Origin of the sequence: Lysobacter firmicutimachus (assembly GCF_037027445.1) — a bacterium.
In the GTDB taxonomy this organism is placed as follows: Bacteria; Pseudomonadota; Gammaproteobacteria; order Xanthomonadales; family Xanthomonadaceae; genus Lysobacter; species Lysobacter firmicutimachus.
The window spans coordinates 2695383-2809955 of record NZ_JBANDL010000002.1; the positions used below are offsets into that span (position 1 = coordinate 2695383).

At 69.8% G+C, this 114573-nt stretch carries 98 protein-coding genes (1 of these 98 cut by a window edge); 54 read left to right on the forward strand and 44 right to left on the reverse strand.

The genetic code is table 11. The annotated features are described in order from the left end of the window. From alr to V2J18_RS11925, 10 genes are all read right to left on the reverse strand, one after another. A protein-coding gene (alr, locus tag V2J18_RS11880; protein WP_064748252.1) for an alanine racemase crosses the window boundary here: on the reverse strand, positions 1 to 318 show its start. Its footprint begins 774 nt before the window's first position; only the first 318 of its 1092 coding nucleotides appear in the window; its start codon is at positions 316 to 318; its stop codon lies beyond the left edge, outside the window. Between the two features lie 569 nt (positions 319 to 887). Next, positions 888 to 1220 (reverse strand): glycine zipper 2TM domain-containing protein, encoded by a 333-nt coding sequence (locus V2J18_RS11885; protein ID WP_064748253.1) that lies wholly within the window; start codon positions 1218 to 1220, stop codon positions 888 to 890. Further along, a complete protein-coding gene (locus tag V2J18_RS11890; protein ID WP_141233493.1) occupies positions 1217 to 1450 on the reverse strand; it encodes a hypothetical protein in 234 nt (77 codons plus the stop codon). Before V2J18_RS11890 ends, V2J18_RS11885 begins: the two co-directional genes overlap by 4 nt. 85 nt (positions 1451 to 1535) lie before the next feature. Further along, entirely contained in the window at positions 1536 to 1961 is a 426-nt protein-coding gene (locus tag V2J18_RS11895; RefSeq protein ID WP_425606106.1) for a nuclear transport factor 2 family protein, read from the reverse strand. Positions 1962 to 2108: 147 nt separating this feature from the next. Continuing rightward, positions 2109 to 3521, reverse strand: a complete 1413-nt coding sequence (locus tag V2J18_RS11900; protein ID WP_064748255.1) for a replicative DNA helicase — start codon at positions 3519 to 3521, stop codon at positions 2109 to 2111. A 366-nt stretch (positions 3522 to 3887) separates the two neighbouring features. Further along, a complete protein-coding gene (gene rplI, locus V2J18_RS11905; RefSeq protein ID WP_064748256.1) occupies positions 3888 to 4340 on the reverse strand; it encodes a 50S ribosomal protein L9 in 453 nt (150 codons plus the stop codon). Between the two features lie 199 nt (positions 4341 to 4539). Next, positions 4540 to 4770, reverse strand: a complete 231-nt coding sequence (gene rpsR / locus V2J18_RS11910) for a 30S ribosomal protein S18 (RefSeq protein WP_031372470.1) — start codon at positions 4768 to 4770, stop codon at positions 4540 to 4542. A gap of 11 nt (positions 4771 to 4781) precedes the next feature. Next, positions 4782 to 5210 carry a 30S ribosomal protein S6 gene (gene rpsF / locus V2J18_RS11915; RefSeq protein ID WP_064748257.1) on the reverse strand — a complete coding sequence of 143 codons (429 nt, stop codon included), beginning with the start codon at positions 5208 to 5210 and terminating at the stop codon, positions 4782 to 4784. A 246-nt stretch (positions 5211 to 5456) separates the two neighbouring features. Next, complete coding sequence (locus V2J18_RS11920; RefSeq protein WP_336131883.1) at positions 5457 to 7259, reverse strand: DUF885 domain-containing protein; 1803 nt, start codon at positions 7257 to 7259, stop codon at positions 5457 to 5459. 126 nt (positions 7260 to 7385) lie between these two features. Further along, a complete protein-coding gene (locus tag V2J18_RS11925; RefSeq protein WP_064748259.1) occupies positions 7386 to 7724 on the reverse strand; it encodes a HesB/IscA family protein in 339 nt (112 codons plus the stop codon). 294 nt (positions 7725 to 8018) lie between these two features. On the opposite strand from V2J18_RS11925, the gene asnS reads away from it, so the two are divergent. The 5 genes from asnS (at position 8019) to V2J18_RS11950 (ending at position 11723) form a co-directional block, all read left to right on the forward strand. Next, complete coding sequence (asnS, locus tag V2J18_RS11930) at positions 8019 to 9419, forward strand: asparagine--tRNA ligase (RefSeq protein WP_064748260.1); 1401 nt, start codon at positions 8019 to 8021, stop codon at positions 9417 to 9419. Between the two features lie 73 nt (positions 9420 to 9492). Beyond that, on the forward strand, positions 9493 to 9798 hold the full coding sequence (locus tag V2J18_RS11935; protein WP_064748261.1) for a hypothetical protein: 306 nt from the start codon (positions 9493 to 9495) through the stop codon (positions 9796 to 9798). Then, the gene (locus V2J18_RS11940) at positions 9795 to 10136 is read left to right on the forward strand and encodes a hypothetical protein (RefSeq protein WP_064748262.1); all 342 of its coding nucleotides are present in this window, start codon (positions 9795 to 9797) and stop codon (positions 10134 to 10136) included. Before V2J18_RS11935 ends, V2J18_RS11940 begins: the two co-directional genes overlap by 4 nt. Before the next feature lie 8 nt (positions 10137 to 10144). Continuing rightward, a complete protein-coding gene (locus V2J18_RS11945) occupies positions 10145 to 10780 on the forward strand; it encodes an FMN-binding negative transcriptional regulator (RefSeq protein ID WP_064748263.1) in 636 nt (211 codons plus the stop codon). Positions 10781 to 10937: 157 nt separating this feature from the next. Further along, entirely contained in the window at positions 10938 to 11723 is a 786-nt protein-coding gene (locus V2J18_RS11950) for an SDR family NAD(P)-dependent oxidoreductase (protein ID WP_336131884.1), read from the forward strand. A gap of 244 nt (positions 11724 to 11967) precedes the next feature. On the opposite strand, the gene V2J18_RS11955 is transcribed toward V2J18_RS11950, so the two are convergent. The 8 genes from V2J18_RS11955 to V2J18_RS11990 all read right to left on the reverse strand — a co-directional run bounded on the left by V2J18_RS11955 (position 11968) and on the right by V2J18_RS11990 (position 23217). Beyond that, on the reverse strand, positions 11968 to 13842 hold the full coding sequence (locus V2J18_RS11955; protein ID WP_336131885.1) for a carboxypeptidase regulatory-like domain-containing protein: 1875 nt from the start codon (positions 13840 to 13842) through the stop codon (positions 11968 to 11970). Continuing rightward, positions 13839 to 16064 carry a hypothetical protein gene (locus tag V2J18_RS11960; RefSeq protein ID WP_336131886.1) on the reverse strand — a complete coding sequence of 742 codons (2226 nt, stop codon included), beginning with the start codon at positions 16062 to 16064 and terminating at the stop codon, positions 13839 to 13841. Before V2J18_RS11960 ends, V2J18_RS11955 begins: the two co-directional genes overlap by 4 nt. Then, positions 16061 to 17251, reverse strand: coding sequence for a BatA domain-containing protein (locus tag V2J18_RS11965; RefSeq protein ID WP_336131887.1), 1191 nt, complete (start codon positions 17249 to 17251; stop codon positions 16061 to 16063). Before V2J18_RS11965 ends, V2J18_RS11960 begins: the two co-directional genes overlap by 4 nt. Then, complete coding sequence (locus tag V2J18_RS11970; RefSeq protein ID WP_064748267.1) at positions 17248 to 18141, reverse strand: DUF58 domain-containing protein; 894 nt, start codon at positions 18139 to 18141, stop codon at positions 17248 to 17250. Before V2J18_RS11970 ends, V2J18_RS11965 begins: the two co-directional genes overlap by 4 nt. Before the next feature lie 10 nt (positions 18142 to 18151). Continuing rightward, on the reverse strand, positions 18152 to 19168 hold the full coding sequence (locus tag V2J18_RS11975) for an AAA family ATPase (RefSeq protein WP_336131888.1): 1017 nt from the start codon (positions 19166 to 19168) through the stop codon (positions 18152 to 18154). A gap of 284 nt (positions 19169 to 19452) precedes the next feature. Next, positions 19453 to 20154 (reverse strand): DUF4159 domain-containing protein, encoded by a 702-nt coding sequence (locus tag V2J18_RS11980; protein WP_064748269.1) that lies wholly within the window; start codon positions 20152 to 20154, stop codon positions 19453 to 19455. 79 nt (positions 20155 to 20233) lie between these two features. Further along, positions 20234 to 21568: a TldD/PmbA family protein gene (locus V2J18_RS11985; protein ID WP_064748270.1), complete on the reverse strand. Its 1335-nt coding sequence runs from the start codon at positions 21566 to 21568 to the stop codon at positions 20234 to 20236. A 20-nt stretch (positions 21569 to 21588) separates the two neighbouring features. Beyond that, on the reverse strand, positions 21589 to 23217 hold the full coding sequence (locus V2J18_RS11990) for a TldD/PmbA family protein (RefSeq protein ID WP_336131889.1): 1629 nt from the start codon (positions 23215 to 23217) through the stop codon (positions 21589 to 21591). Positions 23218 to 23519: 302 nt separating this feature from the next. Here V2J18_RS11990 and V2J18_RS11995 point away from each other — a divergent pair, with 302 nt between their 5' ends. From V2J18_RS11995 to V2J18_RS12070, 16 genes are all read left to right on the forward strand, one after another. Further along, positions 23520 to 24200 (forward strand): hypothetical protein, encoded by a 681-nt coding sequence (locus V2J18_RS11995; protein WP_064748272.1) that lies wholly within the window; start codon positions 23520 to 23522, stop codon positions 24198 to 24200. Positions 24201 to 24305: 105 nt separating this feature from the next. Beyond that, entirely contained in the window at positions 24306 to 25733 is a 1428-nt protein-coding gene (locus V2J18_RS12000; protein WP_064748273.1) for an aldehyde dehydrogenase, read from the forward strand. A gap of 8 nt (positions 25734 to 25741) precedes the next feature. Beyond that, positions 25742 to 26422: a carbonate dehydratase gene (can, locus tag V2J18_RS12005; protein WP_336131890.1), complete on the forward strand. Its 681-nt coding sequence runs from the start codon at positions 25742 to 25744 to the stop codon at positions 26420 to 26422. Beyond that, on the forward strand, positions 26419 to 26853 hold the full coding sequence (locus V2J18_RS12010) for a RidA family protein (protein ID WP_064748275.1): 435 nt from the start codon (positions 26419 to 26421) through the stop codon (positions 26851 to 26853). The genes can and V2J18_RS12010 overlap by 4 nt, the downstream gene beginning before the upstream one ends. 2 nt (positions 26854 to 26855) lie before the next feature. Continuing rightward, a complete protein-coding gene (locus tag V2J18_RS12015; RefSeq protein ID WP_064748276.1) occupies positions 26856 to 27386 on the forward strand; it encodes a 3-hydroxyanthranilate 3,4-dioxygenase in 531 nt (176 codons plus the stop codon). Positions 27387 to 27564: 178 nt separating this feature from the next. After that, on the forward strand, positions 27565 to 28575 hold the full coding sequence (locus V2J18_RS12020) for an amidohydrolase family protein (protein ID WP_064748277.1): 1011 nt from the start codon (positions 27565 to 27567) through the stop codon (positions 28573 to 28575). A 64-nt stretch (positions 28576 to 28639) separates the two neighbouring features. Further along, positions 28640 to 29014, forward strand: coding sequence for a 5-carboxymethyl-2-hydroxymuconate Delta-isomerase (locus V2J18_RS12025; RefSeq protein ID WP_064748278.1), 375 nt, complete (start codon positions 28640 to 28642; stop codon positions 29012 to 29014). A gap of 4 nt (positions 29015 to 29018) precedes the next feature. After that, positions 29019 to 30308, forward strand: a complete 1290-nt coding sequence (gene kynU, locus V2J18_RS12030) for a kynureninase (RefSeq protein WP_064748279.1) — start codon at positions 29019 to 29021, stop codon at positions 30306 to 30308. 47 nt (positions 30309 to 30355) lie between these two features. After that, entirely contained in the window at positions 30356 to 31723 is a 1368-nt protein-coding gene (locus V2J18_RS12035; protein WP_336131891.1) for an FAD-dependent oxidoreductase, read from the forward strand. Between the two features lie 4 nt (positions 31724 to 31727). After that, positions 31728 to 33170 (forward strand): exodeoxyribonuclease I, encoded by a 1443-nt coding sequence (sbcB, locus tag V2J18_RS12040; protein WP_336131892.1) that lies wholly within the window; start codon positions 31728 to 31730, stop codon positions 33168 to 33170. A 157-nt stretch (positions 33171 to 33327) separates the two neighbouring features. Further along, entirely contained in the window at positions 33328 to 34014 is a 687-nt protein-coding gene (locus V2J18_RS12045; RefSeq protein ID WP_336131893.1) for a DUF2461 domain-containing protein, read from the forward strand. 119 nt (positions 34015 to 34133) lie between these two features. Further along, positions 34134 to 35288, forward strand: coding sequence for an MFS transporter (locus V2J18_RS12050; protein WP_064748283.1), 1155 nt, complete (start codon positions 34134 to 34136; stop codon positions 35286 to 35288). A 235-nt stretch (positions 35289 to 35523) separates the two neighbouring features. Next, positions 35524 to 36411: a hypothetical protein gene (locus tag V2J18_RS12055; RefSeq protein WP_064748284.1), complete on the forward strand. Its 888-nt coding sequence runs from the start codon at positions 35524 to 35526 to the stop codon at positions 36409 to 36411. 11 nt (positions 36412 to 36422) lie between these two features. Beyond that, on the forward strand, positions 36423 to 37601 hold the full coding sequence (locus tag V2J18_RS12060) for a DUF4785 domain-containing protein (RefSeq protein WP_064748285.1): 1179 nt from the start codon (positions 36423 to 36425) through the stop codon (positions 37599 to 37601). 339 nt (positions 37602 to 37940) lie between these two features. Beyond that, positions 37941 to 38492 (forward strand): DUF2939 domain-containing protein, encoded by a 552-nt coding sequence (locus tag V2J18_RS12065; RefSeq protein ID WP_064748286.1) that lies wholly within the window; start codon positions 37941 to 37943, stop codon positions 38490 to 38492. Between the two features lie 181 nt (positions 38493 to 38673). Continuing rightward, positions 38674 to 39186 (forward strand): CHRD domain-containing protein, encoded by a 513-nt coding sequence (locus tag V2J18_RS12070; protein WP_064748287.1) that lies wholly within the window; start codon positions 38674 to 38676, stop codon positions 39184 to 39186. A gap of 140 nt (positions 39187 to 39326) precedes the next feature. Here V2J18_RS12070 and V2J18_RS12075 read toward each other — a convergent pair whose 3' ends face one another. Next, positions 39327 to 40247, reverse strand: coding sequence for a 5'-nucleotidase (locus V2J18_RS12075; protein ID WP_064748288.1), 921 nt, complete (start codon positions 40245 to 40247; stop codon positions 39327 to 39329). Between the two features lie 160 nt (positions 40248 to 40407). Here V2J18_RS12075 and V2J18_RS12080 point away from each other — a divergent pair, with 160 nt between their 5' ends. Beyond that, the gene (locus V2J18_RS12080) at positions 40408 to 41781 is read left to right on the forward strand and encodes an amino acid permease (RefSeq protein ID WP_064748289.1); all 1374 of its coding nucleotides are present in this window, start codon (positions 40408 to 40410) and stop codon (positions 41779 to 41781) included. A gap of 125 nt (positions 41782 to 41906) precedes the next feature. Beyond that, positions 41907 to 42302, forward strand: a complete 396-nt coding sequence (locus V2J18_RS12085) for an NUDIX domain-containing protein (protein ID WP_336131894.1) — start codon at positions 41907 to 41909, stop codon at positions 42300 to 42302. A 9-nt stretch (positions 42303 to 42311) separates the two neighbouring features. Here the strand turns inward: V2J18_RS12085 and V2J18_RS12090 are convergent, their stop codons facing one another. The 3 genes from V2J18_RS12090 to V2J18_RS12100 all read right to left on the reverse strand — a co-directional run bounded on the left by V2J18_RS12090 (position 42312) and on the right by V2J18_RS12100 (position 50338). Next, the gene (locus tag V2J18_RS12090) at positions 42312 to 43091 is read right to left on the reverse strand and encodes an NAD kinase (protein ID WP_064748293.1); all 780 of its coding nucleotides are present in this window, start codon (positions 43089 to 43091) and stop codon (positions 42312 to 42314) included. 774 nt (positions 43092 to 43865) lie between these two features. Continuing rightward, complete coding sequence (locus V2J18_RS12095) at positions 43866 to 48725, reverse strand: NAD-glutamate dehydrogenase (protein WP_336133102.1); 4860 nt, start codon at positions 48723 to 48725, stop codon at positions 43866 to 43868. Positions 48726 to 49177: 452 nt separating this feature from the next. After that, positions 49178 to 50338: an acyl-CoA dehydrogenase family protein gene (locus V2J18_RS12100; protein WP_064748295.1), complete on the reverse strand. Its 1161-nt coding sequence runs from the start codon at positions 50336 to 50338 to the stop codon at positions 49178 to 49180. Positions 50339 to 50756: 418 nt separating this feature from the next. Between V2J18_RS12100 and V2J18_RS12105 the strand changes: the two genes are divergently transcribed. From V2J18_RS12105 to V2J18_RS12120, 4 genes are all read left to right on the forward strand, one after another. After that, positions 50757 to 51719 (forward strand): ArsR/SmtB family transcription factor, encoded by a 963-nt coding sequence (locus tag V2J18_RS12105; protein WP_064748296.1) that lies wholly within the window; start codon positions 50757 to 50759, stop codon positions 51717 to 51719. Positions 51720 to 51729: 10 nt separating this feature from the next. Next, positions 51730 to 52836: a homocysteine S-methyltransferase family protein gene (locus V2J18_RS12110; protein ID WP_336131895.1), complete on the forward strand. Its 1107-nt coding sequence runs from the start codon at positions 51730 to 51732 to the stop codon at positions 52834 to 52836. Positions 52837 to 52978: 142 nt separating this feature from the next. After that, positions 52979 to 55750, forward strand: a complete 2772-nt coding sequence (gene metH / locus V2J18_RS12115) for a methionine synthase (protein WP_336131896.1) — start codon at positions 52979 to 52981, stop codon at positions 55748 to 55750. A gap of 138 nt (positions 55751 to 55888) precedes the next feature. Next, positions 55889 to 56611 (forward strand): hypothetical protein, encoded by a 723-nt coding sequence (locus V2J18_RS12120; protein ID WP_336131897.1) that lies wholly within the window; start codon positions 55889 to 55891, stop codon positions 56609 to 56611. A gap of 79 nt (positions 56612 to 56690) precedes the next feature. On the opposite strand, the gene V2J18_RS12125 is transcribed toward V2J18_RS12120, so the two are convergent. The 3 genes from V2J18_RS12125 to V2J18_RS12135 all read right to left on the reverse strand — a co-directional run bounded on the left by V2J18_RS12125 (position 56691) and on the right by V2J18_RS12135 (position 59183). Beyond that, positions 56691 to 57518, reverse strand: a complete 828-nt coding sequence (locus tag V2J18_RS12125) for a right-handed parallel beta-helix repeat-containing protein (protein WP_336131898.1) — start codon at positions 57516 to 57518, stop codon at positions 56691 to 56693. 131 nt (positions 57519 to 57649) lie between these two features. After that, positions 57650 to 58480, reverse strand: coding sequence for a right-handed parallel beta-helix repeat-containing protein (locus V2J18_RS12130; RefSeq protein WP_064748301.1), 831 nt, complete (start codon positions 58478 to 58480; stop codon positions 57650 to 57652). Positions 58481 to 58640: 160 nt separating this feature from the next. Next, positions 58641 to 59183: a TetR/AcrR family transcriptional regulator gene (locus V2J18_RS12135; RefSeq protein WP_064748302.1), complete on the reverse strand. Its 543-nt coding sequence runs from the start codon at positions 59181 to 59183 to the stop codon at positions 58641 to 58643. 124 nt (positions 59184 to 59307) lie between these two features. Between V2J18_RS12135 and V2J18_RS12140 the strand changes: the two genes are divergently transcribed. Continuing rightward, positions 59308 to 60099 (forward strand): SDR family NAD(P)-dependent oxidoreductase, encoded by a 792-nt coding sequence (locus tag V2J18_RS12140; protein ID WP_064748303.1) that lies wholly within the window; start codon positions 59308 to 59310, stop codon positions 60097 to 60099. A gap of 121 nt (positions 60100 to 60220) precedes the next feature. Then, complete coding sequence (locus tag V2J18_RS12145) at positions 60221 to 61048, forward strand: alpha/beta fold hydrolase (protein ID WP_064748304.1); 828 nt, start codon at positions 60221 to 60223, stop codon at positions 61046 to 61048. Positions 61049 to 61350: 302 nt separating this feature from the next. On the opposite strand, the gene V2J18_RS12150 is transcribed toward V2J18_RS12145, so the two are convergent. The 6 genes from V2J18_RS12150 to V2J18_RS12175 form a co-directional block, all read right to left on the reverse strand. After that, entirely contained in the window at positions 61351 to 62076 is a 726-nt protein-coding gene (locus tag V2J18_RS12150) for a DUF2058 domain-containing protein (protein WP_064748305.1), read from the reverse strand. Positions 62077 to 62113: 37 nt separating this feature from the next. Beyond that, positions 62114 to 62344 (reverse strand): SlyX family protein, encoded by a 231-nt coding sequence (locus tag V2J18_RS12155; RefSeq protein ID WP_064748306.1) that lies wholly within the window; start codon positions 62342 to 62344, stop codon positions 62114 to 62116. A 36-nt stretch (positions 62345 to 62380) separates the two neighbouring features. After that, positions 62381 to 63727, reverse strand: a complete 1347-nt coding sequence (locus tag V2J18_RS12160) for a UDP-glucose dehydrogenase family protein (protein WP_064748307.1) — start codon at positions 63725 to 63727, stop codon at positions 62381 to 62383. Between the two features lie 75 nt (positions 63728 to 63802). After that, positions 63803 to 64630: an FKBP-type peptidyl-prolyl cis-trans isomerase gene (locus tag V2J18_RS12165; protein WP_222423762.1), complete on the reverse strand. Its 828-nt coding sequence runs from the start codon at positions 64628 to 64630 to the stop codon at positions 63803 to 63805. Positions 64631 to 64748: 118 nt separating this feature from the next. Further along, the gene (locus tag V2J18_RS12170) at positions 64749 to 65693 is read right to left on the reverse strand and encodes an FKBP-type peptidyl-prolyl cis-trans isomerase (RefSeq protein ID WP_064748309.1); all 945 of its coding nucleotides are present in this window, start codon (positions 65691 to 65693) and stop codon (positions 64749 to 64751) included. 193 nt (positions 65694 to 65886) lie between these two features. Continuing rightward, the gene (locus V2J18_RS12175; protein ID WP_064748310.1) at positions 65887 to 66507 is read right to left on the reverse strand and encodes a glutathione peroxidase; all 621 of its coding nucleotides are present in this window, start codon (positions 66505 to 66507) and stop codon (positions 65887 to 65889) included. 147 nt (positions 66508 to 66654) lie between these two features. On the opposite strand from V2J18_RS12175, the gene V2J18_RS12180 reads away from it, so the two are divergent. The 6 genes from V2J18_RS12180 (at position 66655) to V2J18_RS12205 (ending at position 70922) form a co-directional block, all read left to right on the forward strand. Then, entirely contained in the window at positions 66655 to 67128 is a 474-nt protein-coding gene (locus V2J18_RS12180; protein ID WP_064748311.1) for a hypothetical protein, read from the forward strand. Between the two features lie 3 nt (positions 67129 to 67131). Then, positions 67132 to 67509, forward strand: a complete 378-nt coding sequence (locus tag V2J18_RS12185; RefSeq protein ID WP_064748312.1) for a GntR family transcriptional regulator — start codon at positions 67132 to 67134, stop codon at positions 67507 to 67509. Next, the gene (locus V2J18_RS12190) at positions 67506 to 68390 is read left to right on the forward strand and encodes an ABC transporter ATP-binding protein (RefSeq protein WP_064748313.1); all 885 of its coding nucleotides are present in this window, start codon (positions 67506 to 67508) and stop codon (positions 68388 to 68390) included. The genes V2J18_RS12185 and V2J18_RS12190 overlap by 4 nt, the downstream gene beginning before the upstream one ends. Before the next feature lie 80 nt (positions 68391 to 68470). Further along, positions 68471 to 69418, forward strand: a complete 948-nt coding sequence (locus V2J18_RS12195; protein ID WP_064748320.1) for an ABC transporter permease — start codon at positions 68471 to 68473, stop codon at positions 69416 to 69418. A 125-nt stretch (positions 69419 to 69543) separates the two neighbouring features. After that, complete coding sequence (locus V2J18_RS12200; RefSeq protein ID WP_336131899.1) at positions 69544 to 70338, forward strand: GIN domain-containing protein; 795 nt, start codon at positions 69544 to 69546, stop codon at positions 70336 to 70338. 311 nt (positions 70339 to 70649) lie between these two features. Further along, the gene (locus V2J18_RS12205) at positions 70650 to 70922 is read left to right on the forward strand and encodes a DUF2884 family protein (protein WP_336131900.1); all 273 of its coding nucleotides are present in this window, start codon (positions 70650 to 70652) and stop codon (positions 70920 to 70922) included. Positions 70923 to 70967: 45 nt separating this feature from the next. Here the strand turns inward: V2J18_RS12205 and yiaA are convergent, their stop codons facing one another. The 4 genes from yiaA to V2J18_RS12225 form a co-directional block, all read right to left on the reverse strand. Then, positions 70968 to 71378 carry an inner membrane protein YiaA gene (gene yiaA, locus V2J18_RS12210; protein ID WP_064748318.1) on the reverse strand — a complete coding sequence of 137 codons (411 nt, stop codon included), beginning with the start codon at positions 71376 to 71378 and terminating at the stop codon, positions 70968 to 70970. 169 nt (positions 71379 to 71547) lie between these two features. Beyond that, on the reverse strand, positions 71548 to 73269 hold the full coding sequence (locus tag V2J18_RS12215) for a GGDEF domain-containing protein (RefSeq protein ID WP_336131901.1): 1722 nt from the start codon (positions 73267 to 73269) through the stop codon (positions 71548 to 71550). 331 nt (positions 73270 to 73600) lie between these two features. Next, positions 73601 to 73768, reverse strand: a complete 168-nt coding sequence (locus tag V2J18_RS12220; RefSeq protein ID WP_336131902.1) for a hypothetical protein — start codon at positions 73766 to 73768, stop codon at positions 73601 to 73603. A 430-nt stretch (positions 73769 to 74198) separates the two neighbouring features. Then, on the reverse strand, positions 74199 to 75734 hold the full coding sequence (locus tag V2J18_RS12225) for a class II fumarate hydratase (protein ID WP_336131903.1): 1536 nt from the start codon (positions 75732 to 75734) through the stop codon (positions 74199 to 74201). A 317-nt stretch (positions 75735 to 76051) separates the two neighbouring features. Between V2J18_RS12225 and purB the strand changes: the two genes are divergently transcribed. The 14 genes from purB (at position 76052) to V2J18_RS12295 (ending at position 93010) form a co-directional block, all read left to right on the forward strand. After that, the gene (gene purB, locus V2J18_RS12230; RefSeq protein WP_336131904.1) at positions 76052 to 77428 is read left to right on the forward strand and encodes an adenylosuccinate lyase; all 1377 of its coding nucleotides are present in this window, start codon (positions 76052 to 76054) and stop codon (positions 77426 to 77428) included. Positions 77429 to 77626: 198 nt separating this feature from the next. Continuing rightward, on the forward strand, positions 77627 to 78544 hold the full coding sequence (bla, locus tag V2J18_RS12235; protein WP_336131905.1) for a subclass B3 metallo-beta-lactamase: 918 nt from the start codon (positions 77627 to 77629) through the stop codon (positions 78542 to 78544). A gap of 102 nt (positions 78545 to 78646) precedes the next feature. After that, a complete protein-coding gene (locus V2J18_RS12240; RefSeq protein ID WP_336131906.1) occupies positions 78647 to 79090 on the forward strand; it encodes a VOC family protein in 444 nt (147 codons plus the stop codon). 97 nt (positions 79091 to 79187) lie between these two features. Continuing rightward, positions 79188 to 80636 carry a Tle-like phospholipase domain-containing protein gene (locus V2J18_RS12245; protein WP_336131907.1) on the forward strand — a complete coding sequence of 483 codons (1449 nt, stop codon included), beginning with the start codon at positions 79188 to 79190 and terminating at the stop codon, positions 80634 to 80636. 61 nt (positions 80637 to 80697) lie between these two features. Beyond that, a complete protein-coding gene (locus V2J18_RS12250; RefSeq protein ID WP_336131908.1) occupies positions 80698 to 81639 on the forward strand; it encodes an ankyrin repeat domain-containing protein in 942 nt (313 codons plus the stop codon). A gap of 53 nt (positions 81640 to 81692) precedes the next feature. Continuing rightward, on the forward strand, positions 81693 to 82928 hold the full coding sequence (locus tag V2J18_RS12255) for a JmjC domain-containing protein (RefSeq protein WP_336131909.1): 1236 nt from the start codon (positions 81693 to 81695) through the stop codon (positions 82926 to 82928). Beyond that, entirely contained in the window at positions 82925 to 83830 is a 906-nt protein-coding gene (locus V2J18_RS12260; protein WP_336131910.1) for a GNAT family N-acetyltransferase, read from the forward strand. Before V2J18_RS12255 ends, V2J18_RS12260 begins: the two co-directional genes overlap by 4 nt. A 311-nt stretch (positions 83831 to 84141) precedes the next feature. Beyond that, a complete protein-coding gene (locus V2J18_RS12265; protein WP_064749707.1) occupies positions 84142 to 86970 on the forward strand; it encodes a 2-oxoglutarate dehydrogenase E1 component in 2829 nt (942 codons plus the stop codon). A 66-nt stretch (positions 86971 to 87036) separates the two neighbouring features. Next, positions 87037 to 88230 (forward strand): dihydrolipoyllysine-residue succinyltransferase, encoded by a 1194-nt coding sequence (gene sucB, locus V2J18_RS12270; protein ID WP_336131911.1) that lies wholly within the window; start codon positions 87037 to 87039, stop codon positions 88228 to 88230. 180 nt (positions 88231 to 88410) lie between these two features. Then, on the forward strand, positions 88411 to 89835 hold the full coding sequence (gene lpdA, locus V2J18_RS12275) for a dihydrolipoyl dehydrogenase (RefSeq protein WP_064747885.1): 1425 nt from the start codon (positions 88411 to 88413) through the stop codon (positions 89833 to 89835). Positions 89836 to 90000: 165 nt separating this feature from the next. Beyond that, positions 90001 to 90594 carry an LOG family protein gene (locus V2J18_RS12280; protein WP_336131912.1) on the forward strand — a complete coding sequence of 198 codons (594 nt, stop codon included), beginning with the start codon at positions 90001 to 90003 and terminating at the stop codon, positions 90592 to 90594. 126 nt (positions 90595 to 90720) lie between these two features. Then, positions 90721 to 91374, forward strand: a complete 654-nt coding sequence (locus V2J18_RS12285; protein ID WP_336131913.1) for a hypothetical protein — start codon at positions 90721 to 90723, stop codon at positions 91372 to 91374. Between the two features lie 211 nt (positions 91375 to 91585). Next, complete coding sequence (locus V2J18_RS12290; protein WP_336131914.1) at positions 91586 to 92578, forward strand: YhdH/YhfP family quinone oxidoreductase; 993 nt, start codon at positions 91586 to 91588, stop codon at positions 92576 to 92578. Positions 92579 to 92638: 60 nt separating this feature from the next. After that, on the forward strand, positions 92639 to 93010 hold the full coding sequence (locus V2J18_RS12295) for a response regulator (protein ID WP_064747881.1): 372 nt from the start codon (positions 92639 to 92641) through the stop codon (positions 93008 to 93010). Between the two features lie 97 nt (positions 93011 to 93107). Here V2J18_RS12295 and V2J18_RS12300 read toward each other — a convergent pair whose 3' ends face one another. After that, the gene (locus V2J18_RS12300; protein ID WP_336131915.1) at positions 93108 to 94013 is read right to left on the reverse strand and encodes a DnaJ C-terminal domain-containing protein; all 906 of its coding nucleotides are present in this window, start codon (positions 94011 to 94013) and stop codon (positions 93108 to 93110) included. A gap of 163 nt (positions 94014 to 94176) precedes the next feature. Here V2J18_RS12300 and V2J18_RS12305 point away from each other — a divergent pair, with 163 nt between their 5' ends. Together V2J18_RS12305 and V2J18_RS12310 are read left to right on the forward strand one after the other, a co-directional pair. Beyond that, complete coding sequence (locus V2J18_RS12305; RefSeq protein ID WP_064747879.1) at positions 94177 to 94653, forward strand: peroxiredoxin; 477 nt, start codon at positions 94177 to 94179, stop codon at positions 94651 to 94653. Between the two features lie 125 nt (positions 94654 to 94778). Then, on the forward strand, positions 94779 to 95336 hold the full coding sequence (locus V2J18_RS12310) for a ferritin-like domain-containing protein (protein ID WP_425606107.1): 558 nt from the start codon (positions 94779 to 94781) through the stop codon (positions 95334 to 95336). A gap of 166 nt (positions 95337 to 95502) precedes the next feature. Here V2J18_RS12310 and V2J18_RS12315 read toward each other — a convergent pair whose 3' ends face one another. Next, positions 95503 to 96105 carry an NAD(P)H-dependent oxidoreductase gene (locus V2J18_RS12315; protein WP_336131916.1) on the reverse strand — a complete coding sequence of 201 codons (603 nt, stop codon included), beginning with the start codon at positions 96103 to 96105 and terminating at the stop codon, positions 95503 to 95505. Positions 96106 to 96234: 129 nt separating this feature from the next. Here V2J18_RS12315 and V2J18_RS12320 point away from each other — a divergent pair, with 129 nt between their 5' ends. Further along, positions 96235 to 96831, forward strand: coding sequence for a hypothetical protein (locus V2J18_RS12320; RefSeq protein ID WP_336131917.1), 597 nt, complete (start codon positions 96235 to 96237; stop codon positions 96829 to 96831). Between the two features lie 244 nt (positions 96832 to 97075). Here V2J18_RS12320 and pbpC read toward each other — a convergent pair whose 3' ends face one another. The 4 genes from pbpC to V2J18_RS12340 all read right to left on the reverse strand — a co-directional run bounded on the left by pbpC (position 97076) and on the right by V2J18_RS12340 (position 106888). After that, a complete protein-coding gene (gene pbpC, locus V2J18_RS12325; protein WP_336131918.1) occupies positions 97076 to 99490 on the reverse strand; it encodes a penicillin-binding protein 1C in 2415 nt (804 codons plus the stop codon). Positions 99491 to 99788: 298 nt separating this feature from the next. Continuing rightward, on the reverse strand, positions 99789 to 100829 hold the full coding sequence (locus V2J18_RS12330; RefSeq protein ID WP_336131919.1) for a hypothetical protein: 1041 nt from the start codon (positions 100827 to 100829) through the stop codon (positions 99789 to 99791). A gap of 90 nt (positions 100830 to 100919) precedes the next feature. Beyond that, the gene (locus V2J18_RS12335) at positions 100920 to 101900 is read right to left on the reverse strand and encodes a hypothetical protein (protein ID WP_336131920.1); all 981 of its coding nucleotides are present in this window, start codon (positions 101898 to 101900) and stop codon (positions 100920 to 100922) included. A 59-nt stretch (positions 101901 to 101959) separates the two neighbouring features. After that, on the reverse strand, positions 101960 to 106888 hold the full coding sequence (locus tag V2J18_RS12340; RefSeq protein ID WP_087960710.1) for an alpha-2-macroglobulin family protein: 4929 nt from the start codon (positions 106886 to 106888) through the stop codon (positions 101960 to 101962). A 312-nt stretch (positions 106889 to 107200) separates the two neighbouring features. On the opposite strand from V2J18_RS12340, the gene V2J18_RS12345 reads away from it, so the two are divergent. Together V2J18_RS12345 and V2J18_RS12350 are read left to right on the forward strand one after the other, a co-directional pair. Continuing rightward, a complete protein-coding gene (locus V2J18_RS12345) occupies positions 107201 to 107374 on the forward strand; it encodes a hypothetical protein (protein WP_336131921.1) in 174 nt (57 codons plus the stop codon). A 735-nt stretch (positions 107375 to 108109) separates the two neighbouring features. Further along, entirely contained in the window at positions 108110 to 110026 is a 1917-nt protein-coding gene (locus V2J18_RS12350; protein WP_075575100.1) for a M4 family metallopeptidase, read from the forward strand. 289 nt (positions 110027 to 110315) lie between these two features. Here the strand turns inward: V2J18_RS12350 and V2J18_RS12355 are convergent, their stop codons facing one another. From V2J18_RS12355 to gyrA, 3 genes are all read right to left on the reverse strand, one after another. Then, positions 110316 to 110672, reverse strand: a complete 357-nt coding sequence (locus V2J18_RS12355) for a DUF1428 domain-containing protein (RefSeq protein WP_064747870.1) — start codon at positions 110670 to 110672, stop codon at positions 110316 to 110318. 249 nt (positions 110673 to 110921) lie between these two features. Beyond that, positions 110922 to 111530: a YceI family protein gene (locus V2J18_RS12360; protein WP_064747869.1), complete on the reverse strand. Its 609-nt coding sequence runs from the start codon at positions 111528 to 111530 to the stop codon at positions 110922 to 110924. A 303-nt stretch (positions 111531 to 111833) separates the two neighbouring features. Beyond that, positions 111834 to 114530 carry a DNA gyrase subunit A gene (gene gyrA, locus V2J18_RS12365; RefSeq protein WP_336131922.1) on the reverse strand — a complete coding sequence of 899 codons (2697 nt, stop codon included), beginning with the start codon at positions 114528 to 114530 and terminating at the stop codon, positions 111834 to 111836. Between the last annotated feature and the right edge of the window lie 43 nt (positions 114531 to 114573).

The following is a 114573-nucleotide window of genomic DNA, read 5'->3' on the forward strand; positions in this document are numbered from 1 at the left end:
GATCTGGCTGGGATGATGGATCACCGATTCGACCCCGAGCCGGCGCAGCTGCGGCAGATCGTCGGCCTCGTCGAAGCCTGACAGCAGCACGATCGGCTGCGACAGGCCGGCCGCGCGCAGCCGGTCGGCGTCGGACAGGGCCGCCACGCCGAAGGCGTCGGCGCCTTCCAGGGCGCGGGCGACCCGTTCCAGACCGTGGCCATAGCCGTCGGCCTTGACCACCGCCATGACCCGGCTGTGCGGAGCGAGCGCCCGGGCCTGGGCGAGGTTATGACGCAACGCGTCGGTGTGAATGTTTGCGCAAGTCGGTCGTGCCATGCGCCGCATTCTAGCGACCGCAGCCGGCCGCCCTATGAGCTGAGTGTGAAGTTGCCGCGCTTGCGCAGGACGGGCAAAGCCCGGGGACGCCGGCTGCGGGACGGGGTCACGAAGCAGGAGCCGATCCCCCTCCCCCATTTTCAAGGGGGAACAGCGACAGCTCGGGAGAACAGCAGTGCCGGAAAAATGGCAGCAGCTCGTGGCAGCCGCGCGAAACATCGCCGGCGCGCGACGAATGTTCTTGTAGGAGCGGCGTGAGTCGCGACCGCTGGCCCGCGCAGCCCATTCGTCTCGCTGAGCACGCCAAGGGGTAGGCGCGGCGCAAGCCGCGACGACGAGCTGGCGGAAGCGGCGAAAACTACGGCAGGCCGATCCCCCTAGCCCACTTTTCCAACAGAACTGCGGCAAGAACGAAAAAGCCGCGCGGACAAAAGCCCGCGCGGCTTCGAGTTCGAGCCTGGAACGGTCGCCGGGCGTGCGGAACTTCGACGGAAAACGGGCCAGCCCGCAAACCGCCGTCCGATCCGCCGCCGCCTAACTCCTACGCGCCAACTCCCGAGCTATCAGGCTCAGTCGCAGCGACGCTCGATCACCGTCTCGGTCTTGTTCTGCTGGTGCTCCTGGATCTTGCGGCCCGCGAAGGCGCCGCCGACCGCACCGGCCGCCGTCGCCAGCTTCTTGCCGTTGCCGCCGCCGACCTGGTTGCCCAGCAGGCCGCCGGCGACCGCGCCGATCGCGGTACCGGCGATCTTGTGCTGGTCCTTGATCTGCTTGGGACGCTGCACTTCCACGTCGTAGCAACGCGGGGTCTTCTTCGACTTGCTCTGAGCGCCGGCGACGCCGGTCGCCGCGACGCAGGACATCAGCACGATCGCGAGGGTGGATTTCAGGTTGGAGTTCATGGACGCACCGATGATAGGGAGGAAAGAATCGAGCGATACGATGCGCCGCGCTGCGTCACGAACACGTCAACCGAAAGGCGGCGGCGGTTCGTGCGACGCGCAGCGGCCGCATCGCGCAGCAGGCTAGCGCGGTGCGGCTGAACGGGCGATGCAATATCGGCGCGCCGGCATTCGCGGTGCCATGCCGCATTCGACAACGTGCGCGCCATCACCGATTCGCGGGCTCTCATCGCCCGGCGCCGGGCGGCGGCATCCAGCCGGGCCGCTGCGTCTCGCCCGTGAGGCCGGTCCGCGCGGCCGCGTGCGCTCATGCGCTCAACGCGGCTTGCTGTGCCAGAGCGCGTTGACGATGATCCACTTGCCGTCGAAGCGGCCCATATGGAAGTAGTCGACGAACCACGGCGTTTCCACCCGCACCGCCGCGGCATTGCCGGCCACGTCGAGCACCCGGCAGCTGCGGTTCCATTGCTCTTTCGGGGTTTTCAGCACGCCCTGCTTGGTCAGCTCGACCAGTTCTTCCTTGGACATACGGCGCAGCCCCAGGCGTTCGTACGGCGTGTCGCCGATCACCGCGCGCTTGGCCAGGTCCGGATGCAGGGCGCGGGCCACCCGCTGCGGATCGCCCTCGAGCTGGCCGTCGACGTAATCGAAACAGGTGGCCTCGATCGCGGCGATCGTCGCCGGGTCGGGTTGTGCGGCCGGTGCGGCGGCGCTTGCGGCGGCAAACAGCAGGGAAAACATCGACACCCTGGCCTCCATCGAACGCGGACGCGAACCGGAGCGGTTCGCCGGCGCCGAGCATAGCCGGGCGCCGAAACCCGGCCAGTGCCGGTGGTCGGGGGCCGGGACGAACCGCGCGTATCGCGGTGCGGACCCGGCCGGGTCGACTCACTCGAACGAGCCGATCGAGTCGTGGCTGAGGTTGTCGAAGCGGGTGTATTCGCCGAAGAACTTGAGCTTGAGCGAGCCGGTCGGGCCGGATCGCTGCTTGCCGATGATGACCTCGGCCAGGCCTTTGTCCGGCGAGGTTTCCTTGTTGTAGTAGTCGTCGCGGTAAATGAAGATGATGATGTCCGCGTCCTGCTCGATGGCGCCGGATTCGCGCAGGTCGGCCATCACCGGGCGCTTGTCCGCGCGCTGTTCCAGCGAACGGTTGAGCTGCGACAGCGCGATCACCGGCAGGTTGAGCTCCTTGGCCAGGTGCTTGAGCGAGCGCGAGATCTCGGAGATTTCGGTGGCGCGGTTTTCGCTGTTGCCCGGCACCGACATCAGCTGCAGGTAGTCGATCACGATCAGGCCCAGGTCGTGTTCGCGCTTGAGCCGGCGCGATTTGGCGCGCAGCACTTCCGGCGACAGGCCCGGGGTGTCGTCGATGAAGATCTTGACCTCGCGCAGCTGGCGGATCGCGCCGGTGACGCGCGCCCAGTCCTCGTCCTCGAGCTGGCCCGAACGCAGGCGCTGGGCGTTGACCCGACCGACCGAGGAGATCAGGCGCAGGGCCAGCTGGCTGGCCGACATTTCCATCGAGAACACCGCCACCGCCTTCTTGGTGCGGAAGGCGACGTGCTCGGCGATGTTGAGGGCGAAGGTGGTCTTGCCCATCGCCGGACGCGCGGCCAGGATCAGCAGGTCGGTGTTCTGCAGACCGGCCGTCATCTCGTCGAATTCGGTGTAGCCGGTCGGCAAGCCGGTGACCGCGCCGCCGTTGGCGTAGCGCGTCTGCAGCACGTCGAACGCCTCCGACAGCGCCTTGGTCACCGGAGTGAAGTCGGTGCGGCCGCGGGCGCCGGCTTCGGCGATCGCGAACACCTGCTGCTCGGCCTTGGCCAGGATTTCGCCGCTGTCGCGGCCGTCGGGCTGGAAACCGTCGTTGACGATTTCGGTGCCGACCTCGATCAGCTTGCGCATCACCGCCTTGTCGCGAACGATCTCGGCGTAGGCGGCGATGTTGGCCGCCGACGGCGTGGTGCTGGCCAGCTCGATCAGATAGGCGCCGCCGGCGACCTGCTCGGACAGGCCCTGCGAGTCGAACCACTCGCCCAAGGTCACCGCGTCGAACGGCCGGCTGCGCTCGGCCAGCTCGCGGATCGCGCGGTAGATCAGCTGGTGATCGCGGCGGTAGAAGTCTTCCTCGACCAATTGGTCGGCGATGCGGTCGTAGGCGTCGGGCGCCAGCATCAGGCCGCCGAGCACGGCTTGCTCGGCCTCGACCGATTGCGGCGGCACCCGCAATTGGTCGACGCGCTGCTCGGCGCGGGTCTCGAAACGCTTCTCGCCGCGGAAACCGGATCGTGCGCTCATCGGAAAGGCGTTCCTCTGCTCATCAAAAGCGGCGGCCGCGGCGGCGGCCGTACGAGCCACGGCACGTTGGGCGCACAGGCTCGGCATGGGTAACAGGCGGACCCAGCCGCGCGCGCCGCCCGGCAGACTGCCGGGTAACGGCCGCAGAACCGGGGACGGGCATCGTAGCCGCGATGCGCCGGCGGGCGTTGCATACAGCTCTGTTGTGGACTTGTGGCGAAGCTATGGACAAGGTGTGGATAACTGCCCATCTATCGCCCGCCCGAGTCGCTCAGACTGAGACCCGGCCGCAACCCCAACGCACACTCTCAAAAAAGCGAAAGGCGCCGTGACGGCGCCCTTCGCATGCCACGGTCGGGCGGTCGATCAGGCGGCTTCGGCCGCGACGATGACCTTGACCGTGATTTCGACGTCGGCGTGCAGATGCAGCAGCACGTCGTATTCGCCGGTGCGGCGGATCGGGCCTTCGCCCATGATCACTTCCGACTTGCCGACTTCGTAGCCGGCCTTGGTCAGCGCCTCGGCGATGTCGCGCGGGGTCACCGAACCGTACAGCTTGCCTTCGGTCGCGGCATTGGCGTAGACCGTGATCTGCGCGCCTTCCAGCTTGGCCTTGCGGCCTTCGGCGCCGTCCAGCTGGGCCTTGGCCTTGGCTTCGTACTCGGCGCGGCGCGCTTCGAACTCGGCCAGGTTGGCGGCGGTGGCCGGGACGGCTTTGCCCTGCGGCACCAGGAAGTTGCGGCCGTAGCCCGGCTTGACGTTGACCTTGTCGCCGAGGTTGCCGAGGTTGGTGACCTTCTGCAGGAGGATCAGTTGCATGGGTGTGCTCCGTATTCGTTAGCGGGCCTTTAGGTCCGCAGCAGGATTCGCTGTCCGAAGAGCTGGAATCGGGATGCGCTCGGAGGCAAGGGTCGGATCGCGAAAGAACTGCGCGGCCCGCGCCCTCGCTCCTGCCCTCTCCCGCGAGCGGGAGAGGGGGACAAAGCGTTCGCCCGCTTCAGCGGGCGGACCGCTTCACTCAAGCGTTGTGGTTGTCGGTGTACGGGATCAGGGCCAGGAAACGGGCGCGCTTGACGGCCGTGGCCAGCTGGCGCTGGTACTTCGACTTGGTGCCGGTGACGCGGCTCGGCACGATCTTGCCGGTCTCGGTCAGGTACTGGCGCAGGGTGTTGAGATCCTTGTAATCGATCTCCTTGACGCCCTCGGCGGTGAACTTGCAGAACTTGCGGCGGCGGAAGAACTTGGACATGGGGGCGATCCTCAGGCGGCTTCGGCGTTGTCGTCGGCGTTGTCGGCGGTGCCGACAGCGTTGTCGCTGTCGTCGTCACGACGACGGCGCTCGCCGCGCTCGGGCTTGTCGCCCTTCTCGTCCTTGAACTTCATGATCAGCGACTGCTCGGTGTCGGCTTCGTCGCGCTTCATGACCAGGTGACGCAGGACGGCGTCGTTGAAACGGAAGCCGTCGACCAGCTCGTTCAGCACGGTCTGGGTGACTTCGATGTTGAGCAGGACGTAGTGGGCCTTGACCAGGTTCTCGATCGGGTAGGCCAGCTGACGGCGGCCCCAGTCTTCGAGACGGTGGATCTTGCCCTCGCCGCCTTCGATCAGCGACTTGTAGCGCTCGATCATGGCCGGCACCTGCTCGCTCTGGTCCGGGTGGACCAGGAACACGACTTCGTAATGACGCATGGTGTGATTCCTTGTGGATGAAGGGCCGCCGACGGCGACCCGGTTCAGCCCCCCAACGCCGCAACGGCGCGGTGGAGCAAGGTCCCCTGCCCGGCCTGAAGCCGCGCGGGAGCCGGAAAGTATGGCAGCCCGGGGCCTGTGGGGCAAATCGCCGCCATCCGCCCCGACTCGGGCCGACCGTCGCATAGGGCCGTTCAGGCCCGACGCCCCGGCTTCAGCGAAATCCCGAACCTCCAATCCCGAATCTCACCCCTCTCCGAGACCGCTCCGCTTGCGGGCGATCCAACCGTCGATGTGCTTTTCCAGCACCGCCAGCGGCACCGAGCCGGTCGACAGCACCTCGTCGTTGAACTCGCGCAGGTCGAAGCCCTCGCCCAGGGCCTGGCGCGAGCGCTCGCGCAGCTCGGAGATCTTCAACTGGCCGATCTTGTAGGCCAGGGCCTGGCCCGGCCAGCCGATGTAGCGGTCGATCTCGTTGACCACGTCCTGCTCGGTCTTGGGCGCGTTGTCGAGGAAGAAGGCGATCGCCTTGTCGCGGCTCCAGCCCTTGCTGTGCATGCCGGTGTCGACCACCAGCCGCACCGCCCGCCACATGTCGTAGGCCAGCTGGCCCATGCGGTCGTAGGGGTCGTCGTACAGGCCCATGTCGTAGCCCAGGCGCTCGGCGTACAGGCCCCAGCCCTCGCCGTAGGCGACGAAGTAGCCGGTGCGGCGGAACATCGGCGCATCGGCCAGCTCCAGGCCGCTGGCGAACTGGAAGTGGTGGCCCGGCACCGCCTCGTGCAGCGACAGCGGGATCATTTCCCAGGTCGGCCGGGTCTCGGGCTTGTACAGGTTGACGTAATAGAAGCCGGCCCGGGTGCCGTCGACCGCGCCCGGCAGGTAGTAGGCGGTGGTCGTGTCGGGAGCCACGTTGTCGGGGATCGGACGCACGCCATAGGGCTGGCGCGGGATCTTCTTGGAGATCTTGACCAGCTCCGGATCGATTCGCTTGGACACCGCGCGGTAGGCGGTCAGCAACGCCTCCGGCGTCTTGTGGAAGAACTTCGGATCGCTGCGCAAGTAGGCGAAGAACTCGGCCAGGCGGCCCTTGAAGCCGACCTCGGTCTTGATCTTCTCCATTTCGGCGCGGATCCGCGCCACTTCCTTGAGCCCGATCTGGTGGATCTGCTCGGCGCTCAGTGCGGTGGTGGTGAAGTCGGCGGCGAGGAAGTCGTAATAGGCCTTGCCGTCCGGCAGTTCGCTGGCGGCGATGCCGCTGCGCGCGGCCGGCAAGTATTCCTTATCGAAATAGGCCGCGAAGTCGCGGTAGGCCGGCACCACCCGCTCGCGGATCAGCTGCTGCGCCTCGCCCTGCAGGGCCGCGCGCTCGGCCGCCGGCACGCCCTCGGGGAAGCGCGCGAACGGCTTGTACAGCGGACTCTTGGCCGGATCGTCGACGATCTGCTTGGCGATCTGAGCCGGCACCCGCTGCATCAGCACCTTCGGCGGCACGATCCCGGCCTTGACGCCTTCGCGCATCAGCGCCTGGTTCTGCTCGATCAGGGCCGGCAGGCCGCGCAGCCGCGCCAGCCAGTCGCGGTAGTCCTTGACGGTCTGGAACGGCTGGGCCTCGAGGATGCCGTCGGCCAGTTGCACGCCTCCGCTCTGCCCGATCGGGATCAGGTACTCGCGGAACTTCTGCCGCTGCACCGACTTTTCCAGGTTCCAGGCGAATACGTCGTAATTGAGCTGGTCGGCTTCCGACAGTAGGCTGCGGTCGATCGCCTTCAGCCGCGCCAGCGCCTCGCGGTCGGCGGCCTGGCGGGCCTGGATCGCGCCCAGGCTGACATCGCTCCAGCGGTCGTTGTAACGCTTGTCGCCGTTGAACGTGGCGCCTTCCGGGTTTTCGCGCAGGCCGCGCTGCCACTCCTCATCGAACAGGCGATGCAGGGCTTGGGCGCTGGCGTTGCGCTGGACCGCAGCGGCCTCGGGCCGGGCCAGCGCGTCGGCGGCGGGCATGGCGAGGCCGGCCGCGATCGCGGCGGCGAGCAGGACGGTTCGGAGCATGGCGGGGCTTCCCGGGAAACAGCCCCCGAGTCTAGCCGGCGACGCCGGCGGCGCCTTATGACGAAAGTTGGGACGCGCGCCGCCGCTCAGCGGCAGCCGGCGGAATCCGTGCCGCGTCGTGCGGCCTCAGGCCGCGTCGGCCGAGGTAGTGAAGCTCTCGCCGCAACCGCACTCGGCGGTCGCGTTGGGGTTCTGGAACACGAACATCTCGCCCAGGCCCTGCTTGAGGAAATCGATGCGCGTGCCGTCGACCAACGGCAGGCTGATCGGATCGACGTAGATGCGTACGCCGTCCTGTTCGAACACCGTGTCGCCTTCGCGCGCCTCGCGCGCCAGGTCGGCGGTGTGCTGCCAGCCCGAGCAGCCAGTCTTGGTCACGCCGAAGCGCAGACCCAGCGCGCCGGGCGATTCGGCCAGGAAGTGCTGGACGCGGGCGAGAGCGGCGGGAGCGAGGGTGACGGCCATGCGGGGTTCTCGTAGGGGCGGCGGCCTGACGCGGCGCCGGGTTCATGTTAGCAGTCCGGCCGCGGCCGGCTGTTCCCGATATGGCGGCTGGCCCGGCCGGTTCAAGCCCGGGTTCATGCCACGGCCCGCCCGCGGGGAGCGGATCACCCGGGCCGGTTCGCCGATGCCGGATCGGCCGATCGGCGCGCCGTGACCGCGGCCGCGGTTCCCGCGGGCCGCGCCCCCGGCGCGTGCGGCCTGCGCCATCCGTTATGATCGCCCTCCCTCACACGCAACGCGCTAAGGCGGCACGACATGACGGTGGTAAGCGTCGAACAGGCACTCGCAGGCAAGGTTCCGGCGGGCGGCGAGGTCACGGTACGCGGCTGGGTGCGCACCCGGCGCGACTCCAAGGCTGGTCTGAGCTTCGTCAACGTCAGCGACGGCTCCTGCTTCGCGCCGATCCAGGTGGTCGCGACCGGCGACCTGGCCAACTACGACAGCGAGATCAAGCACCTCAGCACCGGCTGTTCGGTGATCGCCACCGGCACCCTGGTCGCCTCGCAGGGCCAGGGCCAGAGCTTCGAGATCCAGGCCAGCAAGGTCGACGTGGTGGGCTGGGTCGAAGACCCGCTGACCTACCCGATGCAGCCCAAGCAGCACTCGCTGGAGTACCTGCGCGAATTCGCCCACCTGCGCCCGCGCACCAACCTGTTCGGCGCGGTGACCCGCATCCGCCATTGCCTGTCGCAGGCGGTGCACCGATTCTTCCACGAAAACGGCTATTACTGGATCAGCACGCCGATCATCACCACCTCCGACGCCGAAGGCGCCGGACAGATGTTCCGCGTGTCGACCCTGGACATGGCCAACCTGCCGCGCAACAAGGACGGCTCGGTCGATTTCTCGCGCGACTTCTTCGGCAAGGAAACCTTCCTGACCGTGTCCGGCCAGCTCAATGTCGAGGCCTACTGCCTGGCGCTGAGCAAGGTCTACACCTTCGGTCCGACCTTCCGTGCCGAGAACAGCAACACCACCCGCCATCTGGCCGAGTTCTGGATGATCGAGCCGGAGATCGCCTTCGCCGACCTGATGCAGAACGCCCAGGTCGCCGAGGACTTCCTCAAGTACCTGTTCCGCGCGGTGCTGAACGAGCGCGGCGACGACATGGCCTTCATCGCCGAGCGCGTCCAGCCCGACGCGGTCACCCGCCTGGAAGCCTTCATCAATTCGCCGTTCGAGCGCATCGACTACACCGACGCGATCGCGCTGCTGCAGAAGTCGGGCAAGAAGTTCGAGTTCCCGGTCGAATGGGGCCTGGACCTGCAGACCGAGCACGAGCGCTGGCTAACCGAAGAGCACGTCGGCCGCCCGGTGGTGGTGCTGAACTATCCCGAGCATTTCAAAGCCTTCTACATGCGCCTCAACGACGACGGCAAGACCGTCGCGGCGATGGACGTGCTGGCCCCGGGCATCGGCGAGATCATCGGCGGCAGCCAGCGCGAGGAGCGCCTGGACGTGCTCGACGCGCGCATGGCCCAGTTCGGCCTGGACCCGGCTCACTACGGCTGGTACCGCGACTTCCGCCGCTACGGCACCGTGCCGCACGCCGGCTTCGGCCTGGGCTTCGAGCGCCTGGTGGTCTACGTCTGCGGCCTGGCCAACATCCGCGATGCGATCGCGTATCCGCGCGCGCCGGGCAATGCCGAGTTCTGAGCGCGGGCTCCCGTGGCCGATCGGCGCCGCCGGCGAACCCGCGCCAGACCGCAATCCAAATTAGAGGCAGCGAGTGATCCTGTTCCTGGCCCTGACCTTCGTCGGCATCGCGATCTCCGCGGTGTGCGCCTTCGCGATCTTCTGGCCGCTGGCGCTGGTGCACCTGCGCGACCGCCACCCCGCGCTGCGCGGCGAGCTCGGCGAGGCCGCGTTCGTCAGCCCGCAGGCCTGGCGCTGGCTGCTGACCCAGCGCTATCGCGGCGCTGGCGACCGCAACCTCGACGGCCTGGCGACGCCGGCGCGGATCTCGTTGCTGATCGTATTCGCCGCACTGGGCTGCGCCGGCCTGTTGTGGCTGCTTTCCATGGTGGTGTCATGACCGAATCCGAACTCCCCTCCGCCGGCGATGCCGGCGGGTCCCGCAGCGAGCAGTGGTGGCTGGCCACCCTCGGCCGCACCGTGATCTGGGCCCGGCTGCGTGTACGCGAAGCCGGCACCGCCGAGGTCTTCGACAGCGACGGCAATACCCTGCCCTACGACAGCGAAGACACCGCCCGCGCCGCGTTGATGGACGCCGAGTTCGTCGAACTCGACGGCCTCGACGAGGACGATGCGCGTTCGCGCGGCTTCGTCCTGGCCGAGCTGGCGCCGCCGCAGGCCGGCGACGATGCGGCCCTGTCCGCGCTGATGATCCAGAAACTGCCGCAACGGCACTGAGCCCGGCCATGTACCTGCCACGCGCTTTCGCCGAGACCGACCTGGGCGCGCTCGACCGCCTGGCCGACGCCTACGACTTCGCCAGCCTGATCACGGTGCGCGACGGCGCGCCCGAGGTCAGCCATTTGCCGCTGCTGTACCGGCGCGAGGGCGAGCGCATCGAACTGCGGGGCCACTGGGCGCGGCCCAACCCGCAGGCGCGCCATGCCGGCCCGGCCCTGGTGGTGCTGCAAGGCCCGCACGCCTATGTCTCGCCGGGCTGGTACCCGGACAAGGAAAGCGCGGCGCGGGTGCCGACCTGGAACTACGCGCTGGCGCATCTGCACGGACAATTGCAGCCGTTCGAGGACGAGACCGCGCTGGCGCAGTTGGTCGACGAGCTGAGCCGCCGCCACGAAAGCCGCATCGGCAGCGACTGGCGCTTCGAATTCGAACGCGACGACCATCGCCGCCAGCTGCGCGGCATCGTCGGCTTCCGTTTCGTGGCCGAGCGGATCGAACTCAAGTTCAAGCTCAGCCAGAACCACCCCGCGGCCAATCGCGACAGCGTCGCCGCGCAGTTGCAGGCGCAGGACCGCGACGACAGCCGCGCCGTTGCCGCGCTGATGCGCGAGCGCGCCGAACCGGCGACTGCGGGCGACTGAGCCGGCGCGCGGATCGATCGCACCGACCGCGCGCTCGGTCGCGCCGCTCCGCCGCCTCCCGTGGTCCGGCTGGACGAATCGTCAGGGTGACTCGTTCGAGTGAATCGACCGGGTGAGTCGGCCGGATCAATCGAAATCCTCGAAACGGAGACTGCGTATGGATCTGAACCTCAGCGGCAAGCATGCCCTGGTCTGCGGCGCCTCCGAGGGCATCGGCCGCGCGACCGCGCACGAGCTGGCCCTGCTCGGCTGCGACGTCACCGTGCTGGCGCGCCGCGCCGACGCGCTGGCCGCAGTCGCCGACGCGCTGCCGCGCCAGGGCGCGCAGGCGCACGGCTGGATCGCCGCCGACGTCGCCGATGCGGCCGGCCTGGCGGCCCAGGTCGAAGCCCTGGCCGCCGGCAAACCGGTGCAGATCCTGGTCAACAACACCGGCGGCCCGCCGGGCGGACCGGCCCACGCGGCCGCCGACACGGCCTACTTCGACGCCTTCCAGCGCCACCTGATCGCCAATCACACCTTGGTCCGCGCCGTGCTGCCGGGCATGCGTTCGGCGCATTGGGGCCGCGTCGTCAACGTGATCTCGACCTCGGTGCGCGAGCCCATCGTCGGTCTGGGCGTGTCCAACACCGTCCGCGGCGCGGTCGCCGGCTGGGCCAAGACCCTGTCGCGCGAACTCGCCGGCGACGGCATCACCGTCAACAACGTCCTGCCGGGCTACACCCGGACCGGCCGCATCGAGCAGATCATCGCCGATCGCGCGCGCAGCAGCGGCCAGTCCGAACAGGAGGTGATCGAGGCCATGCGCAAGACCGTGCCCGCGCAGCGCTTCGCCGAGCCGGGCGAAATCGCCGCCTGCATCGCCTTCCTGTGCTCGCCTGCGGCCGGCTACGTCAACGGCGTCAGCCTGGCCGTCGACGGCGGGCGCATGCAGTCCATCTGAGCGCCCTGCCCGCCTTGTAGGATCGGCGCAAGCCGCGACCAAGCGACTCGCCCTCCCCCAGCCTGCCGTCCCCTACGCAAAGGCAGGCATCCGCAGCTTCAGCGCCATGGCGCGATGACGCCGCGGATTCCCGTTTCCGCGGGGAGGATGTGCTGCAGCCGCTCGCGCCGCTGCCGCCACACAGTGCGACGAAACCGCGACCGGCGACCTCGCGGCGGGTCGTCCGACTCGGCGCTGTCGCGGCTTACGCCGCTCCCGCGGAGGCGGTGTTACGCCGGCCCAGACGCGAACGCTCGAACCACCACAACGCCGCAGCCGCCGCCAGCCAGGCCAGGAACCACGGCCAAGCCGGCATGCGCGCCGACGCCGCCGGCGCGAACCAACGCGGCGGCGCCGCGTCGGCGACGGTCGTCGCCGGCGTCGACCGCACCAACGCCCAGGTCCCCTGGCGCAACTCGTTCGCGCGCAAGCCCGGCGCCTCGTCCTGCGCACGCACCACGAACGGCACGCGCCGTTCGTCGTCGATCAGCAGATGCCAGCCGGGATGCTGCGGCCAGAATCCGGCGCAACGCCGTGCGCCGGCCGCCGGATCGATCGGCAAGGCGGCGACGCGGCCGTCGGGCTGCATCACCCGGGCCGAATCGCCAAGCCCACACAGCGCGCTGCGCCGGTACTGGCGGAACGGATCGAGCGGCGACGCCTCGTCGCGCACCGGCGCATCTTCGGCACCGGCCCGCGCCACCGTGGCCAGCGCCTCGCTCCACAGCTGCGCATGCAGTTCGTCGCGCCCCGCCAACACCAGCCGGAAGCTGTCGCTGAGCGTCCACACCGCGACCCGGCCGCGGCCGTAGGGGCGCCACGCCGCCAGCGCGGCGCCGTCGGCCGCGCGCAACCAGATCTGCGCATCCGCCGGCAAGGCCAAGGCACGCCGGCTCAGCAACGGCGCCTCGCCGGGCGCCTGGTCCGCTCGCCGTGGCGCATCGGCACTGCCCGGCCCCAGCCGCGCCCGCACCGCAGCCTCGTCGCGCGGCTGCGCCGGCCAGCGCGCCGGCAGCGCATCCGCGCCGCCGCCGAGCGCGAGCCCCAGTCCGCGCCACTGCGCCCGGGTGCGCGCCGACAAGGGCCCGGTCGCGCGCAACAGCACGCCGAGCCCGTCGCGCGCTGCGGCCGACACCGCAGCCCGCGACGCATCGCTCAATCCATCCCAGGCGCGCTCGTCAATCAACAGCAGGTCGAAACCGGCCAGAGTCGCGGCATCGATCGGCAGCGGCGCGTCGCCGATCTGCAGGCCGGCACCGAGCGCGACTTGAGTGTGCAGGCGCACCCCGGCGTCTTCGGCCCAGCGCCGCAGATACTTCGACTCCGGGTTCGGCGCACCGGCCAACAGCCACACCCGTGGCGTCGGCGGCGCGACCACCGTCAGCGGCAACGACAGCGTTTCCACCGCCGTGCCGCGCGCATCGCGCAAGCGCAGCGCGAACTCCACCGGTCCGGCCGCGCGCGCCAGGCCTTCGAGGCGGAAACCGCCGTCGCGTCCTAGCTCGACCCGGTCGATGCGTTGTCCGGCCGGATCGAGCAGTTCCGCGCTGCCGCCGGCGAGGTCGTGCGCGCGGCCATGCAGGACGAAGGCATTGCCCAGGCCGGCCCGCTGCGGCGGCCACCATTCGAGCAGGCCGCGCGGCTGCGATGCGGGGACGAAGCTCAAGGCCAGTCCCTGCGCGGCCTCGCGGTCGCGCGCCTCCAGGCCGGCGCCGATCACGCGCAGGCGTCGTACCTGCGGGTGCCGGCGCAAGGCGGTGGCCAGATCCGGCGCGCGTTCGCCGCTCAAACCGGCGGGCGCTTCCGGCAAGGACACCCGGGCCGTATCGGCGGCGAACGCGCCCGGCGCCGCCGCCGCGGTCAACACCGTCAGCTCCGCCTGCGGCGTGCGCAGCGGCGGAGGGAACAGCGTCAAGTGCAACAAGGCCGCGCACAGCGGCTGGGCGAGCAACAACAGCCCCAGGCGCCAGGCGCGCGCGCGGTGCGGGGGCTCGGCGCGGTACTGCCGCCACAGCAAGCGCAGCATGCCGGCGAACGACGCCAGGGCGAGGACCACGGCGGTCAGCAGGCCCGGAGTCATCGCCCGGCCTCCGCCTGCAAGGCCTCGAAATAGCGCCGGTCGCCGGCATCGCCCGCGGCGCGGCGCGATACCGCGGCCGGCGGTCGCGCCAGCACCGGCCACAGCAGGGCGCGCAAACGCGCCCGGCAGTCGGCGCAATCGCTGCGCTGGCGGACCGCATCGAGCGCGGCCGCGAAGGCGAGCGGGTCGCTCACGCGCTCGGGATGCGCGTCGAGCCAGCGTTCCAGCGCGGCGTAGTCCACCGGCGCCGCGGCGGCGCCCGGCACGGGCTGCAGCGCCTGCCACAATGCCGCCGGCAAGGGATCGGCCGCAGTCGCCGCCGCCAGCGGATCGTCGCGTCGCGCCAGGCCGGCGCGCTCGCCGCTCAGGCGACGGGTGAAATCGATCGGCGGCAGTTCCGGGCCGACACGCGCCAGGTAGATCCGGCTCGCCTGCTGCACCTGCTTGATGAAACGCAGGGCGCGGTAGGCATAAGGCAACGCCTGCTGCGGCCGGCCCTGGCGCAGGTGCAGCTCCGACTGCCACATCTCGTCCAGGGCCGACTTGAGCAAGGCCCGGGTCTTGGGATCGAGCAAGGTCGCCGCCTCGGCGATGTCGTGGGTATGACCGAATTGCTCCAGCACCGAACCGGCCTCGCCGAAGCGCGCGGGCACGGGCGGCCGGGCGTGGTCGTGTCCGTCTTCGTCCGGCGCTGCCGGCTTGTCCGCCACGCCGCCCTCGCCCCCCGCCTGCGCGTGCCCGTCGCGGCCTTGGCCATCGCGCTCGGCGTCGCCGTCGTCGTGCGCATCGCTGGTCGGCAGGGGCGGCGCGCCCTCGGACTCTTCGCCAAGGAACTGGCCGTAGCGCAGCCGCAGCAGGCGCTGATCCACGCCGATCGCGTCGGAGCGCTGGACGAAGCGTTCGCCCTCGAGCTTGCGCCGTTGCGCGATCAGCGCCTCGGCATCGATGATGATCTGGCGCTGGCTGCGGAAATAAGCCGGCATCACCGTCTTGACCAGCCCCTCCACGCCGGTCGCTTCGCTGCCCTGGTCGGCCGGCCAGCGCAGGATCAGGCTGGCGCTGCGCACGTTTTGCGCCTGCGGGCGACGGTTGTCGTCGACGCTCAACTGCACGATCAGATCGTCGCCGCGGGCGAAGCCCAGCGCGGCCAGGTCCAGCCGGTGCGCATAGCGCTTGGCGGCGGCGCCGCCGCGGCCGGGCACGCGCAGGGTCCGCTCGCGGAAAACGATGTTCTCGCCGCTGCCTTGGGCCAGGGTGACGCGCAGGCTGGCATCGGCGGCGAGACCGTAGTCGTCGTTGGCATCGAAGATCAAGGACCAGGAACGCTGATCGGGTCCGACCAGACTCAGGCTGCGATCCGGCGCGATCGTCCGCAGTTGTGGCGGCCGGTCGGGGATCGCGTCGAGCCGATGCAGGCGCTGCGACTGCGCGGCCGGCGCGCCGCGGGCGACGATCCGGTACAGCGCGGAGCGGATCAGCGGGCGTTGCGCACGCCAGTCGCCGTCCTCGCCGCGCTGCAGCGGCAGGCGCTGGCCGTCGAGGAACACCAGTTCGGCGCCCGTCGGCTGCGGTGCGAACCGCAAGGTCCAATCCAGCCTGGAGCCTTCGGCCACGCGCCCTTGCAAGCTGGGTTCGTCGCGCGCCGGCAGCCCGGTATAAGCCGGCGCGCGCACATGCAGGTTCTGCGCCAGCAGGCGCGGCTGTCCCGGCGCCGCTGCCACCTCGGGAGCCGGCGCCAGTGCGGTTTCGCGCCGCGCCGACGGCGAGGTCGGCCACAGCAGGACGGCCGAGATCGCAACGCTGGCGGCGACGCCGGACAGGGCGATACCTCGACCCGACCACGCCGGTCGCAGGTCGGGCGGCGCGCCGGCGGCCAGGCGCGCTTGCAACCGGGCCCGCTGCAGGCGCTGCAGTTCGTTGAGCGTTTCGCTGCGCGCGAACAGCAGTTCGGCGCTGTCGTCCATGTCGCGGCGCAGACCGTCGAGCCGGCGGATCAGCCAGCGCCGGTCGAACGCGGCCGCCGCGCGCCACGCCCAGGCCGCCGCCACGACCGCGGCGAACGCGAAACCGGCCGCAGCCAGGCTGGCGCCGGACGCGCGCCACAGCACTGCGGCGGCCGCAGCCGCCCAAGGCAACGCCAAGGCGGCGCGATCCAGGCCACGGCGCCAGCGCGCCGCGCGCCACGCTTGTTGCAGTCGTTGCGCGGCCGCCGCTGCGTTCACGGCCCACTCCCGCCGCGCGCTCGCGTCGCCAGCCAACGTTCCAACAGCGCCGCCAGCGCGATCGCCACGGCCAGCCAAGGACGCAGATCCTGCGGCGGGAGGGCCGCGGCGACCGCGCCGGTGCGCGGCGCCATGTCGCGCGCCAGCGCCAGGGCGGGCGCCGGCGGGAGCGGCTGAAACATCGCACGCAAGGCGGCGACGAAACCGGGTTCGAGCAGTTCCGGCAGTTGCGCCGGCGCCAACGGGCGGGTCAATCGCAGCAGGCGGCCGCGACCATAGTGCACGCCCTCCGCCAACACGGCGCCGCTGCGATCGCGCCACGCCGCCGCACGCCGTGTGCCGACGCCGCCCGGCCATTGCGCCTGCGCATCGAGCAGTACGATGGCGCCGTTGCGCGCTTTGTCCAGCACCGCTGCCGGCACCGCGCCGGGCGCGAGCCAGATCAAGCCGTTCGCGTCCGACCGCGGCGGCGTCGACGCGGTTGCGATGTCGGCAGGCCGGTGGGGCCCGGCGCTGCCTGTGTCCCAGGCCGACAGCGCGGCGCGGATGTAGCGCGCGTCCGGCGTGCGCTCGGCGACGTACCGCAACGCCGGCGGCGGCACCGTCGCGTCCGGCGTCGCCGGCGGCTGCGATGCGTTGCCGGCAACGATCTCCCACTCCACCCGCCGCGACAGCTGCAACCTTTGCGCGTCCAGGCCATGCAGACGTTCCGGCACGAACACGGTCAGCCGGGTCTGCGCCGGCAGCAGCGCGTCGAGTTCGCGCAACAAGCTGCCGGCCGGCACAGCGCGGGCCTCGGCGGGCGGCGCGGAAGCGCCGTCGGCGACGCTCGGAAAGCCCGGCGCCAACCAACGCAGTTCCGCGTCGTGCGCGGCGGCCGCGGCACGCGCCGCGCTCGGGTCCGCACCCGCCGCCAGTGCGATCCAGGGCCGGTCGCCCTCGGCGCCGGACAGCACCGGCCGCGCCAGCCACAGCGCCAGCAAGGCCAGCAACAACAGGCGCAGCAGCAACAGCGGCCAATCCTCGAAGCGCAGCCGGTGGCGCGGCTTCGGCCTGTGCCGCAGCCAACGCAGCGCGGCGAAGTCGGTCGGCCACTGTTCGCTGCGCCGCGCCAGGTGGATCAACATGGGCAACAGCCACGCCGCCAGCGCGGCCAAGCCCAGCGGCAGCAACAGCGCCAGACTCACGCGCCCTCCGCCGCGTCGCGGCCGCCGAACAGCCGTCGCAACGGCAGATCCAGTGCTTCGTCGAGCACGAACTCGGCATGGCGGATGCCGCAGGCCTGCAGGCGCGCATCGACCGCGCGACGCGCGGCGGCGAAGCGGCGCAGGAAGTCCTCGCGCAAGTCGGCGCCGTCGCCGAGCAACTCCTCTCCGGTTTCCGGATCGCGGAAGCGATGGCCGCCGCGATACGGAAAGTCGCGCTCTTCCACAGTCAGAATACGGATGCTCAACACTTCGCGCCGCGCCGCGGCAAGCCGTTCGGCCACGTCGAGCGCGGCTTCGTCGAAGCCGTCGCCGAGCATCAGCACCAGATCGCCGGCGCCGATGCGCTCCCATAGCGGCCGCAGCCGCTCCGGCGCCGGCCAGCGGCCGCGTGCGCGCAGCGCGTGCAGCTCCCGCCACAGCCGGTCGCGCTGACGGGTACCGGTCGCCGGTGCGATCAGGCGCAAACCGTCTTCCTGCAATGCGATCAGGCCGAAACGATCGCCCTGGCGCAGCGCCAGCTCCGCCGCGCACGCGGCCAGAGCCTTGGCCGCGTCGAGCCGGCTCCAGCCCGGACGCGCCGCGTCGCCCTGCCCCATCGACGCGCTCGCGTCGATCAGCAGCCACAGCGCCAGCGGGCTTTCGCGCTCGGCCTCGCGGACGAAGAAACGATCCGAACGCGCGTACAGCTTCCAGTCGATCTGGCGCGGCTCGTCGCCGGGCTCGTAAGCGCGGTACTGGGCGAATTCCAGGCCGGCGCCGCGGCTGCGGCTGCGGTGCTGGCCCAGGCCGTGCGCGCCGACCGCGCGCCGAGACACCAGGCTCAGGCTGCGCAGGCGCGCCCGCACCGACGGCGGAATCAGCTCGTGCATCCGCGCCGGCTCAGGCGTCCGGCGCGGGCAAGGCGCGCAGCAACGCGGCGACCACGTCGTCGGCGCTGCGCGATTCGGCCTCGGCCGCGAACGACAGCAACAGGCGGTGGCGCATCACCGGCGCGGCCAGGGCGATCACGTCCTCGCGGGTCGCGGCCAGGCGCCCGTGCAGCAGGGCGCGCGCCTTGGAGGCCAAAGCCAGCGATTGGCCGGCACGCGGGCCGGCACCCCACTTCACCCACTGCCGGACCTCGGCCGGCGCGCCGTCGCCGGGCCGGCTGGCGCGCACCAGGCGGGTGATCCAGCGCAGCAGGTCTTCGCTCAGATGCACCTCGCGCACCCGCGCCTGCAGCGCCAGCAGGTCCGCGCCGTGCATCACCCGCGGCACCTGTGCGCCGCGGCTGCCGGTGGTCTGGCGCAGGATGTCGTGTTCTTCGTTCTCGCTCGGATAACCGACCCGGATATGCAGCAGGAACCGATCGAGCTGCGCCTCGGGCAAGGGATAGGTGCCGGCCTGTTCGAGCGGGTTCTGGGTCGCCAGCACGAAGAACGGCGCCGGCAGCGCATGGGTGACGCCGGCATAGCTGACAGTGCGCTCCTGCATCGCCTCCAGCAGCGCGGCCTGGGTCTTGGGCGGGGTGCGGTTGAGCTCGTCGGCCAGCAGCAGGTGGGTGAAAATGGGGCCGGGCTGGAAACGGAAGTGGCGGTGGCCGGTGCCGTGATCCTCTTCCAGCAGCTCGGTGCCGAGCAGGTCGCTGGGCATCAGGTCGGGAGTGAACTGCACGCGCCGGAACTGCAATTCCAGCGCCTGCCCCAGCGAGCGCACCAGCAAGGTCTTGCCGAGCCCCGGCACGCCTTCGAGCAGGCAGTGGCCGCCGGCGAGCAGTCCGATCAGCAGTTGTTCGACCACTTCGTCCTGGCCGACGATCGCCTGCGCGATCGCCCCGCGCAACTCGCCCAATCGCGCCAGCAACGCCTGCAATCCGGCTTCGCCGCCCACTTCGTCCGCTACCGCCTTGGTGTTCATGTCTGGTCCCGATTCCTACTGCGTCGAATGCAACGGCAAGAGCGAAAGCAACAGCAACAGCAAATCCCCCGCGTTCGCTGCGCGGACGCCACCCCCTTTGTCGAAGGGGGCAAAGGCGCGAGCGCTGGTCGCAAGCGCCCGGCCCTTAGCCTTTCCCGCGCCTTTCCCGCGCCTTTCCGAATCTCTGCCCTGCCTTTGCCTGCGCCTTCGCCCGTGCCCCTACGATTCCCTATTCCCTATTCCCTATTCCCTAATCCCTATTCCCTATTCCCCATTCCCGCCCCTCACCCCATCAACGCATACATCGCGATATTGACCGCGAACTTGGTGTTGTCCTCGGCCAGGAAACGCTTGTTGCGCCAGTCGTAGTCCCATTCGCAACCGTAATCCTTGTTGCTGTAGAGCACGCCGAGGCGGCCGTCGATCTCGATGCCCTGCAGGTAATCGTGAACCAGGTCGTCGCCCCAACCGTTGAGTTCGAAACCGGTCGCGGGCGGGCCGTCGAAAACGAAGAAGCTGCGGTAGATGGGGTGGTTCCGGGGCAGGCGCTTGAGCGCCTTGCGGCCGAAGATCGCGGCCATCTGGCTTTCGAACGAACGCGCGAACAGGCCGTCGATGTCGTGGTTGCAATCGTCGACGAACACGAAGCCGCCGTTGCGCACGTAGCGCTCGAAGTTGCGCCGCTCCTCGGGGTTGAACTCGACCAGTTTGTGCCCGGCCAGGTAGCAGAACGGCGCGCCGAGCATCTTCGGGTCGGACAAGGCCAGCACGTGTTCCTTGGGGTCCACGCGCAGGTCGGTGTAGTCGATCAGCGCGGTGAGCAGATTGGCCGGCATGCGCTGGTCCACGTCCCAGTCGCCGGAGTCGTACTTGAGCCGGGTGAACCAGAAGTCGTAATCGGCCGCAGCCCGCGCCAGCGGCGAGCGCGCCAGCCAGGCACCGGCCAGGCCGCCGGCGAGCAGGCGCAGGAAGGCGGCGCGGTTCACCGCCGCCCTGGCCTGCCGGCGTGCGCCGACCGGGGCGGTCCGCGATGCCGCAGCGGCGAACCGTCCCGCACCGCCATGCTCAGACCGCGTCCGAAAGCGAGGTGAACGTGAAATCGCGCAGCTTCATCGGCGGGATCATCATCACGAAGCTGGACTCGTCGCCCGCCACCCGCACCGGGCGGCCGAGTTCTTCGATGTTGTTGAGCATGATCACCGGCGATTCGTTGAAGCGGAAATTCTTCACCGGGTGCTTGATGACGCCGTTTTCGATGTAGAAGGTCCCGTCGCGGGTCAGCCCGGTCAGCAGCACCGTCTGCGGGTCGACCAGGCGGATGTACCAGGTGCGGGTGACCAGGATGCCCTTCTGGGTGCCTTTGATCAGCTCGGCGGTGGACTTGTCGCCGCCAGCCATCAGCAGATTGCCCGGCCGGCCGACCGCCTTCTTGCCCTGCTTCTGGGCCCAGTAGCGCGAATAGCCCAGCGCCGCGATCTTGCCGTTCTCGACCACGGCCATCTTCTCGCGCGGCAGACCTTCGTTGTCCCAGGGCAGCACCGCGGCGCGGGCGTCCCAGGGATCGGCGGTGATGTTGACCCGGCTGTCGTAGACCTGTTCGCCGAGCTTGTTGCCGCCGCCCTTCTTGGACAGGAAGCTGCGGCCTTCGTCGGCCTGGCGGGCGTCGAAGAACCCCATCATGAACGAGATCAGCCCGGCGGCCGCGGCCGGTTCCAGGATCACCGTGTACTTGCCCGGCTCCAAGGCCTTGGCCTCGGCCGACTCGGTCGCCTTGCGCATGGCGATGCGCACTTCGTTGTCGGCCTTGAAGTCGGCGGCGTCCTTGAGGTTGCGGCCGACCCAGCCCGAACCGCGGCCGTCGTCGGTGCGCACGGTGCAGGTGTAGTTGAAATTGGTCGCCTTCTGATAGCCGAAGTTGCCGTTGCTGTTGGCGATGGCGACGAAACTCTGGCCGTCCTCGAGGAAACCGGCGGCGGTCAGCTTGCCGGCGCGGCACGGCGCGATCGAATCGGAGGCGGCCTTGGCGCGGAATTCGGGATCGATCGCCGCGGTGGATTCGCTGAAGGTCGGGCTGGGCTTGTAGTCCTGCTTGCCGATCGCCGGCACGAACTCGGGATTCTCCGGCGCCAAGCGGGCCAGGTCCTCGGCGCGGCGCACCACGCGCTCCAGCGCGGCATCGTCGAACTCGTTGATGGTGGCCACGCCGACGCGCTTGCCGAAGGCCACCTGCACGGCCAGGTCGACGTTGCTGACGATGCCGCTGGTCGAAACGTCGTTGAGGGCGAAGCGGATGTTGCCGTCGATCGAGCCGGTCAGGGTCGCGGTGCATTCGTCGGCCTTGGACAGCGCGATGACCTTGTCCAGGATGGCCTTGGCTTCGGCTTCGGTGAAGATGCTCATGGTCGTTTCTCCTGCGCCGGTCAGCCGAGCTTGCGGGCGGTGTTGATGACGTTGACGCCGTTGAAGCGCGCCGTGGCGGAGCCGTGCGAGACCGCCGAGACCTGGCCCGGCTGCCCCTTGCCGTCGAAGAACGAGCCGCCGAGGCGGTAATCGCTTTCGTCGCAAACGGCGACGCAGGAGTTCCAGAATTCCGGCGTGCGGATCTGGTAGGCGACGTCCTCGAGCATGCCGGTGATCTTGCCGTTCTTGATCTCGTAGAACAGCTGGCCGCCGAACTGGGCGTTGTAGCGCTGCTGGTCGATGGAGAACGAACCGTCGCCGACGATGTAGATGCCGTTCTCCACGTCCTTGATCATGTCGGCGACACTGAGCTTGTTCTTGCCCGCCGCCAGCGACACGTTGGCCATGCGCTGGAACTGCACGCTGGACCAGGAGTCGGCGTAGCAGCAGCCGTCGGATTCGGTCTTGCCCAGGATGTGGGCCTGGTCGCGGATGGTCTGGTAGTCGACCAGCACGCCGTCCTTGATCAGGTCCCAACGCTTGGTCTTGACGCCCTCGTCGTCGAAGCCGACCGCGCCCAGGCTGCCGGCCTGGGTCTTGTCGGCGAACACGGTGACCTGGTCGCTGCCGTACTTGAACCCCGACTTGAGCTTGTCGACGGTGGCGAAGCTGGTACCGGCGTAGTTGGCCTCGTAGCCGAGCACGCGGTCGAGCTCGAGCGGGTGGCCGATCGACTCGTGGATGGTCAGCCAGGTATGCGAGGGATCGAGCACCAGGTCGTACTTGCCCGGCTTGACCGAGGGCGCGGTGAGCTTCTGCCGCGCCTGCTTGGCCGCGGCGATCGCGTCCTCGACCATGTCGTAGGAGTGGCTGTAGTTGACCACGCCGTTGGGCGACACCACCTTGCCCGACGCCGCGCCGTCCAGGTACTCGAAGCCCATGCCCATCGGCGAAGACAGGCCCTCGCGGGTGCGGAACTTGCCGCTGGCCTTGTCGATCGCGGTGACCGTCATCGGCGCCCACACCCGGTGCACGTCCTGGTCGATGTAGGAGCCGTCGGTGGAGGCGAAGTACTTCTGCTCGTTGACCAGGAACAGCATCGAGTTGACGAAATCGGCGCCGGCCTTGAGCGCGGCGGCGTTCACGCTCAACAACAGGTCCGCCTTGTCCTTGATCGGCACTTCCATGGCGTTCTTGCGGATGGGAGTCTTCCAGGCCACCTCGCCCACGCCCGGGGCCTGGGCCAGCTCGACCTTGGCGGTCTGGGTCTTGGCGTTGGCGCGGGCGATCGCCGCGGCCTGCCTGGCCGCCTCGGCCACGCTCTTGTCGTCCAGGCGGTTGGTCGCGGCGAAGCCCCAGGCGCCGTCGACCAGCACGCGGATGCCGATGCCGGTCGACTCGGTGTTGACCACGTTCTCGACCTTGTCCTCGCGGGTGATCACGAACTGGCGCAGGTAGCGGCCGATACGCACGTCGCAGTAGCTGGCGCCGGCGCCGCGGGCGGCGGTCAGCGCGGTGTCGGCCAGGCGCTTCTTGCGCGCCACGTCGAGCGGAACCAGCAGCGCTTCGGCGGCGATAGCGCTGCCGAAGGGAATCATCAGACCGGCGATGCCGAGCCCGGTCATGCCCAGGAAGTTGCGTCTGTCCACGTGATTGTCCTGCCCTGAGTGGCCCCGCGCGAGCGCGCCGGGCATGAGTGAATGAACCCGCCGGAATGTGCGCAGCGTCATTCACGGGCGTCAAGTGCATACCGGCACGTTTGCGCACGACGCGTACCGAATCGGGCGAACAATCACCCGGCAATGCAGGCGATTGTGCCGATGTTGCGTTGCGGGCATGACTTTCGACCTAGACCGCCGACCGCCAGATCGCTGGCCGGGTGCGATCGGCGAAGCCTCGGCGTCCGCACCGGGGCTATCATCGCCGGCGCGAACCTTACAGGCGGCCGACGTTGGGCATCTACGCGAACATTTTGATCCGCCGCGTCGCCGCCGACCGCGTCGACGACGCATGGCTCGACGCGATCTCGGCCGGACTTTGCCGCGCCATCGGCACAGACCGGTTCGTCTGGATCGAAAACCGGGCAGACCCCGATCTGCATGCGCTTCTCGTCGCTTGGCATGCACGACTCGCCGCACATCCGCTGGCCGAGGCTTATTGCCTTTGCGACCCAGACCTTTACGAGCCTGGCCTGTGCCACGAAGCCGACCGACGCAAGCACGAACTGTGGGCGCTGATGCAGGACGACCTGGATCCGCGCCCCCTGCAAGGCCAGCGGGTCGTCCAGCGCAGCATGAATCTCAGCCGCGAACCCGACGATCCGCCGCCGGGTTCGCGTTACGAGCAAGATGGCCCGCCGATAGACGCCGATCCGGGCGAATGCCTGCTCCAAATCCGCTTGTCCGGCAGCTACTACTATGAAGACTACCCATGCGGCGATCCGGTGTTGCATGCGGCGGTGGCCGACTGGCTCGATGCGCACATCCCCGGCTGCGAAGTCTGGTACGGCGGCGACGCCAGCGGTGTGCTCGCGGTACCGTTCGGACCGGACCGGCGCCGGCAATTGATCGAGCACGCCCGCGCCCGCGGCGATCTGAACCGATACTGGCAACCGCCCTCACGCGCCGATTGAGGCCCGCCCTGCGGCTCGACAGCGAACTCGCCCTCGCCGCCCGCATCGCCGACACCACCCGACCGCGCTATGGGCGCCGCCCGGCCCACGCGTTAAGCTTGCGCCATGCACACATTCCGGCACTGGATCGACGGACAGGCCCGCGATGCGGGCAGCGGCCGTTGGCTCGATGTCCACGATCCGGCCAGTGCGCTGGCGTATGCGCGGGTCGCCGCCGGCGGTGCCGGCGACGTCGACTTGGCCGCAGCGGCGGCGCAACGCGCTCTGCCGGGGTGGGCCGGGCTGCCGCCCAGCGAGCGCGCACGCTGGCTGGAGGCGCTGGCCGCGGCGCTGGAAGCGCGCACGGACGACTTCGCCCGGGCCGAGTCGCGCGACAGCGGCAAGCCGATCCGGCTCGCCCGCGAAGTCGAGATCCCGCGCGCCGTGGCCAACCTGCGCTTCTTCGCCCAGGCCGCGACCCAGTTCGCCAGCGAATCCCATCACGGCCAGGCCGGGCTGAACTACACCCTGCGCTCGCCGCTGGGCGTGGTCGCGACGATCTCGCCCTGGAACCTGCCGCTGTACCTGTTCACGTGGAAGATCGCCCCGGCCCTGGCCGCCGGCAATACGGTGATCGCCAAGCCCTCCGAGGTGACCCCGGCGACCGCCACCCTGCTCGGCGAACTCGCCGCGCAGATCGGTTTCCCGCCGGGCGTGCTCAATATCGTCCACGGCCTAGGCCCCGAAGTCGGCGAAGCCATGGTCCGCCACCCCGCCGTGAAAGCGGTCTCCTTCACCGGCAGCACCGCGGTCGGTCGACGCATCGCCGGCATCGCCGCGCCAATGTTGCGCAAGCTCTCGCTGGAGCTGGGCGGCAAGAACCCGACCTTGGTGTTCGCCGACAGCGACTGGCGCGCCCAGCTCGACACCCTGGTCCGCTCGGCGTTCCAGAACTCCGGACAGATCTGCCTGTGCGGTTCGCGCCTGCTGATCGAACGCGGCATCTACGCCGAAGTCCGCGACGCCCTGGTCGAGCGCGCGCAGGCGCTGCGCGTCGGCGACCCTAGCGACGAAGCCACCGCGCTCGGCCCGCTGGTCTCGCAGGCGCATTTCGACAAGGTCGTCGCCGCGCTCGAGCGCGCCCGCGGCGAAGGCGGCACCGTGCTGTGCGGCGGCCACGCGCTCGACCGGCCCGGCTGGTACGTCGCCCCGACCCTGATCGAAGGCCTGGGCCCGGACTGCGCCAGCAACCGCGAGGAGATCTTCGGCCCGGTCGCGACCTTGCAGGCCTTCGACGACGACGAGCAGGCCCTGGCCCTGGCCAACGCCAGCGACTACGGGCTCAGCGCCAGCGTGTGGACGCGCGACCTCAACCGCGCCCACCGCCTGGCCGCACGCCTCAACGTCGGCATGGTCTGGATCAACACCTGGCTGCAACGCGACCTGCGCACGCCGTTCGGCGGCGTCGGCGCGTCCGGCCTCGGCCGCGAAGGCGGCGTCGAGGCGATGCGTTTCTTCACCGAGGCCAAGAACGTCGGCCTCCATCTGGGATGACCGCTGCAATGAGTAGTACCGCCACCAGTCCGCTCGAAGACCTGCTCGAACGCAACCGCGAATGGTCCGAACGGATCAACGCCGAAGACCCCGAGTTCTTCGCCCGCCTGTCCCGCCAACAAGCGCCGGAGTATCTGTGGATCGGTTGCTCCGATTCGCGCGTGCCGGCCAACCAGATCATCGACATGGCCCCGGGCGAGGTCTTCGTCCACCGCAACATCGCCAACGTGGTCGTGCACACCGACCTCAATTGCCTGTCGGTGATCCAATTCGCGGTCGACGTGCTCAAGGTCAAGCACATCCTGGTGGTCGGCCACTACGGCTGCGGCGGCGTGCACGCCGCCCTGCACAGCCAGCGCGTCGGCCTGGCCGACAACTGGCTGCGCCATGTCGCCGACGTCGCCGACAAGCACGCCGGCTGCATCCACCACGCGCACAGCGACGAGCGCCACGACCGCCTGTGCGAGCTCAACGTGATCGAACAGGTACAGAACGTGTGCCTGACCACCATCGTCCGCGACGCCTGGACCCGCGGCCAGCCGCTGGCCGTGCACGGCTGGGTCTACAGCCTGCGCAACGGCCTGGTCCACGACATGGGCATCGACGTCGACGCCTACGACAAACTCGACGGTCTCTATGCCGCCGCGGTGGCGCGGGTCAACGGCTATCGTGGGGATTCGCCGCGATGAGCGACGCGGTGAGCGCCGCGCCGCGCCCGGTCGGCCGCTACCCGCACGCGCGCCGGGTCGGCGACCTGCTGTTCCTGTCCGGAGTCGGCCCGCGCGACGCGGCCAGCAACGCCGTGCCCGGCAATGTCCACGACGCCGAGGGCCGGCTGATCGCCTACGACATCGAGCTGCAATGCCGCTCGGTGTTCGCCAACGTACGCGCGGTGCTGGAAGCCAGCGGCGCGTCCTGGGACGACTTGGTCGACGTCACCGTCTACCTGACCGACATGGCGCGCGATTTCGCCGCCTACAACGCGGTCTGGGCCGAGTACTTCCCCGACATCGAACGCGCGCCCTGCCGCACCACCCTGGGCATCACCGCCTTGCCGACCCCGATCGCGATCGAACTCAAATGCATCGCCCGCCTGCCGACGGGCGTCGCCGAGGACTGACCATGCTGCCCGGCCCGATCAACCTGCAAGCCTGGATCGACGAACACCGCCACCTGCTCAAGCCGCCGGTCGGCAACAAGGTGATCTACGTCGGCGACTTCATCGTCATGGTGGTCGGCGGGCCCAACCAACGCACCGACTACCACTGGGACGAAGGCCCGGAGTGGTTCTACCAGCTCGAGGGCGAGATGATCCTGCGCATTCAGGAGGACGGCGCGGTGCGCGATATTCCGATCCGCGCCGGCGAAACCTTCCTGCTGCCGCCGCGCGTGCCGCATTCGCCGCAACGCCTGCCCGACTCGGTCGGCCTGGTGATCGAGCGCAAGCGCCTGGCGCACGAGGACGACGGCCTGATGTGGTTCTGCGAACGCTGCAACCACAAGCTGTACGAAGAATTCTTCAAGCTGCGCAACATCGAGACCGATTTCCCGCCGGTATTCGACCGCTTCTACTCCTCGCGCGAGCACCGCACCTGCGGCCAGTGCGGGCATTTGAACCCGGCGCCGGCGCGCTACGCGATGCCCGACACCTGAGCCTCGACCGATGCGGGCGCCCTCGCCACCGCCGTCGCCCCCGCCCAACGGCCTGCTCGCGGCCGCCGCGCAACACGTGCGCATGGTCATGAAACACGACCGGCCCGCCTGCCTGAACGACCGCGCCGAACCCAGCCCGGGATCGCCAGCGCCGGAACCGGCCAAGTAGACTGCCGTCATGCTCAAGATCGACACCCACGCCCACTACCTGCCGCGCGACTGGCCCGACCTGGCGCGCAAGTACGGCGACGACCGCTTTCCGGTGATCCACCACACCGACGACGGCCGCCACCGCATCTACAAGGACGGCAAGTTCTTCCGCGAGATCTGGTCCAAGACCTGGGACCCGGAAGAACGCATCGCCGACTACGCCCGCTTCGGCGTGCAGGTGCAGGTCATCAGCACCGTGCCGGTGATGTTCAGCTACTGGGCCAAGGCGCACCAGGCGCTGGACCTGCACCAGGCGCTCAACGAGCACATGGCCCAGGCCTGCCGCGACTACCCGCGCCACTACGCCGGCATCGGCACGGTGCCGCTGCAGTCGCCGCGGCTGGCGGTGCAGGAGCTGGAGCGCTGCATGGACCAGCTGGGCCTGCAGGGCGTGCAGATCGGCAGCCACGTCAACGACTGGAACCTCGACGCGCCGGAACTGTTCGAGTTCTTCCAGGCCGCCAGCGAACTCGGCGCGGCGATCTTGGTCCACCCCTGGGACATGATGGGCACGCCGAGCATGCCCAAGTACTGGCTGCCCTGGCTGGTCGGCATGCCGGCCGAACAGTCGCGCGCCGCCTGCTGCCTGGTGTTCGGCGGCGTGCTCGAGCGCCTGCCGAAGCTGAAGATCTGCCTCGCCCACGGCGGCGGCAGCTTCCCCTACACCATCGGCCGGATCGAGCACGGCTTCAACATGCGTCCCGATCTGGTCGCGACCGACAACCCGCGCAATCCGCGCGATTATCTGTCCCAGTTCTATTTCGACTCCTGGGTCGCCGATCCGCGCGCCTTGCAATACCTGCTAGACACCTGCGGCGTGTCGCGGGTCATGCTCGGCACCGACTATCCCTTCCCGCTCGGCGAGCAGTCGCCCGGCGCCGGCATCGCCTCGCTGCAGCTGCCGGCCGCCGATCAGGCCCGGCTCTACCACGGCACCGCGCTGGAATGGCTGGGACTGCCGAAGTCGCGCTTCGAATGAGCCGCTGCCGCATCGCCGCGTCCTGCGCCGCAACGCGTCCGCACCGAACCGCCACGAGCCCCGCATGCCGCACCTGACCCTGCACTACACCGCCAACCTCGCCGGCTTCGACGCCGATGCCGCGCTGGCGGCGATCAACCGCGTCCTCGCCGACAGCGGTCATTTCGATGAGGTCTCGATCAAGAGCCGGGCTCTGCGCCTGGATCACTACCGGATCGGCACCGCCGATGCCGGCCGCGGTTTCGTCCACGTCCAGCTCAAGATCCTGCCCGGCCGCGACGCTGCGGTGCGCGCGGCGTTGTCGCAGGCCGTGCTCGACGCGCTGCGCACGCTGTTGCCGGCTTCGGCCGGCGCGGCCGAATTCCAACTCTGCGTCGAAGTCGACGAGATCGTCGCCGACGTTTATCGCAAACATGTACTCGCACCGGACCCGCTTTGAGCCCATGACCGACCTGCATTCCGCGGCCCACGCCGCCGCCCTGGACGCCGCCGATCCGTTGCCGAGCCTGCGCGATCAGTTCCTGGTCCCGCGCCACGGCGGCGCCGAACAGGCGTATTTCGTCGGCAACTCGCTCGGCCTGCAGCCGCGCGGGGCCCGCGCCCACGTCGAGGAAGTGCTGGACAAGTGGGCGACCGAGGCGGTGGAAGGCCACTTCACCGGCCAGGCGCAGTGGATGCCCTACCACGAGCTGGTGCGCGAGCCGCTGGCGCGCCTGGTCGGCGCGCAGCCGCAGGAAGTGGTGGCGATGAACTCGCTGACCGCCAACCTGCATTTGATGATGGTCAGCTTCTACCGCCCGACCCGCGAGCGGCCGGCGATCCTGATCGAGGCCGGCAGCTTTCCGTCGGATCGCTACGCGGTGGCTTCGCAGATCGCCTTCCACGGTTTCGACCCGGCCACCGACCTGATCGAGCTCGAACCCGACCGCCCCGGCGGCCTGATCTCGATGGAACGCATCGAACGCGCCATCGCCGAGCACGGCCCGCGCCTGGCGTTGGTGCTGTGGCCGGGCGTGCAGTACCGCACCGGGCAAGCCTTCGACCTGGCCGAAATCGCCCGCCTCGCCCACGCCCAGGGCGCGCTGTGCGGCTTCGACCTCGCTCACGGCGTCGGCAACCTCGACCTGCGCCTGCACGACAGCGGCGCCGATTTCGCGGTCTGGTGCCATTACAAGTACGTCAACGCCGGCCCCGGCGCGGTCGCCGGCTGTTTCGTCCACCAACGCCATGCCGACACCGACCGGCCGCGCTTCGCCGGCTGGTGGGGCCACCAGGCCGCGACCCGCTTCCGCATGGGGCCGGAATTCGTCCCCACCGTCGGTGCCGAAGGCTGGCAGCTCAGCAACCCGCCGATCCTCGGCCTGGCGCCGCTGCGCGCCTCGCTGGCGCTGTTCGACCGGGTCGGCATGGCGGCGCTGCGCGACAAGTCGCGGCGTCTGACCGGTTACTTGGAAGCGCTGATCCGCACGCGCCTGCAACAGACCCTGGACATCGTGACCCCGGCCGACCCGGCCCAGCGCGGTTGCCAGCTCTCGCTGCGGGTGATCGGCGGCCGCGGCTTGGTCGGCCGCGAGGCCGGCCGCGCCTTGTTCGACCACCTCGCCGCGCACGGCGTGTTGGGCGACTGGCGCGAACCGGACGTGATCCGGATCTCGCCGGCGCCGTTGTACAACACCCATGCCGACGTGCAGCGCTTCGCGGCGACCGTCGAAGCCTGGGTCCATCCCGCCTGAGCACGCATCGCCAACCCGCGCTTCGTCGATCCCAAGGACCCGACGCCTTGAACAACGCCGCTCCCAAGCACCTCACCATCATCGGCGCCGGCCTCGCCGGCGCCCTGCTCGCCACCCTGCTCGCCCGCCGCGGCTGGCAGGTGGACGTGTACGAGAAGCGCGGCGATCCGCGCCAGCAGGGTTACCAGGGCGGACGCTCGATCAACCTGGCCCTGGCCGAGCGCGGCCGCCACGCGCTGCGCTTGGCCGGGGCGGACGATGCGGTGATGGCGCAGGCAGTGATGATGCGCGGCCGCATGGTCCACTTCCTCGACGGCCGCACCGACCTGCAGCGCTACGGCCGCGACGACAGCGAAGTGATCTGGTCGGTGCATCGCGGCGAGCTCAATCTGATCCTGCTGCAGATCGCCGAGGACGCCGGTGCGCAGCTGCACTTCCATCGCGGCCTGCACTCGGTTGATTTCGAGCGCCGGCTGGCGGTGTTCCACGACGACCGCGACGGCAGCTCCCACGAGATCGTGTTCGACAGCCTGGTCGGCGCGGACGGCGCAGGCTCGGCCCTGCGCGGGGCGATGAAGCAGGCCGCCGACCTGGGCGAGCGCACCGAATTCCTCGGCCATTCCTACAAGGAGCTGGAGATCCCGCCGGCCGCCGACGGCGGCTTCAGCATCGAACCCAACGCCCTGCACATCTGGCCGCGCGGCCGCTACATGTGCATCGCCCTGCCCAACGACGAGCGCACCTTCACCGTCACGCTGTTCCTGCCCAACGAAGGCGAGCCGAGCTTCGCCAGCGTGCGCAGCGGCGCCGACGCGCGGGCTTTGTTCGAACGCGATTTCGCCGACGCGCTGCCGCTGATTCCGCAATTGGAAGAGGACTTCGAGCGCAATCCGACCGGCTTGCTGGCAACCCTGTACCTGGACCGCTGGCACCTGGACGACCGCGCCGTGCTGCTCGGCGACGCCGCGCACGCGATGGTGCCGTTCCACGGCCAGGGCATGAACTGCGCATTCGAGGACTGCGTGGCCCTGGCCGAGCGCCTGCTCGCCGACGACGATCGCGCCCGCGCCTTCGCCGAGTTCCAGGCCCGGCGCCTGCCCAGCGCGCGCGCGATCCAGGCCATGGCGCTGGAAAACTATCTGGAGATGCGCGACCGGGTCGACGACGACGACTACCTGCTGCAACGCGCCCTGGAGCGCGAGCTGGCCGAGCGCCACCCGGACCGGTTCATGCCGCGCTACGCCATGGTCACCTTCCACCGCATGCCTTACGAAGTCGCGTTCGAGCGCGGCCAGCGCCAGCGCGAACTGCTGGTCGAACTGACCCGCGGCCACGACAGCCTGGGCAGCCTGGACTGGGACGCGGTCGACGCGACCGTGTGCGCGCGCCTGAGCCCGCTGCCCACGGACGAGTGAGCCCATGGCCGCGAGCTTCCTGTTCTACGACCTGGAAACCTTCGGCGCCGATCCGCGCACGACGCGCATCGCCCAGTTCGCCGCGATCCGCACCGACCCCGACCTCAACCCGGTCGAGACGCCGATCAGCGTGTTCGTCAAGCCCGCCGACGACCTGCTGCCCTCGCCGATCGCCACCCTGATCACCGGCATCGCGCCGCAGGACGCGCTGCGCGACGGCGTCGGCGAGGCCGAAATCTTCGCCCGCATCTTCGACGAGATGGCGCGCCCGCAGACTTGCAGCGCCGGCTACAACTCGCTGCGTTTCGACGACGAATTCGTCCGCCACGGCCTGTTCCGCAACTTCTACGACCCGTACGAGCGCGAGTGGCGCAACGGCAATTCGCGCTGGGACCTGCTCGATGTGCTGCGCTTGGCGCACGCGCTGCGCCCGGACGGCGTGGTCTGGCCGCAACGCGAGGACGGCGCGACCTCGTTCAAGCTCGAACACCTGGCCGAGGCCAACGGCGTGCGCGAAGGCGACGCGCACGAGGCCTTGTCCGACGTGCGCGCCCTGATCGGCATCGCGCGCAAGTTCAAGACCGCGCAGCCGCGTCTGTGGGAGTACGCCCTGCGCCTGCGCGACAAGCGCTTCGCCGCCGGCTTGCTCGACGTCATCGGCATGACTCCGGTGCTGCATGTCTCCCAGCGCTATCCGGCCGCGCGGCTGTGCGCCGCGCCGGTGCTGCCGCTGGCGCGGCACCCGCGCATCGACAACCGGGTGCTGGTGTTCGACTTGGCCCAGGACCCGCTGGCGCTGCTGAACCTGGCGCCGGACGAGATCGCCGACCGTCTGTACACGCCGACCGCCGACCTGCCCGAGGGCGAGGAGCGGATCGCGCTCAAGGAAGTGCACCTCAACCGCTGTCCGTCGCTGATCGCCTGGAACCATCTGCGTCCGGCCGATTTCGACCGGCTTCGGATCGACCCGTCCCAGGTCGAGCGCCGCGCCGCGCAAATCCGCGAGGCCGGGCCGGAGCTGGTCGAGAAAGTCCGCTGCGTCTACGCCCAGGACTCGGCGCGCGAGCCCGGCGATGTCGACGGCTCGCTCTACGATGCCTTCATCAACGAAGCCGACAAGCGCCTGTTCCGGATCGTCCGCAGCACCGCGCCGGAAGCGCTGAACAGCGTGGTCTTCGACTTCCGCGACGCACGCTTGCCCGAGCTGCTGTTCCGCTACCGGGCGCGCAACTGGCCGCATACCCTGGACGCCGGCGAACGCCGGCGCTGGGACGACTACCGGCGCCGGCGCCTGACCCAGGACGCTGGCCTGGCCGAATACGGGTTCGAGCGCTTCGGCGCCGAACTGCAGCAGGCCCGCGCGATGGCCGGCGAGGACGGCGCCAAGCAGGTGCTGCTGGACCGGCTGCAGGCCTGGGCGGCGGAGATCGAGCGCAGCCTGGGCTGAGTCGGGGCCGTAGGGCGAGCAGCGAGCACGGCCGGGACGCGCTTCCGCCGCGCCCGGCCGAACGCGACCTCCACACCGCTCCGTCCCGCCCCGGGCTACTCTCTCTCCGCCGGTTCCGTTTCGGCCGTCTACCCACTCTGCCGCCAACTTCCGCCTTATGCCCAGCTACTTCTCCGAGGCCAGCTTCAAATTCCTGCGTTCGCTGGCGCGCAACAACAACCGCGAATGGTTCCACGCCCACAAGGCGGCCTTCGAGGAGCGCGTACGCGGCCCCTTCCTGCGCCTGCTGACCGATCTGCAACCGGTGCTGGCGCAGGTCAGCGAGCACTACCGCAGCGAGCCCAAGAACGTCGGCGGCTCGTTGTTCCGGATCCAGCGCGATACCCGCTTCGCCAACGACAAGGCGCCGTACAAGACCCATCAGGGCGCGCGGCTGTTCCACGAGCGCGGGCGCCAGATCGAAGCGCCCTCGTTCTACATCCACCTGCAGGGCGGCGAGTGCTTCATCGCCGCCGGCGTCTGGCATCCGCAGCCGGACACCCTGCGCAAGATCCGCCATTTCGTCCTCGACAACCCGGGCAGTTGGAAAGCGGCCGCCTACGCGCCCGCGTTCCGCAAGCGCTTCGACCTCGACGACAGCGAAATGCTGACCCGCGCCCCGCGCGGCTTCCCGGCCGAGTTCGAATTCGCCGACGACCTGCGGCGCAAGAATTTCGTCGCCCTGCGCGCCATCGACGACGCCACCATGACCGGCCCGCGCCTGCTGTCTACCCTGGAAAAAGACCTGCAGGGCCTGGCGCCGTTCACCGACTACCTGTGCGCGGCGCTGGACCTGGAATTCTGAGAACCGGGCGGCCGCGGCCGGGAGACAAGGGGGAGCGAAGGTCGCAGCACGCGCCGCCTATCTCCTGCCCGCCGCCTCCTGTTCTAATACGCGTCCGCCCTCCGCAAGACGCCGCTCCGGTGCCCGCCGACTTCCGCCGCTACGCCCTGTTCTACCTCGGCTACTACGGCGTGCTCGGCGCCTACACGCCCTACATCGGCCGCTGGGTCGCCAGCCACGGCCACGGCGGCTACGCGGTCGGCGCGATGCTGGCGCTGTGGTACGGCGGCCGCATCGTGGCGCCGCCGACCTGGGCGCGTTGGGTCGCGCGCAGCCCGCGCCCGGGCCATTGGCTGTTCGCCGGCTGCCTGCTCGCGGCGCTGATCTTCGCCGGCTTCCTGCGTTACGACGGCGGCTTGGCGTTGTTCGCGGTGATGGGGCTGTTCGCGGTCTGCTTCAATGCGGTGATGCCGCAGTTCGAGGCCATGACCCTCAACGCGCTCGGCCCGCGCAATCACGACTACGGCCAGATCCGCATGTGGGGCTCGATCGGCTTCCTGCTGGTCGCGGCCAGTTACGGCTGGCTCCTCGACCGGCTCGGCGACGACGTCTTCATCTGGCTCACCCTGCCCTGGCTGGCGCTGACTGCGTTCGCGGCCTGGCTGCATCGCGCCGATCCGGCGCAGCCGCCGCCGGCGGCCGACGCGCCGCGCGACGCCTTGTGGCGGCGCCCGGGGATGCGCCCGCTGCTGATCACCGTGCTGCTGGTGCAACTGGGCTTCGGCCCGTTCTACGTGTTCTACACCCTGCATCTGCAGGCGCACGGCCACGACGGCTTCGCGGTCGGCCTGCTGTGGGCGATCGGCGTGCTGTGCGAGATCGCGATGTTCTGGCAGGCGCCGCGGTTGGTGCAGCGCTTCGGCGCGCCGCGCCTGATCGCCGCCTGCATCCTCGCCACCGCCGTGCGCTGGGTGCTGGTCGCCGCCTTCGCCGGCTCGTTCGCCTGGATGGCGCTGGCCCAGGTCAGCCACGCGCTGAGCTTCGCCGCATTCCACGCCGGCACGATGCGGCGCATGGCCGAACTGTTCCCGCAACGGCGCGACATGGCCGCGGCGCAGGGCCTGCTGTACGGCTTCAGCGGCGGCATCGGCGGCGTGCTCGGCGCCGGCATGGCCGCGCTGGCCTGGCAACGCGGCGGCGGCGCCCTGGCCTTCGCCGCCGGCGCAGCCTGCTCGGCGGCCGCACTCGCCGTGCACGTGTCGATGCAACGTCGCCGCACCGAAGCCCACGCCTGATCCGATCGCCGCCGTCGCGCAGCGCTGCGCGCCGATTCGCGCAGCGACGCGGCACAGTTGCGCGAACTGCACAAAGGATCACGCTTTACATCGCCCCGCTACCGCACTGCCGCATGACAGCAACATGCGCCTACGTATGCTCGAAATCCTGGGCCACGCAGGAAGCGACGGCCGGATCGCCGGACGTGCCGAAAGGAATTCGGCATCGCGCGTCGGGCATTCTCGGGGAGCAGACATGCAACAATTCCGCAATCGGTTGCGACCGTTGGCCGCAGCCGCCGTCGCCGCTGCGCTCGCCGCCGCGCCGCTGGCCGCCGCTGCCAACACCGGCGTCGCCTTCGTCCACGGCACCGGCAAACAGACCAACGCCTACCAGGACTACTGGAAGCCGGCGATGGTCGACAGCGTGCGCCAGGGCCTGGCCAACCCGGCCAATTACACCGTGGTCAACTGCGACTTCGAGCAGTACATGTGGGACAGCCGCGCCGCCGGCTGCCTGGCCCAGCAATTGACCGACTTCATCGCCGCCAAGCAGATCACCCGCCTGATCGTGATCACCCACTCCAACGGCGGCAACGTGATGCGCTGGATCTTGTCCAACCCGACCTACGACAGCCGCTATCCGAACATCATCGCCAAGACCGTGCGGGTCAACGCGATCGCGCCGTCCTCGGCCGGCACCCCGCTCGCCGATGCGGCGATGAACGGCAACGTGTTCGAACAGGCGGTCGGCTGGCTGCTCGGCTACAAATCCGACGCGGTGAAGATGCAGCAAGTCAGCTGGATGGCCAACTACAACCGCAACAACCTCTATGGCACCGCCGGCCGCCCGGCCCTGCCCAAGCCGTTCCGCAGCGTGGTCGGCACCGACGTCGATTCCTCGCCGTTCGACGGCGACAGCTACTGCGGCGGCTACGCCGAGAACGTCGGCCTGGAGACCACCCAGAATTGGCTCGACAGCTGCTCCGACGGCTTCCTCAACTGCTCCAGCCAGTCGGCCGCGGGCAGCGTCTGGTTCCAGGACAAGCAGCGCACCGCTGGCGGCGAGCCGCTGAGCCACAACCAGAGCCGGCGCGCTTGCTTCAACCTCAACACCATCCTGCGCAGCGACATGACCCAATGAGGCCGACGACCATGCGAACGATCCTGACTCTCGCACTGCTCGCCGCAGTCGCCGATGCCTTCGCCGCCGATGCGCCGATGCTGCCGCCGGCGAGCGCCGACCAGGTGCCGCAGCGGCTGAGCGCGCTGGCCGCGCCCAAGGCCGCGATCGAGCGCGCACCGGTGCGCTTCTCTTGGGCGCTGGACCCGTATGCGCCGCTGACCGCGGATACGCAACCGAGCGTGGTCGAGAGCCGCGAGTACTGGCAAGAGGCCGACGGCGCCGAGTTGCAGCGCGGCCTGGACCTGTCCACCAGCGCGCCGGGCGCCCTGATCCGGGTCAGCCCGGTCGCCGGCGCGGCGCAGGTACCCGCCGATGCGGTGCAACTGCGTCGCGCCGGCCGGCCGGTCGCGCTGGCCCAGCGCAACGACGCGGCGCAATTGCAGGCCGCCGGGCTGCAGGTCGCCGACGGCAGCGCCGCGGTGCAACTGGCCGACGAAGCCGGCCCGGGTCACTACGCCCTGCAGGTCGCGCAGGCGCGCGGCCGCTACCTGGTGCACGTGTACGAACCGCACAGCCCGGTGCGCCTGCACGCATCGCTGAGCCGCGACCGCGCCCTGGCCGGCGGCCGCAGCGAGGTGATCGTCGACCTCAGCGACGGCCCGCGCCAGATCGCCGACGCGCAAGGCAGCGCCTTGCTGGTCGCGCCCTCGGGCCGCAGCTGGCCGGTGCCGCTGCGCCGCGGCCGCGACGGCCGCCTGCGCGCGCCGGTGGCGCTGCCGGCCGATGCCGGCGACCAACCGCCGGGACTGTGGGAGGTTCAGGTGTTCGCCGCCGCCGGCGACGTCCAGCGCGACGTGCGCACCGCGCTCGCGGTGGCCCAGCCGACCGCGCGCCTGGAAGGCCGCTACGCCTTCGACCCGCGCCGCATGAGCTTCGATCTGCCGGTCCGCGCCGCCTCGCCGGGCCGCTACGAAGTACGCGGCACGCTGTACGCCAGCGGCCCCGACCGCGCTCTGCGCCCGGTCGCCATCGCCCACAGCGCACAGTGGCTGGACCGCGGCCAGGGCCGGATCGAATTGGCCTTCGACCGCCAGCAACTGCCGTCCGGCTTCGGCGCACCGTTCGAACTGCGCCAGCTCGAACTCAACGACCAGAGCCGCCTGGCCCCGGTCGAGCGGCGCGAACGCGCCGCGCGAATCGGGCGCTGAGCGCCGCGTCGCTCGCGGTTCAAAGCCCCGTCTCCGGCTTGCCGGGCGATGGCTACGCTTTCTAGCCGTCAGCGCCCCGCGCAGCAGCCTCGCATCTAGGTAGGCCCTCTCCCGCTTGCGGGAGAGGGGTTGGGGTGAGAGCCGTGCGGCATCGCGTCTCCGGCGGCCACGCTCGCGTGCGTCGCCGCGGTGAGTCGCGGCTCGCGCCGCTCCTACAGGCAAGGCGGTCCTCGCACACTGAGGCCGCCGGCCCACGCCGGCGACGAACTATCGCGCCGCTTAAGCCGGCGTAAGGCCGACACCGCTAATCTGTCGGCTCACCCTCACCGGACCGCCCCGATGAAGAAATGGATCGCCGCGCTCGCGCTCGTCCTGGCCCTGCTGCTCGGCTACGTCGCCGCCGGCCCGTTCCTGACCGTGCGTGCGATCCGTGCTGCGGTCAAGGAAGGCAACCCCGGCGAGCTGTCCAAACACGTCGACTTCGCCGCCATACGGCTCAGCCTGAAAGCCCAGGTCAACGACTACCTGGTGCGCCGCGCCGGGCCGGAGGTGCAGTCCAATCCATTCGGTGCGATCGGTCTGAGCCTGGCCGGCAGCGTCGCCGGCACCGCGGTCGATGCGATCGCTACGCCGATGGGCATCGGCGCGGTACTGGAAGGCCGCAAGCTGTTGCGCCGCGTCGACGGCAGCGCCGCAGACCGCGACGCCTACGCGCCGGTGGCGCCGGCCGAACCGCTCAAGAAGCTGAGCTATCGCTTCGAATCGCCCTCGCGCTTCACCGCCACCGTCGCCAACGCCGACGGCGACCCGGTGGTGTTCGTGCTGACCCGCGACGGCCTGAACTGGACCGTCACCGACGTGCGTGTGCCGCTGGAGCGCATGTTGCCCTGACCCGCCCCGCCGCCTCGCCCGGGCGCGCCGGCGACGCATCGACCGTGCCAAGAGCCGCACCGCCGGTCGCCGTAGTCGACCGCGCCTCCGGCACGATTCGTGCCGGCCGGTTTTTCACCCTCGACTAACGCCGTCGGGCGCAGCGTCCGCTCGTCCATCCGCAGTCATGAGGGTCGACGACATGAAACGCATCGCCCTGAGCGCGTTGATCGCGACGTTCGCCATCGCCCCGGCGCAAGCCGAGCACCACGAATTCCGCGCGGTCCTGGAAGGCGAACAAGAGGTGCCCCTGGTCTCCACCGCAGGCGGCGGCGGCTTCCGCGCCCGCATCGGCGACGGCGGCGCGATCCATTACGAGCTGTCCTATTCCGATCTCGAAGGCGCCGTGACCCAGGCGCACATCCACCTGGGCCAGCGCGGCGTCAACGGCGGCATTGCGGTATGGCTGTGCTCCAATCTCGCCAGCCCGCCGACGCCGCCCGGCGTGCAGGCCTGCCCGGCGCCGCCGGCGCGCATCACCGGCACCATCCTGCCCGCCGACGTGGTCGGCCCGGCCGGCCAGGGCATCGCCGCCGGCGAATTCGAGGAGCTGGTCCGCGCGCTGCGCCAAGGCAACGCCTACGCGAACGTGCATACCAGCAAGTTCCCGGGCGGCGAAGTGCGCAGCCAACTCGGCGATCGGCGCAACGACTGAGGCGCCCGATCGAACCGGCGCGACGCCGGCTCGAAACAACCGCCGTCCGGACCAGGTCGTCTCAACTTTCCCAGGGTCGGACGACGACGCCGCGCAAGTCGCGCGCGGGCGTGGTCTGTGGTTCGCGCCGCGACGGAGGCTCAGCGATTGGCCACGCCGTGCGGCACATGACCGGCAGCGACGTGATCGCGCGCCGAGCGGATGTTGTGCTCGGAATCGTCGAAGAAGATGTCGGCGCCGAAGGCTTCCAGGAACGGCCCCTTGGAGCGGCCTCCAAGGAACAAGGCTTCGTCGAGGCGGATGTTCCACTCGCGCAGGGTACGGATGACCCGCTCGTGCGCCGGAATCGAGCGCGCGGTGACCAAGGCGGTGCGGATCGGCGCGTCCTGGCCGACCGGAAACGCCGCCTGCAGCCGATGCAGGGCGTCGAGGAAGCCGCGGAACGGGCCGCCCGACAGCGGCTCGCCGGCGTGGCTGCGCTCGTGCTCGGTGAACGCGGCCAGGCCGCCCTCGCGCGACACGCGCTCGCCTTCGTCGTCGAAGATCACCGCATCGCCGTCGAAGGCGATGCGCAATTGATCGGGACTCAGATGCGGCGCCAGCCGCGACGGCGGAGTCGCCGGCAGCAGGGTCGCCGCGGCCACGCCGGCGGCGAGCGCGGCGCCGACGTCCTCGGCATTGGCCGACAGGAACAGGTCGGCGCCGAAGGGACGGATATAGGGAAACGGCGGCGCGCCGTTGCTGAAGGCCGCGCGCTTGATCGACAGGCCGTGATGGGCGATCGAATTGAAGATGCGCAGGCCGCTGTCGGCGGAATTGCGCGAGATCAGGATCACCTCGACCCGGGGCGCCTCCGCCTGCGCGCCGTGATTGAGCGCCAACAGCTTGCGCACCAACGGAAACGCGATGCCAGGCCGCAGCACGTCGTCCTCGTGATCGCGCTGGAACGCGGCATAGGCGTCGATGCCCTCGCGCTCGAACAGCGCGTGGCTGTCCTCCATGTCGAACAGGGTGCGCGAGGAAATCGCGACGATCAGGGGGTCGGCATCACGGTCGGGCATGGAGGCATTGTAGGACGCGTCCGGGCGGATGTGGCGGCGGCGGAGAGAAGCAGCGGACGACCCGATGACAGCGCAACGCTCCGACGGCCGCCGGCCTCCCGGCTCCTATCCGCTGGCGTCTGCCCTTATCCTTGCCCTTTCGCCAGTCCGGACCCGCTCCATGCCCGCCAGCCCCGCCTCGCCCGCTTCCGATCCGCAGCTCGGCCACGCGCTCAAGTCGCGGCAACTGGTGATGATGGGCCTGGGCAGCGCGATCGGCGCCGGCCTGTTCCTCGGCTCCGGCGTCGGCGTGCAGACCGCCGGACCGGCGGTCCTGCTGTCGTATCTGATCGCCGGCACCCTGATCATCATCGTCATGCGCGCGCTCGGCGAAATGGCGGCGGCGCGCCCAACCAGCGGCGCGTTCTCGGTCTACGCCGCCGATGCGATGGGGCCGACCGCCGGTGCGACCCTGGGCTGGCTGTGGTGGGTGCAAATCGTCATCGTGGTCGCGGCGGAGTCGGTCGGTGCGGCCGGCTTGCTGGCGACGGTCTGGCCGGGCCTGCCGGTGGCGGCGACCTCGCTGGTGTTCATGACCGCCTTCACCCTGGTCAATCTGCTCGGGGTGCGCAATTTCGGCGAATTCGAGTTCTGGTTCGCGATCCTCAAGGTCGGCGCGATCCTGGCCTTCATCGCCATCGGCGCGGCGCTGCTGCTGGGCCTGTTGCCCGAGGTGGCCTCGCCCCGCTTGTCCAATTTCACCGATCACGGCGGCTTCGCGCCCAAGGGCTGGGCCGGGGTCGGCGCGGCCTTGCTGGTGGTGGTGTTCGCGTTCGGGGGCACCGAGATCGTCGCCGTCGCCGCAGCCGAAACCCAGGACCCGGAACGCAGCATCACCCAGGCCATCCGCACCGTGGCCTGGCGCATTCTGGTGTTCTACGTCGGCTCGCTGGCGGTGATCATCGCCGTGGTGCCGTGGACCAGCGAGGCGCTGAAGTCGCCGTTCGCGGCGGTGCTGGAGGCGGCGCGGATTCCGGGCGCGGCCACCGCCATCACCCTGGTCGCGGTCGTGGCCCTGCTGTCGGCGCTCAACGCCAACCTCTACGGCGCCTCGCGCATGATCTACTCGCTGGCCCAGCGCCGCGAGGCGCCGCGCTTCCTGACCCACCTCAGCCGCAGCCAGGTGCCGGTGGCGGCGGTGCTGGCCAGCGTCGCTTTCGGTTTCGTCGCCACCGCGCTGGAGTTGCTGTACCCGGAGAAAGTGCTGCCGGCGCTGCTCAACGTGGTCGGCTCGACCTGCCTGCTGGTGTGGACGCTGTCGCTGCTCTCGCAGCTGATCCTGCGCCGCCGCGCCGATCGGGCCGGCACCGCGTTGCCGTTCAAGATGTGGGCCTTCCCCTACGTGACGTGGCTGGGGCTGGGCATCCTCGCCCTGGTGTTCGCCCTGGCGCTGATGACCCCGGGCCCGCGCGTGCAATTGCTGTCGACCGTGGCCCTGACCCTGGTCATCGCCGCGCTCAGCGAGGTCGCCCGGCGCCTGCGGGCGGGCCGCTGATCCAGGCTCGATTCGTCGTTAGAAATATGGGCCAAGTCGTTGATCGAAGAAATTAATCGCGCGTCACTTAATGTCATTTCGAGCTGCCGTGCCCGCAGCCGACGGGGCGGCGGAGCCGACCCGACATGAACTCCGAAAGCCACCGCGTCGGTCTGGTCGGCGCCCTACTGATGCGCGACGGCTTGGTGCTGCTGGGCCTGCGCGCCGGCTTCAAGCGCCTGGCGCCGAACCGTTGGGACATGCTCGGCGGCCATGTCGAACCGGGCGAAACGCCCGAACAGGCGCTGCGGCGCGAAATCGAAGAAGAAGCCGGCGTTCGCATCGACGTCTGCGCGCCATTGGCCGAAGTGGAGCGCGACGGCATCCGGCTGCGGATCTATCGCGTCGACGCCTGGCGCGGCGAGCCGCAGGCCTGCGGCGACGAGCACCGCTGCCTGCATTGGTTCGAGCCGGCGCAGGCCGCCGCGCGACCCGACCTGTCCGATCCCTGGATGCGCGAGTTGCTGCTGAAACTGGCCTGAGCCGCGGCCTCAGCCGCTGGTGAACTGCTCGATCAGCATGCGCTCTTCGAGGTTGTGCTCGCGGTCGAACAGCAGGGTCACGGTGCGGTCGCGCGATTCGCGGATCATCACCTCGACCACGTCGCGCACCTCGTGCGAATCGGCGGTGGCGCTGACCGGGCGCTTGTACGGGTCGAGCACGCGGAATTTGACCTCGGTATCGGCCTTGAGCAGCGCGCCGCGCCAGCGCCGCGGCCGGAACGCGGCGATCGGGGTCAGCGCGATCACCGCCGAACCCAGCGGCAGGATCGGCCCGTGCGCGGAGAAGTTGTAGGCGGTGCTGCCGGCCGGCGTCGCCACCAGCACGCCGTCGCAGATCAGCTCGTCCAGACGGGTCTGGCCGTTGAGGTCGATCCGCAGGTGCGCGGCCTGGCGGGTCTGGCGCAGCAGCGAGACCTCGTTATAGGCCAGCGAGCCGAAAGTCGCGCCGGACTCGGTCTGGGCCACCATCTCCAACGGCCGCAGCACCGCCGGTTCGGCCGCGGCCAGGCGTTCGAGCAGGCCGTCGCCGGCATCGGCGTACTGGTTCATCAGAAAGCCGACCGTGCCCAGCTTCATGCCGTATACCGGTTTGCCCAGCGCGCCGTGGCGATGCAGGGTCTGCAGCATGAAGCCGTCGCCGCCGAGGGCGACCAGCACATCGGCATCGCCGGGTTCGTGCTGGCCGTGCCGGGCCGACAGGACGGCGAGCGCGCGCTGCGCATCGTCGGTGTGACTGGCGAGGAAGGCGATGCGGGGCGTCGCGGTCATCGGCGGCTCCGTGAACAGGCCGCCAGCATAACCCGCCGGCCGTGGCGGTTTCCGCACGCCCCGTCGCGCCTCGCCGATGCCGGCCTGCGGACGCATTCCGCAGGACGCGCCGCACCGTTCCAGGGTAGGAGCGGCGTCCCTCAGGGATTCCCTCTGGTCACAAGCCGCGACCGCGTCGCCACAGCCACGGCGCAAGCGCAGCGATCCCTGTAGGAGCGGCGTAAGCCGCGACCGCGCCGGCTCGGCTGCGGCGCCGGCCCGGATCGGCCGTGGTTCTGCGGTCGCGGCTCACGCCGCTCCTACAAGAGGGGCGATGCTTGCGCCCATAGCCATACAACAAAGAGCCCCTCCCTGGCGGGAGAAGGCTCGATGGCAGCGATCCCTGTAGGAGCGGCGTAAGCCGCGACCGCGCCGGCTCGGCTGCGGCGCCGGCCCGGATCGGCCATGGTTCTGCGGTCGCGGCTCACGCCGCTCCTACAAGAGGGGCGATGCTTGCGCCCATAGCCATACAACAAAGAGCCCCTCCCTGGCGGGAGAGGGCTCGAGCGCAGCGATCCCTGTAGGAGCGGCGTAAGCCGCGACCGCGCCGGCTCGGCTGCGGCGCCGGCCCGGATCGGCCGCCGTTCTGCGGTCGCGGCTCACGCCGCTCCTACAAGAGGACGACGCTTGCGGCGCCCGTACCCCGGCAACAAAAAGCCCCCTCCCTTGCGGGAGAGGGCTCGATGGCTATCAACCGCCGCTCGGGGCCGGCCCGACGGTCGGCCCCACGCTCGATCAGCCGCGCGCCGCCAACTGCGACAGGCGCTGCACCGCGACCGAAGCGGTCGGGTAGTCCAGGCTCTTCTGCGCGGCCAGCTCGGTCAGCATCGCCAGGGTGAAGCGCAGCGACTGGTCGTCGCGGCCCAGCCACTGCTGGACCTTGGCCTCGGCGGTGGCGCCCGGCATCTTCAGCACCTGCCCGACCAGGACGCGCTGCTGGGTCGACAGTTCCTCGCGCAGCACGCCGCGCGCGACCGCATGCCAGCGGCCGTCGACCACCAGGGCGTCGATCTGCTCCTGCAGCCACGGCAGGCGCAGCGCTTCGCCGAGGCGGAAGTGAACCTTGGCCACCTCGACCGGCTTGAGCTTGCGCTCGCGGGCCAGTTCGATGATGTCGCAGCTCGGCTCCAGGTACGGCAACGCCGCCAACTGCGCCGCCAGCGCCTCCGGCACGCCCTTGGCCCTCCAGTCGGCGTAGGCGGCGTCGTGCGCCGGCCGCTGGCCATCGCCGAGGATGCCCTTGCCGGCGCGGATGTCCTTGAAGCCGTCGTGGTAGCGCTCGACCGCGGTGGTGATGTCCGGAATCGCGCCCGGCCGCGACAGCAGCCAGCGGGTGAACGAGCGCTGCAGGTTCCAGATCACCTGCAGGGCGTCGATCTGGGTCGACTCGGCGACCACGCCGTCGAGGGCGTCGATCTGCGCCCACAGCGCGCGCGCATCGAGGGTCTCGCGGGTGATGGTGAAGGCCTTGGCGACCTCGCCCGGGGTGCGGCCGCTGTCTTCCTGCATGCGCAGCAGGAAGGTCGCGCCCATCCGGTTGATGGTCGAGTTGGTCACCGCGGTGGCGATGATCTCGCGCTTCAGGCGGTGGTTCTCCATCGCCTTGGCGTACTTCTTCTGCAGCGGCTCGGGGAAGTAGCGGACCAGTTCCTTGGACAGGTACGGGTCTTCCGGCACGTCCGAATCGAGCATCTGCTGGAACGCGACCAGCTTGGAGTACGACAGCAGCACCGACAGTTCCGGGCGGGTCAGGCCCTGGCCGCGCGCCTTGCGCTCGGCGATCTCGGCGTCCGAGGGCAGGAACTCGATCTGGCGGTCGAGCAGGCCCTGCGACTCCAGAGTGCGGATGAAGTGCTGCTTGGACCCCAGTCGGCTCAGGCTCATCCGCTCCATCAGGCTGATCGCCTGGTTTTGGCGGTAGTTGTCGTTCAACACCAGGCCGGCCACTTCGTCGGTCATCGACGCCAGCAGCTTGTTGCGTTCGGGCAGGGTCAGCTTTTTCGCCTGGACCTGGCCGTTGAGCAGGATCTTGATGTTGACCTCGTGGTCGGAGGTGTCCACGCCGGCCGAGTTGTCGATGAAGTCGGTGTTGAGCAGCACGCCGTGCTGGGCGGCCTCGATGCGGCCGAGCTGGGTCAGGCCCAGGTTGCCGCCCTCGCCCACCGTCTTGCAGCGCAGATCGCTGCCGTTGACGCGCAGGCCGTTGTTGGCGCGGTCGCCGACGTCGGCGTTGGACTCGCTGGAAGCCTTGACGTAGGTGCCGATACCGCCGTTCCACAGCAGGTCGACTGGGGCCTTGAGGATCGCGCTCATCAGCTCGACCGGGCTCATCGCCGCGACCGCGCCCTCGATGCCCAGCGCCGCCTTGATTTCCGGCGACAGCGGGATCGACTTGGCCGAGCGCGGATACACGCCGCCGCCCTTGCTGATCAGCTTCTTGTCGTAATCGTCCCAGCTCGAGCGCGGCAGCTTGAACATGCGCTCGCGTTCCTTGAACGTCTTGGCCGCGTCCGGGTTCGGGTCGAGGAAGATGTGGCGGTGGTCGAACGCCGCGACCAGGCGGATGTGCTTGGACAGCAGCATGCCGTTGCCGAACACGTCGCCGGACATGTCGCCGATGCCGACCGCGGTGAAGTCCTGGCTCTGGCTGTCGCGGCCCATGGCGCGGAAGTGGCGCTTGACCGACTCCCAGGCGCCCTTGGCGGTGATGCCCATGCCCTTGTGGTCGTAGCCGACCGAGCCGCCGGAAGCGAAGGCGTCGTCGAGCCAGAACTTGTGCTCGGCGGCGATGCCGTTGGCGATGTCGGAGAAGGTCGCGGTGCCCTTGTCGGCGGCGACGACCAGGTACGGATCGTCGTTGTCGTGGCGCACCACGTTCTTCGGCGGCACGATCTTGCCGTCGACGATGTTGTCGGTGATGTCGAGCAGGCCGTTGATGAACATCTTGTAGCAGGCGATGCCCTCGGCCAGCACGGCGTCACGGTCGCCGCCCAGCGGCGGACGCTTGGCGAAGAAACCGCCCTTCGAGCCGACCGGCACGATCACGGTGTTCTTGACCATCTGCGCCTTGACCAGGCCCAGCACCTCGGTGCGGAAGTCTTCGCGGCGGTCCGACCAGCGCAGGCCGCCGCGGGCGACCGGGCCGAAGCGCAGGTGCACGCCTTCCACGCGCGGGCCGTAGACGAAGATCTCGCGGTAGGGCTTGGGCTTGGGCAGGTCCGGCACCTGGGCCGAATCGAACTTGTAGCTGACGTAGCCGCGCTCGCCGCCGTCGGCGGCGCGCTGGTAGTAGCTGGTGCGCAGGGTGGCGTTGATCACGCCGATGAAGCTGCGCAGGATGCGGTCCTCGTCGAGGCTGGAGACGCGGTCGAGCAGCCCCTTGAGCGCGCCCAGGGTCGCTTCAGCCTGGGCCTCGCGCTTGCCGCTGCGGGCGTCGAGCACCGGCTGCAGCACCGCCATGACCGCGGCGTCGCCGCCGGCGAGCACCTCGAACTGCTCCTTCAAGCGCTCCTGGCCGGCCTTGATCTCGACCTTGCTCTCGCTGCCGGTGGTCGGGTCGAAGCGGGCTTCGAACAGCTCGACCAGCAGGCGCGCCAGCAGCGGGTAGCGGCTGAAGGTCTCTTCGACGTAGCTCTGCGAGAACGGCACGCCGACCTGCAGCAGGTATTTGCAGTAGGCGCGCAGCATCGCGACCTGGCGCCAGGACAGGTTGGCGGCCAGGATCAGGCGGTTGAAGCCGTCGTTTTCGGCGTTGCCGCGCCAGATCTGCGCGAACGCGTCCTCGAAGGTTTCGTCGAGGCGGTCGACGTCGATGTCCTGGGTGGTGGTCTCGACTTCGAAGTCCTGGATGTACACCGGCTGGCCGTCGACGGTCAGGCGGTAGGGATGCTCGGAGATCACCCGCAGGCCCATGTTCTCCATCATCGGCAGCGCATCCGACAGCGGGATGTCGTCGAGCTGGCGGTAGAACTTGAAGCGCAGGCCGCCCTCGCCCGGGCGGGTCCGGCACAGGCTCAGGCGCAGGTCGTCCGGACCGCTGAGCGCGGCCAGGTGGGCGATGTCCTGGGCGGCGACCGAGGCCGAAACTTCGTCGATGTAGCCGGCCGGCAGGGCGCGGCCGTAACGATGGGCCAGCGCCAGGCCCTGCTGCTCGCCGTGGCCGCGGACCAGCGCGTCGCGCAGCTCGTCCTGGCGGTTGCGCACGATTTCGGCCAGTTCGGCCTCGATCGCGGCATTGTCGATCTGCACCGCGTCGCCCGACTTCGGCCGCACGATCAGGTGCAGCTGGGCCAGCGGCGATTCGCCGATGTGCACGGTGGTGTCGACATGCTCGCCGTGCAGCTTGTCCTTGAGCATCGCCTCCACGCGCAGGCGCACGTCGGTGTTGAAGCGTTCGCGCGGGATGTAGACCAGGCCCGAGAAGTAGCGGCCGTAGCGGTCGCGGCGCAGGAACAGCTTGCTGCGCACGCGCTCCTGCAGGCCGAGGATGCCCGAGGCGGTCTTGAACAACTCCTCCTCGCTGGACTGGAACAGCTCGTCGCGCGGCAGGGTTTCCAGCACATGGCGCAGGGCCTTGCCGCTGTGGCTGTCGGCGGCCAGGCCGGACTGCTGCATCACATAGGCGTGGCGCTGGCGCACCAGCGGGATGTCCCAGGGGCGACGGTTGTAGGCGCTGGAGGTGTACAGGCCGAGGAAGCGCTTCTCCGCCACCGGGCGGCCGTCGGCGTCGAAGCTCAGCACGCCGATGTAATCCATGTAGCCCGGACGGTGCACGGTCGAGCGCGCATTGGTCTTGGTCAGGATCAACGCGTCGACCGAACCGGACTGCGGCATGTAATGCGCGGCCAGCGAGGTCAGCGGGCGCGGCTTGCCCGCGTCCTTGCCGCGCAGCAGGCCCAGGCCGCTGTCCTTGATCGCGCGCAGCACGTCCTGGCCGCCCTGCTTGACCACCTCGTACTCGCGATAGCCGAGGAAGGTGAAATGGTTGTCGGCGGCCCAGTGCAGGAAGGCCTGCGCTTCGCGCTTGCCCTCCTCGGAAATCGGCATGCGTTCGCCGACCAGTTCGTCGGCGACCGCGTTCATGCGCTCGCGCATCTGCGCCCAGTCGCGCACGCTCGCGCGCACGTCGGCGAGCACGGTCTCCAGCGACTGCCGGATCGCAGCCATGGCCTCCGGCGTCTGCCGGTCGATCTCCAGGTGCATCAGCGACTCGGCCACGCCCTGCCCGACCGCGACCAGCTTGCCGGCCTTGTCGCGCAGGAAGGTCACCACCGGGTGGCCGAGCACATGCACGCCGATGCCCTGGTCGGCCAGGGCCATGGTCACCGAGTCGACCAGGAACGGCATGTCGTCGTTGGCGATCTGCAGCACGGTGTGCGGCGATTCCCAGCCCTGCGCCTTGAGGGTCGGGTTGAACAGGCGCACCAGCGCCGAGCCCGGCTTGCGGTCGCGGGCGAAATCGAGGAAATCGGCGGCCAGCGCGGCCCAGCCTTCGGCCGGATGCTGCGGCAGTTCGTCGCCGCTCATGCGCTTGTAGAACGCCTGGGCGAAGGCCTCCGCCTCGGCATGGCGCGCCTTGGGCAGGCGCTTGCGCATGGCTTCGACGATCGGGCTCAGGTCGACGGCCTGCGCTTCGGCGGCCGCCGCGGTGCGCGGCGCCTTGGCCGCGGCGGACTTGGCGGCCGGCTTCAGCGCGGCCTGCTTGACCGGGGCTTGCTTGGACGAAGCCGGCTTGACGGCCTTGGCGGCCGGTTTGGCGGGTTCGGACTTGGAAGCTTTGGTTTTATTGCTCATGGGAACGTTGGCGATCCGGATGGAATGAGGCCCACGCTTTCGCGCGGGCCAGAGAGAGGTGAGTGCCGGGAATGACGGGCTTGCAGGGCGGCAATGGACGCGGCGCCGTAGTCGAGCGACGCCCCCGCGCGGCCGCGCGCCGTCGGGCGCGGACCGGATACGGCGACGTCGTCCGCGACGCGCAGGCCCATGCCGCCGTCCTCAGGACAGGCGGTGGGCCGTGACGAGCCGAAACGTTTCATCGGGCTGGGGCTTCAGCGCAGGCCGGTTTCGTTGCGGGCGATGACCAGGCGCTGGATTTCGCTGGTGCCTTCGTAGATTTCGGTGATCTTGGCGTCGCGGAAATAGCGTTCCAGCGGCATTTCCTTGGAGTAGCCCATGCCGCCGTGGATCTGCACCGCCTGGTGGGCGATCCACATCGCCGCCTCCGAGGCGGTCAGCTTCGCGATCGCCGCTTCGTTGCTGAAGCGGCCGCCGTGCTTGTCGGCCTGACCCTTCTGCCACGCCGCGCGCAAGGTCAGCAGCAGGGCCGCGTCGAGCTTGCACTTCATGTCGGCGATCTTGGCCTGGGTCATCTGGAACGCGCCGATCGGCTGGCCGAAGGCCTTGCGCTCGCGCACGTACTCCAGGGTCTTCTCGTAGGCGGCGCGGGCGATGCCGATGGCCTGGCTGGCGATGCCGATGCGGCCGGCGTCCAGCACGCCCATCGCGATCTTGAAGCCGTGGCCCTCGTCGCCGAGCACGTCCTCGGCCGCGGCGACGTAGTTCTCGAATTCGATTTCGCAGGTCGCCGAGGCGCGAATGCCGAGCTTGGGCTCGGTCTTGCCGCGGTGGAAGCCCGGCTTGGCCGTATCGATCATGAACGCGGTGATGCCGCGCGCGCCCTTGTCCGGGTCGGTCATCGCGAACAGGACGATGTACTTGGCGACCGGGCCGGAGGTGATCCAGCTCTTCTTGCCGTTGATGACGAAGCTGCCGTCGGCCTGCTTGACCGCCTTGCAGCGCATCGCGGTGGCGTCCGAGCCCGACTGCGGCTCGGTCAGGGCGAAGGCGCCGATCTCGCGGCCCTCAGCGATCGCGCGCACGTACAGCTGCTTCTGCGCCTCGGTGCCGAACTTGAGAATGCCGTTGCAGAACAGCGAGTTATTGACCGACACGATGGTCGAATGGGCGGCGTCGCCGGCGGCGATCTCGACCATCGCCAGGACGTAGCTGATCGGGTCCATGCCTGCGCCGCCGTACTCGGCCGGCACTTCGATGCCCATCAGGCCGTTCTCGCCCAGGGTGCGGATGTTCTCGAGCGGGAACTCGCCGGTCTGGTCGTGGTGCTCGGCGCTGGGAGCAATCTTTTCCTGGGCGATACGGCGCGCCACGTCCTGGATCATCAACTGCTCTTCGGTAAAGCCAAAATCCACGTCGCACCTCTGCTGGGTTTGAGCGCTGCGGCCGTTCCCCCATCGCGGCGCGCTCTTCGGCGCTGCCGCATCCCGGAACGACCGGCGCGTTGGTTCTGCGTCCTGGTCCGCGCTCCGTTGCCCGGACCGCGACGGCGAATTGTAGCCGCGCGCGCCGAATAACCCCACCCGTCCGGCTGCCCGGATCTGGCGTCATCCGTGCGCGGCCGACGCGCTTCAGTCGCCGTTGCGGCTTGCTGCACCGCCGCACGACTTGACCTGGGCGCACGGCCGGCACACACTTATCGCTATATCGCGATACGTTGATGAATGCCGGAATAGGAATGCGGGATTGCGGATTCGCAAAGCCCAATCTCCCCGCCCCGACGCAACCGCTTTCACGAATCCCCAATCCCGAATCCCGAATCCCGACCAAAGCATGGATCTCGAAGGCTGGTCCTCCCGACTCAAAGTATTCGCCGACGCCACCCGCGTGCGGCTGCTCGCGCTGCTCGAGCGCGAGGAGCTGACCGTGGCCGAGCTGTCGGCGATCACCCGGCTGGCGCAGCCGCGCGTGTCCACCCACCTGTCCAAGCTCAAGGAGGCCGGGCTGGTCCGCGACCGCCGCGCCGGGGTTTCGGCCTACTACCGTTTCGACGAGGCCGCGCTCGACCAGGCGCAGCGCGCGTTGTGGCAGACCCTGAGCACCGGCAGCGACGACCCGCTGCTGCGCCAGGACGCCGAGCGCGTGGCCGGGGTTCTGGCGATGCGCGCCTCCGACCAGAACTGGGCCGACTCGGTCGCCGGCGACATGGAGCGCCATTACTCGCCGGGGCGCACCTGGGAGGCGCTGGCGCGCTCGGCCCTGCCCTTGCTGCAGCCCGGCGACGTGCTCGACATCGCTTCCGGCGACGGCGTGCTGGCCGAACTGCTGGCGCCGCACTCGAACCGCTACGTCTGCCTCGACGCCAGCACCAAGGTGGTGGCCGCGGCGTCCGAGCGCCTGCGCAAGCTGCGCAACGTCGAAGTCCGCGAGGGCGACATGCACGCCCTGCCCTTCGACCCCGCCAGTTTCGACCTGGTGGTGCTGATGCACGCCCTGACCTACGCCGAACACCCCGCCCAGGCGGTGGCCGAAGCCGCGCGCGTGCTGCGCCCGGGCGGCCGCCTGCTGTTGACCAGCCTGGCCCGCCACGAGCATCGCGGCGCGGTCGAGGCCTTCGGTCACGTCAACCTCGGCTTCTCCGAGAAAGACCTGCAGAAGTTCGCCGGCAAGGCCGGGTTCGAGATCGTCAGCTGCGAGACCGTGACCCGCGAGCGCCGCCCGCCGCATTTCGAAGTGATCGCGCTGATGGCGCGCAAGCCCGCCGCCGAGCCGGCGCGCAAGCCTGCGAAGAAGTGAGGACCCGTCGATGAAACACCTGCCGTGGCTTCATCCCGAACGCGCCCAGGCCCTGCTGCAGGGGCTGGCGCAGCGCATCCTGGTCATCGACGGCGCGATGGGCACGATGATCCAGCAGCATGCGCTGGAGGAAGCCGATTACCGCGGCGAGCGTTTCGCCCACGGCTACGACCGGCTGTACGCGGCGCACGGCGACGACCACGCCCACGGCGACGGCTGCGGTTGCGCGCGCGACCAGCGCGGCAACAACGACCTGCTGACCCTGACCCGGCCCGACATCATCGCCGGCATCCATCGCCAGTATCTGGAGGCCGGCGCCGACCTGGTCGAGACCAACACCTTCAACTCGACCACGATCTCGCTGGAAGACTACGGCCTGGAGCATCTGGCGCGCGAACTCAACCTGGAGGGCGCGCGGCTGGCGCGCTCGGTCTGCGACGAGATCGAGGCGCGCGACCCGGCGCGGCCGCGCTTCGTGATCGGCGTGCTCGGCCCGACCAGCCGCACCGCCTCGCTGAGCCCGGACGTCAACCGCCCCGGCTACCGCGCGATCAGCTTCGACCAGTTGCGCGAGGCCTATCGCGAGGCCGCGGACGGCCTGATCGACGGCGGCGCGGACGTGCTGATGGTCGAGACCATCTTCGACACCCTCAACGCCAAGGCCGCGCTGTTCGCGATCGAAGAGGCCTTCGACGCCCGCGGCGCGCGCCTGCCGGTGATGATCTCCGGCACCATCACCGACGCCTCCGGGCGCACCCTGTCGGGACAGACCGCCGAAGCGTTCTGGTACTCGGTGCGGCACGTGCAGCCGGCCGCGGTGGGGCTGAACTGCGCGCTCGGCGCCAAGGACCTGCGCGTGCACATCGACGTGCTGGCGCAGATCGCCGACGCCTGCGTCAGCACCCATCCCAACGCCGGTCTGCCCAATGCCTTCGGCGGCTACGACGAGACCCCGGAGGACATGGCCGCGGTGCTCGGCGAATTCGCCCGCGCCGGCCTGCTCAACCTGGTCGGCGGCTGCTGCGGCACCACCCCGGCGCACATCGCCGCGATCGCCCAGGCGGTCGAGGGCGTGGCGCCGCGGGCGCGGCTGCAATTGATCGACGCGGCGGCGTGACCTTCTCCGTGCCGCCCTCCTGCCGCCGTTCCCGCGCAACCGGGAATCCAGAGACTTCAGAGCCATGCCGCGATAGCGCCCTGGGTCCCCGCCCTGGCGGGGACGACGAGCAAACGGCAGCGAACGCAACTCGACATCACCGATGACCTCCGCTCTCCCCCGCCACACCCGCCTCAGCGGCCTGGAGCCGCTGCAGATCACGCCCGAAAGCAATTTCGTCAACGTCGGCGAGCGCACCAACGTCACCGGCAGCGCGCAGTTCAAGAAACTGATCCTGGAAGGCCGCTTCGACGAGGCGGTCGCGGTCGCGCGCCAGCAGGTCGAGAACGGCGCCCAGGTCATCGACGTCAACATGGACGAGGGCCTGCTCGATTCCGAGCAGGCGATGGTGGCCTACCTCAACCTGATCGCGGCCGAACCGGATATCGCCCGGGTCCCGGTGATGGTCGACAGCTCCAAGTGGAGCGTGATCGAGGCCGGGCTGAAGTGCCTGCAAGGCAAGGGCATCGTTAATTCGATCTCGATGAAGGAAGGCGAGGCCGAGTTCCTGCGCCAGGCGCGGCTGGTGCGTCGCTACGGCGCCGCGGTGGTGGTCATGGCCTTCGACGAGGCCGGCCAGGCCGACACGGTCGAGCGCAAGGTCGAGATCTGCTCGCGCGCCTATCGCCTGCTGACCGAAGAAGTCGGCTTTCCGCCCGAAGACATCATCTTCGACCCCAACGTGTTCGCGGTCGCCACCGGCATCGAGGAGCACAACGACTACGCGGTCGCCTTCATCGAAGGCGCGCGCGAGCTCAAGCGGCGTTTTCCGCACAGCCATATTTCCGGTGGCGTCTCCAACGTCTCCTTCTCGTTCCGCGGCAACGAGCCGGTGCGCCAGGCCATCCACGTGGTGTTCCTGTACCACGCGATCCGCGCCGGCATGGACATGGGCATCGTCAACGCCGGCGCCTTGCCGCTGTACGACGACCTCGACGCCGATCTGCGCGAACGGGTCGAGGACGTGGTGCTCAACCGCCGCAGCGACGCCACCGAGCGCTTGTTGGAGATCGCCGACCGCTACAAGGGCAAGAAGGGCGAGAAGAAGGCCGAGGACCTGCGCTGGCGCGACAAGCCGGTGCGCGAGCGCCTCAGCCACGCCCTGGTCCACGGCATCGATCAATGGATCGAAGAGGACACCGAGACCGCGCGGGCCGAGGCCAGCCGTCCGCTGGACGTGATCGAAGGCCCGTTGATGGCCGGGATGAACGTGGTCGGCGACCTGTTCGGCGCCGGCAAGATGTTCCTGCCGCAGGTGGTCAAGTCGGCGCGGGTGATGAAGAAGGCCGTCGCCTACCTGCTGCCCTTCATCGAAGCCGAGAAGCTGCGCACCGGCGACGCGGGCAAGTCCAACGGCAAGATCGTCATGGCCACGGTCAAGGGCGACGTGCACGACATCGGCAAGAACATCGTCGGCGTGGTCCTGGCCTGCAACAACTTCGAGGTCGTCGACCTGGGCGTGATGGTGCCGGCGCAGACCATCCTCGACCGCGCCCGCGCCGAGAACGCCGACCTGATCGGCCTGTCCGGCCTGATCACGCCCTCGCTGGAAGAGATGAGCCATGTCGCCCGCGAGATGCAGCGCCAGGGCTTCACCATGCCGCTGCTGATCGGCGGCGCCACCACCTCGCGCGCCCACACCGCGCTGAAGATCGACCCGCACTACCAGGCGCCGACGATCTGGGTGAAGGACGCCTCGCGCGCGGTCGGCGTGGCTCAGTCGCTGATCTCGATCGAGCTGCGCGAGCCCTTCGTCGCCGCCAACGCCTCCGACTACGCGGAGATCCGCGAACGCCACCGCAACCGCGGCGACGGCAAGCGCCTGGTCTCGCTGGACAAGGCCCGCGGCCAGCGTTTCGACGGCCGTTGGGCCGACTACGCGCCGCCGGCGCCGAAACTGGCGCCGGGCGTGTATGCGTTCGACGACTATTCGCTGGATGAGTTGGTCGACTACATCGACTGGACCCCGTTCTTCAACACCTGGGAACTGGCCGGCCGCTACCCGGCGATCCTCAGCGACGAGATCGTCGGCGCCCAGGCCAGCGAACTGTACCGGGACGCGCGGGCGATGCTGGCCAAGATCGTCGGAGAGAAGTGGATCTCGGCCAAAGCGGTGTTCGGCCTGTGGCCGGCCAACGCGGCCGGCGACGATGTGGTGGTCGATCTGGGCGGCGCCGCCTCGGGCACCGGCGATGCGCCGCAATTCGCCGCCCCTGCCCCTCGCCGCGTCGAATCCCCAATCCCCGATCTCGAATCCCAAACCCTGCACTTCCTGCGCCAGCAGACCGACAAGCCGGCCGACCGGCCGGACTTTTGCCTGGCCGATTTCATCGCGCCGCGGGACAGCGGCCGGCAGGACTGGATCGGCGCGTTCGCGGTCACCGCCGGCCTCGGCATCGAGCCGCACGTGGCCCGGTTCGAGGCCGACCACGACGACTACAACGCGATCATGCTCAAGGCCCTGGCGGACCGCTTCGCCGAGGCCCTGGCCGAACGCCTGCACGAGCGCGTGCGCAAGGAATTCTGGGGTTACGCAAGCGACGAGGCGTTGGACAACGAGGCGCTGATCGACGAAGGCTACCGCGGCATCCGCCCCGCTCCGGGCTATCCGGCCTGCCCGGAACACAGCGAGAAGGCGAGCCTGTTCGCGATGCTCGACGCCGGCGCCAACGCCGGGCTGGAACTGACCGAGAGCTTCGCCATGTATCCGGCCGCGGCGGTGTCCGGTTACTACTTCAGCCATCCCGACAGCCAGTACTTCGTGGTCGGACGGGTGTCCAAGGAGCAGGTCGAGGACTATGCCCGGCGCAAGGGTGTGAGCCTGGCCCAGGCCGAACGCTGGCTGGCCTCGAATCTGGATTACGATCCCGAGTGAGCCGCGCGGGCCGCAGGGCCCGCCTGCACGCAGACCCTGTCCTGGATTTCGCAGCCGCGCCTGGCGCCGGGCGGGCCTGACGTTGTCCCGGCCGCCCCGCCTCGCGCCATTGCCGCCGTTACCCAGAGAGTTGCCAGGATGAGCGACATTCTCCTGCCCGAAGACATCGCCTCCGAGTCGTCCTCGGACCCGCGCGGCAACGCCGCCTTCATCGAAAAACACGCCGGTCCCGGACGGATCGGCCTGTGCGGCGGCCGCGATTTCATCAACAAGCTGATCCGCAAGGCGCAGGCGCCGCTGACCGAAGACGGCCACCGCAGCCTGTGGTCGCATGCGTTCTTGTTCAACGAACGCCGCAGCGACGGCCAGTGGTGGGTGATCGAGTCCGACCTGGACCTGCGCTACCGGCAGATCCGCCTCGGCGTGCAGGAAAACCGGGTCGCGCGTTATTACGACGCCGAGGCTTTCCCCAACGTGGCGATTCTCGACTTCGGTCTCGACGAGACCCAGATCCGCCAAGTCCAGGTCGCCGGGCTGGACCTGCTGGCCGGGCTGTCGAGCTATTCGATCAGCGAGCTGGTCGGTACCTTGATGGCGATGCACAGCCGGCGCCTGCGCCGGCGCAGCAATCTGCTGGCCAAGGAAGGCGCGCTGTACTGCTCGGCCCTGGTCCAGCATTGCTACCACGCCGCCGGGATCGAGTTCCTGCCCGGCGTGCCGGGCAAGAACATCGCGCCGCACGACATCGACGACTCGCCGATCCCGCACGCCACCCATCGCATCATCCGCGACCTGGGCGTGTCGACCGTGCGCACGCTGGCGCACAGCGCCCGCGCGCGGCTGAGCTCGGCGCTGGACTGAGCGCCGCGCCAGCGTACGCCGCCGGCCCGTGCAGGACCGGCGGCGCCGCCATGGCGGACGGGGGTTTCGGCGCCGCGGTTTACGGCCCCTGCGGCGGCAAGGGACGCTCGACGTTGTGGCGGGTCACCGCGCATTCGGAGAAGCCCGAACGCTGGGTGTTGATGAACACGTTCTCGACGCAGGTCGCGTCGACCGCACCGGCGATGCCCTGCAGCACGCTCGGATCGCGCTGCATGATGGTGTTGTGCACCACCCGCGCCCGCGGCGACTGCTCGAGCCGGATCATCCGGTCGCTGCCCTCGAAGTCGAGGAACTGGTTGCCGATCAGCTGCGTGTCCGGCGCGTCGACCAGCATCAGGCCGCTGCGGCCGCCGCGGAAACCGGCGACGACGTTGTTGCTGAGGATCGCGCGGTTGAGGCCGATCACCTGGATCGCCGGCTGCTGGCTCCATGCCGGCTCGACGTCGAAATAGCCGAACACCCGATTGCCGGTGATCCGGATCGGCTCGGCATAGGGGTCGCGGTTGCCGTGCACCAGCAGCGGGGCCTGCTTGGCCCGCACGACGGTGTTGTTGACCAGTTGCGAGGCGCCGCGCGCGTCCAGCTCGATGCCGTGGTCGAAGCCGTCGACGCGGCAATTGCGCACGATCACGTTCTCGCCGTGCGCGCGGATGCCGGCGGGGCCGGCGCCGGCGCCGGGCGGTGCGATTACGCTGCGGCTGCGGCAGTCCAGCTCGATATTGCTGCCCTGGATCTCGATCGGCAGGATGCGGTTGGCGCTGAGGCAGTACTTGCCGGGGTGGTACACCTGCACCTGCTGGGGATCCAGCACGTTTTCGCAGGCGAACGCGGATGCGCTGAACATCAGGCCCGACAGGGCCAGGCCGGTAATGGCGATGATTCGCATGAAGTTCCTCTTCGTGAGTTGTCCAATCGCGGACGGGACGCCTCCCCGGCGTCTCGTCCGCATCGCGATGATGAACCCGCGACGTCTCCCTGGCCGCGACCGGCGCCGCGGCGCGGGATCAACTCCACGACTCAAGGGACGGACGGACTGAGCTGCTCGATGTTGTTGCGCTTGGACGCGCACTGCTCCAGGTTCGACGGCGTGGTGTTGACGAACACGTTCTCGATGCAGGTCGCATCGCGCACGCCGTCGCCTTCGATGCCGCGCACGTTGTACGGCCGCAGCGCGGTCACCGTGTTGTGGACCAGGCGAGTGCGCGGCGAGTAGCGGTCGAGATAAAAGGCCGAGCCGACGCCCGACTCGAAATCCAGCACCTGGTTGCCGGTCAGGCGCACGTCGGCCGAATGCTCGACATGGACCACGCCTTCGCCGCCGAAGCCGGCGACCACGTTGTTGACCGCCTCCAGGCGGTTGGCGCCCTGCAGCCGGATCGCCGTCACCGGCTGCATCGCGCCCTGGTTGCCGTAGTTGGCGATGCGGTTGCCGATCAGGCGCACGCCGTCGCCTTCGGCCAGGTCGTTGCCTTGCACCAGCACGCCGACCGACTGCGGACGCAGCACGGTGTTGTTGACGATCTGGGTGTCGCTGGCGCGGTCGACGTATACGCCGCGCGGCCACTGCTCGATGCGGCAGTTGCGCACGGTCACGCCGCGACGCGGCGCGATCGTCACGGCCGCGTCCCAGGACGAGCCGGCGCCGTTGCCGAGCAGGCGGCCGCGGCAATCGAGCTCGACGTCGTCGCTGCGGATTTCGATCGGCAGATCGCGGTCGGCGAACAGGCAGTACTTGCCGGGGGCGTAGATGTCGCGCTGGTCGGGCTGGAGCACGAAGTCGCAGGCGGCGGCCGAAGCGCTGGCGAAGACGGCGGCCAGGGCGAATCCCGCACGGGAAACGATGCGCATGAAATCCCTCTCTTGTCGATAGGTCCATCGATGCCGGTCGATCGGCGAGGGCCGATCGCGGACGCGGCGAACGCAGGATCGCCGCGCGCGGCGAGTATGCACGAGGCGCATCTCATCTCGCGATTCCGATGACGCGAACCGCAGGCGCGCAGCGTCGGCGTCAGGGCCGGGCTTCGATCCAGGCGCGGGTCTGCGCCAGCACTTCCGCCGACAGGTCCGGATCGTCGCTGGAACGCGCCAGGATCAACGCGCCGACCATCGCCGACCATCGCCCGATCGCATGACGGCGGCGTTCGGCCTCGTTCGCACCCGGCGCCGACGCGCTCATCGCCCGCAGCGCTTGGCGCAGGAAGGCGGTCATCGCCGCGCGCGCCTGCGGCGCCTGGCGCAGGGTCTCGGCCGCCAGGCCCGCGGTCGGGCAACCGCCGGCCAGATCGGCGCAGTGTTCGGGCGACAAATACGCGGCGAGGAACGCCGCCGGGTCGTCCGGGGCCTGAGTCGCGGCCAGCGCATGCGCCAGCGCTTGCGCGATCAGATCGTCCTTGGACTGAAAGTGGCCGTAGAAGGCGCCGTGGGTCAATCCGGCGGCTTTCATGACCTCGGCCACTGTCACCGCCTCGAATCCGCGCTCGCGGAACAGCCGCGCCGCGGCTTCGAGGATTCGCCGGCGGTTCTCGCCGACCTGTTCGCGACTGACTTTCATGGCACCTCCGGCGACGGCTTGACATGTTACATGACGACCATCATGATAAATCAAACATGATACTCATCATGAATAAACCCCTTCGCCCTCCCGCCCGTTCACTCCAGCCCCGAGGCCCGTTCCCATGCCCACCCCGCTTCCCACCGTCCTGGTCACCGGCGCCTCCAGCGGCATCGGTGCCGTCTATGCCGACCGCTTCGCCCATCGCGGCCACGATCTGGTCCTGGTCGCGCGCGATCGGGCGCGCCTGGACGCCCTGGCCGCCCGCCTGCGCGCCGAAACCGGCGTCCGGGTCGATGTGCTCGCCGCCGATCTCAGCGACCCGGCCGCTCTGGCGACGGTCGAAGCGCGGCTGCGCGACGACGCCGCGATCGAAGTGCTGGTCAACAACGCCGGCGCCAGCCTCGCCGGCGGCTTCCTCGAACAAGGTCCGGAGCGGGTCGGCCAGCTGATCGCGCTCAATGCCGTCGCCCCGGCGCGGCTGGCCGCGGCGATCGCGCCCAAGCTGGCCGCCGCCGGCCGCGGCGCCGTCGTCAACATCGGCTCGGTGGTCGGGCTGGCGCCGGAGTTCGCGATGGCCGTGTACGGCGCGACCAAGGCCTTCGTCCTGCACTTCAGCCAGGCCCTGCAGGTCGAACTCGGCCCGCGCGGCGTGTACGTGCAAGCGGTGCTGCCGGCGGCGACGCGTACCGAGATCTGGGAACGCTCGGGCAAGGACGTCAACGCCCTGCAGGGCGTCATGGAAGTCGACGAACTGGTCGATGCCGCCCTGCTCGGCTACGACCGCCGCGAGCCGGTGACGATCCCGCCGCTGCCGGACGAGGCGCAATGGACCGCCCTGGAAGGCGCACGCCGGGCGATGCTGCCGAACTTCGCCCAATCGCACGCCGCCGAGCGCTATCGCAACCGCGGCTGAGCCCGGCCCGGACGCACGCGCCGCCGCGGGAACGCACGCTGTCGCCAAACAGTACGCAATGGTATGTTTGGCGCCCCGCACCGCATTCCCGCGGCGGCATCCGCGATGCCGCGCCTGCCTCATGACCGATCTGCTGCTGTTCTCCCACGCCAACGGTTTTCCGGCCCCGGTCTACGACCTGATGCTGGAATCGCTGGCGGGACGCTTCCGGATCGAACGCCCGGAGCGGATCGGCCACGACCCGCGCTACCCTGTCACCCGCGACTGGCCGCACCTGGTGGAAGAACTGAGCGCGCGGATCGGCGCCGCGGCCGGCGACGCCGGTCGGATCTGGCTGGTCGGGCATTCGCTGGGCGGCTATCTGAGCCTGCTGGCTTCGCTGCGCCTGGCCGGCAGCGCGCTGGGCGCACGCGTGGCCGGCGTGGTCATGCTGGATTCGCCGCTGATCGCCGGCTGGCGCGCGCGCCTGGTGCAGATCGGCCGCCGCACCGGCCTGGACAATCTGGTCATGCCGACCCGCGCCACCCTGCAACGCCGCCGGCACTGGCCCGACCCGGATGCGGTACGCGCGCACTTCCTCGCCAAGCCGGCGTTCGCGCGCTGGGACCGGCGCGTGCTGGACGCCTATGTCGAGCACGGCACCCGCGCGGTCGACGACGGGTCGCGCGAACTGGCCTTCGAGCGCGAGGTCGAGTACCGGATCTATCGCAGCCTGCCGACCACCGCGCTCAGCGACCGGGTGGCGCAGGTACCGGTACCGGTCGGCTTCCTCGCCGGCACCCGTTCGCGCGAGCTGCGCCATGCCGGCCACGCCGCGACCCGGCGCCTGGTCGGCGAACGCTGGCGCTGGCTGGAAGGCAGCCACCTGTTCCCGATGGAGCGGCCGCTGGACACGGCGCGGGCGATCGAGGCGATGATCGATCGCCTCGCCGCGCACGAGCGGCGCTGAGGGCGGACATCCCGCGCAGGCGCCATCGCCCGGGCTCGTGCATGCGGGCATGCCTCGGCCGCCCCTTCGCCATCGCCCCCTCACCGCCGCCCTTCGCGCGCGGCATCCGCCACGCCGATTCCGCCCGGCCGATTCCACCCCGCCGATTCCGCCCGGCCGCGACGTCCGCCGCTGCACCGCATCAAGCGCCGCAGCGAGCGCGGCCGTCCGCGTTCGCCGGCGCCAACGAAAACAGCGGCCCGGGGCCGCTGTCGATGGATGCGGAGCGCGCGCCGGACGCCCAGGCCCGGCGCGCGACAGGGTCACCAGACCAAGTCGTCGGGCACCTGGTACTGCGGATCGGCGTACGGGTCTTCTTCGGCCGGCGCGTTCGGATCGACCTTCAGCGCCACCGCCGGCGCGAACACCGCCTCGGCCTGGGCCAGCATCGCCGCGGTCACCAACAGGTAGCGGCCTTCCATCTGCACCACGCCGAGTTCGCCGGCGTTGAGCTGCTTGAGCTGGGCCTCGGTGACGTAGATGCGCTTGATCTTGCCGCCGTACGGAAAGTGGCGCGCGATCTCGGCGTCGGCGGCGTTGAGCGCCTGGTCCTTGAGCAACTCGGCGAGCTTGGCGCGCGCCTCGCGGCGCAGGCGCGCCTCTTCCTGCTTGGCCTGTTCGGCGGCGATGCGCTCTTCCTTCTCGCGCTGGGCGCGGATCGCATAGGCCTTGGCCAGGTCGATGTCCTCGCGCGTGCGCGGCTTGCCCTGGCCCGGGCGGCCTTGTCCCGGACGGCCCTGGCCGGGCTTGGCGCCGCCCGGCTTGTGACCGCCGGCCGGACGGCCTTCGGCCCGGGCACCGTCGGGCCGGGGCCCGCCAGGCTTGCGCGCGTCATGGCGCGGCGGGCCCGGGCGCGCGCCCGGCTTGGCCTCGGCGCGTGCGCCGGGCTTGCCGCCGCGGCGTTCGTCCGGCTTGCGCTCGGGGCGTTCGGGCTTGGGCGCGGGCTTGAAACCCAGGCCCAGCAATTGGTCGCGCAGACTGTCGCTCATGATTCGGTACTTGAGGTTCGGTGCGAGCGCAAAGCGCTCAGTAATGCGGCGGGGGCGGTTCGGCGGCGGCGTCGCCGGTCAGCGGCGTGGCCGCCATGGCGGACCGCAGTTGCTTGATCTCGTCGAGCGCGCGGTGCAGCAGCAGCGAATTGCGGGCTTCTTCGCTGCGCGCCGCGGCCAGCGCGTCGCTGAGTTCGTTGAGCGCGTGCTCCTGGAACGCGAGCCGCGTTTCCAGGTCGATCAGGCGCTGGTCGAGTTCGGTGGTCACGGTTCGGCTCGGACGTGAAAAAGGCGGCGCGGCGGCTCAGCCGGCGTCGATCAGGATCGAACGGCCGCGGCCGATGCCGTAGTACGCCAGATCGGCGGCTTCGACTTCGTCGGGGTGGTAGAGGTTGCGACCGTCGAAGATCACCGCGTCGGCCAGAGCTTGCCGGATGCGGACGAAATCCGGGCTGCGGAACTGCTTCCACTCGGTCACCACCACCAGCGCGTCGGCGTCGGCCAGGGCGGCGCGGGCCGAATCGCACAGCACCAGATCCTCGCGTTCGCCGAAGATGCGCTCGGCCTCTTCGTTGGCTTCCGGATCGTAGGCGCGCACGCGCGCGCCGGCCGCCCACAGCTGCGCCAGCAGGGTGCGGCTGGACGCCTCGCGCATGTCGTCGGTGTTGGGTTTGAACGCCAGGCCCCAGACCGCGAAGGTCTTGCCCTTCACGTCGCCGCCGTAATGGCGTTGGATCAGTTCGAACAGATGGCCCTTCTGGCTGTCGTTGACCGCCTCGACCGCGTCCAGCAGGCGTGCGCCGTAGCCGTGCTGCTGGGCGGTGCGGGCCAGCGCCTGCACGTCCTTGGGGAAGCAGGAACCGCCGTAGCCGGCGCCGGGATAGATGAAGTGCCAGCCGATGCGCGGGTCCGAACCGATGCCCTGGCGGACCATCTCCACGTCGGCGCCGACCTTCTCGGCGATGTTGGCGATCTCGTTCATGAAACTGATCTTGGTCGCCAGCATCGCGTTGGCCGCGTACTTGGTCAGCTCGGCCGAGCGCACGTCCATCACCACGATGCGCTCGTGGTTGCGGTTGAACGGCGCATACAGGCGCTTGAGCTTCTCGACCGCGGCCGGGTTGGACGAGCCCACCACGATGCGGTCCGGGCGCATGCAGTCGTTGACCGCATCGCCTTCCTTGAGGAATTCGGGATTGGACGCGACGTCGAAGGCGATCTCCAGGCCGCGCGCGCGCAGTTCCGCGGCGATGGTGGCCTGGACCTTGTCGGCGGTGCCGACCGGCACGGTCGACTTGTTGACCACCACCACCGGGCGCTCGATGTGGCGGCCGACGGTCGCGGCGACCGCGAGCACGTACTTGAGGTCGGCGCTGCCGTCTTCGTCCGGCGGGGTGCCGACGGCGATGAAGATCAGGTCGCCGTGGCCGATCGCGCTGGCGGCGTCGGTGGTGAAATGGAGGCGGCCGGCGGCGTGGTTGGCCTTGACCATCGGCTCCAGGCCGGGCTCATAAATCGGAATCACGCCGCGGTTGAGGCCTTCGACTTTGGCCTGGTCGATGTCGACGCAGACCACGTCGTGGCCGACGTCGGCCAGGCAGGTTCCGGTGACCAGACCCACATAGCCGGTACCGAAGATGGTGACGCGCATTCGTTGCTCTCAGTGCTGGGTGTCGCGGCGCCTGGGCGGCGCGCCGCGTCCGTGGGGACGCGGCGCGCGCGAGGCTCACTTCTGCTGCGGCGGCTGGGTGCCCATCGCGGCCGATTCGGCGCCCTGCGCGTTCGGCTTGACGATGTCCAGCAGTTCGACGTCGAACACCAGGGTCGCGTTCGGGCCGATCGGGCCGCCCGGGGTGCCCTGCTCGCCGTAGCCGAGCTTGCTCGGGATCCACAGCTTGAACTTGCTGCCGACCGGCATCAGCGCGATGCCTTCCTGCCAGCCCGGCACCACCGCGCCGAGCGGGAACACCGCCGGCTCGTTGCGGTCGTAGGAGCTGTCGAAGGTCTTGCCGTCGAGCAGCGCGCCCTTGTAGTGCACGCGCACGGTATCGCTGGCCTTGGGCTTGGCGCCCTTGCCTTCGCTGACGATCTGGTACTGCAGGCCCGAGGCGGTGGTCACCACGCCCGGCTTCTTGCCGTTGGCGGCCAGGAACTTGTCGCCCTCTTCCTGGTTGGTCTTGGCCATCGCGACCATCTTTTCCATCTGCTTGGTGCGCACCTTGTTCTGCAGGCGCTCGCGGATCTGGCGCGCTTCCTCTTCGCTCAGCAGCGGCTTCTCGCCCTTGATGTTGGCCTGCATGGCCTTCTGCAGCACGGCCAGGTCGAGGTCGTCCTTCAGCAGTTCCAGCGAACGGCCCATGTCCATGCCGATCAGGTAGCTGTCCTGCTCCTTCTCGGTCTTCATTCCGCCGATCGCCTTGACCTCGGCGCCCTTGGCCTCGGTCGCGGCCTTGGCGTCGGCGGCCGGCTTGTCGCCCGGCTTGCCGGCCTGGTTGCAGCCGGCGGCGAACAGCGCCATCGAACCCACGGCCACGGCGAAGGCGGCGTTACGCATGAAAGGCTTCATCAAACTGCACTCCTGAATACGGAAAAGCGAAAACGGAATGGGAACCGGCCCGGCGGCACAAACTGCCAGCCGGCAGCTGAACGCAACGAGTCTGCGCGGCGACCGGTCAGAGGATATCGAGCAGTTCGACTTCGAATTCCAGGGTCGCGTTCGGGCCGATCTTCGGCGGCGCGCCCGACGGGCCGTACGCCAGCTCGGCCGGGATCCAGAACTTGAACTTGCTGCCGACCGGCATCAGCGCCAGGCCTTCCTGCCAGCCCTGGATCACGCCGTTGACCGGGAATTCGGCCGGCTGGCCGCGATCGTAGGAACTGTCGAAGGTGCTGCCGTCGAGCAGCGTGCCCTTGTAGTTGACGCTGACCTTGTCGGTCGGCTTGGGACGCTCGCCCGAGCCCTGGCGCAGCACCATGTACTGCAGGCCCGAGCCGGTCACGAACACGCCCTTGACCTTCTTGTTGCCTTCCAGGAATTCCTTGCCCTTCTTCAGGTTGGCTTCGCCGGCGACCGCGGCCTCGGCCTTCATCTTGGCCTGCAGGCGCTCGCTGAAGCCGGTCAGCACGGTGCGCGCCTCGCCCTCGGCCAGCAGCGGCTTGCCGCCGGCCAGCGAAGTGCGCAGGGCCTGCACCAGCACCGGCAGTTCGATCTCGCCTTTGATCTGCTGCAGCGAGGGGCCGACCATGTAGGTGCCGATCAGCAGGCCGACCTTGTCCTTGGCCACTTCCGGCGGCTTGGCGCCCGGCGCCTGGCCCTGCACCGGCTTGCCGTCGCGGGCGGCGATGCGCGCGCGCAGGGCCTGGTCGACGGTGCGCGCTTCGTCCTGGCCGATCAGCGGCTTGCCGCCGTCGAACACGTTCTTGACCGCGCGCTCGAACGCGGCGGTGTCGAGGTCGGGACCGACCGGCTTGAGCGAACTGGCCACGTCGAGGCCGATGGCGTAACTGACTTTTTCGCGATCGTTGGCGAGCACGGTCTTTTCCTGGGCAGAGGCGACGCCGCCGAACAGCGTCGCAGTGGTGATCAACACGGCCGCGCCGCGCACGAAAGCCTTCATCGGGGTCCTGCTCCTGGTTGCAGTCCTGGTGGTGTATCGATACGCCGCAGTCCGGCGCAAGCCCGTCATTGTCGCGGGCCGGCGCTATGGCGGCAATGTTCCAGTGTGACGTCGCGCAAGCTGCGAAGTTCCGCATCCGTCCCGGCCGCGCGCGGCCGAAACCCGACCGTGCGCGCAAATCCGCCGGCCGGGCTCAGCGCTTGGCCGCGCCCGGGCGCGGCGCCGCCAGGGCGCGCTCGATCGCCGCGACCAGCGCCGGATCGTCCGGCGCGGTCTTGCTGCCGTAGCTGGCGATCAGCCGGCCGTCGCGGCCGATCAGATACTTGTGGAAATTCCACTTCGGCGCCTCGCCGCCGGCGGCCTTGGCCAGGTCGCGATACAGCGGCGTGGCCTGCTCGCCGACCACGTGGACCTTCTCGAACATCGGGAACTTGACCCCGTAGGTCAGAGTGCAGAACGCCTGGATCTGCTTCTCGTCATCGAACTCCTGCGCCCGGAAGTCGCCCGAGGGGAAGCCGAGCACGGCGAAACCGCGCCCCTTGTACTTCGCCTGCAGGCCTTCCAGCGCTTCGAATTGCGGGGTGAAGCCGCATTTGCTGGCGGTATTGACCACCAGCAGCACCTGGCCGCCGTACTGCGCCTGCAGATTCACCGGGGTCTTGCCCGCCAACGGCCGGAAGCTGCGATCGAGCAGGCCGCTGGCGGCCGCGATCGCCGAGCCGGCGGCCAGCACGGCCAGGCACAACGCGGCGATGGCGGCCCGACGGGCCGGACGGGGGCGCGCCGCGGGGCGCAACTGCGGGGTCTGGGACATGAACAGGCTCCGTCGCGAGGGGGAAGCCCGGTCGGGACCGGGCGGCCGGCCAAGTATGACTTTAGTTGGGCCGGCGGCGATTGACGCGACGTGTTTAGGTGTTATAGTTGCATACAACACCGGCCCACTAACGAGCAGGACGTTCGAATGAACCGCAAGCTCCACAACTCCATATCGGCCCTGATGGCCGCCGGCGGCGCCCTGGTCCTGGGCCTGGTGATCGCCCTGCCCGCCCCGAGCGTGTCCGCGCCGCATCTGGCCGACGCCGTCCAGAGCCGCCCGATCGACCTCGACCTGGGCCTGATCCAGACCCGGGTCCGCTTTGACCCCGCCTATGTCGAGCGCGCCCGCGCCCGCAGCGGCGACCTGGCCCGCGTCGCCGGCCGCATCGGCGCCCGCGCCGAACAGTTGGAACGCGACGCCGACGGCGCCGCCCTGGCCGCCTTCGCCACCGGCATGGCCGGCGAAGTCGCCGACCTGGCCGCGATCGCCTCGGCCATCGATCCCCCCGCGGCCGCGGAGCCGGCCAGCGCCGAAAGCAAACGCAAGGCCGGGAAGGCCGCGCGCCGCAACCGACGGAACCTCGTCATGCCTTATTTCTCCTTCCTGCCGCGGGGCTGAACCATGACCGCAATCCAATGGAGCGACGGCGCTCCGATCTATCGCCAGCTGAAGGAGCGCGTCGTCGCGATGATGCTCGACGGCGTGCTCAAGCCCGGCGATGCCCTGCCGTCCGTGCGGCAGGTGGCCGCCGAATACCAACTCAACCCCATCACCGTCTCGCGCGCCTATCAGGAATTGGCCGACGAGGCGCTGGTCGAAAAACGCCGAGGCCTGGGCATGTACGTGACCGAAGAAGCCGCAAGGAAACTGCTCCTCAACGAGCGCGAACGCTTCCTGAAAGAAGAATGGCCGCTGGTCCTGGAGCGCATCCAGCGCCTGGGCCTGAGCACCGAGGAACTGCTCGGCGCAGGCAACGACCAGAAGGCGGGCACGCCATGACCGACGCCATCCGCATCGACCCGGGCCACATCGTCACCGCGCGCAATCTGCGCAAGCGCTACCGCAACAAGCTGGCGCTGAACGATGCCGCCTTCGACATCCCGGCCGGCCGCATCGTCGGCCTGATCGGCCCCAACGGCGCCGGCAAGACCACCGCGCTCAAGGCCATCCTCGGCCTGATCGCCTTCGACGGCGACCTGTCCGTGCTCGGCCGCGACCCGCGCACCCAGCGCGACGACCTGATGCGCGACGTGTGCTTCATCGCCGACGTCGCCGTGCTGCCGCGCTGGCTGCGGGTGCGCGAGGCGATCGACTTCGTCGCCGGCGTGCATCCGCGCTTCGACCGCGCCAAGTGCGAGCGCTTCCTGCACGGCACCCAGCTCAAGCCCAACCTGCGCGTGCGCGAAATGTCCAAGGGCATGATCGTGCAGCTGCACCTGGCGCTGGTGATGGCGATCGACGCCCGCCTGCTGGTGCTGGACGAGCCGACCCTGGGCCTGGACATCCTCTACCGCAAGCAGTTCTACCAGCGCCTGCTGGAAGACTACTTCGACGAGAACAAGACCATCCTGATCACCACCCATCAGGTCGAGGAGATCGAACACATCCTCACCGACGTGATGTTCATCCGCGACGGTAAAGTCGTGCTCGACAGCCAGATGGAAGTGCTCGGCGAGCGGTTCGTCGAGGTGCTGGTCAACCCGGACCAGGCCGTGCACGCACGCAACCTCGGCCCGATCGACGAACGCGCGCTGCCGTTCGGCAAGACCGTGATGCTGTTCGACGGCATCCCGGCCGCGCAGCTGGACGGGCTGGGCGAAACCCGCACCCCGGGCCTGGCCGATCTGTTCGTCGCCACCATGAAGGGAACCTACGCATGAACGCCGCAGACGACATCCTCGCCCCCTCGCCCGCCGCGCCGCGCGCGGTCGCCGCGACGCCTCGCCTGCAGACCTTCAAGATGCTGCTCAAGCGCGAGTATTGGGAACACCGCGGCGGCTTCCTGTGGGCGCCGTCGATCGTCGGCGCCATCGCGATCGTGTTCACCCTGCTCGGCGTGGTCGCCAGCACCGTGATGCTGCGCAACGCCGTCAGCAAAGGCGAAGTCGATCTGGAGAACGTCAAGATCGGCGTAGGCGCCGGCTCCGAGGCCGGCTTCGCCGGCGACGTGGCCCTGCTCGGCGGCATCGGCATGGTCAGCATCGTGCTGGTGTTCGTGGTGTTCTTCTACGCACTGGGCTCGATCTACGACGAGCGCAAGGACCGCAGCATCCTGTTCTGGAAGTCGCTGCCGGTCTCCGACACCCAGACGGTGCTGTCCAAGTTGGCCTGGGCCCTGGTGCTGGCGCCGTTGCTGACGATGGCGATCGGGCTGGTGGTCGGCGCGATGCTGTGGCTGATCTCGTGGCTGGCGATGGTGATCAACGGCGTGCCCGGCGCCAGCGCCCTGCTCACCGAAGCGCATCCGTTCCGGCTGATCTTCCAGCTGTTGTGCGCGTTGCCGGTGTACGCCCTGTGGGCCCTGCCGACCATCGGCTGGCTGATGCTGTGCTCGGCCTGGGCGCGCAGCGTGCCCTTCGTCTGGGCGGTGGTCGCGCCGCTGCTGGCCTGCATCTTCGTCAGCTGGCTCGACATCCTGCCGGGCATCGAGATCCCGCACGACAAGATCTGGTACGCCGTCGCCTTCCGCGGTCTGCTGAGCATGGTGCCGGCGAGCTGGTACCTGAGCCCGGGCATGGAGCACGTCCGCGACTCGACCATCCACGGCCCGGAAGAGCTGGCCCGCTCGATCGAACTGGGCAGCAGCCTGCACGCCCTGGGCACCGCCGACCTGTGGATCGGCGCGATCCTCGGCGCCGCCATGGTGTACGGCGCGATCCGCCTGCGCCGCTGGCGCGACGAGGGCTGAGCCCCGCGGCCCCGCCCGCCTCCGGCGCGGCGGGGCCCGATCCGGCCGACCCGGCCCCGCCCGCAACGCAACCATCGCGGCCCACGCCGCATCCATCGAACTCCCTTCCCGCCCTGGAGCCTCCGATGCGCCCCTTCGTCCCCCGCGCCCGTACCGTTCGCCTGCTCCCCGGCCTGCTCGCCCTCGCCCTGCTGCCGCTGGCGGCCCAGGCCGAACCGCGCTGCGATCATTCGCAACCGCGCGAGTTGAAGCTCGACCTCGCCGGGGTCAAGGCGGTGGTGTTCGAGAGCGGTTCCGACGATCTGCACATCGTCGGTTCGCCCGGCGCCCGCGCCGAAGTCCGCGGCAGGGCCTGCGCCTCCGACGCCGCCGATCTGGCCGGCCTGCGCCTGAGCCAACGCCGCGCCGGCGACAAGCTGATCGTGCGCGCCGAACGCGAGACCCAACTCAACCTCGCGTTCAACCGCTACGCCTACATGCAGTTGCACGCCACCGTGCCGGACAGCACCCGGGTCCAGCTCAAGACCGGTTCCGGCGACGTCGATGTCGACCGGGTCGCCGCGCTCAGCATCGACGTCGGTTCCGGCGACATCAAGGCACGCCGCGTGCGGGGCCTGACGGTGGCCGATGTCGGTTCCGGCGACGTCGACCTGGAAGACATCGGCGCGCTGCAGGTGATCTCGCTGGGCTCCGGCGACCTGCTCGCGCGCGGCATCGGCGGCGACGCCAAGCTCGGCTCGGTCGGTTCCGGCGACGTCGCCCTGGAACGCGTCGGCGGCTCCGTGACGCTGGACCGGATCGGCTCCGGCGACCTGGAAGTGCGCGACGTGCGCGGCGACCTGCGGGTCCGTTCGATCGGCAGCGGCGACGTGAAGCACGCCGGCGTGGCCGGTCGCGTCGACCTCCCCAAAGACGATTGACGCCCGCTGCGGCGTCCCCTCTCTTCAAGGCGATACCCAAGGAATCTCGGCGATGAAACTTCCGCTCGCGTCCGCGCTGTGCCTGTCCCTGCTCGTCGCCGCCGCCGGCAGCGCCTGCTCGGACCGCACGCCCGAAGTCCACGTGATCGCGCCGGTCAGCCTCTCCGGCGACCGCATCCAGGTGCGCGGCCAAGGCGGCGCCCGCGCCGAGATCGGCCCCGACGGCGCGCTCAGCATCGACGGCCGCGCGGTCGCGCTGGCGCCGGCGCAGTTTGGATGCGAGCCGGCGCTACTACGTCCAGGCCATGGGCATGACCCAGAACGGCATCGCCGTCGGCAAGGCCGGCGCGGCGCTGGCCGGCAAGGCGGTCGGCAACGTCATCAGCGGCCTGACCCAGGGCGACACCGAGTCGATCGAGCGCAAGGTCGAAGCCGACGCGAAGGAAGTCGAACGCCAGGCGCTGCGCCTGTGCGAACGGATGGCGTCGCTGCGCGCCGCCCAGGACGAGCTCGCCGGCGCCCTGCCGGCGTTCCAGCCGTTCTCGGTGGTCGACGCCGACTCGGTCGACGATTGCAAGAAGTGAACGCCAGGCACGGGCGCCGACGGCGCCCGTGCCGGCCGGCCCGGCTCAGTCCTCGTAATCGCGGCCGGCGGAATCGCGGGTGTTCTTCTGCACCGCGATCGCGCCGAACAGGCTCAAGGCGAACGCCATGCCGTAGAAGCCTTTCTCGCTGAGCATCAGCTGCGCGTTCCACAGGCCGACGAACAACAGCAGCAAGGCGCCGACCATCGAAAACCAGGCCAGGCCGTAATACAGGCCGGTGACCGGAATGCCTTCCATCCTGTCGCGCACGCTCTTTTGCACCGAGACTGCGGCGAACAGGCCGTACAGCAACAGGGTCAGGTAATAGCCTTTCTCGTTGAGCAGCATGTCGGCGTTCCACAAGCCGATCAGGAAGGCCGTCGCACCGAGCAGCAGCGCGCCCCAGGAGGCGCCGACGAAGGCGGCGGAGGGCTTGCGGGAAATGACGCGATTCATTCGGGATCCTTGTCGTAGTAGCGGCCATGGCCGAGCGGCCGCGCGGGCGGCGTCGCGATCGGCCTGCGTTCGGCGGCCGATGCGGGCACCGGCCGGTGTCGTACGGGCGCTCCCAGCCCGCGCGCGCACTATGCCGCGCGCCGGGACGCCTGTCATCCAACCCGCCGCCTCAGGCCGCGCCGGCGGCCGGTACCGCGCCCAGAGCGGCGCGATCGGCGGTGACCCGGTCGCGACCGGCGCTCTTGCTCGCGTACAAGGCCGCATCGGCGCGGCGCAACAGCTGTTCGCCGCTCTCGCCCGGCCGCAGTTCGGCCACGCCCAGGCTCAGCGCGATCGGAATCAGGCGGCCCTCGATCGACAAAGGATGATCGTTCAGGGCCAGGCGCATGTGCTCGGCCACTCGCAGCGCCTCGTCCAGGCGCGCGCCGATCAGCACCGCGACCATCTCGTCGCCGCCGTAGCGCCCGCACAGATCGCCCGGGCGCAGCCGGTTGCGCGCGCGCAGGGCGACGATGCGCAAAGCTTCGTCGCCGGCGCGGTGGCCGTGCTCGTCGTTGATGCGCTTGAAGTGATCGATGTCCAGAAACAGCACCGACAGCGCCTCGCCGCTGCGCTGCGCGCGGCCGACCGCCGCGGCCAACGCCTCTTCCAGCGCGGTGCGGGCCAGCACGCCGGTCAGCGCATCGTAGGAAGCGCGGTGCTGGGCGCGGTCGCGATCGTGGCGCAACTGGCGCAGGCGCGAGGTCAGGCCGAACAGCAGGGCCAGGCCGCTGAAGGCCAGGCTGGAGGGATAGGCGAACTCCAGCCAACGGTACATCGGCCACCAGCGCTGGTAGGCGCCGACCAGGGCCACCAGGCTGACGATCAACGGGCTCCAGGCCACCAGCAGGAACACGCCTTCGCGCTGGCGCCGCCATACCGCGGCGCCGATCGCGTACAGCACCACCGCGATCGCGGCCAGCAGCACCAGGTTGCCGAAGCTGCCGCTGTAGCGCCAGGTCTTGAAGATCGTCACCGCGATCAGCCCGCCGAGCAGCACGCAGCAACCGTCCAGCAGGCGCGCTGCGGTCGGCTGCAGGTCGCGCAGCCGCAGGAACAGGCTGAAGAAACGCAGCGACGCGACCACCGCCGCGGTGTTGAGGATGATGTCCATGCGCCGGTCCAGGGCCAGCGGCCCCAGCTCCAGCCAGGCGCGCATTTCGCCGCCTTCGATCGCCATCGCCAGCATCTGCGTGGCCAGGGTCAGCCCCAGGAACACGTAGCCGCGCTCGCGCAGGCCGATCCACAGGCCGAACGCCAGCAAGGCGATCAGGCCGAGCACGGTCAGCACGAAGGTGCGCACCGCGACGTACACGATGTCGCCCCGGTAAACCTCCTGGCCGGGCAGGATCGAGACCTGCGCCGGCACCACGTCGGCCGCGATCATCCGCAGGTACAGGGCATCGCCGCGGCGCAGTCCCTGCGGCAACGGAAACACCAGAAACCGGGTCGAATGGCTGTAGTCGGCATCGCGGCCGTAGATCGCGCGCGCCAGCGGTTCGCTGTCGCCCGGCCGCCACAGTTCCACCCGTTTGCGGTGCGGCGGGGTCAGCACCAATTGCGGCGCGTTGTGCGGGGCGATGTCGCGCAGGGCGACCAGGCGCCACCAGCCCACTTCGCGGCGCGCGGTCGGCACCAGCCGGCCGTCCTCGACCTCGGCGAAACCCGACGCGGCCGCGCCGGACAGGACCTGCCACAACGCGGGTTCCTCGGCGCCGGTCCAACGCGCGACCGCCAGCTCGGTGGCCGGCGGCGGCAAAGCGGTCTGCGCCCGCAAGGGGCCGCACCACACCAGAATCAGGCACAACAGCGCGAGCCCCGCTCCGCCGATGCGCCACACCCCTCGATCCATGCCCGTAATCCGATGGTGCCCGCCGCAACCGCCGCGCCAAAGTCCGCCAACCGCGGCCGGCGACGGCGCGAACCGGCGCCGCAAGCGCCTGCGGCGGCAAAGAGTAACCCGGGAGGCGGCGATTTCGTCGCCGCCCTCACTTGCCGTCGCGACCGTCCCGCAGGATTCGTCGATCCGCAACCTGCGGCGGGGCGCGATCCGTGCGCGGCCGCCGTGGGCCCGCCGATCGGGCGGGCCGATGCCTTCGCCGCGCACGCGCCGCCGCCGCGGACCGCGGCGCGCGGCCAGGCTGCCGCGGCCTACGCCGCGGAGCCCGATGGAGCCCGTCCGCTCAGCCCGCCGTGCGGGCGTTGGCGGCCGGCGCCGCGGCGGGCGCGGCCTGCGCGCTCAGGTCGACGTGGATCTCGTCGCCGATCGGCACGCTCTGCGGGTTGCAGGCGGTGGTGCCGACAAGCAGCGACAGGACGGCGGCGTAGCGCAGCACAGCGGTGAGTTTCATGAGCGAGGCTCCTGGTTATGGCGACCGGATCGGGTCCGGGGGTCGGGGGAAAATCGTCCGCGCTGCGCATCCGGCGCCGTTCGGGCGAAAGGCATAAACCGCGAAGATAACCCGGCCATTGCGCATCGGTTACCGCTCAATAACCGATCGCCGAAGCCGTGCCACCGCGGCGGGTCCGGCGGCTCGCGCCGCCGGATCGGCGCCTCCGCCGGGGCCGGCGGCGACGCGCGACGAGTGCGGCGGTGCCGGTGCCGGAGCGGATCCGTCCGCCCCGCCCCCTGCGCCGCCGGGGTCGAGATTATCCGCCTGGGTGTTTGCGAATATCCCCCCTGGGTGCGGCGAGGATATCCAAGCCGCGCCGATGCAAAATACCACCTGAGTCGCGAAACTAAATCCCCGCACATTTTCCGGCAAACGGCGCACGGCACATTCAGCCGCCGGCGCCGCCCCCGCCGGCCTGGATTCCGCCGCGGGTCAGCGCTGCCGGGTCGAGCAGGCGGCGCAGTTGTTTCTCGCTCAGCCCGCTGTCCTCCAGCGCCACCTCCAGCACCGGCCGGCCTTCCTTATAGGCGCGCTTGGCGATCGCCGCGGCCTTTTCGTAGCCGATGATCGGATTGAGCGCGGTGACCAGGATCGGATTGCGGTCCAGCGCTTCGCGCACCCGGTCGCCGCGCACCTTGAGCCCGGCGACCGCGTTGTCGGCGAGCAGGCGCATCGCGTTGCCGAGCAGGCGGATCGAATCGAGCAGGTCGTAGGCGATCAGCGGCAGCATCACGTTGAGCTGGAAGTTGCCGCTCTGCCCGGCCACGGTGATCGCGGCGTGGTGGCCCATGACCTGGGCGCAGACCATCGCCAGGGCTTCGGGAATCACCGGGTTGACCTTGCCCGGCATGATCGAGCTGCCCGGTTGCAGCGCCGGCAATTCGATCTCGCCCAGGCCGGCCAGCGGGCCGGAATTCATCCAGCGCAGATCGTTGGCGATCTTGCTCAAGGCCACCGCCAGCGCGCTGAGCTGGCCGGACAGTTCGACCGCGTCGTCCTGCGAGGCCAATCCCTCGAACTTGTCGGCGGCCGACTCGAACCGGGCGCCGGTCGCCGCCGACAAGGCCTTGGCCACGGCCTTGCCGAAGCGCGGATCGGCGTTGATGCCGGTGCCGATCGCGGTGCCGCCGATCGGCAGCCGGCGCAGGCGTTTGAGGCTGTCCTCGATGCGCTGTTGCGCCGAATCCAGCTGCGCCGCCCAGGCGCCGAACTCCTGGCCGAAGGTCAGCGGCATCGCGTCCATCAGATGCGTGCGGCCGGTCTTGACCACCTTGGCCAGTTCCCGCGCACGCCCCTGGATGGTCTTGCGCAGATGCGCCAACGCCGGCAACAGAAATTCGACGATCGCCAACTGCGCCGACACCCGGATCGCGGTCGGAATCACGTCGTTGGAACTCTGGCCCAGGTTGACGTGATCGTTGGGGTGGATGGCGTGGCGGCCGTCGCGCGAGGCCAGGGTGGCGATGACCTCGTTGGCGTTCATGTTGCTCGAAGTGCCCGAGCCGGTCTGGAACACGTCGATCGGGAAATGCGCGTCGTGCTCGCCGGCGGCGACTTCGGCGGCGGCGGCGCGGATCGCCGCGGCCTGGGCCTTGCCGAGCAGGCCGAAACCGCCGTTGACCTCGGCCGCGGCGCCCTTGACCAGGGCCAGGGCGCGGATGAATTCGCGCGGCATCGGCACCCCGGAGATCGGGAAGTTCTGCACCGCGCGCTGGGTCTGCGCGCCCCACAGGGCCTGCGCGGGAACGCTGAGTTCGCCCATGCTGTCGTGTTCGGTGCGGAAACCGGCGCCGGCCTGCTGCTTGGCGTCGGGCCGTTTGCCGCCGCCGGCCTTCTTGCCGCCGGTCCGATCGTTGCCGGAGGCCTTGTCGCCGCCGCGCTTGCCGGCCGCGCCCGCGGCCGAAATCTTGCGTTTGCTCGCCATTGCCAACTCCATTGAGTCGTGGGGGAGACGCGCCGCCTGCGCCGCGCGTCGTGTCGATCGGATCGCATCGACCCACTTTCAAGACCGGCCGCGAGGGGGCCGCCGTGAACCGGGTCGTCGTGCTGGCATCGGATTCCGCTGGCGGGCGCCATCATCGCCGCGGCACCGGCAGGCGTCGAGTGCGGGCGGCGTTGACGCCCGACTCGGTCAGGTCGCCGGCGAGCCGGCCGAGCGCGCACCGGGGTTCCGCGCGGCCGCGGGCGGCGCGGCCCGCGCAGGGGGTAGAATGGCGGACTGTTTCCTCCCCGCCGCGTGCCATGTCCGCCGATCCCAAGACCACCCTGCTCGCCCTGTCCCCGCTCGATGGCCGTTACGCCGGCAAGGTCGACGCGTTGCGGCCGATCTTCTCCGAATTCGGCCTGATCAAGGCCCGCGTCAAGGTCGAGGTGGAGTGGCTGCTGGCGCTGGCCAACGAGCCCGGCATCGTCGAGCTGGCGCCCTTCTCCGACGCCGCGAGCGCACGCCTGCGCAAGCTCGCCGACGAGCTCTCGGTCGAGGACGCGGCGCGGGTCAAGGAGATCGAACGCACCACCAACCACGACGTCAAGGCGGTCGAGTACCTGATCAAGGAGCGGCTCAAGGACGACGCCGAGCTGGGCCCGGCGCTGGAGTTCGTCCATTTCGCCTGCACCAGCGAGGACATCAACAACCTCAGCTACGCGTTGATGCTCAACGAGGCCCGCCAGCACGTGCTGCTGCCGCGCCTGGACGAGCTGATCCAGAAGCTGCGCGCGATGGCCCACGACTACGCCGCACTGCCGATGCTCTCGCGCACTCACGGCCAGACCGCCTCGCCGAGCACGGTCGGCAAGGAAATCGCCAACGTCGTCGCGCGCCTACAGCGCCAGGGCGAAACCCTGGCCGGGGCGCAGATGCCGGGCAAGATCAACGGCGCGGTCGGCAACTACAACGCCCACGTCTCGGCCTATCCGGACATCGACTGGCCGGCCTTCGCCCAACGCTTCGTCGCCTCGCTGGGCCTGGACTGGCAGCCCTACACCACCCAGATCGAGCCGCACGACGGCATCGCCGAGGTCTGCGACGCCCAGCGCCGCATCGATACCATCTGCATCGACCTGTGCCGCGACGTGTGGGGCTACATCTCGCTGGGCTACTTCAAGCAGGCGGTCAAGGCCGGCGAAGTCGGCAGCTCGACCATGCCGCACAAGGTCAACCCGATCGACTTCGAGAACGCCGAAGGCAATTTCGGCATCGCCAACGCGCTGTTCGAGCATTTCGCCGCCAAGCTGCCGATCAGCCGCTGGCAGCGCGACCTGACCGACTCGACCGTGCTGCGCGCGCTCGGCACCGCCTTCGGCCACGCCCTGATCGGCCTGGACGCGCTGCTGCGCGGCCTGGGCAAGCTCAGCGCCAACCCCGAGCGGCTGGCCGCCGACCTCGACGCGTCCTGGGAGGTGCTGGCCGAGGCCGTGCAGACGGTGATGCGCCGCTACGGCCTGCCCAACCCTTACGAGCAACTCAAGGCGCTGACCCGCGGCCAGGGCATCAACGAAGCGTCGATGCGCGAATTCATCGCTTCGCTGGAGCTGCCGGCCGAGGCCAAGCAGCGCCTGCTGGCGATGACGCCGGGCAGTTACACCGGCCTGGCCGAGCGATTGGCGCGCGAGATCTGAGCGCAGCCGCCGCTGGCGGCCGCCCCTGGGTAGGAGCGGCGCGAGCCGCGACCGCGGGTTGCGGGCAGCCGCGCGGCAAACATGGAGCGGCGCGGTCGCGACTTGCGTCGCTCCTGCAAAAGAACAAACTCGGCGGTTTCGCTGCGCGGCGCGATCGAACATAGTGGGCGGCCCCAAGCTGCCGTTCGAGATGTGCCGATGCGACTGCGTGCCGGTTTGTCCGCCGCCTCCCTGCTGTGCCTGTTGACCGCCTGCGTCGCGCACGCGCCGGCCAAGCCCGACCGCGCCGCCGGCACCGAGTTCGCGCCCTGCGCGGCCGACCCGGACTGGAACCAGCCGACCCAACCGCGGCGCATCCACGGCAACACCTGGTATGTCGGCACCTGCGGCCTCAGTGCGGTGCTGATCACCTCCGACCAGGGCCATGTGCTGATCGACGGCGGCAGCGAGCGCGCCGGCCCGTTGATCGAGGCCAGCCTGCGCGCGCTCGGCGTCGATCCGCGCCAGGTCCGCTATCTGCTCAATTCGCACGAACACAACGACCACGCCGGCGGGCTGGCGCACCTGCAGCGCGTCACCGGCGCGACCGTGGTCGCGCGCGCGCCCGCGGTCGCCGCGCTGGAGCGCGGCAAGGGCGACCGCGGCGATCCGCAGTTCCTCAGCGTGTCGCCGTTCGCGCCGGTGCGTGCGGTGCAGACCATCGGCGACGGCGAGACCCTGCGCCTGGGTCCGATCGCGCTGACCGCACACGCCACGCCCGGGCACACGCCCGGCGGCACCAGCTGGAGCTGGCGCGCCTGCGACGAGGCCGGCGATTGCCGGGCGATCGCTTACGCCGACAGCCTCACGCCGTTGACCGACGCGGTCTACCGCTACAGCGACGAGTCCGCGCACCCCGGCGTGGTGACCGCGTTCCGGCGCAGCATCCGCACCGTCGCCGAGCTGCCCTGCGACATCCTGGTCACGCCGCATCCCAACGCCAGCAATCTGCTCGCCCGCCTGGACGCACCGTCCCCGGCGCCGCAAGGCACCAGCAACGACTGCCGGGCCTATGCCGCGTCCGGCAACGGCAAGCTCGAAGAGCAACTGGCCAAGGAAGCCGCATCGGCACCGTGAACCGATGGCTCGCGTCGCGTCCAACGGCGGCGCGGCGCATCGCCACGCCGCCTTAGCGCCGCGCTGCGCACACTGCGGGCCTCTCGCCTGCGGAGACGCCTGATGCGTCAGCTGATCAATATCGATGTGCCCGAGCTGGACGCCGCACTGGCGTTCTACACCCGCGCCTTCGGCCTGCACGTCGGCCGCCGCCTCGGCGCGGACGTGGTCGAACTGCTCGGCGGCAACGCACCGGTGTATCTGCTGCGCAAGCCGGAGGGCTCGCCGGCGGCCGGCGAGGAAACCCGCCGCTACGCCCGCCACTGGTCGCCGGTCCACCTCGACGTGGCGGTCGACGACCTCGACGCCGCCCTGGCCAGCGCGCTGGCCGCCGGTGCGCGCCAGGAGGGCGCGATACGCGCCGCGAACTGGGGCCGGATCGTGACGATCGCCGATCCCTTCGGCCACGGCTGGTGCCTGCTGCAGTTCCTCGGCCGCGGCTACGACGAAATCGCCGGTCCGGCCGCCGGATCGCCCGCCGGATCGCCTGCTGGATCGGCCGCCTAGGGTCGACCCCAGCTCGGGTCGCTCCGGATGGCGGACCGGCGCAGGCTGTGGCGAGATTCGGGCAGCCCGTCTCATCCCGCCTGCCGAGGCTGCCGCCATGTCTTTCGTCAGCGATATCGCCGGTACCGTCACCCGCGTGGTCGAACCGCTGCTGCAGCGCGAACCGCCGCCGCCCCCGCCGGCGTTGACGGCCGAGCAGATCCAGGCGCGCGCCGACGCCGCGACCTCCGACCCGCAGCAGCGCGAACTGCTGGTGCAGGGCTACACCCAGGCCCAGCAGGACCAGGACGGCGCGCTGTGGCAGCAGACCGAACTACTGCAGACCCTGTACCACGATCGTGAAGTGCTGACCCTGAGCCGCTCGCTCGGCGCCGACGATACCGTGCCGGAAGGCTGGCACCGGGCCAGCGACGCGGAGCTGGCCCAATACGGGCTCAGCGCTGCGCAATTGCACCCGCAAGGCTCGGGCTTCAACGCGCAGCTGTTCATTCCCGATCCGGCGGTGTTCGGCCCCGACGCCGCGCCGGTGCTGCAGTTCGAAGGCACCGACTTCGGCGACCTGGAGGACGTCAACGCCGACGTCGCCCAGGCGATCGGCAACGACGAGGCCTATTACAACCAGGCCATCGACATCGCCAGCTCGGTCGCCGAACACGGCGGCGACGAGGTGATCTTCAGCGGCCACTCGCTCGGCGGCGGCCTCGCCACCGCGGCGGCCCTGGTCACCGGCAACCGCGGCGTGGTCTCCAACCCGGCCGGCGTGCATCCGGCCACCGTCGAGGCCGCGCTGGCCGAACGCGGCCTGCGCTTCGAGCAGGCCGACGGCAACATCACCACCTACGCGGTCGACGGCGACCTGTTGACCGAACTGCAGGCGGCCACCTCCGGGCTGTCGGCCGACAACGCCGACGGCTTCGCTGCGATCCTCAACGGCGTCGGCCTGGCGGTGAACCGGTTCCAGGACGAGGTGCGGCTACCGACCGACGCCACCGCCGAGGGCGTGCTGAACCTGCCCGACGCGGTCGGCCGCCGGGTGACCCTGGACGCGACCGACGCCGAGGGCAACCCGCGCGAGGGCATCGTCTCGCTCGAAGACACCATCGACGGCATCAACGCCGCTTCCGACCGCTTGCCGATCGGCGAACTCGGCGACGTCGCCAAAACCGTCGGCGACGGCGGCGGCCTGTTCGGCGACATCGGCGGCGGCTTCGGCGACCTGATCGACAGCGGCACCGAATTCATCGACGAGCACCTGCCCGGCCCGGCCGGCGACATCGTCGGCGTGTTCGGCGACGGCGTGGAGACCCTGGGCGACGGCATCGAATCGCTGGGCGATCTGGTCGAACAAGGCGGCGACGTGGCCGCCGATGCGACCGATGCGATCGAGACCGGCGTGGCCACCGCGATCGAGGCCGGCCTGGAACCCGATACCATCCCGAGCGTGTTGGAGATGGTCGACCGGCACAGCTTCGGCGTGTTCGACGACTCCATGGCCAGCCATATCGGCGGCCAGGAAGCGGCGCTGCGCGAGCGGCTGGATTCGTGACCACGGCCGCGCCTACACCGCGCCTTGCCGCGCCCGCGTCGATACGGCCCGTACTGCCGGCATGCCGACCGCACCGTTCCACGCCGCTGCGCACTTCCGCCGGCTGTGGCCGGCGCTGCTGCTGAGCCTGGGCGCTTGCGCCGAGCGCGCTCCCGCCTCCGCCCCTCATCCCATCGCCGAGCCCGCCGCCATGACCGCCACCCCGCACCTGGAGCAGCATTTCAGCGGTCCCGAACTGGCCCTGGCCGAGGCGGCCGCGGCCGGGCGCGGCGACGAGGTGCGGCGCCTGGTGAGCGAGGAGCGCGCCGACCCCAACGCGGTCTCGCCGGGCGGCCTGCCCTTGCTGGCCTGGCCGATCCTGCACGGCAACGCCGACGGCGTGGCCGCGCTGCTCGACGCCGGCGCCGACCCCAACCGCGCCGTGCCCGCGCTCGGCACGGTCATGGTCTGGGCGGCCAAGGCCGAACGCCCCGAGTTGCTGCGCGCTCTGCTCGACCACGGCGGCGACGCCAACGCGCAGGACCTCGACCGGCAGCCGCTGACCCGGGTCGCCGCCCTGGCCGGACGCTGGGACAACGTGCGCCTGCTGATCGAGCACGGCGCCGACATCGACGCGCCCGCCCACGGCCGCCCCGGCGACACCGTGCTGGCGTATTACTCGCGCGGCCAGTTCGACAAGGCGCACTGGCTGCTGGAACGCGGCGCCGATCCGGGCCACCGCCTCGACGCGGCCGCCGACCCGGAGCGCATCGGCGCCCAGCCGGTGGTCGAGAACGTCTACTGGTGGCCGGTCGACGCCGGCAAGTTCCCGCAACTGGCGCAGTGGCAGCAGCGCTGCCAGGCCCTGCTCGCCGAGCGCGGACTGAGCCTGCCGCGCGAGCCGGCGCACCTGCGGCGATTGCGCGCCGCGCAGAGCGGCGGCAGCGCCGCGCCCGCCGTCGACGCGCGGGCCGAAAGCGAACGACGCGAACGCGAGCTGCGCGAGCGCCTGCCGCAACGCTGAGCGCCGGCCTGGGCCACGGTCGCGGCGGCGGCATTGGCGTAAACTCCGCGCCCATGCGACCGCTCCCCATCGAGATCGACGCCGCGCGACGCCCGCCCCTGGGCATGTCCGCCGCGGCCTTCCTGCGCGATTACTGGCAAAAACGCCCGCTGCTGATCCGCAACGCTTTTCCCGGCTACCGCTCGCCGATCCAGCCCGAAGACCTGGCCGGCCTGGCCTGCGAAGAAGGCGTGCTGGCGCGGCTGATCCAGCACGATCGTAGCCGCGACCATTACTCGCTGCGCCACGGCCCGTTCGACGAAGCCGAGTTCCCGGGCCTGCCGACCCAGGACTGGACCCTGCTGGTGCAGGACGTCGACAAGTGGGACGCCGACGTCGCCGCGCTGCTGCCGGCGTTCGGCTTCCTGCCGCGCTGGCGGATCGACGACATCATGGTCTCGTTCGCCGCCCCGGGCGGCTCGGTCGGCGCCCACACCGACCAGTACGACGTGTTCCTGCTCCAGGCCCAGGGCCACCGGCGCTGGCAGATCGACGCCCGCCCCGGCGCGCCGCAGGACTTCCGTCCCGACGCCGAGCTCAAGCTGCTGCGCGAGTTCGCGCCCAGCCACGATTGGGTGCTCGGTCCCGGCGACATGCTCTACCTGCCGCCCGGCGTGCCGCACCACGGCGTGGCCGAGGACGCCTGCCTGACCTTCTCGGTCGGCATGCGCGCGCCGTCCGCGGCCGAGCTGATGGGCGACTACATCGACACCCTCGCCGCCGAAGCCGACGAGAGCCTGCGCTACGCCGACCCGGACCTGGCGCCGCCGCGCGACCCCAACGAAATCGACGCCACCGCGATGGGCCGGGTGGTGGAAGCGTTGAACGTGCTGCGCATGAACGACCCCGACCGCCTCGGCGACTGGTTCGGCCGCTTCATCACCGTCTATCGCGCCGCCGGCGAAGTGTCGGCGGGCGGCGCGCCGGCGCGCTCACGGATCGAGATCGAGTGGGACCTGGAACGCGGCGCCGGCCTGTGGCGCCACCCCTGGTCGCGGATGGCTTGGCGCCGCGCCCATCGCCGCGGCGCCGCGGCGCGGCTGTACGTCAGCGGCCAGGAATTCGCCCTGCCCGCCCGCGACGCACAAGCCCTGGCCGGTGCGGCCGAACTCGACGCGGCGGCCTACACCACCCTGTCCGAAGCCGGGCGCGAATGCGTGCTGGCCTTGCTCGCCGCCGGCCATTACCGGCTCGGCCTGGACGAAGACGAGGCCGAGGACGGCCTGGGCGGAGACGGAGAAGAGGAATGAACGCCGGGTTCCGGGTGGTCGAGGTCCAGGACTACGCCGCCGCCCTGCCGGCCCTGCGCGCGGTACGCCAGGCCGTGTTCGTGCAGGAGCAGCAGGTGCCGGCCGAACTGGAGCACGACCTCGCCGGCGACCCGCTGTGCCGGCACGTGCTGGCGCTGGATGCCGACGATCGCCCGATCGGCACCGGCCGGCTGACCCCGGAACGGCGCATCGGCCGGCTCGCGGTGCTGGCGCCATGGCGCGGCCGCGGCGTCGGCGAGGCCCTGCTCGAGGCCCTGATCGCCCGCGCCAAGGCACTGGGCTGGCGCCGGGTGAGCCTGCACGCGCAAACGCCGACGGTCGGCTTTTACGCCCGCCACGGCTTCCTGCCGCACGGCCCGCGCTTCCTCGAGGCCGGGATCGAACACCAGGACATGCAGCGCCAGCTCGACGCCCCGAACCCGGTCGAAGACGCCGAAGGCGCGCTGGCCGCGCTGATCGGCGCCGCCGCCGGCGCCCGCCGCGAGCTGTCGATCTACAGCCGCGAACTCGACCCCGGCCTGCTGGACCGCCCCGAAGCCCTGGCCGCGCTGCGCCGGCTGGCCACCTCCGGCGGCCGCAGCCGGATCCTGCTGCAGGACCCGCAGACCCCGCAGCGCAGTCTGGCGCCGCTGCTGAGCCTGGCCCAGCGCCTGCCCAGCGGCTTCGAGTTCCGCGCCATCGAGGAGCCGGTCGACCTGGACTATCCCTCGGCGTTCGTGGTCAACGACCGCGACGGCTGGTATTTCCGCCCGCTCGGCCATCGCTACGACGGCGAGGCCCGGATCGACGGCGGCGCCCGCGCCCGTCAGCTGCGCGCGCAGTTCCTGCCGGTATGGGAACGCGCCCGGCCCTGCAGCGAGTTCCGCGCCCTGGGCATTTGAACGGGACGGTTATCCGGGGAAGCCCGCCGCCGGGCCGAATCTGAGGCCCGGCTAAACCGCGCCGGCCGCGCCCGCCGCCGCGCCGGTACGGCTTGAAACCCGGCGCCGCCCCCCAAACTCCAGCGCATTGCCGGAACGGGCCGTATCCCGCCATCGGCCCGATATCGGGCCGAAACGGCCGCCTAGACGTAAGTAGTTATGCCGCTGGCCTTAACACTACCGTTATACTTCCGATTCTTATGAGCGCCGACCGCCGCCCGCGCGCGCGCGACGGCGCTTCCGAACCTCCCCCTGAGTTTCCCGATGCCATCGTGGACAGTCTCCTGAAGCAGTTTTCGCAGTCCTCGCAACTCGGCGCCAACGCCGCCTTCATCGAAGACCTGTACGAGCAGTACCTGGTCGATCCCGACAGCGTCGGGCCCAAGTGGAAAGCCTATTTCGACGGCTTCAAGGGCCGCGAAGCCGGCGACGTCCCGCATTCGGCGGCGATCGAGAGCATCGCCGCGGCCGGCCGCGCCGCTTCGCGCGGGGTGGTCACCGCCGCGGCCGGCGGCGGCAGCGACGAGCGCGAGCGCGCGGTCGGCAAGGTCATCACCGCCTACCGCTCGCGCGGCCACCTGGCGGCCAACATCGACCCGCTGGGCCTGCTGCAGAAGCCGGACGCGCCGGACCTGGCGCTGGGCTTCCACCGTCTGTCCGAAAGCGACACCGGCAGCGAGTTCTCCACCGGCGGCGTCGCCGGCAAGGAACGGATGAAGCTCGGCGACCTGCTCGCCCTGCTCAAGGCGACCTACACCGGCCCGATCGGCGCCGAGTTCATGCACATCGCCGACGCCGAGCAGCGCCGCTGGATGTACGAGCGCCTGGAAGGCGCCGGCGGCAAGTTCGGCCGCACCGCCGACGACAAGAAGCGCATCCTCGAGCGGCTGACCGCGGCCGACGGCCTGGAGCGCTACCTGGGCACCAAGTACGTCGGCCAGAAGCGCTTCTCGCTGGAAGGCGGCGACGCGCTGATCCCGCTGATGGACGTGACCATCCGCCGCGCCGGCGAACAGGGCGTGCAGGACGTGGTCATCGGCATGGCCCACCGCGGCCGCCTCAACGTCCTGGTCAACACCCTCGGCAAGCCGCCGCGCAAGCTGTTCGACGAGTTCGAAGGCAAGTTCGACCACGACGAGCACGCCCACACCGGCGACGTGAAGTACCACATGGGCTTCAGCGCCGACGTCGCCACCCCGGGCGGCCCGGTCCACCTGGCGCTGGCGTTCAACCCCTCGCACCTGGAAATCGTCAATCCGGTGGTCGCCGGCAGCGTGCGTTCGCGCCAGACCCGCCGCGGCGACAAGGGCCGCGCCCAGGTGCTGCCGATCCTGCTCCACGGCGACGCCGCGTTCGCCGGCCAGGGCGTGGGCATGGAGCTGTTCCAGATGTCGCAGGCGCGCGGTTTCGCGGTCGGCGGCACGGTCCACGTGGTGATCAACAACCAGGTCGGCTTCACCACGTCCGAGCGCCAGGACGCGCGCTCGACCCTGTACTGCACCGACGTGGCCAAGATGGTCGGCGCGCCGATCCTGCACGTGAATTCCGACCACCCCGAAGCGGTGGTGTTCTGCGCCGAACTGGCGCTGGACTTCCGCCAGCGCTTCGGCAAGGACGTGGTCATCGACCTGGTCTGCTACCGCCGCCACGGCCACAACGAGGCCGACGAGCCGGCGGCGACCCAGCCGCTGATGTACCAGGTCATCCGCAAGCACAAGACCCCGCGCGAGCTCTACGCCGAGCAGTTGGTCGCCGAAGGCACGCTCAAGGCCGACGAGGCCCAGGCCCTGGTCGACCAGTACCGCGACAAGCTCGACGCCGGCGCGGTCACCACCGAGCTGGTCGAGGTCAAGCCGGACGAGTTCACCATCGACTGGTCCAAGTACCTGTCGGGCAAGCTGAGCGACGCGGTCGACACCAAGTTCGAGCGCAGCAAGCTCGACGCCCTGGCGGTCGAGATCAACGCCATCCCGGACAGCGTCAAGCTGCACCCGCGCGTGGCCAAGATCTACGAAGACCGGCGCAAGATGGCCGCCGGCGAGCTGGGCGGCGACTGGGGCTTCGCCGAGAACCTGGCCTACGCCACTCTGCTCAGCGAAGGCTACAAGCTGCGCCTGGTCGGCCAGGACAGCGGCCGCGGCACCTTCTTCCACCGTCACGCGATCCTGCACGAGCAGAGCACCGACGAATACGTCATGCCGCTGCGCCGCCTGGTCAAGAACCCGACCGACGTGACCATCATCGATTCGCTGCTGTCCGAGGAAGCGGTGATGGCGTTCGAGTACGGCTACTCGACCGCCGATCCCATGACCCTGGACATCTGGGAAGCGCAGTTCGGCGACTTCGCCAACGGCGCCCAGGTGGTGATCGACCAGTTCCTGTCCTCGGGCGAGGCCAAGTGGGGCCGCCTGTGCGGCCTGGCCCTGTTCCTGCCGCACGGCTACGAAGGCCAGGGCCCCGAGCACAGCTCGGCGCGCCTGGAGCGCTTCCTGCAGCTGTGCGCGCTGGAGAACATGCTGGTCTGCGCGCCGACCACCCCGGCCCAGGCCTACCACATGATCCGCCGGCAGATGCGCATGAGCACGCGCAAGCCGCTGGTGGTGATGACGCCGAAGTCGCTGCTGCGCCACAAGTTGGCGGTGTCGAGCCTGGACGAGCTGGCCAACGGCGAGTTCCAGCACCTGATCCCGGACGCCGCCGCCAACCCCAAGAAAGTCAAGCGCGTGGTGCTGTGCTCGGGCAAGGTCTACTACGACCTGTACGAGGAAGCGCAGAAGCAGGGCCTGGACGACGTCGCCCTGGTCCGCGTCGAGCAGCTCTACCCGTTCCCGCGCGAAGCCCTCGCCGCCGAACTCAAGCGCTTCGCCGCGGCCAAGGACGTGGTGTGGTGCCAGGAAGAACCGCAGAACCAGGGCGCGTGGTACCAGATCCGCCACCACCTCAGCGCCTGCCTGGCGCCGAAGCAGGCGCTGCACTACGCCGGTCGCGCCCGTTCGCCGTCGCCGGCGGCCGGCCATCTGGCCGACCACGTCGCCGAGCAGACCAAGCTGGTCGCCGACGCGCTGGTCAATTCGCTGCAAGGAGAGTCCAGCGCCGAATAAGGCGCTGGTTCTTCGAGTCACCCCCATACGCATATCCACATACAAGCAATCCAGGATGCCTGCCCCATGAGCACCGAGATCAAAGTCCCCGTCCTTCCCGAGTCGGTCTCCGACGCCACGATCGCGACGTGGCACAAGAAGCCGGGCGATGCGGTCAAGCGCGACGAGAACCTGGTCGATCTGGAAACCGACAAGGTCGTGCTCGAAGTGCCCTCGCCGGTCGACGGCGTGCTCAAGGAAATCAAGTTCGCCGAAGGCGCGACCGTCACCAGCCAGCAGCTGATCGCCATCGTCGAAGCCGGCGCCGTCGCCGCCGCTGCGCCGGCCGCTGCGGCCCCGGCCGAAGCCGCGCCGGCCCCGGCCAAGGCCGAAGCCGCCAAGCCGGCCGCTCCGGTCGCCGCCTCGGCCAACGACCAACTGCCGCCGGGCGCGCGCTTCGCCGCCAACGTCCAGGGCGTCGACGCCTCGCAGGTCGAAGGCACCGGCCGCAAGGGCGCGGTGACCAAGGAAGACATCGTCAACTACGCCAAGTCCGGCGGCGTCGGCGCGGCCGCCGGCCTGCGTCCGGAAGAGCGCGTGCCGATGACCCGCATGCGCGCCCGCATCGCCGAGCGCCTGATGCAATCGAAGAACTCGATCGCCATGCTGACCTCGTTCAACGAAGTCAACCTGGGCAAGGTCATGGCCATGCGCAAGGAGCTCGGCGAGAGCTTCGAGAAGGCCAACGGCGTCAAGCTGGGCTTCATGAGCTTCTTCGCCAAGGCCGCCGCCAACGCCCTGCAGCGCCACCCGATCGTCAACGCCTCGGTCGACGGCAACGACGTGATCTACCACGGCTACTCCGACATCTCGATCGCCGTGTCCACCGACAAGGGCTTGGTGACCCCGGTGCTGCGCAACGTCGAGCGCATGGGCTTCGCCGACATCGAGAAGGCCATCGGCGACTACGCCAAGAAGGCCCGCGACGGCAAGCTGGCGCTGGAAGACCTGCAGGGCGGTACCTTCACCATCACCAACGGCGGCACCTTCGGCTCGCTGATGTCGACCCCGATCGTCAACCCGCCGCAGTCGGCCATCCTCGGCATGCACGCCATCAAGGAGCGCGCCATCGTCGAGAACGGCCAGGTCGTCGCCGCGCCGATGATGTACCTGGCGCTGTCCTACGACCACCGCATCATCGACGGCAAGGACGCGGTGCTGTTCCTGGTCGACATCAAGAACCAGCTGGAAAACCCGCACCGCATGCTGCTGGGCATGTAATGCCGAGCCGGGATTCGGGAATGGGGATTCGGGATTCGCAAAGGCAACAGCCCGCGCGGGTGCCCCCCTCTCCCGAAACCTCGGCTTTATCGCAGCACTTTCGCGGGCTTCGGAATTCGCAGCGCTGACGCGCTTTGAACGAATCCCGAATCCCCAATCCCGAATCCCGTGAGCGAATCAATGAGCGAACAATTCGACGTAGTCGTCATCGGCGCCGGTCCGGCCGGCTACCACGCCGCCATCCGCGCCGCCCAGCTCGGCCTGAAGACCGCCTGCATCGACGCCGCGCTCGGCAAGGACGGCAAGCCCGCCCTCGGCGGCACCTGCCTGCGCGTGGGCTGCATTCCGTCCAAGGCCCTGCTCGACAGCTCGCGCCAGTTCTGGAACCTGCAGCACCTGTTCGGCGAGCACGGCATCAGCGCAGACAACGCCAAGATCGACGTCGCGACCATGGTCGGCCGCAAGGACAAGATCGTGAAGCAGTTCACCGGCGGCATCGCGATGCTGTTCAAGGCGAACAAGGTCGCGCCGTTCTACGGCTTCGGCACCCTGCACCCGGGCAACGTGGTCAAGGTCAAGCAACACGACGGTTCCGAAGTCGAGCTCAAGGGCACCAACGTCATCATCGCCGCCGGTTCGGACTCGATCGAACTGCCGTTCGCCAAGTTCGACGGCGACAAGATCGTCGACAACGTCGGCGCGCTGGACTTCACCTCGGTGCCCAAGCGCCTGGGCGTGATCGGCGCCGGCGTGATCGGCCTGGAGCTGGGCAGCGTGTGGAAGCGCCTGGGCGCCGAGGTCACCATCCTCGAAGCCCTGCCCGACTTCCTCGCCGCCGCCGATGCCGAGGTCGCCAAGACCGCGGCCAAGGAATTCAAGAAGCAGGGCCTGGACATCAAGCTCGGCGCCAAGGTCTCCAAGGCCGAGATCAAGGGCGACGAAGTCCACCTGACCTACAACGACGGCAAGGCCGACCAGCAACTGGTCGTGGACAAGCTGCTGGTGGCCGTCGGCCGCCGCGCCGCCTCCAAGGGCCTGCTGGCCGAAGGCACCGGGGTCAAGCTCAACGAACGCGGCCAGATCGAGGTCGACGAGCACTGCCATACCGGCGTCGACGGCGTGTGGGCGATCGGCGACTGCGTGCGCGGCCCGATGCTGGCGCACAAGGGCTTCGAGGAAGGCATCGCGGTGGCCGAACTGATCGCCGGCCTGCCCGGCCACGTCAACTTCGACACCATTCCGTGGGTGATCTATACCGAGCCGGAAATCGCCTGGGTCGGCCGCACCGAACAGCAGCTCAAGGCCGAAGGCGTGCCGTACAAGACCGGCAGCTTCCCGTTCGCGGCGATCGGCCGCGCGGTGGCCATGGGCGAGCCAGCCGGCTTCGTCAAGGTCATCGCCCATGCCGAGACCGACCGCGTGCTCGGCCTGCACCTGGTCGGCGTCGGCGTCTCCGAACTGGTCCACGAAGGCGTGCTGACCATGGAGTTCAAGGGCTCCGCCGACGACCTCGCCCGCATCTGCCACGCTCACCCGACCCTGTCGGAAGCGATCCACGACGCGGCGATGGCGGTGGACAAGCGCGCGATCCATAAGGCCAATTGACGGCCGGGATTCGGGATGGGAGATTCGGGATTCGCAAAGCGGTTCCGACCCGACCGATCCTACGCAGACGCCAGGCCCGTGCCTGGCGTTTTGCGTTTCTGCTTGCTGCCATCCCCGCCCCCGATGTCCGCTTTTACAAATCCCGAATCCCGAATCTCGACTCCCATGCGAACCCTCTGCGTCTACTGCGGCTCCAACTCCGGCTCCAAGCCGATCTACACCGAACGCGCGATGGCGCTGGGCCAGCGGTTGGCCCGGGACGGCATCGCCCTGGCTTACGGCGGCGGCAACGTCGGCCTGATGGGCGTGGTCGCCGATGCCGTGCTCGAAGGCGGCGGCCAGGTCATCGGGGTGATTCCCGAACAGTTGGCCAACTGGGAAGTCGCCCATCGCGGCCTGAGCAAGCTGGAGATCGTCGGCTCGATGCATGAGCGCAAGGCGCGCATGTTCGACCTGGCCGACGGCTTCATCGCCCTGCCCGGCGGCTTCGGCACCCTCGACGAGATGTTCGAGATGCTGACCTGGCGCCAGCTCGGCATCGGCCACAAGCCCTGCGCCTTCCTCGACATCGACGGGTTCTATTCGCCGCTGATGGGCATGCTCGACCGCATGGTCGAAGAGCGCTTCCTGCACCCCGACCAGCGCCAGGACCTGTGGCACGGCGACGATATCGACGCCATGCTGGGCTGGATGCGCGATTACGTGCCGGCGTCCTCCTCGAAGTGGATGGACGAAAAGCGCCGCAACGCGCTGCGCTGAGCCGCCCTGCCGCGGCACGGCGGGCTCGCGCAGGCGCTGTTCCCAGCCGCGCTCCGGCGCGCGTTTCGCGAAAGCGTCCGCGCAAAGTACCCTGGGAAAATACGTCCGGAAAAAGGAGTTCCGACCATGCGCCGTAACGCATTGCCGCTGACCGTTCTGGCCCTGTCCGCGTTGTGCGCCTGCCAGCCCGCGTCGCGCGGCGGCGGCAACGCGGTCGAGGACACCACCATCGAAGTCGAGCGCAGCGGCGGCGGCGCCGACAGTCCTGTCTATCGGCTGCGCATCGACGGCAACGGCATCGCCATGTTCAGCGCGCCCGACGCCAGCGGACGTCATCCGCTGCGGCACTCGAACGGCGAGGTCATGGCCATGCACCCGCTCGACGAAGCCCAGCACGTGGCCCTGGTCGGACTGCTCAACTCGCAAGCCTTCGCCGCACTGGCCCCTCGCTACGAGGCAGGAAGCAAAAACGGCGCCGTCACCACCATTACCGTTGCCGGCCGCGCCGGCAAGCGCCGCGTCACCCAATACGCCGTCGCCTGCCTGCGCGACAGCAAGCGCCCCGGCGCCGTGCCGTCGAACGCCGTCGGCCCGGGATCGGGTTTCGTTCCCGACGTGTTCTGCGAGGCCGTCGACCTGATCGAGAACGCCAGCTGCGCCGGCTACTGGTCGGCGCAGACCCGCCCGCCGCGCGAGCCGTCCGATCCGCGACTGTCGCCGCCGGAACGTTGCCGACTACCGACCCAGGGCACGCCCGGCGGCGCCCCGCCGATGCTCTGATCCCATGCGGCGGCATGGAGGCTTGCATCCGCATGCCCCGCCGTCCCTTGCCGATGCGTCGCCCGTCCAGGGTTTGCCGCTGCGGGCGGCAACCCGCGCCGCCGCGCGCTTCGCGACCCGGTCCCCGAAGCCGCCGACGCGCTCGGCTATCATCGCGTTTCTTCATTCGCCCGCGGCCGCAGCGCCGCGCGCCATCGGACGGACCGACGCCATGCCCCTGCCCGCCTCGTTCAACGCCTTCCGCATCCACAGCGACGCTGCCGGCTATCGCAGCGGCATCGAGGCGATCGGCCTCGACCAGCTCGCGCCCGGCGAGGTGGTGATCAAGACCGCCTACTCCTCGATCAACTTCAAGGATGCGCTGGCCGGCACCGGCGAAGGCAAGATCCTGCGCCGCTTCCCGCTGGTCGGCGGCATCGACGTCGCCGGCCACGTGGTCGCCTCGACCGATCCGCGCTTCAAGGAAGGCGATGCGGTGCTGACCACCGGCTGCGGCCTCAGCGAGACCCGCGACGGCGGCTATAGCGAGTACGCGCGGCTGGAAGCGCAGTGGACGATCCCGCTGCCGTCCGGGCTGAGCCTGCGCGAGAGCATGATCCTGGGCACCGCCGGCTTCACCGCCGCGCTGGCCCTGCACCGCATGCTCGACAACCGCCAGACCCCGGAACTGGGGCCGCTCGCGGTCACCGGCGCCAGCGGCGGCGTCGGCTCGCTCGCGCTGGACATCTTCAGCCGCGCCGGCTTCGAGGTGCATGCGATCAGCGGCAAGGCCGAGCAGGCCGACTACCTCAAGCGCATCGGCGCCAGCCAGGTGCTCGGCCGCGACGCCCTGCAGACCGCGCGGCCGATGGAATCGGCGCGCTTCGGCGGCGGCCTGGACAACGTCGGCGGGCCGATGCTGGCCAGCCTGCTGGCGCAGACCGCGCCCTACGGCAACGTCGCCACCGCCGGGCTGGCCGCCAGCCACGAACTGGCGACCACGGTGATGCCCTTCATCATCCGCGGCGTGTCCCTGCTCGGCGTGGCCTCGGCCGGCACCGCGCGCGAGATCCGCGACGAGATCTGGCAGCGCCTGGGCAGCGACTGGAAACCGCGCCACCTGGAGCGGATCTGCACCCGCGAAGTGCCGCTGAGCGGGCTGGCGGAGGTCTTCTCCGGCATGCTTTCGGGCGGTTCGCTGGGCCGGACCCTCGTCGTGATCTAGTTGGCATTGCAGCGGCGCGGCGCGTCGCTACAATCGGCCGCAGATATTTGGGGGAATCACATGGCGCGCATTCTGATCGTCGACGACTCGCCGTCCCAGTTGATGGGCATCCGTCGCATCGTCGAAAAACTGGGGCACGAGGCCTTGACCGCGGAAGACGGCGCCGCCGGCGTCGAAGCGGCCAAGCGCGAGCTGCCCGACCTGATACTGATGGACGTGGTGATGCCCAACCTCAACGGGTTCCAGGCCACGCGTTCGATCTGCCGCGAGCCGACCACCAAGCACATCCCGATCGTGCTGGTCACCACCAAAGACCAGGACACCGACCGCGTCTGGGGCATGCGCCAGGGCGCCAAGGCCTACATCACCAAGCCGTTCAGCGAGACCGATCTGTCCGAGATCATCGGCCAGTTGCTGCCCTCAGCGGCCTGAACGGCCGGCGCGCCGCGCGCCGGACCGCAAGCGAAAAATCCCGGCCGAAGCCGGGATTTTCGTTTCTGCGTCCGCCGATGCGTCCGCGGCGGCGGATTCAGTCGCGCCGCCAGTCCTCGCCGAACGCCGCGCGCAGGCGCTGGTAAGCCTCGCGCTGGGCCTCGCTCTCCGGCTTCGGCGCCAGCACTTCCAGCTCGACGATCTGGTCGCCCGAGGGGCTGCCCGGCAGGCCGCGGCCGCGCAAACGCAGCTTGCGCCCGGCTTCGGAAGCCGCGGGAATCTTCAGCTCGACCGCGCCGCCCAGGGTCGGCACGCTGACCGTGGCGCCGAGCGCGGCCTCCCACGGGGCCAGCGGCAGCACGTGGACGACGTTGCGGCCGTCGACCTCGAACTGCGGGTGAGCGGCGTATTCGATCTCCAGCAGCAGATCGCCGTGAGTGCCTTGGCCGGCCAGGCGGATCAGCTGGCCCGGGCGGATGCCCTTGGGCACGCGCACGTCCAGGGTCTTGTTGTTGATCGAAATGCGCACGCTGCCGCCTTCGTAGACGGTTTCCAGCGACACCGCGAGCTTGGCCCGAGTATCGCCGCGCGGCGGCGCGCTGCGCCCGGCCTGGCCGCCGAAACCGCCCGCCGCCGAACGTCCGCGGCCGAACAGGTTCTCGAAGAAGTCGCTGAAGCCGCCGCCGGCGCCGCCGCCGGCGAAGATCTCCTCGAAATCGACCCCGCCGCCGCCGTAGCCGCCGCCGAACCCGCCGGGAGGCGGTTGCACTTCGTCGCCGGGCCGATAGCCGCGCGCGCGCAGCTGATCGTAGGCGGCGCGCTTCTGCGGATCGCGCAGCGCCTCGTAGGCCTCGTTGACGGCCTTGAACTTCTCCTCCGCGCCGGCCTCCTTGCTGACGTCGGGGTGGTACTTGCGCGCCAGGCGCCGATAGGCCGTCTTGATCTCGGCCTCGCCTGCGCTCGGCTCCAGGCCGAGGGTCTCGTAGTAATCCTTGAACTGCATTGCCTGCTCCCGACTCGCAACCGCCAGCGTCAGCGTACTGCGCTCACGCCGCCTTGACGCATCATTAAGCGGACAGCATGGCGGCGTCCGGCGCGATTTCAAGTCGCGTTGACGCGACATTAGCGCCGCCAGCCTAGACTCGACCCCATCACAGGAGAATCCCATGAGCATCCAGGTCGGCGACCGCCTGCCCGAAGTCGTCCTCAAGCGCATCCACGAAGGCATCGAGAGCGTGGACACCCGTGCCCTGTTCGACGGCCGCAAGGCCGTGCTGTTCGCCGTGCCCGGCGCCTTCACCCCGACCTGCTCGGAAAAGCACCTGCCCGGCTTCGTCGAGCACTTCCAGCAGTTCCGCGACAAGGGCATCGAAGTGGCCTGCATGGCCGTCAACGATCCCTTCGTCATGCAGGCCTGGGCCAAGAGCCAGCACGTGCCCGAGGGCATGATGATGCTGTCCGACGGCAACGGCGACTTCACCCGCGCGCTCGGTTTGGAGCTCGACGCCAGCGCCTACGGCATGGGCCTGCGCTCCAAGCGCTTCGCCCTCTACGCCGAAGACGGCGTGGTCAAGCAACTGCACGTCGAAGCGCCCGGCGAGTACAAGGTGTCCTCGGCCGAGTATCTGCTGGAATCGCTCTGAGTCCCCGGCGTCGGCCGCGCGACCGGTTCGCGCGGCCGACGCTCCTCCATCCACCGCTCCACCACACGCCGAGGTACACCGCCCCCTTCCCCCGCCGCCAGGAGGCCGCCATGCCTGCCAAGCCCATGCGCCAGAACGACGCTCCCGCGTCCGCGTTCGTCACCGACCTTGCGACCATCCGCGCCCGCGCCCGCCAGCACATCGAGGACGGCGCGATCACCGCCAGCTACACCGCCGACCGCAGCGCGGTGATCAAGCTGCTCAACGAAGCCCTGGCGACCGAGATCGTCTGCGTGCTGCGCTACAAGCGCCACTACTTCATGGCCAGCGGCCTGATGGCCGAAGCGGTCAAGGCCGAATTCCTCGAGCACGCCAACCAGGAGCAGGCCCACGCCGACCGCATCGCCGAGCGGATCGTGCAACTCGGCGGCGAGCCCGACCTCAACCCCGACGTGCTGTCCAAGCACGCCCATGCCGAATACGTCGAAGGCCGCGATCTGCGCGACATGGTCAAGGAGGACCTGATCGCCGAACGCATCGCCATCGACAGCTATCGCGAGATCATCCGCTTCGTCGGCGACCGCGACACCACCACCCAGCGGCTGATGGAAGACATCCTGGCCCAGGAAGAGGAACACGCCGACGAGCTGGCCGACCTGCTCGACGGCTGGACCGGCCAGTAAGCGTCCCTATAGGAGCGGCGTCCGACGGGATTTCTTCCGGTCGCAAGCGGCGGCCGCCGAGGCGGCGTATGCGCGCGACCTTTCCGCAGCCCGGATCGTTGGCGAGTTCTGCCGCTACCGGGCTTCGGATGACACGCTGTCGAACACCGCTTCGGTTGGTCGCGGCTCACGCCGCTCCTACAAGGGCCTGCTCGGCGAACAGGCCGCGGCCGAGATCGAACGCGGTCTGCAACTGCGCGGCAGCCTCGTCCGGGCGGGTGTGCAACAGCAACTCCGAGGTCAGCACGCGCGCGCCGCAGTAGTCGAAAATGCCGTGGTCGATCTGGGTCTTCATCGCCGTTTCGTAGCCATGCTTGGCGTAAGTGCGGCGGCCGGCACCGCCGACGCCGATCAAGTGCACCTCCAGGCGTTGCAGCTTCTTGACCACCCGGCCGTCGGCCTCGTCGTAGGCCCATCCGTTGGCGAACACGCGATCGACCCAGCCCTTGAGCAGGCCCGGCATCGACCACCAGTACACCGGAAACACCAGCGCCAGGCCATCGGCGCGGTCGATGCGCGCCTGTTCGGCGAGCACGTCGGCCGGGGCTTCGGCGCGACGATAGAAGCCCTCGATATCGGCGGCGTTGAAGCGCGGGTCGAAGCCTTCCGCGGCGAGATCGGCGATTTCGCCGCGGTGGCCGGACTCGGTCAGGCCGGCGGCGAGACGGGCCGCGACCGCATGGGTCAGCGATTGCGGGTCGGGGTGGGCGACGACGATGAGCGCGTGCATGGGAACTCCTGAATTGAAATTACTAAAAGTAACCTACATAAAGTAAGTTACGATCAGTATATTCCCCCGTCAAGCCTCGGATTCGGACCGATTGCGTCGCCTGCCCGCACGCACTGGCCGCGCCTGCAGATGGGCCTGATCGTGCTGCTGACCGGCGCGGTCGGCTTCCTGGTCTCCTACGCCTTGCTCGTTGCCGGCGTGGACGCCATGGCGCTGCGCTATCCGCTCGCCGCCGCCGGCGCCTACCTGGCCTTCCTCGCCCTGCTGTGGACCTGGGCGCGCACGCGCGAACACGATGCCTGGAGCGAGGTCGATCCGACCGAGGTCGGTTTCGACGCCGGCGGCGGCCGGCCCGCGGCCCAAACCGCGGACACCGGCGACGGCGACTGGGACGTGTCCGTCGCCGACGCCGGCGACGAAGCGGCCTGGGTGCTGGCGGCGCTGGCGGTGGCGCTGTGCGCCGGGCTCGCCGCGCTGTGGGTGATCTGGATCGCGCCGGCCCTGATGGCCGAGTTGATCCTCGACGTCGCCCTGGCCGGCGGCCTGTACCGGCGCCTGCGCCGGATCGAAACCTCGCATTGGCTGAGCACGGCGCTGCGGCGCACCGCCCTACCGTTCCTGATCATCGCCGCGATCGCCGCCGGCGCCGGCGCGGCGGGCGCCGCCTATGCGCCGGGCGCGCAGACCTTCGGCGATGTGCTGGCGGTCTGGCACGGCACAAGTTGAAACGCAGCCCACCGCGCGCGCTGCAACGCCGCTTCATTTGGGAGCGACCTAGGCCGCAACAACCGCAGCGACGGACGCAAGCGCAGCATCCGAAGCCGTGGCCGTCGATGTGTTTCGGCACGTTCCAAGGCAGTGCCGACGGCTCCGGCTTCGTCGCAACGCCGGCGTACACCACTGCGATGGTCGCGACTTACGCCGCTTCTACGCTGGAGGACGATCGGCTCTTGCAGGAGCGGCGTCGCGCTCAGCGCAAGACCTTGAAGCGCACCCGCGACCAGGCGCCGGTGTCGGCCAGCGCGGTCAGTACGTGCTCGCCGGGTTCGCCGAAGTCGTGCTCGAAGCGTCCCCTGCCCTGCGACTCGCCGATCAGCCGGCCGTCGAGCAGCCAGCGCACCCGCGCGTCGCTGCCGAGCGCGCGCACCGACAGGCGCAGCGGCGCCTGGCTGCCGGGCGCGCGCGCCAGGGTGGCCTGATCGTCGATGCCTTCCACGCGCAGTTCCTCGACCGCGTCGCGGCCGTCGTCGCTGCAGTCCGGCGCCAGCGCCGGCAGTTGCGAGGCGCGCCGGGTCTCCACGGGCAGCCACGGCGAGGCCAGCGCCGGCCAACGGGCGATTTCGCGCGGTTCGCGCCGGTGCGGCCGCGAGCACTCGGCCGACAGGCGTTGGCCGCTGTCGGCATCGGCGTCGAAGCGTTCCATGCCTGCGCTCCACAAGCGCGCGTCGCGTTCGGCGAAGGTCGGCGGCACCGAGCCGTCCAGGGTCCAGGCCTGCATGCGGCGCTGGCACAGCGCCGGCGCCTGCGGATCGGGCGGCAGCCCAAGCGGCCAGCAGACCTCGATCTGTTCGACCCCGCGCGGCGGCGGCCGCAACGCGGCGTCGCCGCGTTGCCGCGGCAGGCTGTCGACCACTTCGAACAGCAGCGGCAAGGCGGTGACCGCGCCGTACTGACCCGGCAAGGGCGTGCCGTCCGGACGCCCGACCCAGACTCCCACGGTGTAACGGCGGGTGCTGCCCAAGGCCCAGGCGTCGCGGAAGCCGTAGCTGGTGCCGGTCTTCCACGCCACCCGCGGCCGCCCCTGCGGGTCGAAGGTCTGTTCGACGCTGCCGGGGCGCGGGTTGGCCTCGAGGATCTCGCGCACGATCCATGCCGCGCCCGGCGACAGCAGGCGCCGGTCCAGGCGCGCCTCGTCGGCGCGGTAACGCACCCGTCCGGCGACGCCGTTGCGGTTGAACGCGGCGTAGGCGCCGACCAGATCCTCCAAACGCGCGCCGGTACCGCCGAGTATCATCGCCAGATTCGGCGTCGCGCCGCGCGGCCAATGCAGATCGATGCCGGCATGGGCCAGGCGCGCGGAGAAACGCGACGGCCCGACCCGCTCGAGCAGATCCACCGCCGGCACGTTCAAGGACAGGCGCAGCGCGGTCGCGGCGCCGACCGGGCCATTGAACGCCGCGTCGAAATTGCCCGGCCGGTAGCCGCCGAAGGCCTGCGGCGCGTCCACGAACAGGCTCTCCGAGTGAATCAGGCCGTCGTCCAGGGCCAGGCCGTACAGGAACGGCTTCAAAGTCGAACCCGGCGAGCGCCAGGCCTGGACCATGTCGACATGGCCCAGCCGCGCGGCATCGCCGAAGGTTACCGAACCGACATAGGCGCGCGCTTCCACAGTGGCGTTGTCGACCACCAGCAGCGCCGCCGACGTGCGTTCGGGCAAGGTCGAGAAGTACGCCGAAACCCGGTCCTCGAGCGTGCGCTGCAGTTCCAGGTCGATGGTCGAGACGATCCGCCCCGCCTTCGGGTCCTCGCTGCGCAAGCGTTGCGCCAACAACGGCGCGTAGCGCGGCGGCTGCAGCGAACGCGCCACCACCGGTTCGACCCGCGCATCGGCGACCTGCGCCGGCGTCCACACGCGCAACGCGGCCATGCGCGCCAGCACCTTGTCGCGGGCGATGCGCGCGCGCTCGGGCTCGCGGTCCGGCCGCAAGCGGCTCGGCGACTGCGGCAACACGGTCAACAACGCCGCCTCGGCATGCGACAGGCGCGCCGAGGGCTTGCCCAGATAAGCCCAGCTCGCGGCCTCCACGCCTTCGACGGTGCCGCCGAACGGCGCCCGGTCGAGGTAAAGGGCCAGGATTTCGCGCTTGGACAGGTGCGCCTCCAACTGCAAGGCGCGCAGCACTTGGCGCAGCTTGGCGCCGAGGCTGCGCCGGCCCTCGCCGGGACGCGCGTCGAGGATGCGCGCGACCTGCATGGTCAGGGTCGAACCGCCCGACACCACCCGCCCGCTGCGCAGCCATTGCCCGGCCGCGCGCAGCATCGCCAGCGGATTGATGCCGGGGTGTTTCCAGAACCAGCGGTCTTCGTAGTTCAGCAGCGCCTGCAGGTACAGCGGCGACACCTTGGACGCCTCGACCGGATAGCGCCACACGCCGTCGCGATCGGCGAACGCGCGCAGCGGCGTGCCGTCGGCGGCGACCACCACCGCACCGGCGTCGCGCGGCTGCGGCAGGGGCAAGGGAAAGGCCAGGTCCAGCAGCATCGTCGCGGTCGCCAACGACAGCGCCAGCAGCAAGGCTTGCAGCACGCGCCGGCGCAGCCGTTGCCGGCGCGGCGGAACGGGTGCGGGCGTAGCGGCGGCGGAAACGGACGGAGCGGACGGCATGACGAGGACGACTGAGAAAATCAGGCTACGGCGAAACTTCCGGCGAGAAGCGTACCGCTGCGGCGGACCGCAGAGGCGGTGTCCGGCAGGCGGCCTCCCGGCCGGGACACGGCACGGGCGCCGTCAGGCGGCAGACGCGGCGCGCCAGGCCCTCGGCCGACGGGCATTCGCGCAACGCGCCGGGCCAGGGCCTGGACACGGAAGCCCCGGCCGCAGAGCCGGCGCATCGCGCGGCCGCCGCGCGACCGGTGGCCTCGCCGGACGCAGACGCCGCGCGAAGGCGAAGCCGGCGCCGTCATCAACCCGCGGTGTTGATCGCGACGATGTCCAGCTTGCCTTCGCTGAGCAACAGCACCAGGTTCTGGCCGCCGTCGCCCTGGCTCTGGGCCACGTCGATGCGAGCGTCGATGATGCGGTTGTCGTTGCCCTCCTCGCGGTCTTCGTCCGGGTCGAAAACGATGTTCAGGCTGTATTTTTCGCCGTCCGGCGCCGGCACCACGACGCCGTGGCCGCCCGCGGCATCGCGCTTGAACGGTTGGGCGACGGTCGCGGCGATCGCCGCGGCATACAGATCGGCGCGGTCCTTAGGAAACAGATCCTGGAAGTGCGCCTGCGCGGTGGCGCGGTCGATCTTGCCGCCGGTCTTCTTCGCCACCGCTTCCAGCGGAGTGTCGTAGATCGGCCAGTAGGTCACGTCGAGCGGGAAGCGTAGCGCGTCCAGCACCACGCGCCGGTCGCCGGACGCGAACGCCGCGCCGAGCGGCTTGAGCAGGTTGACCACCCGCTGCTCGACGGTCTCATGGCCGACCTGGGCCAGGCCCTTGCCGTCCCAGGCGTAGACGTAATAGCCGACGGTCTTGGGCCGCGCGGCACTGCAGATATCGGGCTCTTCGACGTAGAGCTTGCCGTCCTCTATCTTGCGCGGGAACGCGCAGTAATCCGGCAGCCCCGCGCGCGGCAACAGTTGCGCGCCCTGCGGACGCGACATCGCCACCGCCAGGCGCATGTTCGCGGCCATGGTCGCGTCCGGCGTGCCCTCGCCGTAGGCGATCACGACGTCGTCGCTGCCGTCGCCGTCGAGATCGCCGAGCAGATGCGAGTAGCCCAGGCGCTGGAAGTCCGGTTCGGTCTTGCGCAGGGCGGCGAAAGCGCGCTCGGCGATCTGCTGTTTCGACAAGGCCGGCGCGGCCGCGCTCGTCGCGGCCGCAGCCGCAGTCGCATTGGCGGCCGCATCGGCCTGCGCGGCAGCGGCGGGCGCAGCCTGTCCGCCGCCCTGGCAAGCGCCCAGGCCCAGGATCAGCCCCAATGTCGGAATCATCAGCGCGGGGGAATGTCGCATGTTCGCTCCTTGCGTTCGTTGCGTTCGTTGCGTTCGTTGCCTGCGCGGGTCGCGGCGGGTCGCCGCGGCTCGCACGAGGCGAGAAAAACCTTACTCGCTTTCGCTGTCGAAGCCGCTGTGATCGAGCAGGTAGAGCCGGCCCTGGATCAGCAGAAAGCGGACCGAATAGCCGACCCCGTCGCCGTGCGGCCATTCCAGCGTGGCGACCGCATCGTTGACCGTGTCGCCATCGCCGAGTTCGGCCAGTTCGCCTTCCGGTTTCAGGTTCAGGTGCAGCTTGCACTCGCTGCGCACGGCCATACGCTCGTTCGCGCCGAGCTGCCGGAACGCCTGGCCCGACAACGCCTGGACCGCGGCGATGAATCCGGCCCGGCGCGCAGCCTCGTCGAACAGCAGATCGGCCGCTGCGGCGGACGCGCCGGCCGCGGCCGGCCCCGGCCGCAGGAACGCGGCCGCATCGGCGCTACGGCCGCTACGCAAGGCCTCGGCCAGTTCGCCCAACTGGGCCTGGATCTGCTCCTCGTTGGAGCGTTCGGCGCTCTGGCGCAGCCCCTGCGCCGTCCATTCGTATTCGTAATGGGCGATGGTGCGCGGGAACGGAATCATGCAGGCTTCCAGCGAATCGACCCGCAGCCGGCCGCGGTCGATGCCGCGCACGGCGGCGCAATAACGGAACAAGTCCGGATCGTCGCGCTGCAGCTCCAGGCCGGCGTCGCGCATCAGCAGAATGCGCACGGTGTTGGCGACGTGCCGCGTCGCGCCGTCGGCGCCGATGCCGTACTCGACCGCAACGTCGTCGCGGCCGTCGCGGTCCAGGTCGCCGAAGGCGAACTGGCTGTAGTAGTCGTCGAAATCCGGATCGTCCTGGCGCAGCACCGCTTCGGCCGCCGCCTGCAGCGGCGGCACCGGCGCGGGCGCTTCGACCGGCGCCGGTGCGGATTGCGGCGGGTCGGCGGTCGCCGCCACCGCGGGCTCTGCCGGCGCGCTGTCGAGCGCACCGGCATCGGAGCGCGCGCAGGCGCTCAATCCCAGCAGCAGGGCCAACGCGCCGAGCGCGCCCGCCTGCCGCACGCGCGCGCGCGCCGCCGCGACGGGAAGCGCACGGCCTCCCGTCGCCGAGGCCGCCGCGGTCACGGCTGGCGCACCGTCAGCGTCGACGGCACCGCCTTGCCGACCCCGCGCAGGTCGGGACGGTACATGTCCTCGACCAGCGACGGCGGCACCGTGTAGGTGCCCGGCGTCACCGCGCGCACCAGGTAGAACACCCGCGCAGTCTGGTTCTGCTCCAGCTTCAGCGCGGCGACGTAGCGATCGTCGCGGAACTCCTCATGGCGCACTTCGGCGGCGCTGCTGCGCTCGGAGATCTCGATCCCGTCCACCACCACGCCGGCCCATTGCTTGGCGTCGCCGAGGTTGAAGTTCTCGATCTCCAGGCCGGCCGGCAGCAGGTCGGTCAGCAGCGCGTCGGGCATGGCGCGGTGGGCCTTGATCGTGACCTGCACGATCAGCGCCTCGCCCTCGACCAGGCTGCCGCCGCTCCAGTCCTTGCCTTCAGTGGTGTAGTACTTGCGCCCGACCTCGATCTGCGAGGCGTCGGCCGCCGGTGCGCTGCGCGGCACGCCGGCCACCTCCATGCTCGCGTACAGCGGCGGCTGGCCGGTCGGGGCGAAGCTGACCCCGCGCGCCAGCGCCGCATAGTCGAACAGGCGCCCGACCAGCTTGCCCGGATCGGCATCGGAGGCGACGTCGCCGACGTTCCAGCGGCCGCCGATCTGCTTGCCCTGGTCGGCCATCAAGGCCTTGCCCAGCCGCGCCAGCGCGACTTGCTCCTGGGTGCTCAGCCACAGCCAGCCGCTGTTGCGGCGCGCGTCGAGTTCGCGTCCCATCGCCACGCTGCGCGCGTCGTATTCCGGCCGCGACAGTTTGTGCTCGTGGACCAGGGCGATCATCAGCGCATCGTCGCGCAAGCGGCTGCCGTAGTCGCCCAGGTACTCCGGACGATCCGAGGTGTCGCGGGCGAAGCCTTCCTTGATCGCCTTGGCGCCGCGCGTCTTGTCGCCCTGCAGGCTCAGCGCCAGGCCCAGGTGCACCAGCGGCAAACCGGTCAGGCTGTTCTTGCGGTCGTTGTCGTACATCGCGCGCAAGGTGCCCAGCGGCGCCCGGTTGACCCGCGCCAGCACGTAGCCGGCATGCGCCTGGTAAGCGAACTTGAGGTGTTCGCGGCGGTCGTAGCCGTAGAACGAGGCATTGCCCGACAGCAGGTCCTCGTTGAGCACCTTCAAGGCCTTCTGCAGCATGGTCTCCGGCACGGCGAAGCCGCCGTCGCGGGCGTCGAGCAGGAACTCGACGATGTACGGCGTCAGGCCCGGGTTGACGTAGTCGCCATCGCCCCACATCGAGAAATGGCCGGAGCCGATCTGCATCGCCGCCAGGCGGCCGAACGCACCTTCCATGCGCGCGCGCCGCTGCTTGGCGTCCAGGCCCTTGGCGCCCAGCATCTTGGCGGTGGCTTCGTCGAGCTCCAGCGCGGCATAGCCCTTGCTGGTGGTCTGCTCGGCGCAGCCGTAGGGGTACTCCAGCGCCCCCTGCAGGGCGCTGGCGAACGGGATCGGCGGCAGCGCGCTGACCACCATGCGGGCATTGACCGAATCCGGCATCAAGCCCTCGGCCAGGTCGGCGCCGAGCTGGACCGCGCCGAGTTCGTCCAGCACCCGGGTGCGCGAACGCAACACCGCCGGCCAGGCCGGCCGCACCGGCACGTCGTAGCGGCGGTCGACCTGATAGCCGTTGCCGTCGACCCGCACCCGCACCTGGGCGGTGGTGTAGCCCTCGCGGGCGACGACCGGGAAGGTCAGGGTCTTCTTGGCCTCGACCCCGAGCGAGAGCTTGCGTTCGCCCTCGCTCAACGCCAGCGGCCCGATGCCCTCGACCTTGACCGAGAACTCGCCGGGCTTGCCGGTGAAGTTCTGCACGTCCAGGGTCACGTTGCTCTTGTCGCCGGGCGCCAGCACCCGCGGCGTGCTCGCCTCGGCCAGCACCGGCGCGCGCACCACGGTCTCGGCGTCGCGGTTGCCGTAGCTGCCGCCGGCATAGACCAGGGCCGAGACGCGCAAGGTGCCGTTGAAATCGGGCACGCGCAGCTTGACCCGCGCATTGCCCTTGGCGTCGAGCTTGACCGGCCCGGCGAACAGGTCGACGGTCTGCACCCGCGCGGTCGGGCGCCGCGCCTGCGGCAGGGCCAGCAAGGCCATGTCGCCGCCGAAGCGGATCTTGGCGGTGTCGCCCTCATAGCTTTCGATCACCCGGCCGTAGACGTCGTAGGCGTCGACGCCGAGGCGGCGCTGGGCGAAGAAGTGCGCGGCCGCATCCGGCACCGCGAAACGGGTGATGTTGAGAATGCCCAGGTCGACCGCGGACACGGTGACGTAGGCGTCCTTGCCGGCCAGCTGCGGCGCGCTGACGGTCACCGGCAGATCCTGCTCGGGCCGCATCAGCTTGGGCACGTTGAGCCCGACCGCGACCTTGCGCGCGCGCCGGTCCATCGGCACGTGGGCGACGCCGACCGCGCGCGCCGGGGTGATCTTGCTCGGCGCGCTGCCGCCGCGGAACACCAGCGCGGTGACGTAGACGTCGTGGCGCTCCCAGTCGGCGGTGACCGGAATCTCGAACTTGCTGCCGGCCTTGGCCTGGATTTCCTGCACGTACAGCATGCGGTCGGTTTCGACCATCAGCAGGCCCGGGCCTTCGTGCGGCGGGGTCAGGGTCACCTGCAGGGTGTCGCCGGCCTGGTAGCCGGTCTTGTCCAGGGCCAGCTTGACCTTGTCCGGACGTGCGTCGAGGCCGCGGTTCTGGTCGTCCCAGCTCCAGCCGGCGCGGAACGGATAGCGCGTGGTCAGGCGCGTCGCCGGGTCGTAGACGTCGAGCCGGTATTCGCCCCATTCGACCGGGAAATCGATCTTCTGCGGCGCGGCGCCGGCGTCCACGGTACGCACCTGCACGTCCTCGTAGCGACGGGTGAAGTCGTAGTCCCAGCCGCCGTCGTCGTCGTAGTTCCAGTGGTAGTCGCGATGCTCGCGCACCAGGGTCACGCGCAGGCCCTTGCCCGGGCGCGGCTTGCCGTCGCTGCCGACGCGGGCGATCTCGAAGCCGGCATTGCTGTCGGTGGCGGCGCCGTCCTTGTCGTCGAACAGCGGACGCACGCCGACCAGCGCATCGGCCGGCCACAGCACCCGCTTGAGGCTGCGGTTGACGCTGCGGCCGCCGGTCTCGTAGACGCTGCCGGTGACGATCGCGGCGATGGTGCTGACCGGCTTGGCCTCGTCCGGCAGGGCGATGTCCTGCTCCAGCTTGCCGTCCGGGCCCAGGGTCGTGTCGATCACGTCCTTGGCCTCCTTCGGCAGGCTCAAGGTCGGGTCGCCGAAGAAGTAGCCGGGCAGTTGCTCCAGCGGATGCTGCTCGACCGTCACCGCGAGCTTGGCGGTGAAGCGGTTGCCGGCCGCGGGCGCGCCGTACAGATAGGCCGCGTCGACCCCGAGCTTGAACGGCTGGCCCGGGCGCAGCACCTCCGGCGCCTTCAGGTCGAGCTTGAGCCGCTCGGGCAGGAACTCTTCGATGCGCAGGGTCATGCCCTGCACCGCTTCCTTGCTCGCCGGGTCGGTGCGGAACTCGACCCGCCAGCGGCCGGTCGCGGCGTCGACCGGAATCGCCTGGGCATGGCGCACGTAGCCTTGCGGATCGGGCTGCAGGCGGGTTTCCAGGAAGGTCTTGCCGTCGGGCTGGACGTAACGCAGGAACACCGGCTGCAGCGGCTTGCCCTTGGTGTCGACCGGCTTGCCGTCCTGGTCGCGCAGCAGCGCCGACAGGCGCACGGTCTCGCCGGGGCGGTACAGATCGCGGCCGGACCAGGCGAACACGTCGAACCAGGCCTGCTCGCGGCCGGCGACGGCGAACTCGGACAGGTCCAGCGCCGGCTGGTTGAACGGCAGCATCGACACGTCGCTGCCGCGCTGGGCGATCAGCACGTGGCCGGCGTCGAGCCGATAGCCGAGCATGGCGTTGCCGTTGCGGTCGGTCTCGCCCTTCAACGCCGGCTCGCCCTGCGCGTTGAGCACCTTGAGTTCGACCCCGCCGACCGCCTTGCCGGTCTCCAGCGAGGCGACATGCACGAACAGCTTGTCCTTGTAGGCGCGGGCGTGCAGGCCGAGGTCGCTGACGGTGAAGAACGCGGTCTCGAACTCGTCCTTGAACTGGCCGGCACGCTTCATCACCGCGAAGTACAGGCCCGGTTCCTGCAGTTCCTTGATGTCCTGCAGCGGCAGATAGGTCAGCACCCGCTCGTTGGGCTTGCCGCCGAGCACGAAGCGGTTGACGTAGACCGGCTCGGCCAGCTTCGACAGCGGCTTCTTGTCGTCCCAGTCGCGCTCCAGCTCCCAGCTGCCGCGGCGGCCGCCGCGCTGGTACTCGGCGAAGAACTTGGGCAGCTCTTTTTCCTTGACCCGCAAGAACTCGACGTCGACCTCGGGCACGTTGATCGACACCACCGGCAGGCCGCGGCTGTCGCGCGCCGGCAGCACGCTGCCCTGCGAGGCGAAACCGACCACCGGCTCCAGCGGCCCGGTATAGACCTCCTTGCGGATCTCCCGGCCGACGCGGTCGCCGGCCGCGGCGGTCAGCCCGGCCTTGATCGTGACCACGTAGTCCTTGCTGGCCTCCACATGCGGGAAGCGCAGGATCTTGCCGTCGTCGTCCAGCACCCAGCTGCCCTGCACCGCCGCGCCGTTCTTGTCGGCGACCGCGATCAGTTCGTCGAAGCTCTGGGTGCCGACCAGCGGCTGGCTGAATTCCAGCGCGATCGCCAGTTCGTCGCGTTTCTGGTCCGGGTAGGCGGCGACCAGGCCGAAGCCCTTGACCGCCTCGCGCTGGGCCTGGATCGCTTCGCCGCTGGTTTCCGGCAGCTGGCCGCTGGTGTCGCGCTTGCAGCCGGCGAACAACGCGGTCGCGGCGATCAGCAGCGCGGCCAGGCCGCGGGTGGCGGAGCGCACCGCGCTCGGGCGCGGCATCCGCCGCGGGTGAGGTTGCATCGGGGATCCGTCCTGGCCGTGCGAGCGCATCGTGCGTGTCCTTGCAGAAACTGCGACGAGTATAGAGCGGGCTTGGTGATCGACAACCGTCGGCGACCGTCCGCCCGAACGCTCGCTGACGATCGGTTAAGGCCATCGCGCCCGTTGTCGGTTCGACTGCCGTCACTGAACGCAACCGCGCCCGCGCAGCGGCCGTCGACTTGGCACCGCCGTCACTGCCGGCCCGGTCCGCCCTGCCTAGACTGCGCGCCGTCTTGGCGACCCGGATCGACGTCGCCACCGGGATTCGCGATGCGCAAGAGCGACGACAACCTGGTGATCTACACCCAGAGCGGCCAGGCCCTGTGGTCGTCGATCACCGCCGGCTACGGCCCGAGTTCGGCGATCCTGCAGACCGACGGCAACGTGGTGATCTACACCGCGGCCGGCGTGCCGCTGTGGCATACCGGCACCGGCGGCCACTAAGGCCCGCCCTCCGAGTTCGACCGTCGTTGCGGACCCGCGGCCGAGGCCGCGGGTCCTCGGCCGCCGGCGCGGCGCACGGCGCGCAGACGAATATCGGCGATCGATTCGCCGGCTCATGTCGAAAGATAATGATCCGGGGCTGCGAGGGCGATTGCAGAATCGCCCGGACCCGCATCACAACCGCCTCTGGAAAGTCTGTCGGATTCGGAAACTGCGAAATCGCGCGAATATGCCGCTGCCGCCATAACCGGCGCGAAGCGCGCCCCGGCGCTAAAAAACCCGCAAGATCGCGGCAAACAAGCCCGCGATCACATTGGAAAATCCGATCCGTTGCATAACCGCGCGCGGCCTGGCCGCAAGTTATTGCTGCGACGCAGCATAATATTCGAAACATTATTACACTCGCGCTGTGCGAGAAAATCGATCCGCCAAATCGCGCAAAGCCGATGACAGAACGATTTCAGAAGAAATCATGTTGCGGCGCATAGCGCACAGGTCGCATTCGCTATGTGACCTCCGTAGCCGCCGTTGACGGCTTTTTCGCCCCGCCCCTAGCGTGCCGTCCGCCGCGCGACGCGTCAGCGCGGTATCCGCACGAGGTTCGCCTGCGCAGGCGCTGAGGCACGGACGGCCATGCGCGCCGTCGCGCGACGGGCTACGGGGGAGCGGATGCACGAGCAATGAGAGCCGGCCGCGCCCGCGGCCTCCATCCAACTCGTTTCGGGGGTTACACCAGTGAATCGCTACGTATCGCCCAGCCTGCATGCCCTGTCCTTCGCCCTGTCGCTCGCTCTCGTCTCCGGCGCCGCCGGCGCGGCCCAGCGCGTGGACCTGCACAGCAAGGATGTCGCCCAGCTCAACAAGCAGTACCGGGCCGCGGTCGCCAAGTCCGGCGTCGCCGCCAAGGCCAGCGTCCGCCACGCCGAACTGATCTCGCTCGACGCCGACTCCTCGCTGGTCCAGCTCAAGAGCAGCCAGGACGGCAACGGCGTGCGCAACTACCGCTATCAGCAGACCTTCCGCGGCGTGCCGGTGTTCGGCGAGCACGTGGTGGTCAGCGAAGACGCCCAGGGCAACGTGCGCACCCTGTTCGGCCGCTCGGTCGAAGGCCTGGCCGCGGAACTGCCGGCCGCCGCGCCGAAGCTGAGCTCGGCCCAGGCCCTGAGCCTGGCCAAGAGCGCCGCGCTGGGCAAGCGCGCCTCGGCGCTGCAGACCCGCAACGAAAGCAGCCGCCAGATGATCTACATCGACGACAACGGCCGCGCCCACATGGCCTACGTCGTCAATTACTTCGCCGATGCCGCCCAGGGCGGCGAGCCGACCCGTCCGTTCGTGATCGTCGACGCCAACAGCGGCAAGATCCTCAAGCAGTGGGAAGGCCTGAACCATGCCCTGATCGGCACCGGCCCGGGCGGCAACCAGAAGACCGGCCAGTACGAGTACGGCACCAACTACGGCTACAACGACGTCGCGCAGAGCGGCAGCACCTGCACGATGAACAACGCCAACGTGAAGACCGTGAACCTCAATCACGGCACCAGCGGCAGCACGGCGTTCTCGTACACCTGCCCGCGCAACACGGTGAAGACCATCAACGGCGCCTACTCGCCGCTGAACGACGCGCATTACTTCGGCAAGGTCGTGTTCGACATGTACAACAGCTACGTCGGCCTGCCGCCGCTGACGTTCCAGCTGAGCATGCGCGTGCACTACAGCAACAGCTACGAGAACGCGTTCTGGGACGGCTCGGCGATGACCTTCGGCGACGGCGCCACGCGCTTCTACCCGCTGGTGAGCCTGGACGTGTCGGCGCACGAAGTCTCGCACGGCTTCACCGAGCAGCAGTCGGGCCTGATCTACTCCGGCCAGTCGGGCGGCATCAACGAAGCCTTCTCCGACATCGCCGGCGAAGCGGCCGAGTTCTTCATGAAGGGCAGCAACGACTACCTGGTCGGCGCGCAGATCTTCAAGGCCAACGGCGCGCTGCGCTACATGGACGACCCGACCCGCGACGGCCGTTCGATCGGCCACGCCAGCAACTACACCAGCGGCATGGACGTGCACTACTCGTCCGGCGTGTACAACCGCGCGTTCTACCTGCTGTCCAGGAAGGCCGGCTGGGATACGCCGAAGGCGTTCAAGGCCTTCGCCAAGGCGAACAAGGACTACTGGACCCCGAGCACCGACTTCAACAACGGCGCCTGCGGCGTCGAGAAGGCGGCGACCGATCTGGGCTACACCGTGGCCGACGTTTCCGACGCGTTTCTGACCGTCGGCGTCGACTGCCCCGGCGGCCCGGGCCCGGGCCCTGGCACCACGTACACCAACGGCACCGACTACGCGATCAACGACAACTCCACCGTCGACAGCCCGATCACGGTCTCCGGCCGCACCGGCAACGCCCCGACCAATGCGCAGGTCTCGGTGAACATCATCCACACCTACCGCGGCGACCTGAAGGTCGACCTGGTGGCGCCGGACGGTTCGCTGTACAACATCACCAACCGCGCCGGCGGCAGCGCCGACAACGTCACCGGCACCTACACGTTCAACCTCTCCAGCGAACCGCTCAACGGCACCTGGAAGCTGCGCGTGAACGACAACGCCAACCTGGACACCGGCCGCATCGATACGTGGAGCATCACGTTCTGATCGCGATCGGCGCCTAGCGGCGTCAAGCAAGAGAAACCCCGGCTTCGGCCGGGGTTTTTTTGGTTGGGGATTGGGGATTGGGGATTGGGGATTGGGGATTGGGGATTGGGGATTGGGGATTGGGGATTGGGGATTGGGGATGCGGATGCAGATGCCGGTCGAAGACCGGCACTGCCGCGTCCACAGCACGCCAGATGCCGTCGAGCCTGACGCCAGCCCGCGCTTCCCCTTTTGAAAAAGGGGGCTGTGGGATTCGTCGTTGCCCGGCGTGGCGTGCCGCGCTTGCGGCTCAGAACTGCACGATCGGCTTGAACCCGCCGAAGATCATCCGCTTCATGTCGAACGGCATCGCCTGCGGCCCCATCCCGTCCAGGCGGGGGTCCTTCATCACCAGCGCATTGACCTTGTCGCGGTGCTTGCGCGACTTGAACACGATCCACGAGAACGCCACCGTCTCGTCCGGCTTGAGCTTCACGCTCTGCGGAAACGAAGTGGACTTGCCCGGCTTGACGTCGTCGGCGATCGTTTCGACGTACTGCAGCGCGCCGTGTTCCATCCAGATCTTGCCGGCCTTGCGCGCCAGTTTGCGATAGGCCGCGACATTGGCCTTCGGCACCGGCAGGACATAACCATCGACGTAGCTCATCACTTCCTCCGATCGGGGGAATGCCCCCGTTTCAGGAACAGGACGACGGCACCGCATCGGGCGGTCCGCCACGCATCGCCACCATAACGCCGTGCGCATACGCCGGCCGCGAACTGCGGCACAGCGGAGCGCCGTCGGAGCGGCTCATTGCCACGACGAGCCGGGCACCCGGAATTCGACAGCCCGCGGTGGCCCGCAAAGCAAAACGCCGCCCATGCGGCGGCGTTCGCTGAATACGCGGATCGCGGCTCATTCGCCGGTCTTTACCTCGGCCTTGGCGTCGGCTTTGGCCACCGCCTCGACCTGAATGCGCAGATTCACGCTCATGTCGAAACCGTAGTCCTTGCCCGCGTCCATGCCGAACTGGTCGCGCTGGAACTGCGCGCTGGCGTCGGCGCCGCACAGCTCGCGCTTGAACATCGGGTGCGGGATGCACTTGAACGTGTTGATCTTCAGTTCCAGCGGCTTGGTCACGCCGAGCAGGGTCAGTTCGCCCACCACCCTGGTCGGTGCTCCGTCGCGGAACTCGGCCAGCTTGCCCTTGTAGGTCGCGGTCGGAAACTTGGCGGTGTCGAACAAGTCCGGCTTGTTGGCATGTTCGTTCATGGCATCGAAGCCGAAATCGATGCTGGCGGTATCGATCACGATCTCGACCGTGCCGGTACCGGCCTGCTTGTCCAGGACCACGCTGCCCTTGGACTTGTTGAACTTGCCGCGCCACACCGACACGCCCATGTGATCGGCTTCGAAGCTCGGATAGGTGTGGCTGGGGTCGATCTCGTAGGTCGTCGGCGCGGCGGTGGCGGCGCCGGCGGCGAGCGCGAACGGGGTTACGAGACAAAGCGCGAGCTTGTTCATGAAGTAGTTCCGTGGCGGAAAGTCGCGGGCACGCTAGCACCGCACCGCCGGCCGCCGCAATCGGGGCAGCCCCCGACTGTAGGAGCGGCGTGAGCCGCGACCGCCGAAGCGATGTAGGCAAGCGCGGCGTCCGAAGCCAGGACGGCGCAGATGGTCGACGCCGTATGGACGACCTCCGCAAGCGACGCTCACGTAAACCGCTTCGACGGTCGCGGCTCACGCCGCTCCTACAAGAGCCCGCCCGCAACGAAAAACGCCGCCCGAAGGCGGCGTTTTTCGCGATCGCGCCCGGCGACCGGGCGATCAGGCCTCCGGCACCGGCGAGCCCGCCGCGTCGGGCGCGGCTTCGCCGACCGCCACCGCCGCTTCGCCCTCGCCGCCGTCCTCGCTCTCGTCCAGCGAGGCGTCGACGCGTTCGATGGTCTGCAGGCTCTCGCCTTCGGACAAGCGCATCAGGGTCACGCCCTGGGTGTTGCGCCCGACCTGCGAGATCTCGGCGGCGCGGGTGCGCACCAGGGTGCCGCCGTCGGAGATCATCAGCACCTCGTGGTGATCGCTGAGCTGGATCGCACCGACCAGAGCGCCGTTGCGCTCGGTGGTCTTCAACGCGATCACGCCCTGGGTGCCGCGACCCTTGCGCGGGTACTCCTCGATCGCCGTGCGCTTGCCGTAACCGCGTTCGCTGGCGGTCAGGATGTCGCCGTCGCCGTCGACCACCACCAGGCTCACCACCACCGTGCCGGTGTCGTTCGGGACGTCGGCCGCGTCGGCATCGCCCTCGGGCACCGCCGCTTCGTCGGCCTCGGACTCGCTGGCCGCGAGCAGGCGCATGCCGCGCACGCCGCCGGCGGTGCGGCCCATCGGCCGCACGGTCGATTCGGAGAAGCGCGAGGCGCGGCCGTTGGACGCGAACAGCATCACGTCGCGGTTGCCGTCGGTCAGGGCGACGTCGACCAGGGCATCGCCCTCGTCGAGGTTGATCGCGATCTTGCCGCGCGCGAGCTTAAACGCGAACTCGGTCAGCGGGGTCTTCTTGACCCGGCCGTTGCGGGTGGCGAAGAACACGAAATGGTCTTCGTCGTAGCTGCGCACCGGCAGCACCGCCTGCACCTGCTCGCCGGCCTCCAGCGCCAGCCAGTTGATGATCGGGCGACCGCGCGCGTTCGGGCCGGCCTCCGGCAGCTGGTGCACCGGCAGCCAGAACACCCGGCCGGTGCTGGTGAAGGTCAGCAGGGTGTCGTGGGTGTTGACCAGCCACAGCTTGTCGATGAAGTCCTCGTCCTTGGTCGCGGCGGCGTTGCGGCCCTTGCCGCCGCGCTTCTGCGCGCGATAGGCGCTGACCGGCTGGCGCTTGGCGTAGCCGGCATGGGACAGGGTCACGACCACGTCTTCCGGCGCGATCAGGTCGAGGATGTCGAGGTCTTCCTCGCTGGCGCGGATCTCGCTGCGGCGCTCGTCGCCGAACTCTTCCTTGAGGTTGCGCAGCTCGGTGCGGATGACGTCGAGCAGCACGTCCGGGTGCTCGAGGATCTCGATCAGGCCGCGGATCGCGTCGAGCAGCTGGCGGTATTCCTCGGTCAGCTTTTCCTGCTCCAGGCCGGTCAGGCGGTGCAGGCGCATTTCCAGGATCTGGTTGGCCTGGACTTCGGTGAGCTGGTAGCGGCCGTCGGCGAAACCGACGCCCGGCGGCAGGTCTTCCGGACGCGAGGCCTCCGAACCGGCAGCGGCCAGCAAGGCGCCGACCAGGCCCGGTTCCCAGGTCTTGGCCAGCATGCGCTCGCGCGCTTCGTTCGGGTTCGCCGAGGTCTTGATCAGCTCGATCATCTCGTCGATGTTGGCGAGCGCGACCGTCAGGCCTTCCAAGATGTGCGCGCGCTGGCGCGCCTTGCGCAGTTCGAAGATGGTGCGGCGGGTCACCACCTCGCGGCGGTGGCGGACGAAGGCTTCCAGCACCTGCTTCAGGGTCAGCAGCTGCGGGCGGCCGTCGACCAGGGCGACCATGTTGATGCCGAACACCGACTCCATCTGCGTCTGCTGATAGAGGTTGTTGAGCACCACTTCGGCCGACTCGCCGCGCTTGATCTCGATGAAGATGCGCATGCCGTCCTTGTCGGACTCGTCGCGCAGCTCGCTGATGCCTTCGAGCCTCTTCTCCTTGACCAGCTCGGCGATCTTCTCGATCAGGCGGGCCTTGTTGACCTGGTAGGGGATCTCGGTGACGACGATCGCCTCGCGGCCGGTGTCCTGGTTGACCTCGATCTCGGCGCGGGCGCGCATGCGCACGCGGCCGCGGCCGGTGCGGTAGGCCGCCACGATCCCGGCGGTGCCGTTGATGATGCCGGCGGTGGGGAAGTCCGGCCCCGGGATGTGCGCCATCAGGCCGTCGACGTCGATCTCCGGCTCGTCGATCAGGGCGATGGTGGCGTTGACCACCTCGACCAGGTTGTGCGGCGGGATGTTGGTCGCCATGCCGACCGCGATGCCGGCCGAGCCGTTGACCAGCAGGTTCGGCACCCGGGTCGGCAGGACCGTGGGCTCGAGTTCCTTTTCGTCGTAGTTGGGCTGGAAATCGACGGTTTCCTTGTCGATGTCGGCCAGCAGCTCGTGAGTCAGGCGCGTCATGCGCGCCTCGGTGTAACGCATCGCCGCGGCGTCGTCGCCGTCGACCGAGCCGAAGTTGCCTTGGCCGTCGACCAGCAGGTAGCGCAGCGAGAACGGCTGCGCCATGCGCACCAGGGTGTCGTACACCGACTGGTCGCCGTGCGGGTGGTACTTACCGATCACGTCGCCGACGATACGCGCCGACTTGAAGTGCGGCTTGTTGGCGTGCGTACCGAGTTCGTTCATCGCGTACAGCACGCGACGATGCACCGGCTTGAGGCCGTCTCGCACGTCGGGGAGCGCGCGGCCCACGATCACGCTCATGGCGTAATCGAGGTAGCTGCGGCGCATCTCGTCTTCGAGATTGACCTGGATGATTTCCTTGGCGAGTTCGGCCATCAGGGTTCCGTTGCGGGCGGTGGTTCGACCGCCCCGCGCGGGC

What these genes read in the sequence shown, in the direction of transcription:
- V2J18_RS11885 (WP_064748253.1), bottom strand. Translation starts at nt 1,220, where the DNA reads ATGAACTCCAACCTGAAATCCACCCTCGCGATCGTGCTGATGTCCTGC.
- V2J18_RS11890 (WP_141233493.1), bottom strand. Translation starts at nt 1,450, where the DNA reads ATGAGAGCCCGCGAATCGGTGATGGCGCGCACGTTGTCGAATGCGGCA.
- V2J18_RS11895 (WP_425606106.1), bottom strand. Translation starts at nt 1,961, where the DNA reads ATGTTTTCCCTGCTGTTTGCCGCCGCAAGCGCCGCCGCACCGGCCGCA.
- V2J18_RS11900 (WP_064748255.1), bottom strand. Translation starts at nt 3,521, where the DNA reads ATGAGCGCACGATCCGGTTTCCGCGGCGAGAAGCGTTTCGAGACCCGC.
- rplI (WP_064748256.1), bottom strand. Translation starts at nt 4,340, where the DNA reads ATGCAACTGATCCTCCTGCAGAAGGTCACCAACCTCGGCAACCTCGGC.
- rpsR (WP_031372470.1), bottom strand. Translation starts at nt 4,770, where the DNA reads ATGTCCAAGTTCTTCCGCCGCCGCAAGTTCTGCAAGTTCACCGCCGAG.
- rpsF (WP_064748257.1), bottom strand. Translation starts at nt 5,210, where the DNA reads ATGCGTCATTACGAAGTCGTGTTCCTGGTCCACCCGGACCAGAGCGAG.
- V2J18_RS11920 (WP_336131883.1), bottom strand. Translation starts at nt 7,259, where the DNA reads ATGCTCCGAACCGTCCTGCTCGCCGCCGCGATCGCGGCCGGCCTCGCC.
- V2J18_RS11925 (WP_064748259.1), bottom strand. Translation starts at nt 7,724, where the DNA reads ATGGCCGTCACCCTCGCTCCCGCCGCTCTCGCCCGCGTCCAGCACTTC.
- asnS (WP_064748260.1), top strand. Translation starts at nt 8,019, where the DNA reads ATGACGGTGGTAAGCGTCGAACAGGCACTCGCAGGCAAGGTTCCGGCG.
- V2J18_RS11940 (WP_064748262.1), top strand. Translation starts at nt 9,795, where the DNA reads ATGACCGAATCCGAACTCCCCTCCGCCGGCGATGCCGGCGGGTCCCGC.
- V2J18_RS11945 (WP_064748263.1), top strand. Translation starts at nt 10,145, where the DNA reads ATGTACCTGCCACGCGCTTTCGCCGAGACCGACCTGGGCGCGCTCGAC.
- V2J18_RS11950 (WP_336131884.1), top strand. Translation starts at nt 10,938, where the DNA reads ATGGATCTGAACCTCAGCGGCAAGCATGCCCTGGTCTGCGGCGCCTCC.
- V2J18_RS11955 (WP_336131885.1), bottom strand. Translation starts at nt 13,842, where the DNA reads ATGACTCCGGGCCTGCTGACCGCCGTGGTCCTCGCCCTGGCGTCGTTC.
- V2J18_RS11970 (WP_064748267.1), bottom strand. Translation starts at nt 18,141, where the DNA reads ATGCACGAGCTGATTCCGCCGTCGGTGCGGGCGCGCCTGCGCAGCCTG.
- V2J18_RS11975 (WP_336131888.1), bottom strand. Translation starts at nt 19,168, where the DNA reads ATGAACACCAAGGCGGTAGCGGACGAAGTGGGCGGCGAAGCCGGATTG.
- V2J18_RS11985 (WP_064748270.1), bottom strand. Translation starts at nt 21,568, where the DNA reads ATGAGCATCTTCACCGAAGCCGAAGCCAAGGCCATCCTGGACAAGGTC.
- V2J18_RS12000 (WP_064748273.1), top strand. Translation starts at nt 24,306, where the DNA reads ATGCACACATTCCGGCACTGGATCGACGGACAGGCCCGCGATGCGGGC.
- can (WP_336131890.1), top strand. Translation starts at nt 25,742, where the DNA reads ATGAGTAGTACCGCCACCAGTCCGCTCGAAGACCTGCTCGAACGCAAC.
- V2J18_RS12010 (WP_064748275.1), top strand. Translation starts at nt 26,419, where the DNA reads ATGAGCGACGCGGTGAGCGCCGCGCCGCGCCCGGTCGGCCGCTACCCG.
- V2J18_RS12015 (WP_064748276.1), top strand. Translation starts at nt 26,856, where the DNA reads ATGCTGCCCGGCCCGATCAACCTGCAAGCCTGGATCGACGAACACCGC.
- V2J18_RS12020 (WP_064748277.1), top strand. Translation starts at nt 27,565, where the DNA reads ATGCTCAAGATCGACACCCACGCCCACTACCTGCCGCGCGACTGGCCC.
- V2J18_RS12025 (WP_064748278.1), top strand. Translation starts at nt 28,640, where the DNA reads ATGCCGCACCTGACCCTGCACTACACCGCCAACCTCGCCGGCTTCGAC.
- kynU (WP_064748279.1), top strand. Translation starts at nt 29,019, where the DNA reads ATGACCGACCTGCATTCCGCGGCCCACGCCGCCGCCCTGGACGCCGCC.
- sbcB (WP_336131892.1), top strand. Translation starts at nt 31,728, where the DNA reads ATGGCCGCGAGCTTCCTGTTCTACGACCTGGAAACCTTCGGCGCCGAT.
- V2J18_RS12045 (WP_336131893.1), top strand. Translation starts at nt 33,328, where the DNA reads ATGCCCAGCTACTTCTCCGAGGCCAGCTTCAAATTCCTGCGTTCGCTG.
- V2J18_RS12055 (WP_064748284.1), top strand. Translation starts at nt 35,524, where the DNA reads ATGCAACAATTCCGCAATCGGTTGCGACCGTTGGCCGCAGCCGCCGTC.
- V2J18_RS12060 (WP_064748285.1), top strand. Translation starts at nt 36,423, where the DNA reads ATGCGAACGATCCTGACTCTCGCACTGCTCGCCGCAGTCGCCGATGCC.
- V2J18_RS12065 (WP_064748286.1), top strand. Translation starts at nt 37,941, where the DNA reads ATGAAGAAATGGATCGCCGCGCTCGCGCTCGTCCTGGCCCTGCTGCTC.
- V2J18_RS12070 (WP_064748287.1), top strand. Translation starts at nt 38,674, where the DNA reads ATGAAACGCATCGCCCTGAGCGCGTTGATCGCGACGTTCGCCATCGCC.
- V2J18_RS12075 (WP_064748288.1), bottom strand. Translation starts at nt 40,247, where the DNA reads ATGCCCGACCGTGATGCCGACCCCCTGATCGTCGCGATTTCCTCGCGC.
- V2J18_RS12080 (WP_064748289.1), top strand. Translation starts at nt 40,408, where the DNA reads ATGCCCGCCAGCCCCGCCTCGCCCGCTTCCGATCCGCAGCTCGGCCAC.
- V2J18_RS12085 (WP_336131894.1), top strand. Translation starts at nt 41,907, where the DNA reads ATGAACTCCGAAAGCCACCGCGTCGGTCTGGTCGGCGCCCTACTGATG.
- V2J18_RS12090 (WP_064748293.1), bottom strand. Translation starts at nt 43,091, where the DNA reads ATGACCGCGACGCCCCGCATCGCCTTCCTCGCCAGTCACACCGACGAT.
- V2J18_RS12095 (WP_336133102.1), bottom strand. Translation starts at nt 48,725, where the DNA reads ATGCGCAAGCGCCTGCCCAAGGCGCGCCATGCCGAGGCGGAGGCCTTC.
- V2J18_RS12105 (WP_064748296.1), top strand. Translation starts at nt 50,757, where the DNA reads ATGGATCTCGAAGGCTGGTCCTCCCGACTCAAAGTATTCGCCGACGCC.
- V2J18_RS12110 (WP_336131895.1), top strand. Translation starts at nt 51,730, where the DNA reads ATGAAACACCTGCCGTGGCTTCATCCCGAACGCGCCCAGGCCCTGCTG.
- metH (WP_336131896.1), top strand. Translation starts at nt 52,979, where the DNA reads ATGACCTCCGCTCTCCCCCGCCACACCCGCCTCAGCGGCCTGGAGCCG.
- V2J18_RS12120 (WP_336131897.1), top strand. Translation starts at nt 55,889, where the DNA reads ATGAGCGACATTCTCCTGCCCGAAGACATCGCCTCCGAGTCGTCCTCG.
- V2J18_RS12125 (WP_336131898.1), bottom strand. Translation starts at nt 57,518, where the DNA reads ATGCGAATCATCGCCATTACCGGCCTGGCCCTGTCGGGCCTGATGTTC.
- V2J18_RS12130 (WP_064748301.1), bottom strand. Translation starts at nt 58,480, where the DNA reads ATGCGCATCGTTTCCCGTGCGGGATTCGCCCTGGCCGCCGTCTTCGCC.
- V2J18_RS12135 (WP_064748302.1), bottom strand. Translation starts at nt 59,183, where the DNA reads ATGAAAGTCAGTCGCGAACAGGTCGGCGAGAACCGCCGGCGAATCCTC.
- V2J18_RS12140 (WP_064748303.1), top strand. Translation starts at nt 59,308, where the DNA reads ATGCCCACCCCGCTTCCCACCGTCCTGGTCACCGGCGCCTCCAGCGGC.
- V2J18_RS12145 (WP_064748304.1), top strand. Translation starts at nt 60,221, where the DNA reads ATGACCGATCTGCTGCTGTTCTCCCACGCCAACGGTTTTCCGGCCCCG.
- V2J18_RS12150 (WP_064748305.1), bottom strand. Translation starts at nt 62,076, where the DNA reads ATGAGCGACAGTCTGCGCGACCAATTGCTGGGCCTGGGTTTCAAGCCC.
- V2J18_RS12160 (WP_064748307.1), bottom strand. Translation starts at nt 63,727, where the DNA reads ATGCGCGTCACCATCTTCGGTACCGGCTATGTGGGTCTGGTCACCGGA.
- V2J18_RS12165 (WP_222423762.1), bottom strand. Translation starts at nt 64,630, where the DNA reads ATGCGTAACGCCGCCTTCGCCGTGGCCGTGGGTTCGATGGCGCTGTTC.
- V2J18_RS12170 (WP_064748309.1), bottom strand. Translation starts at nt 65,693, where the DNA reads ATGAAGGCTTTCGTGCGCGGCGCGGCCGTGTTGATCACCACTGCGACG.
- V2J18_RS12175 (WP_064748310.1), bottom strand. Translation starts at nt 66,507, where the DNA reads ATGTCCCAGACCCCGCAGTTGCGCCCCGCGGCGCGCCCCCGTCCGGCC.
- V2J18_RS12180 (WP_064748311.1), top strand. Translation starts at nt 66,655, where the DNA reads ATGAACCGCAAGCTCCACAACTCCATATCGGCCCTGATGGCCGCCGGC.
- V2J18_RS12185 (WP_064748312.1), top strand. Translation starts at nt 67,132, where the DNA reads ATGACCGCAATCCAATGGAGCGACGGCGCTCCGATCTATCGCCAGCTG.
- V2J18_RS12190 (WP_064748313.1), top strand. Translation starts at nt 67,506, where the DNA reads ATGACCGACGCCATCCGCATCGACCCGGGCCACATCGTCACCGCGCGC.
- V2J18_RS12195 (WP_064748320.1), top strand. Translation starts at nt 68,471, where the DNA reads ATGCTGCTCAAGCGCGAGTATTGGGAACACCGCGGCGGCTTCCTGTGG.
- V2J18_RS12200 (WP_336131899.1), top strand. Translation starts at nt 69,544, where the DNA reads ATGCGCCCCTTCGTCCCCCGCGCCCGTACCGTTCGCCTGCTCCCCGGC.
- V2J18_RS12205 (WP_336131900.1), top strand. Translation starts at nt 70,650, where the DNA reads ATGACCCAGAACGGCATCGCCGTCGGCAAGGCCGGCGCGGCGCTGGCC.
- yiaA (WP_064748318.1), bottom strand. Translation starts at nt 71,378, where the DNA reads ATGAATCGCGTCATTTCCCGCAAGCCCTCCGCCGCCTTCGTCGGCGCC.
- V2J18_RS12215 (WP_336131901.1), bottom strand. Translation starts at nt 73,269, where the DNA reads ATGGATCGAGGGGTGTGGCGCATCGGCGGAGCGGGGCTCGCGCTGTTG.
- V2J18_RS12220 (WP_336131902.1), bottom strand. Translation starts at nt 73,768, where the DNA reads ATGAAACTCACCGCTGTGCTGCGCTACGCCGCCGTCCTGTCGCTGCTT.
- V2J18_RS12225 (WP_336131903.1), bottom strand. Translation starts at nt 75,734, where the DNA reads ATGGCGAGCAAACGCAAGATTTCGGCCGCGGGCGCGGCCGGCAAGCGC.
- purB (WP_336131904.1), top strand. Translation starts at nt 76,052, where the DNA reads ATGTCCGCCGATCCCAAGACCACCCTGCTCGCCCTGTCCCCGCTCGAT.
- bla (WP_336131905.1), top strand. Translation starts at nt 77,627, where the DNA reads ATGCGACTGCGTGCCGGTTTGTCCGCCGCCTCCCTGCTGTGCCTGTTG.
- V2J18_RS12240 (WP_336131906.1), top strand. Translation starts at nt 78,647, where the DNA reads ATGCGTCAGCTGATCAATATCGATGTGCCCGAGCTGGACGCCGCACTG.
- V2J18_RS12245 (WP_336131907.1), top strand. Translation starts at nt 79,188, where the DNA reads ATGTCTTTCGTCAGCGATATCGCCGGTACCGTCACCCGCGTGGTCGAA.
- V2J18_RS12250 (WP_336131908.1), top strand. Translation starts at nt 80,698, where the DNA reads ATGCCGACCGCACCGTTCCACGCCGCTGCGCACTTCCGCCGGCTGTGG.
- V2J18_RS12255 (WP_336131909.1), top strand. Translation starts at nt 81,693, where the DNA reads ATGCGACCGCTCCCCATCGAGATCGACGCCGCGCGACGCCCGCCCCTG.
- V2J18_RS12260 (WP_336131910.1), top strand. Translation starts at nt 82,925, where the DNA reads ATGAACGCCGGGTTCCGGGTGGTCGAGGTCCAGGACTACGCCGCCGCC.
- sucB (WP_336131911.1), top strand. Translation starts at nt 87,037, where the DNA reads ATGAGCACCGAGATCAAAGTCCCCGTCCTTCCCGAGTCGGTCTCCGAC.
- lpdA (WP_064747885.1), top strand. Translation starts at nt 88,411, where the DNA reads ATGAGCGAACAATTCGACGTAGTCGTCATCGGCGCCGGTCCGGCCGGC.
- V2J18_RS12280 (WP_336131912.1), top strand. Translation starts at nt 90,001, where the DNA reads ATGCGAACCCTCTGCGTCTACTGCGGCTCCAACTCCGGCTCCAAGCCG.
- V2J18_RS12285 (WP_336131913.1), top strand. Translation starts at nt 90,721, where the DNA reads ATGCGCCGTAACGCATTGCCGCTGACCGTTCTGGCCCTGTCCGCGTTG.
- V2J18_RS12290 (WP_336131914.1), top strand. Translation starts at nt 91,586, where the DNA reads ATGCCCCTGCCCGCCTCGTTCAACGCCTTCCGCATCCACAGCGACGCT.
- V2J18_RS12295 (WP_064747881.1), top strand. Translation starts at nt 92,639, where the DNA reads ATGGCGCGCATTCTGATCGTCGACGACTCGCCGTCCCAGTTGATGGGC.
- V2J18_RS12300 (WP_336131915.1), bottom strand. Translation starts at nt 94,013, where the DNA reads ATGCAGTTCAAGGATTACTACGAGACCCTCGGCCTGGAGCCGAGCGCA.
- V2J18_RS12305 (WP_064747879.1), top strand. Translation starts at nt 94,177, where the DNA reads ATGAGCATCCAGGTCGGCGACCGCCTGCCCGAAGTCGTCCTCAAGCGC.
- V2J18_RS12310 (WP_425606107.1), top strand. Translation starts at nt 94,779, where the DNA reads ATGCGCCAGAACGACGCTCCCGCGTCCGCGTTCGTCACCGACCTTGCG.
- V2J18_RS12315 (WP_336131916.1), bottom strand. Translation starts at nt 96,105, where the DNA reads ATGCACGCGCTCATCGTCGTCGCCCACCCCGACCCGCAATCGCTGACC.
- V2J18_RS12320 (WP_336131917.1), top strand. Translation starts at nt 96,235, where the DNA reads ATGGGCCTGATCGTGCTGCTGACCGGCGCGGTCGGCTTCCTGGTCTCC.
- pbpC (WP_336131918.1), bottom strand. Translation starts at nt 99,490, where the DNA reads ATGCCGTCCGCTCCGTCCGTTTCCGCCGCCGCTACGCCCGCACCCGTT.
- V2J18_RS12330 (WP_336131919.1), bottom strand. Translation starts at nt 100,829, where the DNA reads ATGCGACATTCCCCCGCGCTGATGATTCCGACATTGGGGCTGATCCTG.
- V2J18_RS12340 (WP_087960710.1), bottom strand. Translation starts at nt 106,888, where the DNA reads ATGCCGCGCCCGAGCGCGGTGCGCTCCGCCACCCGCGGCCTGGCCGCG.
- V2J18_RS12345 (WP_336131921.1), top strand. Translation starts at nt 107,201, where the DNA reads ATGCGCAAGAGCGACGACAACCTGGTGATCTACACCCAGAGCGGCCAG.
- V2J18_RS12355 (WP_064747870.1), bottom strand. Translation starts at nt 110,672, where the DNA reads ATGAGCTACGTCGATGGTTATGTCCTGCCGGTGCCGAAGGCCAATGTC.
- V2J18_RS12360 (WP_064747869.1), bottom strand. Translation starts at nt 111,530, where the DNA reads ATGAACAAGCTCGCGCTTTGTCTCGTAACCCCGTTCGCGCTCGCCGCC.
- gyrA (WP_336131922.1), bottom strand. Translation starts at nt 114,530, where the DNA reads ATGGCCGAACTCGCCAAGGAAATCATCCAGGTCAATCTCGAAGACGAG.